Genomic DNA, 115,343 nt, shown 5'->3' with positions numbered 1-115,343 from the left:
CTAAAATGTACGCGTTGTTAGATCGTACTTTAAAATAAAAGAAGCCAATTTGGAGCAAATGTTTTTTCGCATTTGCTCCCTTAAATGTTTATGACTTTGCAATATTTTTACTGTATTTTTTAAACCATACTTCAATAACTATACTCCCGTTGAGCTAGAGCAAAGCCTAGTCTTATTTCCCGCACTCGGGGTTTAATGGAATAACATGAGAGGATACAACAATGACTGACAAGAAATGTCCGTATTGCGAATTTGATGAATATGACATCATTGATAAGAATGAATTTGCTGTAATTTTACCTGATTCTAATCCGCTATCTAAAGGCCACTGTGTGGTAACGCCACTACGCCATGTTCGTTCTTTTTTTGATATCACTTCTAAAGAACATCAAGGCTTGCTTACACTTCTTGAAATTGCTCGCCACGAAACACAGCTTCGCCATCAACCAGATGGTTTCCATATCGGTTTCAATGATGGTGAAGTGTTCGGACAAAATTCTGATCATTTCCACATTCATGTCATTCCGTACTACAAAAACCAACCGTTGAAACTTGACCAACGTTGGGGTGTACAAAAGGATTAATCCTTTTTATACATGAAGCAGAGGTTACTCATTATCAGGTAATCTCTGTTTTAACATACTCTCGCTGTTCGCCTGCTTTAAACAAAATTTCATCTAAATTTCAGCTATAATTTAGCCCTTACTTCTCTTCTATAGCTGTTCATGCCTGAATTTTCTTTTTCTGATGCCCTTTTAAACTGGTTCGATCAACATGGTCGTCACGATTTGCCTTGGCAAGTTGCAGATGATCCGTACAAAGTTTGGGTTTCTGAAATTATGTTGCAGCAGACTCAGGTGAAAACGGTTCTGCAATATTTTGACCGCTTCATGGAGCGCTTTCCTACGGTAGAAACGTTAGGTCATGCGACTTGGGATGAAGTAGCGCCTTATTGGGCGGGTCTGGGCTATTACGCTCGTGCACGCAATTTGCATAAAGCTGCTGGCCTTGTCACTCAGCAAGGCAAGTTTCCTGAAACACTAGAAGAATGGATTGCACTACCCGGCATTGGTCCCTCTACCGCAGGTGCACTCATGTCTTTGGGTTTACGTCAGTACGGCGTCATTATGGATGGCAACGTGAAACGCGTTTTAGCTCGTTTCTTTGCCATTGAAGATGATTTAAGCAAACCACAGCACGAACGTGAAATGTGGAAGCTGGCTGAAGAGCTTTGCCCGACACATCGTAACCATGACTACACGCAAGCGATTATGGACTTGGGTGCAACCATTTGTACGCCCAAAAAGCCTCTTTGTTTATATTGCCCAATGCAAGCTCATTGTCAGGCTTATCAGCAAGGTTTAGAACAAGAATTACCTTTTAAGAAACCGAAAAAAACACCACCTGTTAGAACCGCAGATGTTCTTATTATCCAGTGCGAAGATGAATGGTTTTGGCAACAACGCCAAGCCCATGGTCTATGGGGTGGTTTATTCTGCTTACCTATTTTAGAAAATGAACATGAACGACTGAGTTTAAGTCAGCAATTTAAATTACAGCCTCAACCGCAAACTTTTCAGATCAGTCATAGCTTTACTCACTTTACATGGTTACTTAATGCCCACATGTTCCACGTGGAACCTGATCAAAAAGAACATCTGGCGATTGAACTTGAAGGCCAATGGTTAAGTCCGGAACAGGCTATTGCCAAAGGTGTACCCACAGCTATGAAAAAATTGATCTCGACAAGCCGTTCGTGACATAGTGAGCAAAATAATTTTGATATGACTGTGACAGGGAGTATTTTGTGCGACGTTTTGTTTCTCATTTCTCACTTGGTTTTCTGATTATTCTATTGGCGGCCTGTGCCAGTGCACCTAAAAAACCTGCCCCACTTCCACCTGCTCAAGTTAATAAACTTAAAAGTATGCAGCTTCCAAATCGACTGCCCGTACCCGTGAAAGGTGTCGATCGAGATGAGTTAAAAGACACATGGGGAGCTGCTCGCAGTCAAGGTCGTAGTCACGAAGGAATTGATATTTTGGCTCCACGTGGAACCAAAGTGTACAGTGCAACCGAAGGGCTCGTTGCCGATCTTCGCAATAACAACTTAGGTGGCAAAGTCATCTGGATTTTAGGTCCAGCTGGAACATGGCATTATTATGCCCACCTTGATGACCACAAACGTGGCTTAAATGTTGGTGACTATGTCAAAAAAGGCGATCTAATAGGCTATGTCGGCAATACGGGCAATGCACGTTATACTTCACCTCATCTTCATTATGGTCTTTACCTAGATGGTAAAGGACGTGGTGCTGTTAATCCTTATTCATATTTACGCTAGGAACATTTTATGTCGGAAGCGCTGATCAATCGCTTAGTAGAGTTTGCCGAGTCTGGCAACCAGCAAAAGATCATTTTAAATGGCAATAGCTATCAAGGCTGGATCATGGAAATCAGCGATGATGCCCTGCTAATCAGTACCGGTTTTTCAGATAAAGTTGGTAAAGACTTTTGGCTAAAGTTTGAAGACTTAAATCAAGCTGAACTGTATTATTGGGATACTCGCCCAAATGAATGGGTGCTGTTTAAACTTTAAAATTCTAAGATAAATATAAGGAGCATTATCATGAAAACTCAACGTTGCGGATGGTGTTCCGACGATCCACTCTATATTGCCTACCATGATGAAGAATGGGGCAAACCGGAACATGACGAAGCACGTTTATTTGAAATGCTCTGTCTTGAAGGCCAGCAAGCTGGTTTATCTTGGATTACCGTACTGAAAAAAAGAGAAAGCTACCGTCAGCACTTTTTTAATCATCCGATTGCAGAAATTGCTTCATTCACAGATGATTTTTTAGAACTAAAATTATCCGATGCAGGCTTAATTCGCCACTTAGGCAAACTCAAAGCCATTCGTGATAATGCAATTGCTTGGCAAGCGCTCAAAGCACAAGTCGGTGACGTTCCTAAATGGCTTTGGCAGTTTGTAGATTCAGCTCCTCAACATAATGATGTTGTAGATTATCGTAAGGCCCCTGCACAAACTGAACTCAGCGTAAAACTTTCCAAGACTCTTAAAAAGAATGGCTTCAAATTTGTCGGCCCAACCACCTGTTATGCTTTTATGCAAGCAGTAGGCATGGTCGATGATCATGAAAACGATTGTCAATTTAAAGCTTCATAACCCACTCGAACGGTTCAAATCCGCTTAAGGAGTTTCCGATGAGCAATAATACGATTCAGGCTTATGCCGCAATGCAAGCAGGTGAGAAACTGGTTCCCTACCAATTTGATGCAGGTGAATTACAACCGCATCAGGTTGAGGTAAAAGTTGAATACTGTGGTTTATGTCATTCTGATATTTCTGTTTTGAACAATGAATGGCGTTCAACTGTGTACCCTGTGGTTGCGGGCCATGAAATTATTGGACGAATTGTTGCTTTGGGTTCAGAAGCCAAAGGTCTACAAATCGGGCAACGTGTCGGCATTGGCTGGACTGCTGAAAGTTGCCAAGCCTGCGATGAATGTATTGGTGGTCAGCAAGTACTTTGTACAGGCGGAAGTGTTGCAACAATCGTGGGGCATGCTGGTGGTTTTGCCGATAAAGTCCGTGCAGGCTGGCAGTGGGCTATTCCCCTCCCTGAAGATTTAGACGCTGAAAGTGCCGGTCCTTTACTTTGTGGCGGAATTACCGTTTTTGACCCACTGCTTAAACATAAAATTCAAGCAACACATCACGTCGGTGTGATTGGCATTGGTGGCTTAGGGCATATCGCCATTAAGCTACTCAAAGCTTGGGGCTGTGAGATCACTGCATTTAGTTCCAACCCTGATAAAACAGAGGAACTTAAAGCAATGGGAGCTGACCATGTAGTGAATAGCCGCGATACAGAGGCGGTAAAAGCTCAAAAAGGGAAATTCGATTTATTGCTAAGTACCGTGAATGTGACTCTAAATTGGCCTGCTTTTATTGCAACACTGGCACCAAACGGAACCTTACATTTCTTAGGCCTTACGCTTGAGCCTGTTCCTGTTTCTGTAGGTTCACTTATTAGTGGTGCTAAGTCAGTGACAGGTTCACCGACGGGTTCACCAGCTGCACTACGTCAACTTTTGAAGTTTGCTGCACGCAAAAAAATTGCGCCTCAAATTGAGCTATTTCCAATGTCACAGCTTAATGAGGCAATTGAACGTTTACACTCAGGTCAGGCACGCTACCGCATTGTGTTGAAAGCAGACTTCGCAGAATAAAACTAACTTAAGGTTTTCATCTGTTGTCGTGACCAGTCCGCCAAGTCACTAATTGCTTGGCGGACGTCTGCTGTTAATTCATGCCCCGCATTTAGACGAATGAAATGTCGATATCGTTCATCCTCACCAAAAACATGGCCCGGTACCACAGTAATTCCTTCAGCTTTAGCAGTGTAATACAGCGCTAAGGTATCTACCTCCTTAGGTAATTGTATCCAAAGTGCGTAGCCCCCTTCTGGCTGACTTAACGCAATGGGAAGGCCGTCAAAGGCTCTTAAAATACAACTGCGATATTGCTCGACCTGTCGCATTAGATTTGGTCGTAGCTGCTCTAAATGCTCTCGATAACCGCGACTATAAATAAAATCAGCTAAGCCTAATTGTAGCGGTGTATTTACGCCAATATTACTTGCCAGTAGCTCTAGTTTTAAATGCTGTAGCTTTGAGCTTAAACAGAACCACCCTACCCGATATGCACTCGACAGCGACTTAGAAACCGATCCACACCAAATGACATAGCCTTCGCGGTCCCAATAGCGAATCGGTAGCGGGCGTTCATTGCTGTAACCGCATTCACCAAAAATATCGTCTTCAATAATAAAGCACTGATACTTTGCAGCTAATTCAGCAATCTTTTGTTTTTCCGCATTACTTAAACAATATCCTAAAGGATTTTGATAGTTGGCTGTCATCAGGCAAACCTTCGCCAAACCCTGCTCCATCAATGATTCTAAACGTTCAAGATCAATACCACGATGATGCGCTGGAATTTCAATAATCTGTCGTTTTAAACTTGCTAAAAGCTGTAGTTGCCCATTAAAAGTAGGTGTCGGAATCAAAATACTATCCCCTACTTCTGTTAGATGCTGAATGACTAACGACAAAGCGGGGATGCAACCATTGGTAATAAAAATATCTTCCGTTGCAATGAAGATGCCGTCTTCGCGCCAATGATCAGAAAGCGCTTTTCTTAATTGCTCATGTCCTTGTTTATTACAATAGAGAAAATCTTGTGGCTGGCAATTTTTTAAAGCCCGTTGAATAGAACGACGTAAACCCTCTACCGGAATAAAATGTGGCGTCAACTGAATCGAACCCAACGGTACGAGATGGCTTTGTAAGGCTGCTTCTTGAATTTGGTTATGCAACTCTAAATTTGAGACTTGCCGAGGTAAAGACAAAAAATCTGGGCTATCCGGAATAGGACTAGATTGAGTACGAGCAACCACAAAATAACCTGATTTCGGCTTTACATAAATCAGTCCCCTCGCCTCAAGCAATTCATAGCAACTTTTTGCTGTGCTTAAGCTAATACTGTGCTGACGAGCGAAATCTCGTAAAGAAATCAGCTTCTGATGAGGCTTAAGCTCATCTTGATAAATTCGATGTGCTAATTGATTGGCAAGAACCTGATATTGGAAAGTCATTCTGTGCTGCTTTTTTAAAAATTTCTGTATCTGTACTGGTTTATAGAACACCTTTACGCTATAGAAATCAACTCAAAGAGTAGCAAAGTCATGAAATTAAAAGCTATATTGTTATTTACTATTGCTTTAGCTGGTTGCCAAACTGAGCCACAAAACGAGCAGTACAGACATACTGTTTGCCAAAGCCTGATTGAAGGTTATTTAAAAATGACCAATCAACAAGACTATAAAATGGAGCAGCGCACTGATGATGAGTCTAGTACGATTTCTCATTATCAATATAAGCGTAATAGCTCTAATGAAGTTGTGATGGTGAATTCAACTTATTCCAAATTATATTTTAGTTGCCGACAACAGCAAAAAAGCTATTTTCTGGCCCAGCATTCATCAGAGGGACAAATCACTCCAATTTTAGAAGTTCATTTTCCAACTGATGGCTATGCTACTTTTAGAGAGCGCTTTTAAAACCATCTTTTAACTGTTCTGCCAAAAACTCAATGAATAAACGGATTCGTTTTGGTAGATGCTCTTGTTGATAATACACAGCATGGATGCTTTGATATTGATGTTCAATTTGGTCTTCGAATAATGCAATCAAGCGTCCTTCTTGAATATCTTTCCAAATTTCAAATTCAGATAGTCGTGCAATACCATGGCCTCTAATCGTGAGTTGGCGTACCGTTTCACCACTAGAAGCTTTAATATTTGCTTGTGCAAAAAAATATTCATCGCCGATTTTAATCGGCCAGCTATTAATATAGGCAGGTCTGGTAAAACCAATCAGATCATGCTGTTCGAGTTGTTCAGGCTGTGTTGGTGTGCCTTTAATCGCTAGATATTCTGGGCTCGCAACAATAAATAAGCGACTTTTACACACCAGTTTGGCATGCAGACTCGAATCATTAAGCTCCCCAAACCGAAATGCCACATCGGTTTTATGCTGCAATAGATCAATCACCTGATCATTACTATTTAACTCAATTTCAATATTTGGATAACACTCACGAAACTTATGCATTAATGGGGCAATCACGTGTAAAACAAACGGCGTTGCTGAATCAATACGAATGAGTCCCGCAGTACCCTGATCAGATTTTTGTAGTTCTTCTTCAGCCGCATTTAGTTCATTTAAGATTTTACGGGCCTTTACCAAAAATTGTTGCCCTTCTTGAGTGAGTTTCAATTTACGTGTCGTTCGCTCTAACAAAGTCACATCTAACTTTGCTTCCAAGCGTGTTAAAGATCGACTAACTCCCGAAGGTGTTTGTTTTAAATGCTCTGCTGCCGCAACAAAAGAACCCGTATCAACGATTGCGATAAACGCGACGAGTTCTTCAATTGTTGATTTCATGTCTTATTCCATTATTGACTAATGATCAAAGATATTTTGCTTATTCATCTATTTTTTCGCAACAATAAAAAAAGCAAAATGCACATCAAGTTAAATGATTATTCAAATTTAGGTAAACACATGAATATTCCACGTTTTGGTCTAGGTACTTTCCGTCTTAAAGAACAAGCAGTCATTGATTCTGTGAAAACTGCTTTAGACGTAGGTTACCGTGTAATTGATACTGCTCAAATTTATGACAATGAAGCAGCGATTGGTCAAGCCATTGCCGAAAGCGGTGTATCACGTCAGGACTTATTTCTAACCACGAAAATCTGGGTAGATAATTTTGCTCAAGATAAGTTTATTCCAAGCTTAAAAGAAAGCTTAGAAAAGCTTCGTACTGACCATGTCGATTTAACTTTGATTCATTGGCCAGCACCAGATTTAGGCGTTTCGATTCCTGAAATCATGAAGCTTTTACTTGAAGCGAAAGAACAAGGTCTTACTAAACAAATTGGTATTTCAAACTTCAATATTGAGCTTACTCAACAAGCGATTGATACAATTGGTGCTGAAAATATTGCAACCAACCAGATTGAGTTAAGCCCTTATCTTCAAAACCATAAACTTGTAAATTTCTTACAAGAGAAGAATATTGATGTCACTTCATATATGACGCTTGCGTACGGTAAAGTGCTTCAAGATCCTGTTTTAGCTGAAATTGCAGCAGCTCATAAAGCAACGACAGCGCAAATTGCACTTGCATGGGCATTGCAACGTGGTTTTGCAGTTATTCCATCTTCGACTAAACGTGAAAACCTGATTAGCAACTTAAAAGCACAGGATATCGAGTTAACTTCAGCTGAAATGCAAATGATTGCCGAACTTGATCGTAACAGTCGTGAAGTTAGCCCAGAGCCATGGGCACCAGTTTGGGACTAAACTCATGAACACTCAATCAAATACGGCGTTCTCGTTATTGGCATTGGCAATTGGTGCCTTTGCCATTGGCACCACGGAATTCTCACCAATGGGACTGTTGCCGAATATCGCTAATGATTTAGGCATTTCAATTCCAACGGCCGGAATGTTAATTACGGGCTATGCACTTGGCGTCATGCTAGGTGCCCCGTTCATGACCCTGTGGTTTGGTGGTTTTGCACGACGTAATGCGCTTATCTTCCTGATGGCGATCTTTACGGTAGGTAACCTGATCGCGGCGTTTTCACCAAGCTATATGAGCTTATTAGGTGCACGTCTCATCACAAGCTTAAACCACGGTGCTTTCTTCGGGATTGGCTCTGTTGTAGCGGCAAGCATTGTTCCCGCACATAAACAGGCCAGTGCTGTAGCCACCATGTTTATGGGCTTAACTATTGCCAATATTGGTGGTGTACCGTTGGCAACATGGGTTGGGCAAAACATTGGCTGGCGTATGTCCTTCCTTGCGATTTCATTGCTTGGTGTGATTACCATGCTCGCTTTATGGAAAGCATTACCACAAGGTATGGTTGCCCAAAAACCGAATGTGAAAGCTGAGTTGAAAGTGTTAACGCGCACTCCAGTAATACTTGCTCTACTCACCACCGTGCTTGGTGCGGGTGCAATGTTTACGCTCTATACCTATATTGCGCCAAGTTTGACTGAGTTTACACATGCTTCTCCGACTTTCATTACGTTTATGCTCATGTTGATTGGTGTCGGTTTCTCGGTTGGTAACCATTTAGGCGGTCGCTTTGCAGATTTGTCTATTAACAAAACTCTGATTGGTTTCTTGGTTCTGTTAATTGTAATGATGGTGACTTTCCCAATCCTTGCACAAAGCCAGATTGGAGCAGCCATTGCACTAGTGATCTGGGGTGCTGCAACTTTTGCTTTAGTTCCACCATTACAAATGCGTGTAATGTCTGTCGCTCACGAAGCACCAGGCCTTGCCTCTTCAGTAAATATCGGTGCCTTTAACTTAGGTAACGCAGTTGGAGCAGCAGCAGGTGCGTTAGTACTCGATTTAGGTTGGGGTTATAGCGCAGTATCATTTGCTGGTGCATTGCTAGCAGGGTTAGGTTTGTTATTGGTTTTATTCCAAATCAAACGCGAGAATAGTCCCGCCCAAGCATTACAGCAGTGTTCAGATTAATAAAAAAAGCGCCTGATCTCAGGCGCTTTTTTTTAAGCTATTTATTTTAAAATATCTGGTAATTTCGGTTGTTCATAAATCGGGTTAGTCACTTCCCGCTTCATTTTCAGCAACATCTGATAAGGTTGCTGTTGAACAAACATATTTACGAAGCTCAGCGGAATCGCACCGGCTGGGTCAGCATAACCACTTGTGGTTACTTTAACTTTGTTATTTGCAAGTTTCTGGAAGGTCCAGTCCCCTTCATAGCGTGTTAAACGCACGACATCAGGTTGTATCGGATAATTACTATTAATCGCCGTATTCTTAATGGTAATTAAGCCATTGGCTGCTTTACTCATTTTCCCTTTCACGACCACATCGCGATCTTTTAAAGGAAAAGGAAAATCTAACAGCATATAGAGTGTGAATTCACCCTTTTTCTCATCTTGAGACAACATCTGAACCTTGCCCATATAAGGCACCCACTGATCAGCACGATTTACATCTAAAATCACAGCAACAGCGCGTTCAAGTGGCACATCAAAAGTCGTTTCAGCCTTATATTGAAAGACTGGATTATCAGTCTTTTGATAGGTCCAGACTTTAATATTATTACGGTCTAAGCTGAGTTTAGCTTTTTCCGTTGAAGCAGCCCCCGTCCAGAGGCTGCTTAAGCAAAGAATAGTGGTCAAGGCAATTTGTTTTTTATTCATGTTCTGCTCTATCTTGTTTTTCTCGCTACACATGGAATACGGACAGGGTTTTAAACCTGTACGTCGTTCAATCCTAAAACATCTTTCATGTCATATTTACGCGCTTCACGGCCCACAACCCATGCAGCAGCTCGCACTGCACCAGCAGCAAAGTTCATACGATTCGTTGCTTTATGAGTCACTTCAACACGCTCACCTTCACCAATAAACATCACAGTGTGCTCACCAACAATATCGCCCCCACGAATGGTTTCAAAACCAATCGTTTGACGGTCACGCGGACCTGTGTGCCCTTCACGGCCATAAACAGCAACTTCTTTTAGGTTACGGCCTAAAGTATCTGCAATTGCTTCACCCATCATTAACGCTGTACCTGATGGCGCATCTACTTTATGACGGTGGTGAGCTTCAATCACTTCAATATCTACTGTATCGCCAAATACTTTTGCTGCAAGCTCAAGTAACTTGATTGATACATTTACGCCTACTGAATAGTTCGCTGCGTAAACTACAGGTGTATGAGTGGCAACTTCGTCTAATTCAGCTTTTTGCTCATCTGACATACCTGTTGTACCAATAACCATGGCAACCCCAGCTTCACGGCAAAGCTTCAAATGCTGAGCAGTTGCAACTGGTGCAGTAAAATCAATGATTACATCGCAATCTTTCAGAACATCGACCAAGCTTCCTGAAACCTTCACACCCACTGAACCAATACCAGCAAGCTCACCAGCGTCAGTGCCCACCAAACTACTTTCCGGACGCTCTACCGCAGCAGCTAATTGATAGCCTGCTTGTTGAACTGCTTGAATAAGCGTACGGCCCATACGACCGCCTGCACCTAAAATACCAATGCGTGGAGCTGCTGACATAATCCTTCCCAATCTTCTGTTTTACGTAATTTGTCTACTATATCAAAACTCTTTGCTCACAATAAAAAGTAAAAATTATTTTTTGAGATGAACTGAAATTTAATCTGTTTTCACAAAAGTTAAAGAATTGATCTGCACACTACGGGCCACGAATGAAAAAAAGATGACTATAAGGAGTTCAGCATGCATTCGAGAATTATTGGCTTTACAGTGATGATGGGGATTATGAGTTCAGTGGCGTTTGCAGAGCCTGCAATCCAGCCAGGAGACACCTTAGAAAGCTTATCTAAAGCACGTATTACAACTAACGTAAGTACTCAAACAGCAACACCTACAGCTCAAACTGTAGCAACTGATGCCAACACTGACGTTAAAGTTGAAGATATTGACCCGATTATTGGCGAAACAACAGCAGAGGCGCCAAAAGTAGCTGTACAGGCAGACGCAGTAGCCGCAACAGTAATCGAAAATGCTCCTACTCTTGCTTCTAGCGAACCGACCGTAAGTGTTAATGATATTGATGTTGCTCATCCTACAGAGTAAGCAGACGTAATTTTCTTTTAAGCAGAATAAAAATAATAAGATGAATCAGCGCAATAAAAAGGCGGATATTTTATCAATATCCGCCTTCTTTTTAATTTCTTATCTAATCAAGCATTAATCGAACAAACGATCAAAGAATGATTTTTTCTTCGGTGAAGAAGCACTGTCTTCGCCATCAAAAGAAGCTTGCAACTCTTTAAGTAATTCACGTTGACGAGAATTTAAGTTGACCGGTGTTTCTACCACAATACGGCAGAGTAAATCACCCACCATGCTGCTACGTACTGGACGAACGCCCTTACCACGTAAACGGAATAATTTACCTGTTTGAGTTCCCTCAGGAATCTTCAAACTAACGCGACCTTCCAAAGTTGGAATTTCAATTTCTTTACCAAGTGCAGCATCAGCAATGCTCACTGGTACGTCCATATAAAGATCGGCACCATCGCGTTGGAAAATTTCGTGTTCACGAACAACGACTTCAACGTACAAATCACCTGATTGGCCATCACGAATTGCTTCGCCTTTGCCACTCAAACGAACGCGGTCACCATTATCTACACCCGCTGGAATTGTAACTTCCAACGTTTGCTGGCGATCAGCAACACCTGAACCATGACATGCCTGACAAGGGTTTTTAATAATTTTACCTTGGCCACGACACGTACCACATGTTTGTTGTACAGAGAAGAAACCTTGCTGCATACGTACTTGTCCTGAACCATGACAAGTTTTACAGGTTTCAACATCTTTTGGATTTTTTGAACCTTTACCATCACACACATCACAAGGTGCTGGAGCAGTAAAGGTAATGGTTTTCTTCACCCCTTTTACAGCTTCTTCAAGGGTAAGTTCCATTACATAGCGTAGATCTGATCCGCGACGTTGACGCTGTTGACGCCCACCACCACCGAATGCACCACCGAAGATATCACCGAACTGGCTGAAAATGTCTTCGGCACTAAATCCACCAAAGCCACCACCACCGCCGCCAAAGCCGCCTTCGAACGCATTATGACCCATGCGATCGTACATGCTACGCTTTTCGCTGTCCGATAAAACTTCATAAGCTTCAGCAGCTTCTTTAAATTTCTCTTCAGCTTCGGCATTGTCAGGGTTTCTATCAGGATGATATTTCATCGCCAATTTACGGTAGGCTTTTTTGATCTCATCATCACTTGCGGTTTTTGAAACGCCTAAAACCTCATAATAATCACGTTTAGCCATTTTTGGCGGTGCTCCTCACGGAATTTTATCAATACTCTATTGCCGACTAAATGGGGGGCTTTAGCCGAATTTACAAGGGTAAAATGTTTAAAAAATAGATATATTAAAAAACTGCCTTATTTTTTAAATATTTAGACAAGCCTTTTAACCATGCATTTAATAGAAATAACCACGCAATAGCGCTAAATACTACACCAGCAACCGTAGAGGCGGTTACCCAGAGGTTACTGTCCCATGCAAAAAAGAAGAGCGGAATAAACCAGACCACAGCAAAAATTGCCATACAAAGAAATAGAATCCCGTTTCGCATAATCCATAGCGCATGCGCATGAATCCAAACTTCTGCATTATCTACAACCGCCACTTTACGAGCGACCAAATAAGCAAAGGCCGCAAAAATAACCGTAAACAATGCAAGAAACATGAACGCATAAGAAATTACTATATAACGGCGATGCTGTTCGATATGGTCTTGCCCCATCTGTATTTCACCTCAATTCACTGCACTTAGCCTATTTTTTATGCAGTGAAATAATCCTGTATTTTTTGTGTAAAGACAGGTGCTACTATATTGGAGTTTTCAATATTTCGCACCTTTATTCACAAAAAATTTATGTATTTTATGCGGTTTTTTTCACCTTAAACCACGCTGCGTAGAGCGCAGGTAAGAAAAATAATGTCAGTAAGGTGGCAACAATCAAGCCGCCCATGATCGCAACTGCCATCGGACCAAAGAAAATACTTCGTGAAAGTGGAATCATGGCCAAAACCGCGGCTAATGCAGTCAAAATAATCGGGCGGAATCGACGCACTGTCGCCTCAATAATCGCTTCCCATGTTGGATGTCCTGCTTGCCTGTCTTGTTCAATTTGATCAATCAAAATAAGCGAGTTACGCATGATCATGCCAGAGAGCGCAATTGTGCCCAACATGGCCACAAAGCCAAATGGTTTGTTAAATAGGAGCAAGAATAAAACCACACCAATTAAACCAAGCGGAGCTGTTAACAACACAATGGTCGCGCGTGATAAGCTTTTGAGCTGAATCATTAGTAATGTCATGACCACAGCCAAGAACAGTGGCATACCCGCATTAACGGAATTTTGCCCACGTGCAGACTCTTCTACAGTTCCACCGACTTCAACAAGATAACCACTTGGTAATTCAGCACGTAATTTATCCATTGATTCAGCTAACTCGCCAACTACTGTAGCTGGTTGTAATTGAGTGCGGATATCTGCGCGAACAGTAATGGTCGGTAAGCGGTTACGATGCCAAATTAAACCATCTTCAAACTTATACTCAATTTTAGCGATTTGAGCTAAAGGCACAGTCGTTCCGTTGGTCGTTGGTACGGCTAAACTTGCTAGGGAAGCCACTTCAACTCGTTCGCTCTGATCGCCGCGTAAACGGATTTCGATGAGTTCACGCTTTTCACGATATTGCTCAATCGCACTACCTGTAATTGATGCATTAATGAAGTTCGCTAAATCGACACTAGAGACACCCATTTGTCGAGCACGATCTTGGTCAATTTGAATTGAAATAATCTTACTCGGCTCACCCCAATCTAAATGCACATTGGTGGTATTCGGGTTTTCGCTAATCAGTTTAGCGACTTTCTGTGCTTCTTGACGGACCAAATTTTGATCTTCACCCGACACACGATATTGCAATGGATAGCCAACAGGAGGACCATTTTCCAGTAATGACACGCGAGTACGAACTTGCGGCAGCAATTGTCTAATTTGTTTGTCTAACGAGCGTCGAATTTCATCACGATCATCAAGCGATGATGCGAGTACAACAAACTGTGCAAAGCTAGCTTGCGGTAATTGCTGGTCTAACGGTAAATAAAAACGTGGTGACCCTGTACCGACATAAGCCACATAGTTATCAATACCTTTTTGTTTAGATAGGAATTTTTCAACCTTTTTCACAGCTTGTTCTGTCGCTGTTAAAGAAGCACCTTCTTCAAGTTTTAAATCGACTAAAATCTCGGCACGGTTCGAAGGTGGGAAAAACTGCTGAGGAACGATCTTAAACATCAGCACAGATAGCACAAAAACACCCACCGTCGTCGCAATTACTGTTTTACGGTAAGTCACACAAAACTCAACCATCTTTCTAAAACGTAAATAGAAATTAGATTGATAAGGATCGTAGTGATGGTCCTGTGAAATGGCCACAGTTTGCGGTTGCGGTTTTTTGGTTAACCTCGCCCATAAACGGACATACCAAGGTGCTTGATGACCTGTTTTAGTAAAATCGGGTAATAGCTTTTCGCCTAAATAAGGTACGAATAAAACTGCTGCAACCCAAGACACTAATAAGGCAATCGTCACCACCTGAAAGATAGAGCGAGTGTATTCACCTGTACCAGACTGAGCCGTAGCGATCGGTAAGAAACCAGCCGCAGTAATCAGTGTTCCGGTGAGCATCGGAAATGCCGTTGTTTTCCACGCAAAGCCGGCGGCTTTAATCCGGCTATAACCCTGCTCCATCTTAATTGCCATCATCTCGACGGCAATAATGGCATCATCGACTAATAGACCTAGCGCCAGAATCAAGGCACCCAGTGAAATCTTATGCAGGCCTACATCGAATAGATTCATCCCCGCAAAGGTCATTGCTAAAACTAAAGGAATAGAAAAAGCGACAACCAATCCTGTACGGAAACCTAAAGAGAAAAAACTCACTAACAAGACAATAATAACTGCTTCAGCGAGTACCTTTATAAACTCATGAATACTGCGTTGTACTGCTACAGGTTGGTCAGAAACTTTTTGGAGCTTCATGCCTAAAGGTAAAGTTTTTTGCAGTTGGGCAAATTCTGTGTCGAGATTTTTACCTAAGGCAATAATGTCACCGCCCTTACGCATTGATAAAGCAATACCAATACCATTTTCACCCATGAAGCGCATGCGTGGCTGAGCAGGTTGACTAAAACCACGGTAGACATCAGCGACATCTCCAAGCTGAATGGTTTTATCACCTACCAATAAAGGCATTTTCTTAATTTCATCAATGTTTTGTAAATGACCACTTACCCGAATCTGGATGCGGTCTGTGCCTGTTTCAAAAAAACCTGCACTTGCCATACTATTTTGCTTTTGTAAGGCATCTTGAATCGCTGTAACTGGAATACCAAGCTGTACCGCTTTGGTGTTAGAAATCTCAATCCAGATTTTTTGATCTTGCAGACCAATTAATTCAACCTTACTGACATCTTTGACACGTTGAAGCTGTAATTGCAAACGATCTGCATATTCCTTAAGAAGTGCATAGTCAAAGTCTTTGCCTGTCAGTACATAAATATTGCCGTAAGTGTCTCCAAATTCGTCATTGAAAAATGGACCTTGTACACCGTTTGGCAGTTCATGGCGTATATCATTTACCTTCTTACGAACGTTGTACCAAACATCAGGAATCTTGTCAGAAGTCAGTGAATCCTTCGCTACAAAAGTGACCAACGACTCACCTGGACGGGAGTAAGCCATGATCTTGTCATACTGCCCTGTTGTCATGAGTTCCTTTTCGATACGGTCCGTAACTAAAGTAGAAACTTCTTTGGCAGTCGCCCCAGGCCAGTAGGTCTGCACCACCATGACCTTAAAGGTAAAGGGTGGATCTTCACTTTGTGATAATTTTGAATAAGAGATTGCACCGATAATGCCAAGCAACAGCATAAAATAAAGGACAATACCTTTATTATTTAATGCCCATTCCGAGAGATTGAATTTCATGGCTGGGTTGCTCCCTGAATTTTCACCCCACGGTTTTCACGATCAATCGGATGAATCTTCTGTTTATCACGTAGCAAATGTACGCCGCCAATCACAACCCAATCATTTGGAGCCAAACCAGATAATACAGGTACACTATCTTTGCCATATGCACCAATCGTTACAGGTACTTTACGCAAAGTCTGGTTCGCATTAACCACCCACACATAAGGTTGATTATCTGTTGCTGAAACACTCGAAAGTGGCACACTCATCACATTGGTTTGAGTCGAGCTAAAAAATACGCGTGCACTTTGTCCAAGCTGAATAGCAGATTGACCTTCTTTGAGTGCAACTTTGACCGTAAATGTACGAGACTGATCCGCCGCTGGGGAAACTTCACGCACATAACCAGCAAATCGGTCATTCGGTTTAGACCATAATGTCACCCAAGCTGCTTGGCCAACCTTGATCTCGGAAACCGCTTGTTCTGGCACACCAATGACAACTTCACGCTCTCCATCAATGGCCAGTTGATAAGCCGCTTGGCCCGCAGCAACCACTTGTCCAATCTCAATGTTTCGTGCAGTAATCACCCCGTTTTTATTAGAAACGAGTTGGTTATAACCAGTTTGGTTTGCAGAAACTTCATAGTTAGAACGAGCTTGCTGTAGAGCCGCTTGCGCAGCGTCATATTGGTTTTTTACCGTATCGAATTGCGAACGACTCACCGCATTAATCGGCAATAATTGCTGAAAACGTTTAAGTTCGTCTGCTGCTGTTTTTGCTGAAGCCTGTGCATTGTCCAGTTGGGCTTTAGCGGCATTTAATTGTAGCTGAGCATCTGCTACGTCAAGCTTTGCTAAAACTTGTCCGACTTTAACTCGATCACCTACATCCACGTAACGTGCCGTAACCTGTCCACCGACCCGAAATGCTAAAGCTGTTTGCTGTCTGGCCTGCACATCCCCTGCATAGCTTTTTTGTTCATTGAGAGTAGTTAAGGGTTGGGCCACCATCACATAGGGTATTTCTTCTGTTTTGGGAGCTTCTTTACTACACCCCATTAATGTGACCGTACAAACAATCACCATACTCATGATGAGAGGTTTTAACAGATTCATATCTTATCGCTCTTATTCAAACTGATTTTTTAAGGCACAATATGCTTGCATCATAAATTGTTTATTTTTTAATTAATATACCCATGGGTACATTAATTAAAGAAAAACTTATAAATTGCTATCTTTTTAAATTTTTATCAGAGGATTTTGTGCAAACAGTTAATCAAAGTGGTCGCCCCAAAGATCTGGAAAAACGTGCTCGTATCTTACAAGCCGCGAAAGCTATTTTTTTAAAATCTGGCTATCACGGTACCAGCATGAACCAGATTGCACAGGAAGCAGGTGTCACTAAACTCACGGTGTATAATCACTTTCAAGACAAAGCGAACCTGTTTATCTGTGCAATTACACAAACTTGTGAAGAGACACTGAATCCTAAACAATTTGAATTAGATGCATCGGTAGACTTTTATCAAGCACTCTTTATTGTGTGTTCACGCGCTTTGCAGATTATTTATTCACCTGAAGCATTAAAGCTGGAACATGTATTATTTGAACTCGCAGCAGAACAAAGCCCTTTAGCTGAACAGTTTTTTGATGCATCACATACTCGACTTCAAAATCAGTTAGCCGCATTCTTCCAAAAAGCAACTGAATTAGGTTTTATCCAAGCCGATGACCCAATTTATCAAACAGAGCTTCTTTTAACTTTATTGCTTGGAGTACGTCACCATAAGGTTCTACTTAGAATTATTGCCGTACCTAATGCAGAAGAGCTAGAACACATTATTAGAGATGCAATTCATTTATTTTTGCTCAAATATCGGAATTAAACCAAAGTCCGATTGCCAAAAGTCGCACTGAGTGCATGTCTACTTTTAAGATGCCATAAGCGAATTAAATGTTATTTTTTAAGCAAAAATTCACATTTTCTTACGCTCAAAGCTTGGAATGTTTGTTAATCGCGCTATATTCGATAAGAATAAGAACAGGAGAAAATAGCATGGTTCAGCAAATCGATGCGCCACTGCGTGAGGATGTCCGTTTACTTGGCAATTTGTTAGGTGAAACCCTAAAACAACATGCAGGACAAGAACTGTTTAATCAGATCGAGCAAATCCGTGCTCTTGCCAAAGGTGCACGTGATGGTCAAGCTGAAGCCGAAAAGCAATTAGAACAATTATTTTTAGAATTGCCCGATGAAGAGCTATTACCTCTTACCCGCGCTTTTTCTCATTTTTTAAATTTTGCCAATATTGCTGAGCAATATCATGTAGTGCGTAGCCGCAGACAGGCGGAATTTGATTCGGAGGCTAACTCTCCAAATCCACTTGTTCACCTATTTCAAAAATTTAAAGACAAAAGTATTTCGACAGAAAAACTATTCCAGCAAATTTGTGATCTTAATATTGAATTGGTACTTACGGCGCACCCAACCGAAGTTAGCCGTCGTACCCTCATTCAAAAATATGATGATATCAATGCTTGTCTTTCTCAGCTTGATCAGCAAAAACTTACTCCACGTGAACGACAAAATGCCCTTGCCAACTTAAAGCAGCAAATCAGTTCGGCATGGCAAACAGATGAAATTCGCCAGCACCGCCCGACTCCTGTTGATGAAGCAAAATGGGGATTTGCAACCATCGAACAAACACTTTGGAATGCTGTGCCTAAATTTATTCGTGAGTTAAATGAGTTGGTTCAAGATAATTGCCAACAAAACTTACCACTCAATATTGCGCCGGTACGCTTTGCTTCTTGGATGGGCGGAGACCGTGATGGCAACCCAAATGTTACTCATCAAATTACCCAAGAAGTACTGTGGTTATCTCGCTGGCAAGCTGCTGACCTTTACCTAAGAGATATCGAAAACTTACGTTGGGAACTTTCGATCCAAACCTGTTCTGAAGAAATGATTCAGGCTATTGGTAACCAACATGCAGAGCCTTATCGTGAATATTTACGTGCTACACGCGAACGCTTAAAAGCGACTCGCCACTGGTTAGCGCAGCGCCTACAAGGCTTAGAAGCAGACGACAGCAATGTTATTAAGAGCAAAGACGAACTCTTACAGCCTTTATTGCTGTGCTATCGCTCGTTAATCGACAGCAACTTACCTGAAATTGCGAATGGTCAACTTCTCGACTTTATTTACCGTGTGAACTGTTTTGGTATTGAACTACTTAAACTCGACATTCGCCAAGAATCAGGTCGTCATCGCCAAGCGATTTCAGCAATTACCGAATATCTAGGTTTAGGTAATTTTGAATCGTGGACTGAACAAGCACGCCAAAACTTCCTGATTCAGGAATTACAAAGCAAGCGCCCACTTTTACCGAAATATATTAATGAACCTGAAGGCAGTTTGATTGGGCACCCAGATGTCCAAGAAGTATTTGCAACCATGCGTACTTTGGCTGACCAACCGCCTGAGTCTTTAGGGGCTTATATTATTTCGATGGCTGAATATCCAAGTGATGTTTTAGCGGTGTTGTTATTGCAAAAAGAAGCAGGTATTCAGCACCCTTTACGTGTAGTTCCTCTATTTGAAACTTTAAAAGATTTAGATGGCGCTGCAACAACCATGAATACGCTGTTCAATATGCATTGGTATAAACAGCACATTCAGGGTAAACACGAAGTGATGATCGGTTACTCCGACTCTGCAAAAGATGCTGGTTTCATGTCAGCTAACTGGGCGCAATATCGTGCTCAAGAAGAGCTAACTGCAATTGCTCAAAAACACGGTGTACAGTTGACGTTGTTCCACGGCCGCGGTGGCTCAATTAGTCGTGGTGGTGCTCCAACACAGCAGGCACTATTTTCACAACCCCCGGGTTCGATCTCTGGTGCAATCCGTGTCACAGAACAAGGTGAAATGATTCGCTTCAAGTTCGGTTTAGAAGGGATTGCCATGCAAAACCTTGAAATCTATACCGCAGCAACACTCGAAGCGACTTTATTACCGCCACCAGAGCCTAAAGCCGAGTGGCGTGAAATCATGAACCGTATGACAGATCATTCTGTGAAGGTTTATCGCCAGACAGTGCGTGAAAATCCACATTTTGTGAAATATTTACGGACTGTTACGCCTGAACTTGAATTACAAATGTTGCCATTAGGCTCACGTCCAGCAAAACGTAAAGTAAGTGGTGGTATTGAGTCTTTACGCGCGATTCCATGGGTATTTGCATGGACTCAAATCCGTTTGATGCTACCTGCATGGCTAGGTACTGGTGCAGCCATTAATGAAGTGATTGCCGATCAGCAAAAAGCAACGCTTGATGAAATGCTCCAGCAATGGCCTTATTTCCAGACGCTTATTGATATGCTGGAAATGGTATTGTCTAAATCCGATGCCAACATTGCACTCTATTACGAGTCTCATTTGACTGAAGATGAAGATTTAAAAGTGCTCGGTAATCAATTACGTCAGCGCCTAAAAGATGCTGTTGAAACACTCCTTAAATTGAAAGATGAATCAAAGCTTCTTAGCAATAACGAAGTTCTTGATCAATCAATGCAAGTTCGTAAACCGTACTTACTTCCTTTGCATCTTTTGCAGGCTGAACTCATGAAACGCCGCCGTGATTATCTTGCTGAGCGTCAGGCAGAGAACACACCTGTTGACCATGCACTTATGGTGAGTATTGCGGGTATTGCTGCTGGTTTACGCAATACAGGCTAAGCTGTTTTTACCGATTGTTTAACAAGGCAGTGCATCTCGATGTACTGCTTTTTACTTGCAAAATTCTTTATTTTTCTTAAGTTTTCTCTGATTTTCTATTTTTTTGAATATTTTTTTAAAATCAAAAAATTAGTCTTTATGAGAAAAAAATAACTAATTCCTTATATTTAGAACTCATAAAATTATACCAATCGTTAAAAAATAATTACTTTTCACTAACATACTTCTCTCTAGAGATTAAATGCACTCTCAAGAAAGAGTATCATGGCACCAATTAAAGAATAACGAGCTTATTTTATGTCCAATTGGTTTCCAAAATGGCAGCCTTACCAAGGTGATATTGACCACCGACCGGTCTCTACCAACGAATATCTCCCCCCAGTTCAGAGTGCTATTTTAGGTATTCAACATGCGTTTGCCATGTTTGGAGCAACGGTTTTAGCACCATTACTCATGGGCTTTAATCCTAACCTTGCCATTTTAATGTCTGGTATCTGTACCATCCTGTTCTTTTTAATTACGGGAGGTCGTGTTCCGAGTTACTTAGGCTCAAGTTTTGCATTTATTGGTGTGGTTGCAGCAGCAACTGGACATATTACAGGTTCAGGTGCCAATCCAAACCTTTCGATGGCTTTAGGCGGAATCGTAGCATGTGGTGTGTTTTATGCCATTATCGGTTTTATTGTGATGCTTACGGGTACACGCTGGATTGAAAAACTCATGCCGCCTGTGGTGACTGGCGCTATTGTGATGATTATTGGTCTAAACCTCGCACCCGTTACCATTAAAGGTGTTGCAGGCCAACCATTTGAAATGTGGATGGCTTTAATTACTGTACTTTGTATGGGTAGTATTGCAGTCTTTACTCGTGGCTTATTGCAACGTTTGCTTCTATTGGTCGGTTTAATTTTGGCTTATGCAATTTACGCTATCACCACCAATGGGCTAGGTTTTGGTAAACCAATCGATTTTAGCCAAATCTCACAGGCTGCATGGTTCGGTATCCCAAGCTTTTCGCATCCTACTTTTGATACCAAAGCAATGCTGATTATTGCGCCAGTTGCGCTTATTTTAGTAGCAGAAAACCTAGGTCATATTAAAGCTGTTGGTGCAATGACTGGTGAAAACCTGACGCCACAATTAGGTAAAGCCTTCGTTGCAGATGGTTTAGCAACAACGCTTTCTGGTAGTGTTGGTGCACCGGGGATGACCACTTACGGCGAAAACATTGGGGTCATGGCAGTCACTCGTGTGTACTCAACAATTGTTTTTGTGATTGCAGGTGTCTTTGCTATTTTCTTGGGTTTATCTCCAAAATTTGGCGCGGTAATTAGTACGATTCCAAGTGCTGTCTTAACAGGTGCATCTATTGTTGTGTTTGGTTTAATTACCATTGCTGGTGCAAAAATCTGGATTGAAAACAAAGTTGATTTTTCTAATAATAAAAACCTGATTGTTGCTTCTGTGACGATTATTTTAGGTGCCGGAAATTTTGAATTAATGTTTGGTAATTTCAATTTAGGTGGCATTGGTACAGCAACATTTGCGGCCATTATTCTAAATTGGTTGTTTAGTTTAAAAGATAAAACCTAAATTCAAAAAGGCAGCGTAAGCTGCCTTTTTTCATTACGATTTAGTATGATGAATTTTTGCGTTTCAATACGTTCCTATCATGCGTTTTGATTTTTTTGATTTACAGTTGGTTCTTCATATCGTCTCGACTGGTAGCCTAACTAAAGGTGCTGATCGCTCTGCTATTTCACTTCAAGCAGCGAGCGAGCGTATAAAAAAACTCGAACAATATTTTGAGATACCCTTATTTGTTCGCCAAACCACTGGGGTAGAACTCACCACAGCTGGACATGCTTTTGTAGAACATGCTCGTCAGCTTTTAGTACAAAAAGATCAACTTGAACAAGAAATGCAGCGGTTTAGACACCCTACCGCAGAAGCATTAACGCTTTGGTGTAATTCTTCTGCTCAAAGTGAATATTTGCCTACATTATTACCGCAATATCTGGTGCTTCATCCCGAAATGAATATTGATTTACATGAGGCAGAAAGCTCAGAAATTGTAGATGCATTAACCCAAGGAATTGCGAGTCTAGGTCTAGTCTCAAGTTTTTTTGATACCAGACATTTGCAAACTAAAGAATTTGCGAGTGATCCGTTAGTTCTAATTTGCCCTACTACTCACAATTTAGCTCAATACCAAGAGCTGAATTTGGTAGATGCTCTAAGTTATGGCTTTATTGGCCTTAAACCCCATCACTCTTTGCAACAGTCTATCGAGACCCAAGCTAAGCTATTAGGCTTTAACATACAGTACCGTTTACGCTTACCTAACTTTGGCGCAATTGCTGAGGTAGTCGCCAAAGGCGTGGGAATTGCGATTATGCCAGCTCGTGCTACACAGCGTTTGCAATCAGATTATGATTTTCATTCGATCCAATTACTCGGTGCATGGGCAAACCGAAAACTACTTTTAGCCACACAAAACTTCAACCAGCTGCCTAGCAGTTATAAGCAATTTGCAGATTTCCTATTAGAGCATCGCCCTTAGAAACTTGATTTAGTGCAAAATCATATAAAGACCTAACGACACTAACCCTATGAAAAAGATACGGCGAAATAACTGCTCGTTGAGTCGATAGCGAATTTTTTTACCGATCCACATTCCAATGAGTGCAGCAAATAAAGCCGCAAAAGATAACCGATAATCCAGTGTTACTCCCGACATCGGGTTGTGGTGTAAAAAGACGGCAAGACAAATGGTAGACACCGTAAATGTTAGTCCCAAAGCCTGTACCAGCTCGTCACGTTTTAAATGCAAAGACTGCAAATATGGCACGATAGGAATAATAATGACGCCTGTGGCTACGGTGACTGCTCCACCAATATAACCAATGATCGGCGATAGCCAACGCTCATGCTTCCCTAAGTGCGGGAGCTTTTTGACACATAGTCCATAGAGCCCATATAAGGCCAACATACAGCCCAATAAAATCTCACTACTCTGCCCATGACTTTGACTTTGACTTAAAGTCGGTAGAAAACTCCATATTGAACCGACTACAATGCCTACAAGTAAGGTCCAGAAACGGCGAATAAAAGCCCAGACATGTCCTTCAGCAAAAAGCTGCCAAACATTGGTGACCATTGAAGGAACAATGAGTAAAGAGGCTGCTTGAAAAGGACTCATTGCGATGGTGAGTAAGCCCATCGATACTGCGGGCAACCCTAAACCGATCATGCCTTTAATCATGCCAGCAAAGGCAAACACCATCATAATAATTACTAAAAAAGTCACTGTTTATCTCCGATTCCCTACATGGTTATGCTACGGAAAAAACAGGTTTTGCCCTATTCTTGTTTTTAGGAGTAGGCCTCAATTAGAAGTTGAGGCCGTTTTGTATTTTTCTTCTAAAACATTACTAAAAATACTTTCAATCATCCAAACGCGGTACAAGCTATTAAATACATAACTTTGCCCATCAATACGCAACTCTAAAACCGGTAAATCAGGCTGATGCTTATCTTTGCAAAAAGCATCATTTTGTGCCAGAACAGCTGGCACATCCTGCTCGGTTAACTGCTCAATTCCCAGCTGATGCTGTAATTCTTGGAAATGCTTTTGGAAAGATAAATCTTTGCCTTTTGTCCAAACGGCCTGCAAGATCGTAAAAATCGTATCGATTTGCTGATTTTCCTGCACACTATAGAAAAGCTTTGCCATTTCAAGCGCACTTTCTTCGGTAGGTCGGCAAAAAGGAGTAAAAGCGACATCTGTTCGTTTAGAAACACGTGTTGCCAAACTCCAATCAAACCAGTCTCGGCCTTGGTAGCTTAAAGGGTAAACTTTTAATTGAATATCATAATAATCAGCTAGTTCTTCCTTAATATAAGCAAGCAATAGCCAACTCATTGGATCTTCTAAGGCAATATATAAATCAAGTTCAGGATGAAGTGTCTGAATTTCGGTAAGTGCCTCAGCATCATTAATTAAATGTTCACGCCATTCAATATGATTAATTAAAAAGATCGGATTGCCAGTCAGTAATTTTTGCTGTTTTAGACGACGAGTTAAACGCAATAAATCATCTACTGCATGATATTTACGCCCACCAAATTCAAAGTAAGCTGCCGGTACAGGCTCATCCGTAAAAATACGTTCTGAAAAATGTTGAGGAAGCTGATGTTTAACTGCCATGGCATGTAAAGTACGCAGCTTTCCGTATTGCTGCTGCCAAAGCATGTGAAAAATATCTTCAAGTAAATGTAAGAAATTCTGGCCTTGTAATGGGGTTCTTTTTAATATGACGGCGGCTTGTTTTAAAGATTCTTGGCTTGGGATTTCTGGAAATTCATCAAAAGCAAAACGATGTTGTTTGGCTAATATTTTGGCATCATTCAAACAATAATTTTGCCATTCTTCATGCGACATAGCATTCGGAGGTTCAGAAGCCGTATGGGAAATAATAATTTTTAAGGGCTTAAGTTCATCACTTAAAATCTCATCGAGCTGAGATAGTTGCTGAACAGCTAAATAGCTATACACATCATCAAGTCGTAAATAAATACTTAAACCATTTTCCGTGGGTAACACCGCTTGACGTGAAGGTTTTTGGTAAAACCAACTCGATCGGATAGGGTCAAACCAACGGCGTAGCAGTGACATGAGAGTAGAGCCTCTAAAAAAATAAATCCTAAGCAAGACCAAAAAACTGCTTTGATCGCAGTACAAAGTGCCGCAGAAACTTCATATACAAAATGCTGAAGAGCTCTGCTTATGCAGAACAAAGTTCATGTTATTGCACGTATTCCTGCATCGGTGAAGATTTTATCATCATTTTATAGCAAACCCATAGAATGACTTTCAACACCCTCATCTACAAGCCTATTTTTTCGAACAGATGTAAAAAATGCACCCATCAGCATGATAATAATTCATCGTGCAAATGGATGCATAGTTTCTATTCAATTAATAAAATTGAATATTTTATAGAACGCGTACAGCTCCTTTCGCTGCACTTGTTGTATGCATTGCATAAACTTTTAACGCTTTTGATACCTTACGTTTACGTTCTTCTTTCGGATGCCAGCCTTTCGCTTCTTGAACTGTACGACGATGCGCCATAGTCGCATCATCAACGTTTAAGTGAATGGTACGGTTCGGAATATCGATTTCAATGGTATCGCCATCTTCTACCAAACCAATTGCACCACCTTCAGCCGCTTCTGGCGAAACATGTCCAATTGAAAGACCTGATGAACCACCAGAGAAACGGCCATCTGTCACCAATGCACAGTCTTTTCCTAAACCTTTCGATTTAAGGTAGCTGGTTGGGTAAAGCATTTCTTGCATACCCGGACCACCACGTGGACCTTCATAACGAATAACAACAACATCGCCAGCTTTAATATCATGACCCAAGATTGCATCTACAGCAGCATCTTGGCTCTCAAATACACGCGCTGTGCCCGTAAATTTCAAGATCGACTCATCTACACCCGCAGTTTTTACAATACAACCATCAAGCGCGATGTTGCCGTATAGAACTGCTAAACCACCATCTTTAGAGAATGCATGTTCTGCATTACGAATAACGCCTTTTTCACGATCGCCATCTAAAGTTGCATAGTAACGGTTTTGAGAGAACGCAACTTGAGTTGGCACCCCACCCGGAGATGAGCGATAGAACTCATATACATCTGCATCTTCCGTACGAATAATATCCCACTTATCTAATGCATCTTTCAAAGTTTTCTCGTGTACAGTCGGTACAGATACATCAAGTAACTTCGCACGATCAAGCTCGCCCAAAATGGCCATAATGCCACCCGCACGGTGAACATCTTCCATGTGAACATCTTGTTTCGCAGGCGCTACTTTTGATAGTACAGGAACTCGACGTGACAATTCGTCAATGTCGTCCATAGTAAAGTCAACTTCTGCTTCACTTGCTGCAGCCAATAAATGCAAAACGGTATTGGTTGAACCACCCATTGCAATATCAAGGGTCATCGCATTTTTAAACGCAGCCTTGGTTGCAATTGAACGAGGTAGAATGCTTGCATCTTCTTGTTCGTAATAGCGCTTAGCCAATTCAACAATAAGTTGGCCTGCTTTTAAGAATAGTTTCTTGCGATTTGCGTGCGTCGCAACAATCGAACCATTACCCGGTAAAGATAGACCTAAAGCTTCGGTTAAACAGTTCATTGAGTTTGCAGTAAACATTCCTGAACATGAACCACATGTTGGACAAGCCGAACGTTCAAACTCTTCAACTTCTTCGTCTGTATAACTTTCATCAGCCGCAACAACCATTGCATCAACAAGGTCAATCGCTTTTTCATTACCACGGAACTTGACCTTGCCCGCTTCCATTGGTCCGCCTGACACAAAAACAACTGGAATATTCAGGCGCATCGCAGCCATGAGCATTCCCGGAGTAATTTTGTCACAGTTAGAAATACATACCATTGCATCGGCGCAATGTGCATTTACCATGTACTCAACTGAGTCAGCAATCAAATCACGTGATGGTAATGAATAAAGCATGCCGTCATGCCCCATTGCGATCCCGTCATCTACTGCAATCGTATTAAACTCTTTAGCAACACCACCTGCTGCCTGAATTTCTGCTGCGACTAGTTGCCCTAAATCTTTAAGATGTACATGGCCCGGAACAAATTGAGTAAATGAGTTGACCACCGCAATAATCGGTTTGCCGAAATCCTCATCTTTCATTCCTGTTGCACGCCATAAGCCACGTGCGCCAGCCATATTTCTTCCGTGTGTCGATGTTTTTGAACGATAGTCAGGCATTAGTGTTTCCAACAAGTTGTGCTTGAGCGGAATTTCTCCCACTCTGGCTGAATGATACTGATATAGCGTTAGATCAGTCGGAATATTGACTCATCATCATAATTTGATCATTCTCCATTCTATAGAAGCAAATAATATTCGGAAAGCCAAGAACAGTAATAGTCAGTCAATATTTAGCAAAACTTACATGAATAATTTTTTATTTTTTCATAACCTTTTTTTATCAATAAAAATTTTTGAATAATTTTTTGTTCACTATTTAAAAATCAAATCTCTCAATAGCCATGAGTTTAGGGCTTCAAACGTTTTTCACGTATACTACCCATAAACTCTTTTTGGATTGCATTTGTGAAAATTATTTTTGCTGGCACCCCCGAATTTGCTGCAACAGCATTGGCGGCATTATTAAAAACTTCCCATGAAATTATCGCCGTTTACACCCAGCCAGATCGTAAAGCAGGCCGTGGACAAAAATTAACGCCATCTCCTGTAAAACAGCTTGCGCTTGAACATGGTATCCCTGTTTATCAACCACTTCACTTTAAAGCATCTACAGAAGAAGGGCTCGCAGCCCAACAAGAACTTGCAGCTTTAGGTGCCGATGTGATGGTCGTTGCAGCCTATGGCTTGATTCTTCCACAAGCTGTGCTCGATACACCTAAATATGGCTGTTTAAATATTCACGGTTCACTATTACCACGTTGGCGCGGTGCAGCACCAATTCAGCGTGCAATTGCAACGGGTGATAAAGAAACCGGAATCACGATCATGCAGATGGCTTCAGGTTTAGATACAGGCGATATGATGTATAAAACCTACTGTTCAATCACAGCCGAAGATACATCAGCGACTTTACATGACAAACTCGCAGCTCAGGGCGCAACAGCAATTTGTGACGTACTCGAGTCAGAAGAAACACTACAAAAATATTTGGCAGAACGAGAAGTTCAAGATGAAAGTCTAACTGTCTATGCACATAAGTTAGTAAAATTAGAAGCTCGTATTGACTGGTCAAATGATGCTGTTCAACTTGACCGAAATATTCGTGCGTTCAACCCTTGGCCAGTTGCATTCATTCAGTTAGATGAAAATAGTGCTTTGCGTGTTTGGAACTCAACCACTTCTACTCAAAGCCAAGCAAATGCCCAAGCTGGTGAAATTATCGCGATTGATAAACAGGGCGTACATGTTGCTTGTGGTCAAAACTCTTTTATTTGTCTGACCAGCGTGCAATGGCCGGGTGGTAAAGCAATGAATGCTCAACAAATTGCACAAACTCAAAAACTTCACGTAGGACAAATTCTACCATGAGTCAGGTTTCATCAAATTCGTCACGATTTAACTTACGTGCTCAAGTCGTTCAAACGTTATTAAAAGTTCAGCAAGGGCAATCACTTGCTAGTATTTTAAATACACAGCTGAATCAAGTTGCAGAACGTGATCGCGCACTATTTCATGAACTTGTTCTAGGTACACTACGTCAATGGTTTGCTCTTAAATCAATTAGCCTACCTTTACTCAGTAAACCTTTAAATAATGAAACTGTTGAAACCTGTCTGTATGTTGGGCTTTATCAAGTTTTATGCACGCGTATTGCAGCGCATGCCGCTATTTCAGAAACAGTAGATGCCACCAAACAACTTGGATTTCCTGCACTCGGCGGTATTGTGAATGCTATTTTGCGCCGAGCTACTCGTGAAACTGATGACTTTCAGCAAGGTTTACAGCAAGCGCATGGCTTACCAAGTTGGCTTTTCAAAAGGTTAAAAAAGGATTGGGGAGAACAAACTGAATCTCTTTGCCAATCATTAAAACAAGTCGCACCTTTAACCTTACGAGTTAACCAGCGTCATATTGGCCGTGATGCTTATTTAGCAAAATTACAAAGTCTAGATATTCAGGCACGTGCATGTACTCTATCTGAAGCAGGTATTGTTCTTGAACAATCCGTACAAATTACCCAACTACCCGGCTTTGAAGAAGGATGGTTTTCTGTACAAGATGAACATGCTCAACTATGTGCAACATTATTGCCAGATCTAAATAATAAAACAGTAATTGATGCCTGTGCAGCTCCTGGTGGAAAAACAGCTCATTTACTCGAAAAGTTTAAACCGGCTCAGCTCATTGCTATTGACCAAGATTCTAACCGTTTAATCCGTGTAACTGAGAATTTAAACCGCTTAGCACTTGATCAAAGTCAAACAGAAATTTTGGCTGCGGATGCAACCCAATGGGTTCCCGCAGAACCAGTAGATTGTATCGTGCTCGATGCACCTTGCTCCGCTACAGGCGTTATTCGTCGTCATCCTGACATACGCCTATTGCGCCAATCTAGCGACATAGCTCAAACGATTGAACTGCAAAAGCAAATTTTGGAACACATGTGGCAACAACTCAACGTTGGAGGCACATTGCTCTATATTACCTGTTCAGTTTTAAAAGCTGAAAATGAACAGCAGATGATAAATTTCTTTGCAGAACATACTGATGCAAAAGAAATTAAGATTAAAGCGAATTGGGGACTTGAACAAATTCATGGTCGACAATTATTACCACAAGCGCAGTCTGGCGACGGGTTTTATTATTGTAAAATTCAAAAAATTGCATAAAAAAAGCAGGCTTTAAGCCTGCTTTTTAGATCAGCATCAAAGCGTATGCTGATCTTTTACATCTTCTAAAACGTCATCTAACTCTTCAGGATGTTTCGATAAATGTAGAATGGATAAAGCCAACCCACCCCATAAAAACACCATCGAAATCACCATCATCACGATTGCCGAAGTATTCATTATTTTATCCTCCTAGCGATCTTTCATTTTGCTTAACACGATTGCAACGACCGCACAGAAAATCACACTGCCCCAGCCGAATACACCTTGTAAGCTCATGCTATAAGTATCATAGCCATTTTTGATCAAATTAAAAACAGTCATACAGAGTGTAGTTAACAAGATTAAAGATGTAATAACCGTTAAAGTGAAATCCCATCCCTTACCCACTTGAATGGTTGAGATGCGATTTATATGGTCACTAAGTTCTTTAAGAGCTGAACGTTTAAACCAAGCTACGCTAATAATTGATATTAATGCACCACCGATAATACCGATGTTATTAATAAAGTGATCAACAATATCAACCAGCTTAATTGCATTTACACTTGAGAATAAAATAATTGATACAAGTGCACTACCACCACCAATAATCGTTACAGCTTTTTTACGGCCCCATTTCAACTTATCTTGCATTGCTGCAATAGGCACTTCCAAAATACTAACCATCGAAGAAATACCTGCGACGAAAAGTGAAGAGAAGAATAAAAGACCAAATAAATCAGCCCCTGCACCTAAGCTTGAAATAATTTTAGGGAATGCGATAAATGCTAATCCAATTCCGCCACTCACGACATCTTTAACATCAGTACCCGCTGCATGTGCCATAAAACCAAGAGCAGCAAAAATACCAATCCCTGCCAAAATCTCAGTTGATGCATTTGCAAAACCAACGATTAAGCCAGAACCAGTTAAATTCGTTTTTGGTTTTAAATAAGATGCATAGGTAACCATGATCCCGAAACCAACAGATAGTGAAAAGAAAGTATGACCATAAGCGGCTAACCATACTTTATAGTCCATCATTGCTGACCAGTTTGGCGTAAAGAATGCATTCAAACCTTGAACTGCACCAGGTAAACGCAATGACTGAATCACCAAAATAGTAAATAGAATGAATAATAATGGCATGAAAATTTTATTGGATAATTCCACACCCTTTTTCACCCCACCATAAAGAATGATTAAAGTAAGTGCCCAAATTCCAACAATCGGCCAGAATAAATGACTTACAAACTGTAAATCAAAACCAGTCGCTTTTGAGGTTTGTAAATAGGTATTAAAGAAGAAGCCTTCCGGATCACTTCCCCACATTTGACCAATAGAGAAGTAAACGTAACTACCTGCCCATGTCAAAACGCTCGCATAATACAAACCAATAATGATACAGACACAAACCTGCCACCAACCTAATGTTTCTCCACCTTTAAACAAGACCCGATATGCTTTTGGAGGTGAACCAGTACTACGATGACCGACCGCATAATCTAAAAATAGTAACGGTAAACCAGCAGTAATGAGTGCCAATAGATAAGGAATAAGAAACGCACCACCACCATTTTCATAAGCAACGTATGGAAAGCGCCAAATATTACCTAAGCCTACAGCCGAACCAACGGCTGCAATAATAAAACCAGATCGTGACGTCCAGTTTTCACGAGAATCTGTCATAAAACACCTAATGTTAAAAGATTGCTTATTTTTACTGCTATTGTTGATTGTTATTCCGCATGCAAAAAAAGAACCAAAGAATACTTTTGTGTTTGATTGAGAATAAAAGGCACCTTGTGAGTATTTTTATTTTCATTTTCAAACAAGCAAAAATAGAAAATTCTTCCTTAAAGATTTTTGTCCATTTTTTGCCCCTATATAGCTGAACAATACCTGTTTTTATTTCTTTTTACTGTAATTTCCATCAGAAATTTTACGAATTTTTTAAGTTTTTTTCACAATTGGTTATTTTTCAGCTAATCTTTAAGTTTAAATCAAATAATCAGACAATATTGTTCAATGACATTTTCTTCCAAATCTTAAAAAGATCTATTTAATTACTCGACTTATCTATTAATTTCTTGCTCAATTTCCAATTAAAATTTGATAATACCCATTTTTTAGATGACAAAATTTATACTAAAATCTGTAGAGGGCTAATGTCATTCAAATGAAAACGTTAAATATTAATTATTTGAAATAATTAATATTTTATCTAGCTTAGAAAAATTATTAATAATATGTGCTTCACCCTCATATTTTTTATCAATGCATCTGTAGCAAGATGTCTATATGATGCGTTCAAAGATTTCTTTTATGCGGATGTTCAAAGTGAAAATATTAAAAATATCTTTATTAATGCTCGGGATGGGCTTAAGTGGCCTTGCTCAAGCAGATTTTGTTGGAGTAAAGGGAGATGTCGGCTACTGGTTTTACGATGGTAAAGCGAATATGTCTTCTCAATTCCCTGATGATCAGGATCTAGATCAAAAAGGTAGTGCTCAACTCTCATTGGCAATAGAACACCCAATCCCATTTATTCCAAATGCAAAAATACGTTATGTAAATTTAGATACTCAAACTAAATCAGAAACTCTAGGTCAAGCTAACTATAAAGTTGATTTGGATCATAGTGATTTTATTCTCTATTATGAATTACTAGATAATATTGTGAGTGTAGATGCTGGACTTGGTGCAACTGTACTAAATGGTGATATTACTGCGTATACGGGTAAGCGCGTAGATATTGATAAAACATATCCTATTGCTTATTTATCTGGTGAAGTCAAACTTCCATTTACAGGCTTGAGTGCTAAAGGTGAAGCAACCTATACGAACTTTGATGATGCACGAATCACAGACGCATTAGCAGAAGTAAAATATAAATTTGCAGATAATCTACTCATTGATCTTGGTTTAACAGCAGGGTATCGCGTACTCAATATTGATTTAGATGACTACGATAATAATGATCTTAAGTTTGAATTTAAGGGCCCATATGTCGGCTTAGAAGCCCATTTCTAACTTTGAATAGGTTCGAAGTTTCCTTCATATAAAAAAGGACTCATATAGAGTCCTTTTTTAATTAACCCATACCTACATAACCTGAATATTTTCGAATTCTTTGGCACCACGCTTGAATATTTGGATATAGCTCCAAATCAAAACCACCTTCCTCCGCGACATGCGTGTATGCATATAAGGCAATATCAGCAATAGTTAATTGATTTCCAATAAGATAGTCATGCTCTACTAAAACTTTATCCATAATAGATAGTGCTTTATGACCTTTCGGTTGTAAATTATGATATTCCTCTATTCTTTCTGGTGGTAACCCTAAATATTTGTTAATAAAACGAGCAACTGCAATAAATGGTTCATGACTATACTGTTCAAAGAACATCCACTGATACATTTTTGCTTTCGTATAGGAATCTGTAGCAATAAACTCTGTTCCCTCCGCCAGATAGCCTAAAATAGCGTTAGATTCACTTAAAACACGGCCATCATCTAGAACCAATACAGGTATTTTTCCATTAGGATTTAATAATAAAAAATCTGCTGTTTGAGTGTCTTTTTTTAAAATATCAATGTGGACCCATCTATGTTTAATATTTAATAAGGAAAGTAATAGTTTAATCTTATAACAATTACCCGAACCTACATCACCATAAATTATCATAGATGCTTTTCCCTTATTATTCATATTTAAGTATGTAATTTTCTTATTATTTATAGCATGAATCTTTCATAATATTTTCAGTTTTATTTTTTCCCATTTAATTTCCCATAAAGAAACACCCCGGTTTCTTTCGAGACCGGGGTGTTAGAATAATGAGCTGGCGATGACTTACTCTCACATGGGAAACCCCACACTACCATCAGCGCTAAGAGGTTTCACTTCTGAGTTCGGGAAGGGATCAGGTGGTTCACTCTTGCTATGGTCGCCAGCACAACTGGTATGGATACTTGCATTGGTCTTAATATGCCGATGCGTTTTCCAAATCTTTACAGATGGGCTGATTGAATCTTACTTTATTTGTTCATTTTAGCTAAGCATATAACTAAATCAAGTTGCTTTGCATATTAATGAATCGATTGATGCTTTATATACAACTGCTTGGGTGTTGTATAGTCAAGCCTCACGAGCAATTAGTATTGGTCAGCTTCACATATCACTATGCTTCCACATCCAACCTATCAACGTCCTAGTCTCGAACGGCTCTTTAGAGGACATAAAGTCCTAGGGAAATCTTATCTTGAGGTAGGCTTCCCGCTTAGATGCTTTCAGCGGTTATCCCTTCCGAACATAGCTACCCGGCGATGCGACTGGCGTCACAACCGGTACACCAGAGGTTCGTCCACTCTGGTCCTCTCGTACTAGGAGCAGATCCTCTCAAATTTCCAGCGCCCACGGTAGATAGGGACCGAACTGTCTCACGACGTTCTAAACCCAGCTCGCGTACCTCTTTAAATGGCGAACAGCCATACCCTTGGGACCTGCTTCAGCCCCAGGATGAGATGAGCCGACATCGAGGTGCCAAACACCGCCGTCGATATGAACTCTTGGGCGGTATCAGCCTGTTATCCCCAGAGTACCTTTTATCCGTTGAGCGATGGCCCTTCCATACAGAACCACCGGATCACTAAGACCTACTTTCGTACCTGCTCGACTTGTGGGTCTCGCAGTTAAGCGCGCTTTTGCCTTTATACTCTACGCGTGATTTCCGACCACGCTGAGCGCACCTTCGTACTCCTCCGTTACTCTTTAGGAGGAGACCGCCCCAGTCAAACTACCCACCAGACATGGTCCTCGCCCCGGATTACGGGGCAGAGTTAGAACCTCAACATTACCAGGGTGGTATTTCAAGGACGGCTCCATTGGAACTAGCGTTCCAACTTCAAAGCCTCCCACCTATCCTACACAAGTAAGGTCAAAGTTCAATGTCAAGCTGCAGTAAAGGTTCACGGGGTCTTTCCGTCTAGCCGCGGGTACACTGCATCTTCACAGCGATTTCGATTTCACTGAGCCTCTGCTGGAGACAGCGCCGCCATCATTATGCCATTCGTGCAGGTCGGAACTTACCCGACAAGGAATTTCGCTACCTTAGGACCGTTATAGTTACGGCCGCCGTTTACTGGGGCTTCGATCAAGAGCTTCGCTTACGCTAACCCCATCAATTAACCTTCCAGCACCGGGCAGGCATCACACCCTATACGTCCACTTTCGTGTTTGCAGAGTGCTATGTTTTTAATAAACAGTTGCAGCGGCCTGGTTTCTGTGGCTGCCAATAGCTCAGACCGCAAGGGTCATCACCGTCAGCAGCGTACCTTCTCCCGAAGTTACGGTACCATTTTGCCTAGTTCCTTCAGCAGAGTTCTCTCAAGCGCCTTGGTCTACTCGACCTGACCACCTGTGTCGGTTTCGGGTACGATTCCTGTGTAACTGAAGCTTAGAGACTTTTCCTGGAAGCATGGTATCAGCCACTTCGCTGTACAAGTACAGCTTGCTATCAGATCTCAGCATAGAGCACCCCGGATTTGCCTAAGATGCATGCCTACTTCCTTCCACCTGGACAACCAACGCCAGGCTGACTTAACCTTCTCCGTCCTCTCATCGCATTACACAGAAGTATTGGAATATTAACCAATTTCCCATCGACTACGCCTTTCGGCCTCGCCTTAGGGGTCGACTCACCCAGCCCCGATTAACGTTGGACTGGAACCCTTGGTCTTTCGGCGAACGGGTTTTTCACCCGTTTTGTCGTTACTCACGTCAGCATTCGCACTTCTGATACCTCCAGCATACTTCTCAATACACCTTCATCGGCTTACAGAACGCTCCCCTACCACTTGACTAAAAGTCAAATCCGCAGCTTCGGCACATAGTTTTAGCCCCGTTACATCTTCCGCGCAGGCCGACTCGACTAGTGAGCTATTACGCTTTCTTTAAAGGGTGGCTGCTTCTAAGCCAACCTCCTAGCTGTCTATGCCTTCCCACATCGTTTCCCACTTAACTATGATTTTGGGGCCTTAGCTGGCGGTCTGGATTGTTTTCCTCTTGACTACGGACGTTAGCACCCGCAGTCTGTCTCCCGGATAGTACTCATAGGTATTCGGAGTTTGCATCGGTTTGGTAAGTCGGGATGACCCCCTAGCCGAAACAGTGCTCTACCCCCTATGGTATTCGTCCGAGGCGCTACCTAAATAGCTTTCGGGGAGAACCAGCTATCACCAGGCTTGATTAGCCTTTCACCCCTATCCACAAGTCATCCCCTGGCTTTTCAACGACAGTGGGTTCGGTCCTCCAGTTAGTGTTACCCAACCTTCAACCTGCTCATGGATAGATCGCCTGGTTTCGGGTCTATACCCAGCAACTAAACGCCCTATTAAGACTCGATTTCTCTACGGCTCCCCTATACGGTTAACCTCGCTACTGAATATAAGTCGCTGACCCATTATACAAAAGGTACGCAGTCACCGAACAAGTCGGCTCCCACTGCTTGTATGCATGCGGTTTCAGGATCTATTTCACTCCCCTCACAGGGGTTCTTTTCGCCTTTCCCTCACGGTACTGGTTCACTATCGGTCAGTCAGGAGTATTTAGCCTTGGAGGATGGTCCCCCCATATTCAGACAAGGTTTCACGTGCCTCGCCCTACTCGTCATCATTATGTGTGCCCTTTCGTGTACGGGAATATCACCCTCTACGTTCGCACTTCCCAGAGCGTTCCACTAAAACACACATAACTTAATGGGCTGATCCCCGTTCGCTCGCCGCTACTAAGGGAATCTCAATTGATTTCTTTTCCTAAGGGTACTGAGATGTTTCACTTCCCCTCGTTCGCCTTGCAACACTATGTATTCATGTTGCAATACCTACCTTAAAGTAGGTGGGTTCCCCCATTCAGAAATCTCCGGATCAAAGGATATTTGCCGCCTCCCCGGAGCTTATCGCAGGCTATTACGTCTTTCATCGCCTCTGACTGCCAAGGCATCCACCACATGCACTTAATTACTTGACTATACAACCCCAAACAGTCGTCAACACTTACAAGTGAGTGTTGTCCGTGCGATTCTTCATCGCTACTATCTGTTGTCTGTGTACTTAAACACTGTACAGCTTCAATCTAAATTCATATACCAAAACGCTTGATTCAGTTAATTTGCTAGTTCTCAATTCATCTAGATTAATTACTTAATCTAAACTCTTGAGTGAACAATTTATTTCAGACTCAATTTTGCCAATCTGTTAATGAATAAACATGCCTTCGTCAGGTCATGCTTAATACCGTGATACTTAAATCACAGAAGTTAATAAACCAAGATCTAAATCTTTATTTACTAATTTCTGTAATCCGAACTTCTCTTAAGTTCTGGTGGAGACTAGGAGAGTCGAACTCCTGACCTCCTGCGTGCAAAGCAGGCGCTCTACCAACTAAGCTAAGTCCCCAGCTTACATCATCAGTCATGTATCTTTTATCTATAACTTCAACCAGTCAAAGTCATGGTGGGTCTGACAAGACTTGAACTTGTGACCCCACGCTTATCAAGCGTGTGCTCTAACCAACTGAGCTACAGACCCTCAGATACATCTATGAAGAACAACTTGTTGTGGATTCTTACCAATCGTCAATCTTTCGTTAAGGAGGTGATCCAGCCGCAGGTTCCCCTACGGCTACCTTGTTACGACTTCACCCCAGTCATCGGCCACACCGTGGTAACCGCCCTCTTTGCAGTTAGGCTAGCTACTTCTGGTGCAACAAACTCCCATGGTGTGACGGGCGGTGTGTACAAGGCCCGGGAACGTATTCACCGCGGCATTCTGATCCGCGATTACTAGCGATTCCGACTTCATGGAGTCGAGTTGCAGACTCCAATCCGGACTACGATCGGCTTTTTGAGATTAGCATCCTATCGCTAGGTAGCAACCCTTTGTACCGACCATTGTAGCACGTGTGTAGCCCTGGCCGTAAGGGCCATGATGACTTGACGTCGTCCCCGCCTTCCTCCAGTTTGTCACTGGCAGTATCCTTAAAGTTCCCGACATTACTCGCTGGCAAATAAGGAAAAGGGTTGCGCTCGTTGCGGGACTTAACCCAACATCTCACGACACGAGCTGACGACAGCCATGCAGCACCTGTATGTAAGTTCCCGAAGGCACCAATCCATCTCTGGAAAGTTCTTACTATGTCAAGGCCAGGTAAGGTTCTTCGCGTTGCATCGAATTAAACCACATGCTCCACCGCTTGTGCGGGCCCCCGTCAATTCATTTGAGTTTTAGTCTTGCGACCGTACTCCCCAGGCGGTCTACTTATCGCGTTAGCTGCGCCACTAAAGCCTCAAAGGCCCCAACGGCTAGTAGACATCGTTTACGGCATGGACTACCAGGGTATCTAATCCTGTTTGCTCCCCATGCTTTCGCACCTCAGCGTCAGTGTTAGGCCAGATGGCTGCCTTCGCCATCGGTATTCCTCCAGATCTCTACGCATTTCACCGCTACACCTGGAATTCTACCATCCTCTCCCACACTCTAGCTAACCAGTATCGAATGCAATTCCCAAGTTAAGCTCGGGGATTTCACATTTGACTTAATTAGCCGCCTACGCGCGCTTTACGCCCAGTAAATCCGATTAACGCTTGCACCCTCTGTATTACCGCGGCTGCTGGCACAGAGTTAGCCGGTGCTTATTCTGCGAGTAACGTCCACTATCTCTAGGTATTAACTAAAGTAGCCTCCTCCTCGCTTAAAGTGCTTTACAACCATAAGGCCTTCTTCACACACGCGGCATGGCTGGATCAGGCTTCCGCCCATTGTCCAATATTCCCCACTGCTGCCTCCCGTAGGAGTCTGGGCCGTGTCTCAGTCCCAGTGTGGCGGATCATCCTCTCAGACCCGCTACAGATCGTCGCCTTGGTAGGCCTTTACCCCACCAACTAGCTAATCCGACTTAGGCTCATCTATTAGCGCAAGGTCCGAAGATCCCCTGCTTTCTCCCGTAGGACGTATGCGGTATTAGCATTCCTTTCGAAATGTTGTCCCCCACTAATAGGCAGATTCCTAAGCATTACTCACCCGTCCGCCGCTAAGATCAGTAGCAAGCTACCTCTCTCCGCTCGACTTGCATGTGTTAAGCCTGCCGCCAGCGTTCAATCTGAGCCATGATCAAACTCTTCAGTTAAAAATCATTTTGCACCTTATTAAAGACAAGGTGCCAATTCTGGCTCATCAATTTTCTGACTTAAATTTCGCTCAAATAAACTTCGAGTAATTTAAACCAATCAATCAATGATAATATTTCGATCGATCAATCAGTAAAAATCCACACAAGTTGTTCTTCAATTCTCTTAATGATCTTCTTCCTGGTTCGTCACCAGCAAGCTAGGTCGGCTATATTACTCTTAATCTCTTAAAAGTCAACAGGTAATTTCGATATTTTTAAAACTTAATCTCAAAACCAACTTCTCATCAAATTCATCACTTAAAGTAACCAACTTAATTCCAAGTAACTGTTTTTCAACAAGTTCTTATCTGCATCACCGCCGATGGATGTGCATTATAGAGCATTAACATCCCTTTGCAAGGGGTATTTCAGCCTTTTTCTATTGAGTGCCGTTTTTTTCTACTATTTTGCAAAAAAAGTGATATATATGGCTTTTTTTTAGGCATTTTCGCCACTTTTATTAATTTTATTTTTAGGAAAATACAGTTCATCTTAGATTTTTGATGTCTTCTTATTCTTATACAGTTGTTATAGGTATATATAGCATTCTCTATTCCAAAGATTCCAAAGATTCCAAAGATTCCAAAGATTCCAAAGATTCCAAAGATTCCAAAGATTCCAAAGATTCCAAAGATTCCAAAGATTCCAAAGATTCCAAAGATTCCAAAGATTCCAAAGATTCCAAAGATTCCAAAGATTCCAAAGATTCCAAAGATTCCAAAGATTCCAAAGATTCCAAAGATTCCAAAGATTCCAAAGATTCCAAAGATTCCAAAGATTCCAAAGACATATTAGAGCAAATGCTCTACTCTTAACGTATATTTCTCTTTATCTTGTTATTTGCTTTGATTACTTTTCATTATTACTGATCTATAGGTTGTTCCACGTGGAACGTTAAATTGTTTTTTTTTGATCCTTAAATAAAAAAAAGCAGGATTACTCCTGCTTTTTATCACTACATAACATTCTTAGTCAGTGAACGTTACACGTGCAATTGCTTTTTTACCTGACTGAATAATGAAAGTACCGTTTTCTTTTACAGAGAAACCTGCATCAACAGCATTCCAGTCAACTTTTACTGCACCGCGAGCTACCGCATCTTTTGCAGCTGCAGCATTCGGATTTAATCCAGCTACACGTAGAATCGTGGCAATAAAGATTTCTCCACCAAACTCACCACGCGAAATAGTCACCTCTGGGGTGTCTTCTGGTACTTCACCTTCTGTAATAAGGTTGCCAGCACTTTTATGTGCATTAGCGGCAGCTTCTGCATCATGGAAGCGCTCAACTAGCTCAAGTGCAAGAATACGCTTTACTTCTTGTGGATTACGACCAGCAGCAATTTCTTCTAATAAAGCTTTGATCTCATCTAGAGATTTAAAACTTAATAAATCGAAATAGCGTTCAATTAAAGAGTCTGGCATTGATAAAACTTTTTGGTACATTGCCCCTGGTGTATCAAATACACCAATATAGTTACCTAAAGATTTAGACATTTTATTTACGCCATCTAAGCCTTCTAGAATCGGTACAGTGATACACACTTGCGATTCTTGGCCATAACGACTTTGTAAAGTACGACCCATGAGTAAGTTAAAGGTCTGGTCTGTACCACCTAACTCAACGTCAGCTTCAAGCGCAATGGAGTCATAACCTTGAACTAAAGGATACAAAAACTCATGAATTGCAATCGGCTGATGGTTGCTATAGCGCTTAGTAAAGTCATCACGCTCTAACATACGAGATACGGTTTGCTGACTTGCTAGCTGAATAAGGTCCGCAGCAGATTTTTGATTAAACCATTCTGAGTTAAAACGTACTTTTGTTTTATTCGGGTCTAATATTTTGAAAACTTGTTCTTGATAAGTTTTAGCGTTGGCTTCTACTTGTTCACGTGACAACGGCGGACGAGTTGCGCTTTTACCAGTTGGGTCACCGATCATCGCTGTATAGTCACCAATTAAGAAGGTAACTTCATGACCCAAATCTTGGAAAGTTTTTAATTTATTAATAAGAACCGTATGTCCTAAATGTAAATCTGGCGCTGTAGGGTCGAAACCAGCTTTAATTTTAAGAGGACGATTCTCTTTGAGCTTTTTCAGTAAATCTTCTTCTGAAATAATTTCGTGCGTGCCTCGTTGGATGAGGGCAAGCTGTTCTTCGGCGGGCAAGAAATTTGACATCACAAAACCTAAACACATCAGTTATTCAATTTGTGCGATATACTAACATTTTTTCAGCGTCTTGCAGGGGAAGTTGCATATGAGCGCAATCTATATCGGCGTAATGACTGGCACTAGTATGGATGGTGTGGATATTGTTGCGGCTTCATTTGAGCCACTACAGCTTCATGCCACTCTTACAGTTCCATTTGAACCCGAGTTACGTGATGAGCTTATGGCGTTAACTTTGCCTGATGACAATGAAATTGACCGCATGGGTAAAGCTGATGTTGCTCTGGCCAAAATGATTGGTCATGGCATTAATACTCTCATTGAAAAAAACCAGTTAGATCGTAGTCAAATTAAAGCAATTGGATCACATGGGCAGACTATTCGTCATCGTCCAGAACATGGTTTTACTTTACAAATTGGTGATCCCAACATCATTACTGAAATCACTCAGATTCCGGTTGTTTCAGATTTTCGTCGTAGAGATATGGCAGCAGGCGGTCAAGGTGCACCATTGGTTCCGGCTTTCCATCAAGCATTATTTCAACATCCAAGTATTCATCGTGTGATTTTGAATTTGGGTGGTATTGCTAATGTGAGTATGTTGCCTGCCAATAATGCTGACGGCGTATTTGGTTTTGATACAGGACCTGCAAATATTTTGATGGATGCGTGGTGCCATCGTCATACAGGTCATCCATATGATGAAAATGGCGATTGGGCTGCCTATGGTCATCCTATTCGCTCTTTACTCGACCGTCTTCATGCGCATGAGTATTTTTCTAAAGAACCCCCTAAGAGCACAGGGCGTGAAGACTTTAATATTGACTGGTTAGATGATCAGTTAATCGATTGGCGAAATGATTTAACTTATGATGAGTTAGAAGATACCCCTGAAAACATCCAAGCCACCTTATTAAAGCTTACTGTGCGTGCCATTCAAAAAGCGATTTATCGTTCTGAGATGGAAACAGGTGAAGTATATGTATGTGGTGGTGGGGCTTATAACTCTTATTTATTAGAACAATTACGCTGGCGCCTTCGTAAGCATAATTGGTCTGTTCAACCTACAGATGTTTTAGGGCTTTCCCCTACTTGGGTCGAGGCTACAGCATTTGCATGGTTAGCAATGCGCTTTGTAAATGGTTTAAGTGGTAATTTGCCTGCAGTAACAGGTGCTTCGGATTTCAGAATTTTAGGTACAATCACAGTAGTATAAAAACTACTTATTGATTGATTGGTCAGATTCGACCTCATAACACATTTACTGACCCGAAATGCTGTTATTTAAATGAGCATAAAAACTCATGATAAATGCCGACAAAAATAATTTAAGGCATATTTGTATGGATCTGACCAAACGTATTCATCAATACACACGTGGGGCTTGGACATTCGATGTAATTGATTCAGGCCCTATAGAGGGTCCACTCGTTGTTTTATTGCATGGTTTTCCAGAAACTGCTCATAGTTGGGAGCAAACCTCAGAGTTATTGCATCAACATCAATTTAGAACGCTTGCGATCCATCAACGCGGTTATAGTTTAAATGCTATGCCTCAAAGCCGATTTCAATATTCATTGAGTGAACTTGTAGAAGATGTGGCCAGTTTCATTGAGCAGCTTGGTCAGCCAGTTTATTTAATTGGGCACGACTGGGGCTCGGCAATTGCCTCGGGTGTTGCGATGAAGTATCCACAATATATTCAGCATCTCACTTTAGTTTCTGTGCCCCATCAAGCTGCTTTTTTAAAAGCTTGTTTAAGCAGCAGACAACTTTTTAAATCTTATTATTTTGCAATTTTTCAGCTACCGATTCTGCCCGAACTTTTATTTAAAAAGATACCTAAATTGGGCCGTAAGTTTCTTAAGTCATCAGGTATGACCGAAGAGCAAATTGCGATATTTGAGGCTGAGTTTATAGAAGAAAATAGATTAACTACAGCGTTGAATTGGTATCGTGGCTTTTTTTGGGACAAGCCTCAAAATCCTTTTAAAGCAATAGATGTTCCTACTCTTTTTATTTGGGGTAAACATGATATTGCCGTTACAGAAAAAAGTGCCGAGCTAAACTCACATTATTTTAAAAATAGTTATAACGCAGTTTTTATGGATGCATCGCATTGGATTCCATATCAGAATGCACCTGAACTCGTTCAATACTTTTTAGAATCTGTCCGTAAAAAATAATGATCTGACCAATAAAAAACCTCTCAAAATAGAGAGGTTTTTTTAATTTTAAAAATTTTTTAAATCGAGAACGAAGAACCACAACCACATGTTGTTGTTGCATTTGGGTTTTGGATAATAAAACGTGACCCTTCAAGACCTTCTACATAGTCAACCACTGAGCCAATTAAATATTGATAGCTAAGTGAATCAACAAGCATTTTTACATCGCCATTTACGAATTCTGCATCATCTTCATTTACGCTTTCAGCAAAATTGAAGCCATACGAAAACCCTGAACACCCGCCTCCTGTTACATATACACGTAACATGAGATCGTCATTCCCTTCACTATCACGGAGTTGGCGTACCTTATTGGCAGCATTATCTGTCAAAACTAGAGCTTGGGCATTCATGATGATTGTTCCTCGGATTTTGCTGTGCCTTTCAAAATAAAAAAGACCCTATATTGAGTATAGCATAATCAATATAGGGTCTGTCTTCGAAGTTTAAAGCGAATCTTGAGTATTTTTATCAAGATTATTTGTAATTCTCGTCCTGTAAGCCACATTCAAAGTTTTTAGCATCTTGCTTACAACGGAATTGCCACAGTAGTTTCATCATACGCTTATCGTACACACCACGTTGTGTAAGGTTAATTCGAGACTCCCGCATAAGCTTTTGGTAGCCTGGTTTATCGGCTGCAGGAACATCCATCCAGTATTTTTGTGGAATATCAGCTTTCATTTTACCCAAGATGGTAAAGGCACGTGGTAGCTGACCTGAAACCCATTCTCTAGATTTCTGACCAAAACCAGCTGGGAACTTATCAGGACGGATAATAATATTTCCTGTTACCTGTAAGATCGGATAGTTCACGATCGCACCTTTTGTTCCTAAACCTTTTTGTAGCTCTAACGGTTTAAATGCCGCTGCTGGCGCACCAATAATATCAACTTGATGGTTATTAAATTTCGCACCGAAATTTGTGACGTCAGCACTAACCGCCTGTGCCCCGACCTGCTGAACCATAATTTTTTGTGCTTCATCATAGTCAAGAACAGCAATTTTCTTACCTGCGGCTTTCGCTACTGTATTGATGCTGCGATCGTTTACTAGAAGGTAAGCATCACCAACTGGAATAACACCAACAACCTCATAGCGACCATTAACCATATATTTACTAAAAGTTGGACTCGCTAAACCTTGCATTATTTTTACAGCAAGCTTGAGGTCAGGAATGGCCCCGATCGCGTCTAATGATCCAGTAAATGAGTTAAATTGACGGCCACGCATCCCTGACACACTAATACCATCACATTTGCCTGCTTTAAAATCTTCAGCAATCACGGCTTCGTTTTGGTTTACTTTAAGTTCGATATCAGCTCCCCAGTTTTTAGCGGCAAGTTGATAATCCTTCATTAATGCATAGACATCGCCATTTTTACCAACGAAGTCAAAAACACATACTGTTTGTTTAGCCTGAGCTGCAAAAGAAACTGTAGTAAGTCCCATCGCAAGTAATAGCATTTTGGAAAATTGCATATTCTTTTTCCTTTCCTTGTGGAGTTTTTGTTTTTCGATACCAAGAAATTTCACACCGATCAGGTATGAATCGGATAGGCCTCATATAAAAATCATGATGGAATATTTGTATAGACCCTATTTGCTTTTATGATTTTATTTCCATGAAAAATAGATAGCGATTGACCTATCTATTAGCAATTATTTTAATCACTCAAGTCCTTGATCCATTTTTATACCTTCATGTTTCCTTATGAAGTTTTTATCTAAATTTAGCTTAACGTCTTTCTAACTAACCACAATGGCAGAATTGACAGCACACATAAAACAAAAAGCCTAGAACTAGGTCTAGGCTTTCTGAAAGAAATTAAGATTATTCACCAGGCATTGAACATTCAAAGTTAGCCTTGTCTACAGAACAACGTGCTTTTTTCAATACAGACATCATTCCTGCATCGTAAACACCGCGTTTAGTTAAATCCATACGACCATCACGCAACATTTTTTGATACTTAAGTTTGTCTTCTGCACTTAAGTTCATTTTGTATTTGCCAGGAATTTGAGCTTCTAAACGGTTGATCATTGCAAAGTTCTTAGGTAACTGTTTAACAAACCAATCACGAGATTTCTGACCAAAACCAGCTGGGAATTTATCAGAACGTAATACTAGATCTGCTGTAACGTGTAATACAGGGAAGTTCCACATTACACCGTTTGCACCTAAACCTTTATTTAACTCTAATGGTTTGTAAGCATAAGCAGGTGCACCTACCATATCTACCTGACCATTGTTAAATTTAGCGGCAAAGTTTGAAATATCAGAAAGAACCGCTTGAGCACCTACACGTTGCACCATAATTTTTTGTGCATCGTCATAGCCAAGTACGGCGAATTTTTTACCCGCAGCTTTTTCAACAGAGTTGATGTTTTTGTCGCGCACGAAAATAAATGCTGAACCTAACGGAGAAATACCAGCAACTTCGTATTTTTTACCACCCATATTAGTGGTCATTTTTGCTGCATTACGCGCATCTAATACATAAGTAATTGCACGTTGAGCGATTTGGTTATTTGGAACACCACCGAGTGAGTCGATAGATCCTGCGAATTTGTTATATTGGCGTGCACGCATTGCTGTCATTGCTACAGCATCACATTTACCCGCTTTAAAATCATTATCAGCAACAGCCTCGTCCTGACGAGGAACTAAGTTAATTTCAGTACCCCAGCCTTTTGCAGCTAGAGCCCATTCTTCCATCATTTTATATGAGTCGCCTGCTTTTCCTAAGAGGTCGAATACACATACGGTACTCGCTGCTTGCGCTGAAGCAGAAAAACCAACAACAGAAGCGGCAGCCATAGCAAGTACGATTTTTTTCATTTTCTTCATCCTTCCACGGAACAGATTTTTTGTTTGAAGTTTCCTTTCAAAGACAGATATTAATCATGTTTTTTAGAAAAAAATAGAGCTTTTACTCAAATATTTTTATCTCATTGAACCATTGTTTGTTCAATTTAAATTATTTATTAGTGGTAAAAATCACTAAGTTTCCGTAAGTTACTTTTTATATTCACAATTTTCATACCCATATTCAGCTTTGAAATATATGTAGCGTTTTTGTGTTTAAAAAATAAACTATTCTCCATTAAGGGTACATTCAAAATTAGTTCTTTCAACCGTACAACGAGCACGCTTCAGCACACTCATCATTGTTGCATCGTATACACCTTGTTTTGTTAAGCTGAGGCGACCTTCACGTAGAATTTTTTGATATTTAATTTTGTCTTCGGCTGAAAAATTCATTTTAATTTTTGAGGGTACACCCATTTCTAGCCGTTTTATCATGGCAAAGTTTTGGGGTAATTGCTGTAGAAACCAAGCACGTGACTTTATACCTAAATCTGTGGGGAACTTATCACTTCGAGCAACTAAATCACCCGTAACGTTAACCACAGGGAAAGTAAACATTGCCCCTTTTCCTCCCACCCCTTTACCAATCTCTAAAGGTTTATAAGCATAAGCTGGTGCTGCAATTGCATCGACTTGTCCACTATTGAACTTTTTCACAAAATCAGTAATTTCTGATGGAATGGGCTGGGCACCTACACTTTCCACCATAATCTTCTGTGCTGCGTCATATTGCAAAATAGCAAATTTAGTACCGCGTACTTTTTCAATTGAGTTCAGGTTTTTATCTCTTACAAATAAATAAGCCAATCCAATCTGAACAATCCCGACGACTTCGTAATTGGCTCCATTTTGTGCAGTTACCATACGATGTTTATTACGCTTATCTAAAACGTAGCTAATAGCTTTTTGCGCAATAGCATTACTGGTTACTCCACCAATCGCATCAATCGAACCTGCAAATTTATTATAATTTCTCGCCCGCATGGAAGTCATATAAGCGGCATCACACTTGCCTTCACGCAGCCTACGGTCAACCAAAGCTTCATCTTGAAATGGAATTAAAGTGATATCTGCTTGCCACTCTTTCGCTGCAAGCGCCCATTCTTCCATCAGTTTATAGGATTCACCTGACTTTCCTAATAAATCAAACACACACACATTTTGTCCCGCATGTGCTGTCCCCATAGCACAGCAAAATGCTGCGCCAATTATCCCCAATCTTTTTTTCATTTGACTTTCCTTAGTCTAGTTTTATTAGTAGCTCATTAATCAACCAAAATTTAAACTGTTTTTATTTTAGCCATATTTTTTTAAATGTGTTCTATCTTGTTCAATATTTTGAGAATTTCGGACGAATAGCGAAATTTAGAATGTCTTGATATATGTAATTATTAACAGCTGCTCACTAAAATCCGGAAAGTTTTGTTTTCATCGGCAGTTCTCTTTAAAATACAGCATCCCTAACTCACCTCGATACAATAAGATGATTCAATTTGACCAAGTTTCTTTACGCCGCGGTGGACGTGTTCTATTTCAAAAAGCGTCTATGCAATTACACCCAGGTTGGAAGATTGGTCTAACTGGTGTAAATGGTGCAGGTAAGTCAACATTATTTGCTGCATTACTTGGAAGTTTAGGTGCCGATGAAGGTTCACTTACTCGTCCTACAGGCTGGACTGTAGCGCATATGGCTCAAGAAATAAAAGCCTTAGATATGCCTGCAATTGATTTTGTTCTTTCAGGTGATGAAGAATTTTGGGATATTCAAAATAAGCTTGCTCAACCAGATCAACTGACTGATTTTGAATTGGCTAAATTGCATGGCCGCTTTGATGAAATTCATGGTTATTCAGCACCATCTAAAGCAGCCCAACTCATGGCTGGTCTTGGTTTTCTTGAAAATCAATTGCGCTTAAACGTTGAGAGTTTCTCAGGGGGATGGCGTATGCGCTTAAATTTGGCGCGTACCCTTATGAGTCGTTCAGATTTATTATTACTAGATGAACCAACCAACCATTTAGACTTGGATGCAATTCTGTGGTTAGAAGATTGGCTTAAAGCCTATGAAGGTACACTCATCCTCATTTCGCATGACCGCGACTTTTTAGATGCAATTACTGATCATATTCTTCACATCGAAAATCAGGAACTCACGCTTTATACCGGAAACTACTCTACATTTGAAACTACGCGTAGTGAACGTCTTGCCCAACAACAACAAGCTTTTGAGAAACAAGAAGAAACGCGCGCTCACCTACAAAAGTTTATTGACCGTTTTAAAGCAAAAGCGACTAAAGCTCGTCAGGCGCAGAGTCGCATTAAACAACTTGAGCGCATGCAGCAACTTGCACCCGCTCATGTAGATACGCCGTTTACGTTTAGTTTCCGTGAACCCACCAAAATGAGTTCTCCTTTGCTGACTTTAGACAATGCCAGCATTGGTTATGGTGATAAACAAATAGCCGAAAAAATCAGATTACAAATTACACCAACCTCACGTATTGGTTTACTTGGTATGAACGGCGCAGGTAAATCAACATTGATTAAGAGCTTAGTTGGTGATTTACCACTCTTAGCAGGTGAACGTAAAGCTTCTGAACTGCTTAACATTGGTTACTTTGCGCAGCACCAAATGGATGCTTTAGATGGCCATGCTACTCCAATGTTACAGCTTGCTCGTATAGCAGATAAAAAAATTAGTGAAGCCACCCTCCGTTCTTTCTTAGGTAGTTTTGGCTTTAGTGGTGAACGCATGGATACGCCATGTGAAACCTTTTCTGGTGGAGAGCGCGCTCGTTTAGCCCTCGCACTCATTGTATGGCAGCGTCCAAACGTTTTAATTCTCGATGAACCGACGAACCATTTAGATCTAGATATGCGTCATTCACTGAGCATGGCATTACAAGACTTTGAGGGTGCTGTTGTCCTGGTTTCACACGAACGTCAACTCATTGCAAGTGTTTGTGACGAGCTTCTGTTGGTACACTGCGGTAAATGTACCGAATTCGAAGGTGATTTACAGGATTATGCAAAATGGCTACGTGAAGCACGTCAGCAACTCATCAATGCTCAAACTGCTGTGGCGCAGAATAATTCGTCCTCTACCACTGCCGCCGCCCCAGCTAAAGTTGATAAAGAAGCACAGCGTAAAGAAGCAGCACGCCGTCGTGAACAGACTCGACCTATTCGTAAAAACATTGAAAAAGTTGAATCTCAAATTGAGAAGCTTCAACCGCAGCTTGCCAAAATTGAAGAATCTTTGGCAGACACATCTCTATATGAGGCTGCACGTAAAGACGATTTACTCAGACTTATGAATGAACAGACTGAGCTGAAGGCTAAACTTGAGCAACACGAAGAGCAACTTTTAGAACTCATGATGGAGTTAGAAGAAATGGAAGCTTCTTTTGATTAATCTGTTTTCTAAAATAAAAAAGCCGATTTCTTAATCGGCTTTTTTATTAATTAATAAGGGGTATAAAAAGCCCCTAATTCATTTAAATTGCTATTTACAGGTAAAGGCCAAACATTGCTTGATTGGCTATCTGCGATATATAGATCATAACCGCCTCGACTGCCTGTTTGTCCGGCAAGAGACACCACCATGTAACGCTGATCTAAAGGCGCTGGATCTGAAGTATCATAATTAATGCTGTTAAATGGCAAACGTGTGGTTTGTTTATTAGCCATATCATAGCGATAGATCTGATCATGAGCATTTGTTGCGCTATACCAACGCACATATAAAAACTGACTGCCTTGCCACCATACTGGATAATATGAGGCGATATTGGTTAGCTGTGTATCATAGGCACCTGACTGATCAATACTGAAAACTCTAGAATTATTTCCAGCACCTTTCGCATACAAGATTTGGGTGGTATTTACCATCGGATAAGGCATTGACTCTTCTATGTCCCAACCATTTTGAGTGACAGAAGTAATCGTCCGATCCGTCATTTTAACGATTTTTAAATCGCCATTTTGTTTAAAAATAATACGCTGGTTATCTATGAATTTTGGATCTTCATCGCGTTTGTTATTTCCCTGAGTTAAGTTAATGGGTAATTCACTACTACCCACTTTCCAAGCATACACATCCCATGCATCGCCATAATGCTGCCCAGAGTTAACCCCCATAAAAGTTAACCATTTTCCATCTGGGGAAAAATGGCCATTCATCATATGGTCGATTTTCCAGTTTGTGCCCAGCAATGTAGTCTGCTGCGTTGTGAAGTTATAAAGATAAAGCTTACTGTCCCATGCGTCATAATCACTATAACGATGAAATACTAATTTGCCATAAAAGGTCGGGACTGTAGCAGCATGCAATTGAAACACACTAGTGACAAAAACAATGCTACCCAATATGAGTTTATAAATCTTTTTCATAATTATATTGCCTATTGTTATTAGTAAGTACCGCCTAGAGAATATAACTTTCAATAGTTTAGGTGTTAAACAAAATGCTTTTCTGGATACAAAAAAAGGGCTAATGATGATTAGCCCTTTCCCATAAAAAATCAATTATCTAAATTTTTTATGATTTTCATTTCGAATTTTGACTAAATTGATTGCTTCAGTTTTTGCTTGGTCTAATTGTCCTTGCTCAACTAATGCAGTTACTTTATCAATCTCAGTAACAAGCTGATCTAAACCAGCTTGGTACTCTTTTACCTGTACATTTCCTGAAGGTAAACCTTCGAGTTTATGCGGCAAATATTGCTTAGAAGAAACTGCTGCTTCACGCATTACAACAAGTTGTTGTTTCGCATTAGCAGCATCTTTCGCTTCAGCAAATGCTTTAGTGCTCTTAGCTAAAGTTTTCATATTTGTTTCTAAATCAGCTGCCCAAACAGCAGAGCTTCCTAGAAACGCACATGAGATTAACAAACTAGCTAATACTTTCTGACCCATCATCTTCTCTCCCTAGACTGATTTAGAATCGTGTTATCAATTAAGCATCAATATCCGCATTTAAAGCATTTTCTTCAATGAATGCACGACGTGGTTCCACATCATCACCCATCAAGCAAGAGAACATACGATCTGCTTCAATCGCATCGTCAATAGTTACCTGCAACATATTACGGTTTTCAGGGTCCATTGTCGTTTCCCAAAGCTGTTCAGCGTTCATCTCACCAAGACCTTTATAGCGCTGAATCATCATACCGCGGCGCGAATCTTGCAAAATATGCTGCCAAACTTGATGGAAGTTAGCCACTTGAATACGGCGATCACCTTTTTGTAAATAAGCACCATCTTCAAGCAAACTGAACCAGCTCTTCGAGTTTTTCAACAAACGTGCATACTCAGCTGAATTCAATAAAGCTGCATCAAGCAAATATGCATGTGGCAAGTTATGAACATATACTGTAATACGCGGCCAATAATGCGCAGATTTTTCACCATGAGCATTTTCACGCTCAAATGACTCTAGTGTAATTTCTGGCCGTAAACTTGGCTGTAATCTAGTAATGATAGCTTTTACTTGATCAGCCCATTGTTGTACATAAGCCTGATCATGATTTTGATCACTCTTGAATGCTTCTACTTCAAGTAAAGCATCCAATAAGCTAGCTGGATAACGTAAAGTTAAGCGCTGTAAGCTCTTTTGTGAAACTTGATAGTCTTGAATGACTTTTGCAAGTGCTTCACCCGTAATAGCAGGTGCTTCAGCATTAGTATGCAAAGATAGCTCATCAATTGCATTTGAAATTAAATAAGTTTCCAATGCATCATTATCTTTGATGTATTGTTCCTGCTTACCTTTTTTCAATTTATACAAAGGTGGCTGTGCAATATAGATATGCCCACGCTCAACCAATTCTGGCATTTGACGGAAGAAGAACGTTAATAACAAGGTACGAATGTGCGAACCATCAACGTCGGCATCGGTCATGATAATGATTTTATGATAACGTAGCTTATCTGGATTATATTCTTCACGGCCAATACCACAGCCAAGCGCTGTAATTAAAGTACCGACTTCCTGACTAGAAATCATTTTGTCAAAGCGAGCACGTTCAACGTTTAGAATTTTACCTTTCAAAGGTAAAATAGCCTGCATTTTACGGTTACGGCCTTGCTTGGCACTACCACCTGCAGAGTCACCCTCGACAAGATATAGTTCAGAAAGTGCTGGATCTTTTTCCTGACAATCTGCCAATTTACCTGGTAAACCAGCGATATCAAGCGCGCTTTTACGACGCGTCATTTCACGTGCTTTACGTGCAGCATCACGTGCACGTGCAGCATCAATAATTTTGCCTGCAATCGATTTTGCAGCTTGCGGGTTTTCAAGTAAGTAAGCAGAGAACTCTTTGTTCATTGCTTGCTCAACTGCTGGTTTTACTTCACTCGATACCAGTTTTTCTTTGGTTTGAGATGAGAACTTCGGATCAGGTACTTTTACCGAAATAATAGCAGTTAAACCTTCACGCGCATCGTCACCGGTTACATTGACTTTTTCTTTCTTGATAATATTTTCATTTTCAAGATATTGGTTAAGACCACGTGTCAACGCTGCACGGAAACCTGCTAAATGCGTACCACCATCTTTTTGAGGAATGTTATTGGTAAAACAACGAACGTTTTCTTGATAACTTTCGTTCCACTGCAAGGCTACTTCTACAACAATGCCGTTATCTGTATCCGCAGTGAAATGGAAAATCTCATTCAGATGAGTCTTACCTTCGTTAATGTATTTTACGAACTCAGATAAGCCACCTTCGTAGTCATACACATGCTCAAGGTTAATCCGTTCATCACGTAAAACAATACGTACACCCGCATTTAAGAATGAAAGCTCACGTAAACGACGCGCTAGAATTTCTACGTTAAAGATAGTTTGACTAAAAGTTTCTGCACTTGGCCAAAAACGGACCGTTGTACCGCTTTTATCTGTTTCACCAATCACACGTAATGGATATTGCGGATCACCGTGTTGATATTCTTGCTCATGCACTTGACCAGCGCGAGAAATCATTAAATGTAATTTACGCGAAAGTGCGTTTACTACAGAAACACCTACGCCGTGCAAACCACCTGAAACTTTATAGCTGTTGTCATCAAACTTACCACCTGCGTGCAGAATTGTAAGAATTACTTCCGCTGCAGAAACACCTTCTTCAGGGTGAATATCGGTTGGAATACCACGGCCATTATCAGAAACGCTTACTGACTCATCTTCATGAATAGTGACAATAATTTCATCACAATGCCCAGCTAAAGCTTCATCGATTGCGTTATCGACTACCTCGAATACCATATGGTGTAAACCGGTACCGTCGTCTGTATCCCCAATATACATACCCGGACGTTTACGAACTGCATCTAATCCACGTAATACTTTAATACTAGAGGAATCATAAGCCTTTTCATTGGTTTGTTCTGTTTGAGAGGCTGATTGAGACTCTGAACTCATGGTTTCTCCCTAGCAAATATAGGTTTATTCAAAGATGGTTAACATCAAAAAATTATGGTGAAGCAAGACTAACTTGACCGGATTCAACATTGAATAATTGATATGAAATAGACAGATCATGTAAGTGTTTTTTTACCGATGCATGATCTAAAGTTGTCATAAAAACCTGGCTACCAAGTTGGCTTAATCGTTCAATTAAACGTTGTTGTGCGGTTAAGTCTAATTCTGCTGTCAGATCATCTAATAATACCACAGTTTCCTTATTACTCGCATGTAACATTGCAATTTGTGACAGTTTTAAAGCAATAATCAGCAGTTTTTTCTGACCTCTTGATAAAACCACATCAGCGTGTCCAAACGGGGTTTTTAAGCGCAAATCTGCACGATGTGGACCATATTCGGTATACCGTCTTTCGATATCTTTTTGGTGTTGATTAAGCAGGTCTTGCATGAGTCCCTGCTCTGTATGAAAACCTGGACTGTATTCCAGTTCAATTTCAAGATCAGGAAGTAATTGGCTCAAATCGTTTTGAAAAAACACATTCCATTGTTCCACAATACCCAAGCGCTGAGAGTGCAAAATTTCACCATAATCACTCAGCATTTTGTTCCAAGGCTCTAAATCAGCCAACGACAAATTTCTTCGGGTTTTAAGTAACGTATTTCGCTGTTTTAATGCGCGCGAATAGTATTGCCATGCAAAATAAAATTCAGGTTCCACGTGGAACATCAGCCAATCTAAAAGTTGGCGTCGTGGTTTTGCACCATGGTCAATAATATCGGTACTTTGTGGATCAAGATGCTGCAAAGGAAGTAATTTAGCAAGTTGTCCTTGAGTAGCTACGGTATCGCCATTGACCTTCATCAACTGCTCACCAGATGCTAACTTTTGCATGCCAATTTTCTCAGTACTAGACTGTGCAAAGACAATCGCATCTTCGGCAGCATACTGAATATAATTTTTAGGAATATGAGTGCGGAACGATCGTCCAGTTGCAAGCAAATGAATTGCTTCCAGAATTGAGGTTTTTCCTGAACCATTAGCGCCATAAAATATATTAAACGGTTGCAACCCTTGGAGTGCAACCGTTTTTAAATTACGCACACGTTCAATGTTTAAGCGCGTAAGATGCATATTAGTATAGCCAGACTATACACGCATCGGCATAACTACATAAGTTTGATCAGTATGTGCTGGGTCTTGAACCAAAACAGACTGATTCGCTTCACTCATACTCATGTTTACGTCATCGCCATCAAGTACACCCAGTACTTCAAGTAAATATTGCGCATTAAATGACATTTCAAGCGGTACATTTTGATATTGGATAGCTAAATCTTCAATAGCCTCGTCTTGCTCAGGGTTATTCGCACGAAGCTGTAAAGAATCTTGATTAAAATTCAAGAAAACACCACGCAATTTTTCATTACTCAAAATTGCCACACGTTGTAATGATTGCTTAAATACATCATGGCTAATTAATACATGTTTATCGCCACCACGTGGAATTACACGACGATAATCAGGGAATTTTCCATCAATCAATTTTGTTGTAAAACGAACAGTAATATCACCCTGCTCTTTGTCACGACTTGGCGTATTGATGGTTACATTTAACAACTCACGACCAATCAACAATGTTAATTGCTCATCTTCAATACTCAATAAGCGCTGTAATTCACCAACAGCTTTACGAGGTACAATGGCCTGAACCAATTGAGATGATGTAGAAGAAGCCGTAATTTCACAAAGTGCTAAACGGTGTCCATCTGTAGTTACTGCACGTAATTGATTTTCATCAATTTCCAATAAAGTACCTGTTAAATAGAAACGTACATCTTGTACAGCCATCGCAAAAGCAGTTTTTTCAAATAAACGCTTTAACTCACGTTGAGTTACCTGTACTTGAGTACCTTGACTATTTTCAGTCGTCAATAATGGATAATCTTCTGCTGGTAAAGTTCCTAATACGAAACGGCTATTACCAGATTTTAAGATACATCTTTGATCTTCAGTAATTTGTAAATCAATTAATGCAGCTGTAGGCAATGATTTACAAATTTCCATTAATTTACGCGCAGGGACTGTGGTTTCCCCTGCTTCAAGGCATGCCCCTTCTGTTAAAACAGTGCTCGCAACCAATTCGACCTCTAGATCGGAACCAGTAATGGTGAGCGCCTGAGCATTAGTCTGAATTTTGACGTTTGAAAGAATATTCAATGTATGACGACGTTCTACCGCACCGACAACATGCGATAAAACATTGAGTAAACTTTCTTTAGCGATTTTCAAACGCACGATTCATTCCTCTAGCAACTTGGAGCAAATATTTCATTTTTTAGCTGTGTACTATGCTGCACTTACGTAGACTTTGCAACAATGTCTTATTATTTCATTAACTCTGAAGTAGACGCAGTAGATTTTTATAATCTTCGTCAAAAATTGGATCTTCTCCGCGCAGACTGGTTACTTTTTCACAAGCATGCATCACAGTACTGTGGTCGCGTCCACCAAAAGCCATTCCAATTTCAGGAAAACTATCACCGGTCAATTCACGAGCAAGTCCCATTGCTAACTGACGTGGTCGAGCATAAATTCGCGTACGTTTGGGTCCTACTAATTCTTTTAATGGGATACGGAAATACTCACTCACCACGCGCTGAATATTTTCTACACTAATTGTTCGTGCACGGATAGCCAATACATCTTTTAAAGACTCACGCACAACGTCAAGATCGATTGGAGCACCTTTAAAACGAGAAATTGCAACGACTTTATTAAGTGCCCCTTCAAGTTCACGTACGTTAGCAACGACTTGTTGTGCAATAAATAGTGCACAATTTCGAGGTAAATCAACGCCGCTATTTTCCGCTTTCTTTAATAAAATTTCGATACGAGTTTCAATATCTGGTGGTTCAACACCTACTGAAAGTCCCCAAGAAAAACGGGAAACTAAACGTGGATCTAACTCTGTTAATTCTTTTGGATAACGGTCTGAAGTTAAAATAATTTGTTTAGATTCATCAAGTAAAGCATTAAATGTATAGAAGAACTCAACTAGACTCGCCTCTTTACCTGCTAAGAGATGAATATCATCGACCAATAATAAATCTAAAGAACGACAGTTTTTCTTAAATTCTTCTACTTTGCCTTTTTGTAAAGAACTCACAAAATCCTGAACAAAACTCTCAGAAGTCATATACATCACACGAGCATTTGGTTTGGCTTGTAATAAAGCATTACCAACTGCTTGCATTAAGTGTGTCTTACCTAATCCTGTAGGACCGTATAAAAACAAAGGGTTATGCTGTGAAGCACCTAATTGAGTTAATACTTTTCTACATGTTTCAGCAGCCATCTGGTTCGAACGGCCTTCAACAAATAAAGAAAAAGTAAACTGAGGATTCAGTAGTTTCTTTTTTGATGTTTTCGGATTGACGACACTATTCGCATGTGGGCTAGAAACAGACTCAGGCTCTTTTTTTACTTTAATACTTTGTGGTGGTGCAGTTTGCAAAGCAGCTGTAGTGGTTGCTGGTTGTTCGCTCGATGACAAGATACTGCCAGGACGAGAATCAACTAAAATCTCAACCTGACGTACACGTCCTTCTGACAACTGCTCAGCCAATATAGAAATTAATTCTAAATGATTCTCTTGAATGTAACGCGTCCAATAAGGGTTAGGAGCATAGAGACGTAGTATCCCTTCTACTTCTTCAGCAACTAATGGGCGAATCCACATCGCAAAGACGTTATCAGAGAGCTCTTGTCGCAAGCGAGTTAAGCAGTCTGTCCAAAGCATGTGTATCCCCTATTTTTGCGTTTTTAAATTCAAACAATCTAAAGATTCACCCTTCCATATGAGAAGGGGTCGCCATTCTAACCAAGTTATCCACATCTGTCATGACGAATTCGAGTGATTTTGTCTAAAAAGAAAACTCTTGTGAATAAATTTAAATTCAAAACCACTTGTGTATAACTTCTTGCACAACCTGTGGATAAATTATCACACAAACTTATCCACAATCCATAAATATAATAAAAACAGAGTTATCAACAACTCAAATATATGTTTTTTAAATTTAAAAGTACGAAATCCACAGAAAAAACCGCTCCTAATAAGAATAAATATAAATTTTAAAATTTGAATTTATTTAATAGGGGGTGTGATCTTTTGTGGATAACTACAAAATATGAATTTAAATTCAAATGCAGCAAATCAAAGCCAAGATGATATCTTGTTTTGTTGATAAATATGTATATAAGGTGTGTATATAATAAAAGTTCTAATGAAAATAGACAATTACTTTGTGTATAACTTTAAAAGCTATATATTGCACTGAATTATGACAATCATAAAAAGAAGTAGAGAGATTAAAAATTTGGGTTAAATACAAAACTTTCTTGGTTTTTCATTGACAGCGTAAACATTGCACAATAAAATCGCGGACCTTTATAGAAAGATCATTTTTGGGAGTTTCGATATGAAACGTACTTTCCAGCCATCTGAATTAAAGCGTAAACGCGTTCATGGTTTCCGTGCTCGTATGGCAACTAAAGCTGGTCGTCAAGTATTAGCTCGTCGTCGTGCAAAAGGTCGTCATAGCTTAACTGTTTAATACTGTTACGCTGACCAGACTTGGGTGTGATGACACTTTACAATTTTAGCACAGATGTGCGAATACGCTGTGCTGCAGATTATAAAAGTGTATTCGATGGTGCGCTTTTTAAAGTGCATCAACCCCATTTTTTATTTCTTGCAAAATTAACCGAACAGCCTCATAGCCGTTTGGGTATTGTTGTTGCTAAGAAAAAAGTGCGCCGTGCGCATGAAAGAAATCGAATAAAACGTCTTGCTCGTGAGAGCTTTCGTCTACATCAGCCGAATTTTGGATCAGATATAGATATTGTGGTAATGCCGAAAGTCGGTATAGAAGCGATTACGAATGCTGAGCTATATCAACAATTAGATTTTGCTTGGCAAAAATTACAACGCTTAGCAAAAAAACATTCTAAAGTTGGCACAACCTCGCAGAATTAAGAGATAGCCAATGGTTCGTTTTCTACGTTGGTTGATTCGACTGTATCAAATTGCGATTAGTCCGCTTCTTGGACCCCGTTGTCGTTATATCCCGACCTGTTCCCAATATGCGATAGAAGCATTGCAAACTCATGGTGCAATCAAAGGCGTTTGGTTATCTTCTAAACGAATTTGTCGTTGTCATCCGTGGGGCGGATCTGGATATGATCCGGTACCGCCAAAAGCAATTCGTTTTATTTCGTTTCATCAAATAGATTCTCAAACGCATCATGTTGCTGTACCCTTTCGTGATCGTTTACTGAAGCAAAATCTCTCTAACCATTTGGGGTAATAGATATGCAACAATGGGCCAGGTTTGCAATTCTCGGGGCCATGTTTGTCACCGCATATTTGCTCATTTTGGCTTGGCAAAAAGATTATGGAAATGCTGCAACTGCACCGCAAAAACAAGCGGCGGCTGTAAGTTCACATGAAGTATCTGCTGATTTGCCAAATGCTAAAAATGCAACAGTGGCTTCCGATGTGCCACAAGCAAATATTGCGCAGTCACAAACCACAGATGCAACTGCACCTGTGAATCAACAGCTTATTTCAGTACAAACTGACCTTTACCATATTTGGATCAATCCAAAAGGTGGTGATATTGTTCGTATTGAATTACTCTCACACGACAAAAGCAAAGACAGCGATCAGCCATTTGTTATGCTTGAAAATGATGCCAAGCGTACATATGTTGCTCAATCTGGCTTAATTGGTTTGAATGGACCAGATAGCAGTCGTGGTGGTCGTCCATTATATGCGGTTGAAAAAACATCATATACTTTGGCTGATGCTAAGGGTGTACAGGATCAAAAGGGTCAATCTGAAAAAGTTTTAAACGTTCCGATGGTATTTAAAACACCTGAAGGCGTTGAAATTATTAAAACTTTCACCTTTACTCAAGGGCAATATCCAATTGTTGTAAGACATCAAGTGATTAACCGTAGCCAACAAAGCTGGCAAGGTCAGATGTTTGGACAATTAAAGCGTGATAACTCTGATGATCCTGGTAAATCTTCTCAAGGTATTTTCACTCTAGGAACTTTCTTAGGTGGAGCTTGGGGAACACCTGATTCACACTACAACAAGCTTAAGTTTGCTAATTTCTCAGAAGAAAAAGTAAATACTGAAGCGAAAGGTGGATGGGTTGCGATTGTTCAGCATTATTTTGTAAGTGCTTGGATTCCTGGGAATCTTAAACTGACTCAAGCGAATGGTCAGCCTTATGTAGCTAAACTTGAATCTCGTCAATCTGCTGATCATATGAATATCATTGGTTTTACCTCACCAGTGATTAATGTTCCAGCAGGCACTTCAATGGAAGTGGACGCAAAACTTTATTCAGGTCCGAAAGTACAATCTGAATTAAAAGATTTAGCGGTTGGCTTAAATCAGACTGTTGATTATGGCTGGTTATGGCCGATTGCCAAGTTATTGTTCTTAGGTCTTCAATTCTTCCATAGCATTGTGGGCAACTGGGGATGGTCAATCATCTTACTTACCGTGATGGTGAAGATGATTTTATGGCCTCTATCTTCAAAAAGTTATCGTTCTATGGCGAAAATGCGTGTGATTGCACCAGAAATGCAACGCATGAAAGAAGAGTTCGGTGAAGACCGTATGCGCTTCTCGCAAGAAATGATGGCTTTATACAAACGTGAACAAGTGAATCCACTTTCAGGTTGTTTACCATTGTTGCTACAAATGCCAATTTTCCTTGCTTTGTACTGGGTACTCATGGAAAGTGTAGAATTACGTCACGCACCGTGGTTAGGCTGGATTCAAGACTTGTCAGCAATGGATCCTTGGTTCATCTTGCCGTTAATCATGGGTGCTACGATGTTTGCGCAGCAAATGTTGAACCCGCAACCCGCTGATCCTATGCAGGCAAAAGTGTTCCGCATTATGCCGATTATGTTCACGGTATTTATGTTGTTCTTCCCAGCAGGTCTCGTGCTGTACTGGATTGTGAACAACAGTATTACTATTTTACAGCAGTCGTTTATTAACAAGAGCGTTGAAAAAAGTCGTATAAATAAGACTGAATCAGCTTCTTAATCGTTGAACTTTTGCTGAATAAATCCGCTTAAGATGGTAATCTTAGGCGGATTTTTCTTTGGCTGGATTTTAGGTTTTTAGGTGAATAATATGCAAAGTCAAACCACGATTGCCGCAATTGCAACGCCACCAGGGCGTGGTGGTGTGGGCGTGATTCGCCTATCGGGACCTAAAGCTTATGAGATTGCTCAAAACCTGACACAGAAAAACTTGCCTGAAGCACGTATGGCAGGTTTTCGTAAGTTTTATGATGCTGATGGCAGCATTATGGATGAAGGGATTGTTCTATGCTTTCCCAATCCCCACTCGTTTACAGGTGAAGATGTTGTAGAGCTACAAGGTCACGGTGGTCCAGTCATTCAAAATGCCTTGCTGGGACGTCTATTTGAGCTTGGTGCAATTGCTGCAAAAGCTGGTGAATTCTCCATGCGCGCTTTTGAAAATGGCAAAATGGACTTGGTGCAAGCAGAAGCAATTGCCGACTTGATTGATGCGACTTCGCAAGCTGCAGCACGCTCTGCCGTTCGTTCTCTACAAGGCGCTTTTTCAACAAAAATTAATACGGTTTTAGAAAAACTGATCCATTTACGCTTGCATGTTGAAGCTGCAATTGATTTTCCTGAAGAAGAAATCGATTTCTTAGCAGACGGTAAGATTCTAGCTTTACTTGAAGATGTTCAGCACTCGGTACATGCCGTTCAAACATCTGCACGACAAGGTCAATTACTACGTGAAGGCTTGCAAGTCGTTATTGCAGGTAAACCAAATGCAGGTAAGTCCAGCTTGTTGAATGCGCTTGCTGGCGTTGAACGCGCAATTGTGACCGATATTGCTGGTACAACTCGCGATGTTTTACATGAAAAAATTAGCTTAAATGGCCTACCAATCACCTTAACAGACACAGCTGGCCTACGTGAAACAGGTGACATTGTTGAAAAAGAAGGGATTCGCAGAGCAATTAAAGAAATTGAACAAGCTGATTTGTTATTGCTGGTTTATGATTTAAATCAAGGCGATGACCCATTAAAACTTGCTCAAGAATATTTTGCTGAACACATTGAACCGCGTCGCTTAATGTTAATTGGCAATAAATGCGATTTAACTGGTCAATTAGCTGAAATAAACGATTTTCAAGGGTTCCGTCATATTACAGTTTCAGCAAAACAAGAGATGGGCGTACAAGGCCTCGTAGATGCGATTACAGCGCATGCAGGCTTCCACCCTGAGGAAGACACCTTTATTGCAAGAACACGTCATTTAGACGCAATGAAGCGCACACAGCTCTATCTTTCAGAAGCACATGAGCAACTTGTTGTGTTTAACGCAGGTGAACTCGTTGCTGAATCATTACGCCTTGCTCAAAATGCTTTAGGTGAAATTACTGGTGACTTTAGCGCTGATGACCTATTAGGCAAAATCTTTGGTTCGTTTTGTATTGGAAAATAATTAAAAAAACTCTGAATGATGCACATGGCTGTGTCATTCAGTCACCTCGTTAACCGTATCTTTTTAGAACCTTTAAAAACTCATCTAACTCATTCTGATCAACTTGTGCTTCTTTGAGCACATGGTGATGTAAGTGTTGTTCCATCAATTCACTCATCAAACCGTTTATCGCACCTTTAATGGCAGCAACTTGTTGCAGTATTTCTATGCATGAAATATCAGGCTGTTCAACGGCATGCTCAATACTATTAATTTGCCCTTTTAGTCGTTTTACACGATTAACTATTTTTTTATCCTGACTAATGTGACTCATCTGTGTTCTCTTGTATAATTCAATATACTGGTATGGAGTATATTGGGTTTAAATTTTATGCAGGATCATAGTGTATCACGTCATCATCAACATCAGTTTGATGAAGGAAATCCACTTGCACAAAAACGTATTTTGATTGCAACGATTTTAACGGCATCCATGATGGTGTTAGAAATATTGGGTGGATGGTTTTTCAATTCAATGGCGCTTCTGGCTGATGGTTGGCATATGAGTTCACATATGTTGGCACTCGGTTTAGCCTATTTTGCTTATCGTGTAGCTCGTCATTATTCCAAAGATCATCGGTTTAGTTTTGGAACTTGGAAAATCGAGATTTTAGCGGGTTATAGCAGTGCAATTTTACTGATGGTTGTTGCCATTTTTATGGCTTTTCAGTCGATACAACGTTTATTTAATCCAGTTGAGATTTTTTATAATGAAGCTATTCCGATTGCAATTTTAGGTTTGATCATTAACTTGATTTGCGCATGGTTACTTCACGATGATGGACACCATCACCATCACCATCACCATCACCATCACCATCACCATCACGAGCATGATCATGGACATCATCACGATTTAAACCAAAAAGCTGCATTTTTACATGTGGTTGCAGATGCAGTAACTTCTGTTTTTGCAATTATTGCGCTTTGTGCGGGTAAATATTTTGGATGGGATTTTTTAGATGCACTTTTAGGAATTTTAGGTGCTATTTTGGTTGCAAAATGGTCTCTTGGGTTAATGAAAGAGACAGGAAAAACCCTTTTAGATGCAGAAATGGACCATCCTGTGGTTGAAGAAATTCGTGAAGTGATTGCTGAATTTCCTAAACACATTGAAATTACGGATATTCATGTTTGGAAAGTCGCAAAAGGTAAGTTTTCTTGTATTTTAGCGCTCGAAACTGATGATATTTCTTTAACCGCAGACCAGATTCGTCAGGCTTTATCAATTCATGATGAAATTGTGCATATATCGGTAGAAATTAATATTCTAAAACCTGCTTATGTTCCACGTGAAACATTGGCATAAATGAGTGGCAGTTTGGTTATAACTCGGTAATCAGTTCTGTTTTCGAAAGCTGAACTGATTAAAATGAGCTCCTCTCCTACCTATGAGTCGGTTTTATGCTTAAAAAATTAGGAATATTGGCGTTATTTAGCTTAACTGCAAGTGTGAGTTTCGCTAATGTAGATACTGTTAGGGAAAATATTAAGAAACAATATCCTAATTTGAAAATTAGCAATATTCAGAAAACCGAAATGCCAGGGCTATATAGCGCTAATCTTGATCAACAAATTATTTATATTGGTGAAGATGGTCAGCATATGCTTGTTGGTTCTATGATTCGATTAAAAGATCAGAAGAATTTGACCAAAGATCTGGTGTTAGGACAGAACTCAATTGATTGGAAACAATTACCTTTAAAAGATGCGATTAAAACGGTTAAAGGTAATGGACAGCATGTTCTAGCAGTATTTTCTGATCCAAACTGCCCTTATTGCAAGCAGCTTGAACCTGAACTCGATAAGCTGAAAGATGTGACTATTTACACGTTCATTTATCCTCTAAAACCCCAGTCGATTGTTGTTTCTAGACAGGTGTGGTGTGCACCAATTCAATCCTATTCATGGAAAAAACTGATTCAACAAGGTGTTAAACCAACAGTGGCAAGCTGTGCTAATCCAATTGATCGTAATTTAGAGCTTGGAAAGAAACTAGGTTTTAATGGTACTCCTACCTTAATTTTTGCAAATGGATTTAAACTGGTAGGCGCTCGATCTGCCGAAGAAATTCAAGCCGTTTGGAAAGAATTAGGTCTATAAAATGAATTAAAAAAAGCACCATCAGGTGCTTTTTTACTGCCTAAAAGTCATTAACTTTTTCGTGCAATTAAATTGTAAATAAAGAGAATAATGACTGCACCAATTACAGATGCAATAAAGCCCGCAGCTGAATTTTCTCCATAAAGGCCAAGTAAACGACCACCATAAGTGGCGAGAAGTGAACCTGCAATACCAATTAGGGTGGTTACGATGAAACCTGCTTTATCATCCCCTGGATGTAAGGCACGAGCGATTAAGCCAGCAAAGAAACCAACTACAATAGCGACAATGAGTGACCACATATTTGTTCTCCAGTTGTTTTTTTGATGAAGTTAATGATTTTGCTTCATATTCTATCGTGCGGCAGAGTCATCTATTTTGTCTGTAGCAGATTGCGACTTTTTGTGTCTTTTTTGTTCGAAGCTAAAGTTTTATATAAAAAAATAGCACCTCGTGGTGCTATTTTTTTTGAAATTTATAAACCAATTTCGCCAATAAATGGTAAGTGGCGATATTTTTGATCGTAGTCTAATCCATAACCCACAATAAACTTGTCTTCAACTTCAAAACCTAAGAATTTCACTTCGAGATCAATTTCACGGCGAGATGGTTTACTCACTAACGTACACAATTGAATCGAATTTGGTTCGCGAGTTTGCAGCATTTCCATAACTTTGCTTAAGGTATTACCTGAGTCGATAATATCTTCAACGACCAGTACATCTTTACCGCGAATTTCACCATCAAGATCTTTTAAGATTTTAACATCTCGACTTGAAGTCGTACCGCCGCCGTAGCTAGACACTGTCATAAAGTCGAGTTCATGCGGTTTGGTAATCGTTCGGCACAAGTCTGCCATGAAAATAACAGAACCACGCAGTAGCCCAATCAGGACTAACTCTTTGTCGCTATTTGCATAGTGAGCGTTAATTTGCTCGCCGAGCTCTTTGACTTTTGCTTGAATTTCTTCGGTTGAAATCATGATGCTCATTGCAACAGTCATGTCAGATTCCTACAAGATATAAAAGAAAAATAAAAAAGGTGTTGACCTGCAACACCTCTAAAATCTGAGTTAATGGTAAAATTTTAAAGCAAAATGATGTTTCATGCACCCTTTGATGACTCTGAAGTTTTATCATTTTGAGCAATATGTCGATCCCGCTTTAATACAAGAGCACATATTCCAAATAATAACAAAAACTTAACGGCCCGATTTTTATTAGGCTGTTTCTTTTTGATAAGCACGGTTTCCATAAATATAAGTCGCCTCAATATTACGGTCATCACCTAAAGTGAATAATGCGAACAACGAATCTTCAACAGATTTGGATTTAGACTGGCGAAGTTGCTGTAGTGCAGTTGGCTTAAGGTTGAGTACCACAAAGTCTGCTTCTTTACCGATGTTGAAATTGCCTAACTTATCCTGCAAATCAAGCGCTTTTGCTCCGCCTAGTGTCGCGTGATAGAGTGCTTCATAAGCTGAAAGTTTATCGCCTTGTAACTGTTGGACCTTATAAGCCTCGTTAACAGTTTGCAGCAAACTAAACGATGTACCAGCACCGATATCTGTCCCCAAACCTACTTTCACTTGCTTTTCCCAAGTTTTTTTCAATGGGAATAAACCACTACCTAAGAACAGGTTCGACGTTGGGCAAAATGCGATAGCCGACTGCGTATCATGCATACATTGCCATTCTTTCTCTTCTAAGTGAACGCAATGAGCAAACACAGAACGTTTACCAGTCAGACCATAATGTTGATAAACATCTAAATAGCCTGTTTGTTCTGGAAATAAAGATTTCACCCAAGCAATTTCATCTTTGTTTTCGCTTAAATGAGTATGTACATAAACATCTGGAAATTCTTGTTTTAACTGCCCTGCTCTTTTTAATTGTTCTGGTGTAGACGTTGGTGCGAAACGTGGTGTAATCGCATAAAGAGCGCGACCTTTACCATGCCATTTTTCAATGAGTGCCTTGGTGTCGCTGTAAGCCGTTTCTGGCGTGTCACAAAGCGCTTCAGGGGCATTGCGGTCCATAAGTACCTTACCGGCAATTAAACGCATCTGAACGCGTTCTGCGGCTTCAAATAAAGCATCAACAGACTCAGGATGAACTGTACAGAAAACGAGGGCCGTGGTTGTACCGTGCTTTAAGAGTTCCTGAACAAAGAATTGTGCAATTTCATTTGCATATGCTTTGTCTTGAAACTGGATTTCAGTGGGAAAAGTATAGGTATTGAGCCAGCTTAAAAGTTGTTCGCCGTAAGCTCCCACCATTTCGGTTTGTGGAAAATGAATATGGGTATCAATAAAGCCAGGTACAATCAATTGTTCTGGGTAATGTTGAACCTCTACTCCAGCAGGAAGATGCGTTTGAGCTTCTTCCCATGCACCCAACCATTTGATTTTTCCATGTTCACTAATCAGTACACCATCTTCTAAATAACGCACTTGATTTGGAATATCAGTTGGCTCAGAGACGGTTTGCTGGATATCTAAAAAACGACCACGCACAACGGTGGTATTTGCGATCAATGACATGGAAAGCCTTTATATTTTCACTTTTTTCGATTGATTGTACCCCACTTAGCCAATATTTAAACGGTATAACGTTTACTTAGTCCCCATTCAGCCAAAATCCGTCGATAAGTCGTTGATGAACGGTCTGCTTCAAAATGTGCTTCCATCATTAAATCAAGCGGCAGGTCTTCTGGTTTTTGTGATTCGACCATGTCTTGGTCTTCTGCAAAAATTTGGGCATTGAATGCATATACTTTTTCTAAATCCCCTGTTTGGTCAAAGTTACGGGTAAGTGGAACAAATAAACGGGTTTTATTACTTGAGATAGGACAACAAGCATTCAAGATTTTTAAGACCCCACCTTCTGGAAAATCGACCGTAAGCACGGCTGAAAAAGGTGGATAAACATCAAAGGTGCGCTTCCACAAAAAGCCTTCTGGTTCGAGATGTTTTAGTTCGTGTGGATAGTTACTGACATTGCTGATATAGACCGTTTTTAAGCCGTAGCTGGTGCGTTCGGTGTGATATTTAGGGACGATAGGATTCTCTCGATTCGCAAAGGCATTGTGATGTACCCAGGCAAAATGTGCGACATCGATAAACCCTTCAAGTTGACGTCCACTAGAACCGCCAATATCGACAAAAGGCGGTAAAATTGATTGATGTTCTGCATGCTCCCAAGTATCTAATACTGGAATATTAGCTCGAGTAACATCCCGACTTTGAATACTGGTCCAAATCAAGCCATATCGTTTAACAACTGGAAATTTGGTCAGAGAAAAACGATCAGAAATTTTGGTTAACTCAGGTTGAGCTGGTATTTGGGTACACTTCCCTTCGGTGTTATAGCGTAGACCATGATAGGGACACACAATTTCTTCACCATCTACCCACCCTTTGGTTAAAGGCACACCACGATGTGGGCAAATGTCTCGGACCAGATGAATTTCGCCACTTTCTGTCTTATATAGGGCCATATTCACATCTAATAACGTCACTCTTTGTGGTGCAGTAGAGACATCTTGAATACGGGCAACCGGATACCAGTGAGTAGATAAAATTTCCCAATCTTTTTCTTCAAAACTGCTGTTACACGGCATTGCAAGGGGCGTTAAAGTTGGAATAGCATTCATGGCATCACTCCTTAAAAAAATCAGGGCTCTCGCGAGCCCTTAAAATCTAGGCTTTTTTCTTTTTAGGAAATGCAAAGAGCTTGCCAAGATTGATTTTTAATAAAGAAGTTAAGAGTAAAATTATTAAAATACATAAACTTATTTAATTGTATTTTTGAATTTTTGTTCTAATTTAGCTTTGAACATGAAAGCTTATTATTTGTTAAGTACTTAAAATGCACTGATTGATCGCAAGCAAGACCCAATAAAAAAGCACTTTAAAAGTGCTTTTTTATGTAGATCCCTTTATAGGATGAATTAAGACTGCAATTGCTTTTTGTTGTGTCGTAAAGAGAGATAAGCGGTAATTGCTAACACTATTACGATAAAGCTTAACGAAATCCAGATTGGCATGTGGAATACATCAAGCAACAACATTTTTGCACCAATGAACAATAAAATGATGCCTAAGCCATACGGTAAGTAATGCAGTTTAGAAGCAGCGCCAGCAAGCAAGAAGAACATTGCGCGTAAGCCTAAAATTGCCATTAAGTTCGCTGTTAAAACAATAAATGGATCACTGGTTACCGCGAAAATAGCAGGAATAGAGTCTACTGCGAAAATCACGTCTGAAGCTTCAACCAAAATCAATACTAAAAATAACGGCGTTGCCCACAGTAAACCATTTTGACGTACAAAGAATTTGTCACCTTCAAGCTGTGGCGTAATACGCATGTGCTTACGTAACCATTTTAGAGCTTTGATATCTTCAATATTGGTTTCTTCTTCTTGGCCCTTTAAGAATTTGAAGCCTGTATATACCAAAAACGCACCAAAGATATAAAGCACCCATGAAAACTCTTGAACAAACCATGCGCCAATAAAGATAAACAGAGTACGCAGTACGATTGCGCCTAATACGCCGTAGAGCAAAATTTTACGTTGTAGTGCAGCTGGAATAGCAAATGCCGCAAAAATCATTAACCAGACGAAAACGTTGTCAATTGCGAGGGACTTTTCAAGTAAGTAACCTGCGAAGTATTCCATGGTTTTTTGATTTGCTAAGGTCACACCAGCCGTTTGCTGTAGATACAACCATAAACCACCACCAAATAAGACCGCGACGCTTACCCACGCCACGCTCCAGTAAGCAGCTTGCTTAATTGAGACATCCTGACCTTGCTTTTGCTTAAAGCCTAAAAAGTCCACTAAAAGCATGACAATGACAATGCCAAAGAATGCTATATACAGCCATAGATTGCCGATTGTTTCCATAAATCCTCCTCACATCTGGCAATCGGGCATAAAAAAACCTCGACCAGTTGCCAGATGAATTAAAACATCTGTATCAACATGATCAAGGTCTTGCCTACATCATGAATTTCACGATGCTCAGATACCGACTTTTTAATAAAAGTGTATTGACGATATCTGACACATAACATTGCTGTTATGTTTGGAGGAGGCTACTCCCCTTGTCAAACTAAATTCTGTTTTGGATAAAACATATCCAATTTCACATAGAATGGCAGATTTTTTTATATTACGCAACTGAACTTAATCTCGTGGTTTTAATATAAAAAAAGATCTACGGATTATTTAATCAAACCCCGGTCTAAAAGTGGTTTGCATATAATTTGGTAAAGGTGAATAAAGAATGTGGTCAAACTTGTACCGTAAGCATTCCAGAAGTAATAACCTGCCGTATTGACCACAAGCGCAACAATAAAAGCCCCCAACATGTCTAAAGGGAAATGCACACCTAAATAAATACGTGACCACGCCACCACAAATGATAAGAATAAAAGAATAATTCCAATCATTTTGCGCTGAGCAAACAAATAAGACAGAGCAATGGTACTGAAAATCAGCATATGATTACTTGGAAAAGATGCTGTTGGCGCATGCTCGATAAACGTGGTGCCAACACCCATCACAAACGGTCTTGAGTGATGATAAAACAGAGAAATAACATAACCTACCAAAAGCGATATACAGGTCAAAAACACAGATTTGATAACCCTGTTTTTTAAATCTTGATCACCATAGAACCATAAAAATGTAAGGATGAATAAAAGAATATAGAGGAGATCATTAGCAAAAAAGATAGCAAGACGAATGATAAATTGACTCGCATCCTGAGCCCCATTAATCACATGGAATAAGCTAAGGTTGAGTGTTTCTAAAGACATTCATATTCCAAACAAGAACAAAAAAACGTGGGCTATGATAAAGAATTAAGCCTATTGTCTTGATAAAGAATTGTCACAAAAATGAAATATAGTTTGTTTGTGAGTAAAGATTAAACAGCAGGTCTAGATATTTTTTAATGCGTGTTCTGGGCGTTAATATTAAAGTGTTAACGTGTTGGCACTTTATTCGAGAACGTTATTTTATGACTACTCAAGAAAAACAGAAAAAATTAAGTTTGAGGCCCCTATCTCCAAGAGATCCAAAACAGCCGCATAGAGCAGCAACTCCCCTCGAATTATTGTTCGATTTAATTTTTGTGGTCGCGATTGCAACAGCGGGTCAGCAGTTACATCACGCGATTATTGAAAATCACCTCTGGCATGCATTACCAAGCTACCTGATGGTATTTTTTTCGCTGTGGTGGGCATGGATGAATTTTTCGTGGTTTGCTTCAGCTTACGATAACGATGATGCATTGTATCGATGCCTTACCTTTGTACAGATTGTGGGGTCATTGGTGATGGCCGCAGGTATTCCTGATGTATTTCGTAGTCAGGATTTTGACATCATCATTATTGGTTATGTAATCATGCGCATGGCACTCGTTACCCAATGGTTACGTGCAGCAAAACATGATCCTGAGCGGCGAATTACTGCGTATCGCTATGCTGTAGGTATTGTATTAGTTCAGGTGGGTTGGCTCGTTGCTAATTTTGGACACATGCTATCTGTTCCTTTATTTTTATTTCTGGTTGCGATGGAGTTATTTATTCCTATCTATGCAGAAAAATATTCACCAACGCCGTGGCATCCTCATCACATTGTAGAACGCTATGCCTTACTCACGATTATTGTTCTGGGTGAATCAATTGTCGGTAGTTTTAATGCAATACGTGATGCCTTAGCCGCTCAGTCAATGAATATTCCAGCCGTGTTCTTAATGATCGGTGGATTGATGTTGATGTTCGCAATGTGGTGGGCTTATTTTGATCGTAGCGAACAACACTATCACTTTAAGGGTGTACGTCCTTTTGTTTGGGGGTATGGCCATTATTTTGTTTTTGTCAGTATTGCTGCAGTGGGGGCTGCGCTTGCTGCCGCTGTAGATGTTACCACCCATCATGCCCATATTTCCGATTTATATATGGGAGTAGTGGTTGCCGTGAGTGTGGTTCTCTATACCACCTGTATTTGGGTACTATACGAGTTTGAATGTTTAACGGGAATCAGCAAATGGTTTTACCCGATCACAGCGCTCATTATTTTATGTATTCCGTTTATTTGTAATAACGTGGGATATAGCGTTTTTGCGATGGGTATTGTCTATAGTTTGCGTTTAATGGTTTCTAATAAATTTATGGCCAATATAGAGCCAGAAAAAGTTTAAAAATAATTGATATAAAAAAACGGGTCTCAATTTGAAACCCGTTTTTTTATTGAATCATCTAAAGCGGAAGTTAAGCAGCTTTCGCTTTTAATGCGCTCATAAGTTTTTGATGTAAGCCACCAAAGCCACCGTTAGACATAATCACAACGGCATCGCCCTCACCTGCTTCATTGACAATACGTTCAATAATTTCATCAAGAGAACGGCTTACTTGAGCACGGTTAGAAGCAGCTGCAATCACGGGTTGTAAATCCCAATCTAAACCTTCTGGCTGGTACCAGATGACATCGTCTGCTAAGCGTGCTGAATGTGCCAAGCCATCTTTATGACTGCCCATACGCATTGTATTTGAACGTGGTTCAATAATGGCCCATAAACGGCGTTCACCTAAGCGTTTACGTGCGCCATCTAAAGTGGTGTCAATTGCAGTTGGGTGATGAGCAAAGTCATCATAAACCTCAATACCATTGACTGTACCAAGTAACTCCATACGACGTTTTACACCACCAAAGTTAGATAAAGCTTCACAAGCCGTTTCAAGTGCAACACCTACATGTTGAGCGGCTGCAATCGTTGCCAAAGCATTCGCTACGCTATGTTGCCCTGTCATGGTCCATTTAACTTCACCAACGGCATTGCCATTTTCGAGTACTTTAAAATGGCTACCATCAATTGAGATTAATTCAGCAGATAAAGCAGCTTTTTCATTCGCTTCTAAACTTGTGCGAATCACTGGTGTCCAGCAACCCATTTCAAGCACTTCATCAATATGAGTTTCAGTAATTGGCGCAATAATACGCCCTTCACTTGGAATGGTACGCACAAGATGATGGAACTGCTTTTGAATCGCGGCTAAGTCATCAAAAATATCGGCATGGTCAAATTCAAGGTTATTTAAAATCGCCGTTTTGGGATGATAATGAACAAACTTAGAACGTTTATCAAAGAAAGCTGAGTCATATTCGTCGGCTTCAACGCAGAAGTATTTTCCACCACCTAAACGAGCGCTTTCGCTAAAACCAAGTGGGACACCACCAATTAAAAAGCCCGGATTTAAACCAGCTTGATCAAGTACCCAAGCCAGCATGGTAGTAGTCGTGGTTTTACCATGAGTTCCTGCTACACCAAGCACATGTTTACCTTGTAAAACGTGATCGGCAAGGAACTGAGGACCAGAAATATATGGCAAACCTTCGTTAAGCATATATTCCACGGCATCAATACCACGTTTCATGGCATTTCCGACAATCACTAAATCTGGGTGAGGCTGTAAATGACTACGGTCGTAGCCTTGCATGAGGGTAATGCCTGCGTTTTCTAACTGGGTAGACATTGGGGGGTAAACGTTTGAATCGGAACCGGTTACCTTATGTCCTAAATCACGAGCTAAAAGTGCTAAAGAGCCCATAAAAGTGCCACAAATACCCAAGATATGCAGATGCATTGCTCGCCTTCTCCACTGCTTTTGTACACAATATTCGTATGAATGACTGTGTGTGCATTATTGATAAATTTGCCAGCAACGATAGCAAGGCTAAACTCGAAAAGATAGTCAAAAATCGTTGTTGTTCTATGTGTTTGAGGCCCTGAGAAAAGCACATCTTTATTTTTTCGATTTAAGCTGAATTACAGTTTTATCTTTTATAATGTTTTGTATCTTTAGAATACTTAAATCATCGTAAAGATGAAGGATGTGCCTTTGAGCCCAACGGTTTTAGCTTTTACGCTATTAATTATTTCTAACTGCTTTATGACACTTGCATGGTATGGGCATCTTAAATTTTTGCACCATGCTCCACTTTGGCAAGCGATTTTATTCGGTTGGATTATAGCTCTGCTTGAATATAGTTTTATGATTCCAGCAACTCGTATGTTGAGTGCGCAAGGCTGGTTGCTCGGTGAAATGAAAATTACACAAGAAGTGGTCACATTGATTGTGTTTGTACCGTTTATGCTTTTCTTGTTTAAACAACCATTTAAACTGGATTATTTGTGGGCGATGGTATGTTTATTTGGCTGTGTCTACTTCGTATTTAGAAGCCAGTAAGTTGCAATAGCTTGCATTGAATGATTTATTCTACTTTGCAATAAGCAATTGCTCTTCCAAATGCCTGTTTATCTTGCAGGATGTTTAAATAATATTAATAAAATTTGAGAATGTGTCATTGTTAAACCATGACATTTTTTGATGATATTAAAAATATTCGCAGAGCTGGTCAGTTAAATTTTCGTGAGATGAAAAATCAGTCTATAATAATGGGTTTCCGAACCATTTAAAACTTGGCTCTCGTCGAGATTTATCTTCTTTTACTTTTGTCTCTGGAACATTAGCAATGAATGCGGCCGCAGCACAAGACGCTCAACCTCTCGTTGGAATTATTATGGGTTCTCAATCTGATTGGGCAACTCTCGAAAACACAGCCAATATGCTTAAACAGCTTGGTGTCCCATTTGAAGCGGAAGTGGTATCTGCTCATCGTACTCCAGATCGTTTATTTGAATACGCAGAAACTGCGCGTGATCGTGGTATTCAAGTGATTATTGCTGGTGCAGGTGGTGCAGCGCATTTACCTGGAATGTGTGCCGCAAAAACTGATTTACCAGTTTTGGGTGTGCCAGTTAAATCATCAATTTTAAATGGCGTAGATTCTTTGCTTTCGATCGTACAAATGCCAGCTGGTATCGCCGTTGGTACTTTAGCAATTGGTCCAGCTGGCGCGACGAATGCTGCAATCATGGCGGCACAAATCTTAGGTTTAACTCGTCCTGAAATCGCAAAAAATGTTGCTGATTTCCGTGCTGCGCAAACTGATAAAGTTGCAAGCAAAAATATTCCGGGTCAGGTGTAAGAGGCTGAGATGGATAAAACTATCGGTATTTTTGGTGGTGGGCAACTGGGCCGAATGATGGCTCAAGCAGCATTACCATTAAATATTCAGTGTACTTTTTTTGAAGCAAATACAGATTGTCCAGCATGTGTTTTAGGCCAAGTCTTTTCTAGTCAAGATGAGCAAGGTTTAAAGCAGTTTATTGAAAGTGCTGATGTTTTCAGTCTTGAGTTTGAAAATACGCCCGTTGAAGATGTGGATGTTTTGACACAAACCAAAGCATTGCACCCTCCCCGTGTGGCTTTAGCAACTGCGCAAAATCGTTTGTCAGAAAAAGCATTGTTTGATGAGCTTACTATTCCTGTTGCGCCGTATCGTGCTGTAGATAGTCTAGAAAGCTTGAAAAAGGCTGTTGCTGAGCTTGGTTTACCGATTGTGCTTAAGACTGCAACTGGTGGATATGACGGTAAAGGTCAGTTTGTACTTCGTTCAGAAAACCAGATTGATACTGCTTGGGCTGAACTTGGTCCTGCAAAAAGTCTAGTTGCCGAAAGCTTTGTTAAATTCTCTCGTGAAGTTTCGATTATTGCGGTGCGCGGCCAAAATGGTGAAGTAAAAACTTGGCCACTGGCTGAAAATCACCATCATAATGGCATTTTATCGCATTCAATTGTTCCAGCGCCGAATAGCGAAGCTTTGCAACCTGTAGCTCAAGACTACATTACTCGTTTGTTGAATCATCTCAACTATGTAGGTGTGTTAACTCTAGAGCTATTTGTGACAGAACAAGGTTTATGTGCAAATGAGATGGCACCACGTGTGCATAACTCAGGTCACTGGTCCATTGAAGGCGCTGTTTGTTCTCAGTTTGAAAACCACATTCGAGCTGTTGCAGGACTACCATTGGGTTCAACAGATGTTGTTCGCCCAACGGTTATGATCAATATTATTGGTCAACATCCTAAAACTGAAGATGTACTTGCCTTAAATGGTGCTCATCTACATCTTTATAACAAGTCAGAACGTGCTGGCCGTAAGTTAGGCCATATCACTTTAATGCCTGTGGATAGTAATGAATTGACGAAATTATGCCGTCAATTAGCGGAAATTTTGCCAGAACCACTCGCTTTAACAGCGGATATGACCTTCTAAAGCATTTCTAATTCTAAAAAAAGCGATCTTCGGATCGCTTTTTTTATCTTTTAAATTTAAAAAATAATAAATCCTGAGTAATTTCTTGTTTGTGGATAACTTTTTATAGGAATTTTTGAATTTAAATATTGCCAGTATTTTTAAATTTAAAAAGTGAAGCTTGATTGTTTTGAATTTAAAGTTGGTTATCCACAAGAGAGTTTGATTTGTAGCTGATGATAGAGCTCATGTTTTTTGAATTCAAAACTAGTGGTGTTTGCTGAAGTGTTTTAAATTTAAAATAACACGGTAAGTTTGAATTTAAATTATTGCGTGATTTTTGAATTTAAAAATATAGATTGTTTGGTTGATTGGATTTTTCGTGTCATCAAGAATGATGAAATATAGAATGGAATCAATAAATAGTGCTGTTTTTGCTAAATTGTGGATAAGTTTATCCACAGAAACGCCTGCGTTATAGTTTAAATTTAAAGTAAGACTTTTGAATTCAAAACTGGTGATGCAAATGAGGGGAAGTTTTAAATTCAAAATAAAGTGAGAAATTTGAATTTAAAACACTGGAAATGAATTTAAAGAAGAGATTATGAATTCAAATTTACGTTTTCTCTCTGAAATTTTAGACTCATAATGGTATGGTACTTAAAAATTTAAATTCAAAAATTGAAACTGGGATAATATGCGACGTTTTTCTTGTATTGTTGGCTCTGTATTTTTAGCAATGACTCAGGCTCAAGCAGAGCTCGTAATTAATGGTTCTACAATATCTAGCAATGCTACTGTTCCAGTAGTAACTAGCGAAGATTATACGCCTAATAATAATTTCCAAAGTTGTTTGGCAAATTTACGTTCTCAAGCAATTGCTGCGGGAGTCTCGGGAACAACTTATGACCGTTATACTCAAAACTTAACTCCAGATTATTCAGTTATTGATAAATTAAACTATCAACCAGAATTTTCGACACCAATTTGGGATTATCTTTCTGGCTTAGTCGATGAAGAGCGTGTTGAGCTTGGAAAACAAAAACTGGCGCAATATCGCGATGTTTTAAATCGAGCTTCTCAAACCTACGGCGTGCCACCAGAAACAATTGTGGCAGTGTGGGGTGTAGAAAGTAATTTTGGTGATATTTCTGGAAAATATCCTTTATTACAAGCGCTCGGAACTTTAAGTTGTGAAGGTCGTCGACAAAGTTATTTCCGTACTGAATTTTTTGCCACCATGCGTATTTTACAGCGCGGTGATTTAACCGAAGATCAACTGAAAGGTTCTTGGGCTGGGGCATTTGGACATACGCAATTTATGCCATCGACCTATGAACGTTTAGCTGTTGATTTTGATGGAGATGGTCGTCGCGATTTAGTATCGAGTACTGCAGATGCATTGGCATCAACGGCTAATTTCTTAAATAAAGCTGGTTGGCAAACAGGAATGCCATGGGGTTTTGAAGTAAAAGTTCCTCAAGGCATGTCAATTGATGGAGAAGGGCGACGCTCAAAGAAAGCATTAAGTAGCTGGAGTGCACGAGGTGTAACTCGAATTGACGGCTCTCCACTTGTTCAAGGGGCTTTATCTGGCAGTACGTCGGCAGGTTTAATGGCACCGGCAGGTGTAAATGGTCCAGTATTTTTAGTATTTAAGAATTTTGATGCTATCTACAGTTATAACGCAGCGGAAAGTTATGGTCTTGCAATTGCCCATCTATCTGATCGTTTAAAAGGCGCTCGTCCTTTTGCAACATCTTGGCCAACTGATGATCCAGGTACTTCACGCGCGGAACGTCGTGAAATCCAACAGTTTTTGATTAATCGCGGCTACGATATTGGTGCAGTTGATGGTCTTATTGGGGATAAAACCCGTGTAGCTATTCGTCAGGAGCAAACTCGTTTAGGTTTAAATCCATCAGGACGAGCAGGGCAACAAATCTTACGCGCATTTCGCCAAGAACAAGCCCAAAAAATGATGCAATAAACTGAAAATAATAAAAAGGTCTGCATGTGCAGACCTTTTTTATAAGTATTTGTATTAGATTGCTAATCTAATTTTACCGCTTCCAAAATATCAAAAATAACTGAAGTGACATCTTGGCTTAAATCTCGATCATTAAAGATTTCATACGCAGTGATCGTAACATCTGTATCACTTGGTAATTGCTTCTGTTCTTCTTCAATTAAATGTTCAATCGGTAACAGAGTCTGTTTCACTTCAAGATGTAGAATATCTTTATATTCGATATTTTCATCTTCAAGCTCGATTTCATGCTCATTGAAAAAGGGAATTAGAATAGAATGGAGGTATGGTTTAATTTCAATAATATCAAACAGTTCAATATCACGTGTTTGTTCAATTGTGCTGATATGATCATTTACTTCAATCAGGATATGATAGTAACTCATCTTGATCTCCATTCTATTTTAGTTAGCTCTTATGACCACAATAACATGACTTTGATATGAATTTCGATGTATCTACCTAGAAATAGATACATCATTTTATATTAAGTCCTTAATTATTGAGGTAGAGCACTTAATAGATCACGATCAGCATCTGTAAGACCAGTGACTTTTCTGTCACCATCTTTACGTACTGAGTACATTAATGCATTTGGTTGATCGCTATGTTTTAAACCCAGCGCATGTCCTAACTCATGAGCAATCGTTAAACGTAAATCATCAATAGACTTAAACTCATAAATCACAATTTGCTTGCCATTATAGATACCTTTTTTAAAGACATCAGCTTGGGCATTTTGCTTAAATTGGGTCAATGAATTGTTGAACTCATTATTAATCTGATTAAAGTGAGTAACTTTGACATTTAAATCTTTAGCTTGCTCATTATATGCAGCAATTTCTTTCTTTAAAGCAACAGTTTGTTTTTGCAAATCTTTCTGAGTTTTAGCCAAAGATTTAGCACTGTATTCAGGTGCTAATTTGCCTTGGTTAAGCTGCATCATTTGCTCGTCAAGATTTTTCAATTTGCCATTCAAAATCTGCTTCTTATTTTCAAGGTCAGATTGAGTTTGGCCAAGAGTTTGTTTCAATTGCTTAATTTGTTGCTGTTCATCAATTACACGTTGCTGTTCTTGCTGAAACTGAGCAGCAATTTTTTGACGCTGTTCAGAACGACTCTGGCTATTATCGTAAACTAAACGAATTTCTAACTTTGCATTTGGATCATAAGTAAAATAATCCTGTCCAGTACCTTGCTTCCAAATGTCCGCAGCTTGTTGGCTAATTTGAATTAATTGGTCTTGGCTTAAACCAAAACGTGGATCAATATCAGCAATTTTGTAAGTCAAATGTTGACCTGCTTTTTGCTGAATTTGAGTGTGAGCTGGAGTAGCAAGATTAGCATTAGCCTGAAAATTAGAAAAAGCAAAGGCTACGCCTAATAACAAAGATGTTAAACGCATAATTGAAGGGGGGAGATTTAAAAAAAACGTATTATAAGAATATAAAGTGAAAAATCAATCAAAAAACGTACGATTCAAATAAATAAATGAGACTTTAGTCTCATTATTTTTTACCAAATGCCAAATTATTTTTTAGAAAAAATTCATTTAGTTTGGTTTTATTTAGTTTTTTTAATTATTTAACTTTAATGATTTTCCCTAATTGAGCTATAAATTGAGCCTAATAACTCTAAATCTGAATCTGTTAATTTGAAATTATGGATATCTTGCTCTTTTAACCGTGGATACATTAATGATTTAGGATCAGTAGTATGTTTTAGTCCTAATGCATGGCCAAACTCATGGGCAAGGGTTAAACGTAAATCATTTAAAGAAGCGTAACCGTAAATTTGAATTTGGTTTTGGCTGAATAAGCCTTTATGGAAGGGTTGAATACTGGCTTTTTGTTCTAGTTTGAATTGTGTTTTTAAAGAGCTTAAATCATTTTGCTCCTGATTGAGCTCCCTAATTTTTATATTAAGCAATTGAATTTTATAATTTAAACTGTTTGATTCGTTTTGTAGATTTCCAGATTTTTGCTGGAGTTGATTTTGCTGCTCTTTTAGCTCATCGGCACGATAATATCGATGTTCTCCTTGGTTAAAGCGTATTACGTCTTGTTGATATTGCTCAAACTCAGCTTTCAGATTGATCTTTCTTTTGTTTAAATCAGACGATATCTGATCAATCTCTTGTTTATTTAAAATAATTTCTTCATTTTTAAGACGCCATACTTCCTGCTTTTGCAAAAGTGCATTCAAATTTTCCTGTTGCTCGCTTTTCATTAGTTGATGATCATCATAAATTAAGTTAATTGCCAACTGAGCTTGTGAATCATAAATAAAATAGGTTTTTCCAGTCTCTTTGTGCCATATTTCGGCAGCTTGTTGGCTAACCTCAATAAATTTTTCTCGAGTTAATTGAAATCGTGGATCAATAAAAGCAATTCGATACTTTAAAGGTTGATTAGAGGAATCCATTGCTAGATTATTTTGAGCAAAGCTCGTCGTTTGAAAGCCTATGCATAGACATAAGCTTAACCCCCACCATAGAAATTTTTTCATGGCAAAATAAAAAATATAAATAAAATCTTATTGTTAGCTACTTAATTTAATTCGTCAAAATGATAAAAAGTACAGGAGAGTGGGAGAGTTTTGTGATCTTGGTAGAAAAATATAAAAAGATGTTTTTAGACTTGGCAATAATGAAATAATTAATGTAATAAGTAACAATGTATTTTAGTTTAGAAAATCTTTTTTATAATGAATACATTAGTTTTTATAGTTGACCTTTTTGACATTAAATAATTTAAAAATATATGAAAAAACGTATTGTTATTTTTTGTAACCAATAAAAAAACCGCGCCTAAGCGCGGTTTTTTTTATTAAAGAAACAAATTATTTTTTGTCATCTTTAACTTCAGTAAACTCTGCATCTACAACACCATCATCAGCTTTTTGTTGACCAGCATCGCCACCTTGGAATGCATTTGGATCAAAGCCTTCTGCGCCACCAGCTTGTTGTGCTTGTTCATAAGCACGTTGAGTGATAGGCATCAAGATGTTTTGTAAAGCTTCAGTTTTCGCTTTGATATCTTCTACATCATTTTCTTTTGTTGCTGCTTCAAGTTCAGAAACGGCAGTGCTTACAGCTGTTTTTTCATCTTCAGTAACTTTGTCACCAAGATCTTTAACTGCTTTGTTCGAGCTTGAAATTAATGCATCAGCTTCGTTACGAGCTTTTGCAAGTTCTTCAAACTTACGGTCTTCTTCAGCATTCGCTTCTGCATCTTTAATCATTGCTTCGATTTCAGCATCAGACAAACCTGAGTTTGCTTTAATCTGGATCGATTGCTCTTTACCAGTGCTCTTATCTTTAGCAGATACTTTCAAGATACCATCAGCATTGATGTCGAAAGATACTTCAATTTGTGGCACACCGCGTGGAGCAGGCGGAATGTCACCTAATTGGAAGTTACCCAACAATTTGTTTTGTTGAGCCATCTTACGTTCACCTTGGTAAACAGAAATATCTACAGCAGGCTGATTGTCAGCAGCAGTAGAGAACACTTGTGATTTCTTCGCAGGAATCGTCGTGTTTTTCTCAATGATTGGTGTTAATACACCACCCATTGTTTCAATACCTAAAGTTAATGGTGTTACATCTAATAAAAGAACGTCAGTTTTGTCACCAGACAATACCGCACCTTGAATTGCAGCACCGATTGCAACTGCTTCGTCAGGGTTCACGTCTTTACGTGGCTCTTTACCAAAGAATTCTTGTACTTTTTGTTGTACAAGTGGCATACGAGACTGACCACCAACCAAGATTACGTCAGAGATGTCAGAAGTCGAAAGACCAGCATCTTTAAGCGCGATACGGCAAGGCTCAATTGTACGAGCAACTAAATCAGCAACTAAACCTTCAAGTTTTGCACGAGTTACGTTGATCACTAAGTGTTTAGGACCAGTTGCATCGGCAGTGATATATGGAAGGTTAATTTCAGTTGCATTCGATGAAGAAAGCTCAATTTTTGCTTTTTCAGCAGCTTCTTTCAAACGTTGTAACGCAAGTGGATCATTTTTCAAGTTCACACTTTGTTCTTTCTTAAATTCTTCAACCAAGAATTCAATTAACGCGTTATCAAAGTCTTCACCACCAAGGAAAGTATCACCGTTTGTTGATAACACTTCGATTTGTTGGTCGCCATCAAGGTCTGCGATTTCAATGATTGATACGTCAAAAGTACCACCACCTAAGTCGTAAACTGCAACTTTACGGTCGCCTTCTTTTTTGTCCATACCGAACGCAAGTGCAGCAGCAGTTGGTTCGTTAATGATACGTTTAACGTCTAAGCCAGCGATTTTACCCGCATCTTTAGTTGCTTGACGTTGAGCATCGTTAAAGTAAGCAGGAACGGTAATAACTGCTTCTGTAACTGTTTCACCTAAATAGTCTTCTGCAGTTTTTTTCATCTTTTTCAAGATTTCAGCAGAGATCTGTTGAGGTGCTAATTTTTTGTCGTTTACTTCAACCCAAGCATCACCATTGTCAGCTTTGATGATTTTGTAAGGTACAAGACCGATATCTTTTTGTACCGCTTGATCTTCATAACGACGACCAATTAAACGCTTAATAGCGAATAATGTATTTTTCGGGTTAGTTACTGCCTGACGCTTAGCACTTTGACCTACTAAGATCTCGCCATCTTTATAAGCGATGATCGATGGAGTTGTACGTGCGCCTTCAGCGTTTTCGATTACTTTTACTTTATCGCCTTCAAGTACAGCAACGCATGAGTTGGTAGTACCTAAGTCAATACCAATAATTTTTGCCATGTGACGTTTTCCTCAAAAATTCTTTTGCAATGTTTTTGCTTGTTATCCGATATGAGAGTGAATCTATTTTTTTCAAGCGTTTTAGCTAAAAAAAATCTAAAAACTCTCAAAAATTTACTTATTGACCAACCATAACCATAGCAGGGCGCAATAAGCGGCCATTTAACGTATAGCCTTTTTGTAAAACAGTACCGATTTCATTTGCTTTAGCGTTAGGATCAATACCTACTGCTTGATGTAAATCTGCATTGAAACCATTTTTAGTATCAGCTTCTACAACACCAAATTTCTCAAGCGCAGTTAACAGTGACTTTAAGGTTAATTTGATACCTTCAAGTACTGGGGTTTCTTCATTACCCGCTGCTTGAATTGCGCGCTCTAGATTGTCTACAGAATCAAGTAATTCTTTGGCAAATTTTTCAAGCACAGTTTCTTTATGCTTATCAGACTCACGTTGAATACGCTCTACACTTTTTTGTGCTTCGTAAACAGCATTTGCTGTACGTGCCTTTTCAAGTTTTAGGCTTTCTTCTAATTTGGTGATTTGCGCTTGTAAAGATTCAACGGTAACGTCGTTTGCTTGCTCTACACCTTCAGCCTGAGTTTGCTCATTAGATTGCTCTGCTTGCTCGTGTTGAATGTCTTGAGCTTGCTCGTTTTGCTCATTAGCCATTGATGATCTCCGTTTAAATGGGTTTTTAAACATGTACAGTCCTTATTGGCATCAGCATTTACTGGGTAAAACCTGAACTGCCATGCATATGCTGTAATTCATTAATAGGGATGAAGTATGGGCATTGCCTAAAAATTCAAGCGTACACGGCAATTTAAAACTTTTAATTTTGCGGTTTTAAGTAAAAATCTAAATTTTCGATCATAAAAGCAATAAATTCCTGCGTTATTTTGGGTAAATGTTGCCTCGATGCATATACCACTGACAAACTTAATTCAGGAGCTGAAAAGTTTTTAAATAAAGGAACTAGTCTTTTTTCTTTTAAATCTTTTTTAATTAATAGTGAAGGCAACATTGCCACACCTTGGGCATGTACACACATATCATAAACAGCATTTACATCATTACTTTTAAAGGTCACGTTTAAAGGATAATTCTGGGGTTGTTGCTCTTCATCAAAAAGTGTCCAAAATTGATGTTGGCTATGGTGAGCTAAACATTCATGTTGAATAAGTTGCCTTGGATGGGAGAGGGGGCTGTGCTGTTTTAAATAATCAGGATGTGCACAGAAAACGGACTCGATTTGGCAAACAGGTCGTGCAATTAAACCATCTGCAACTTTTTGGGTTATACGTAAAGCTAGATCGACCTGAGCATCAATTAAGTCCATCGTATTTTCAGTCAGATATACATCAAATTGAATATGTGGATGTTGCTGTTTAAATTGGCGAATACATTCTCCAACCCCTAATTGAAATAAAAACAAACCGCAGGTAAAGCGAATCGTACCGTTATGTTGCTCGGGTGCTGCTAACTCTTGTAAAAGTTGCTGTTGTTGTAAAATATTTTCACAGTAGAGGAGGGCTTTTTCACCTGCTGGTGTGAGTGATATTTTTCGTGTATTTCTTTGAAATAGTCGAGTCGAGAATGTGTGTTCAAGATGCTCAAGATAACGAGAAACCATCGCCCGGGAATAATTCAGGTGTTCTGCGGCTTTGGTTAAATTGCCATGCTGAGCAATAGAAACAAAGACTTGTATGGCTTTTAATGTGTCCATATGCATTATCATTATTACAATATATGCAACAGTTTATCTTAATTTAGTGCATTTACCTTACAGGAATTGCAATTTAAAGTATTTCTCATGAAATTGGAGAATACATAATGAAATTTTTTAAATTAACTGCTTCAGCCCTAGCAACTGCCACAGCTTTGACAATGGCTTCCTCAGCTTTTGCACAAGATCTAAAAATCCAAAGTTTTCTGGCTAAACCCGAACATTTTGGCGTGACATCTACTTTAATTGAAGGCGATAAAGAAGTTCTATTGGTTAATGCGCAATTCTCAAAATCTGAAGCATTACGTATTGCTGCCGACATTATCGATAGCGGTAAAACGCTAAAAACAATTTTCGTAAGCTATGGCGATCCAGATTATTACTTTGGCTTAGACGTATTTAAACAATACTTTCCAAATGTACAAATCATCGCAACACCGGAAACTGTTAAACATATTCAAGATACCCAAGCGCTCAAAGTGAAGTATTGGGGTCCACAAATGGGTGCAAATGCGCCTAGCCAAATTATTGTGCCTCAAGCTTATACTGCTAAAACTTTAAAGCTTGAGAATGAGTCAATCGAGATTAAAGGTAAGAAAGAACTTACTTATTTATGGATTCCTTCTTCTAAGGCAGTAGTAGGTGGTATTCCGGTATCTTCAGGTATTCATTTATGGATGGCAGATACACCAAAAGTTAAAGACCGTAATGAAGTAATTCAAACGCTAGAAAACATTAAAGCACTTCAACCTCAGACGGTTGTTCCTGCCCATATGGTTGAGGGAGCTCCACAAGGTTTGGATGCGGTTAACTTTTCGATCGATTATCTCAAGAGTTATGAGAAAACGGTTAAAGTAAGCAAAAATGCGAGTGAGCTAAGTCAACTCATGCAAAAACAATATCCAACATTAAAAAGTGTGGATAGCCTAGAGCTGGGTGCAAAAGTTGTAAAAGGCGAGATGCAGTGGCCGTAATTTAAATCGAAATATCGTAAATTTTTAGAGAAGCCGTGGTTTATACCCGGCTTTTTTTAATGGGAACAGGAATTTTTAAGCAAAAAACCTCTGTAACATTCTACGCACCTTATATAGCGTTTCTATAAAGAGAATTTTTTTGAGTAGAGCAAAAGGCTTAGATAAAAATTAAAAATTGATAAAATTAAACAAAAGCTTAAGTTGCTAGTTTTATATAAAAGATAGAGCTAAGAGTAAGGAAGCGAATTTAATAAAAAATTGCACAATTTGTACTTCTATTACTACAAAAGACAACCAATGATACGCACGCCAGAAAAAAAAATTGTGAATTATAGGCAGCGCGAAGATGATCTTTGCATTTAAGTGTTTGTCGTAATGAAAGGAAAGCGATTATGAAAAAATTAGGTCTTATCTCTGTAGTACTTGCTGGTGTTGCTTTTACAGCTGTTGGTTGTGCATCTGAAGCTGGTTTAAACGCATCAGGTTCTGCTCAAACAAGTGCTAGCCCATCTGGCGTACAAGCTGGTGTAGGTGTTGATGCGGGCGTTTCTGGCCAAGCACAACCAGGTCAAGTTGATGCTGGCGCTTCTGGTTCTGTTTCAGGTTCTGCAACAGCTCAGTAATTCTTAGTGATAAGAATAGTTAAAAGATTATAGAGTCATATATTTAAGATGCCGATTTATGTATGAAGTGAGCTGCTACTCATTACTCTATAATTAAGAGAGTTTAGAATTCTCAAAAAAGCCCCAAAAGACGTAGCTTATTGGGGCTTTTTATATAGTAATGAATTTAGTCATCATGACGAGAATCTCGACGATTGTGATCACGATCTTCTACCCGTTTTTTATCCCACTCGTGGCGTCTTTTATCGTCATCCCGGCGTTTCTTATCCTCATCATGGCGTCTTTTATCCCATTCATGACGATTTCGATCTTGTTCGCGAGCAACTCTTCGTTGTTGTTCATATATTCTTTGACGTTCTTCCCAGCGTTTCCGTTCCCAATCGTTATATCGACGTCCATCATTGCGATCATAGCGATTACTATCATGATCATGGTAACCATAACCACCACGATAAGAAGGGTCGTCCGTATAAGCCACACAGCCTACAGTTAAAAGACTGGTTGCTAATAAAGTAACAACTAGTTTTGTTGACATAATCGTACCTCTTTTTGTCTGTTAACAATAATTGGCAAAAAAGTCCTGTTTTAAGTGACAGATTTGTTAATGACATTTGCTTGAAATCAGATTAGCGTAATTTGGGTTTTACCTTTGTATCTTGATTACATGAGTTGTATGCGAATATAGTCAAATAACAACAGAATTCTGTAGAAAATATGAAGGATAAGAGGAATTCATGGAGATAGGCATGACAGCATTTAATCAAAAAATTCAAACATTGCTAGAAAAGGGCCAAGGGCCTGCTGCTCGAGCTCTTGATAAGTTACCTCGATTAGCTCAAGAATCACTTGCTAAAATTCTTGGATATTCTTACCAATATCCCGATCTCGACTCATTTACTAAATGTATGATGGCTGTACAAATTAAACAGGGTCATATCGGTTTCATTGGTTCAGACCCAATTGAATCTAGAAGGCAGTTCGATACGCAAATGCTGGCTATACGCCACAAGTCAACAGAGATCGACTTAGTAGAAGATATCCGTTTACCTCTCCAAAGTGGAACCGTTTTTGCGAGACACTATCATCCAGCACCGAATAAAAAACTACCTCTTATTGTTTTCTATCATGGAGGAGGATTTGTTGTTGGTGGTTTAGATACTCATGATGAGGTTTGTCGTATATTGGCAAAATATGCAAAAGTACAAGTACTCAGTATCGATTACCCTCTAGCACCTGAGGTTTCCCCTCACCATTTAATCCAATCTTGTGAAGATGCTTTAGCTTGGGTATATCAAAATCGTAGACAGTTAAAAATATTAAAAGGTCGAATTGCGGTAGCGGGGGATAGTGCAGGTGGAAATATCAGTACAGTCGTGGCTCAAAGATCAGTAAATAAACCTTATGCTCCTCAGGCCCAACTTCTTATTTACCCTGCCGTCGATTTCAAGAGTCGACATCCTTCCTTCTATGCATATAACGAAGGGTTGGTTTTGACGGATAACGATATCAATAATGTCACTCAATATTATGCAACCCAGCATAACGTAGAACTAGATGATCCAATTATTTCTCCAACTTATGGCAACTTGAAGAAGAATCCTCCGGCTTTTGTGATTACTGCTGGGCATGATGTATTACATGATGAAGGCAAAATTTATAGCTATAAGCTACGCCAAAATGGTGTCAAAATGCATTATGAAGAATATTCAGATCAAACTCATGGTTTTATAAATTTGACGCCTATTTCCAAAAAAGCCAAACGGTACACCATTGAGTTCAGTAAAAACTTTAGAAAATTTTGGGATAAAAATAGCTAAATAAAAGTTTGGTCCATGTTTCACGTGGAACATGGACACATCCAAAATATTAGGCCTTAAATAAAAGATAATAAATACTCACTAGAATTCTTTTATATAGACGATTAAATTTAACCTCTATTAAGTTTTGCATTTTACTGTAGGAAGATATGAAAAAATTATTAATGCTATGTTGCTTAGGTCTAAGCAGTCATTCAGTTTGGGCCGACACTTTAGTTGAAATGCAAACAAATTTAGGCAACATAGAAATACAACTTTATGACGAGCAAGCCCCAATCAGCGTAAAGAATTTTAAAACCTATATAAAGTCGAACTTTTATAAAGATACGATCTTCCATCGCGTAATTCCTGGTTTCATGGTACAGGGCGGTGGACTTACTGCAAATATGCAGGAAAAGACAACCCGAGCACCAATCAAAAACGAAGCTGGAAATGGAATTGCTAACACCCGCGGAACTTTAGCAATGGCTCGTACTGCAAATCCTGACTCTGCTACTAGTCAATTCTTTATTAATGTCGCAGATAACAGTTTTCTAAATCGCTCGGCTGGTAACCCAGGTTATGCAGTTTTCGGAAAAGTAACTAAAGGAATGGATGTGGTTGACCGTATTGTAAAGGTACCTACAACCAATGATGGCATGCATCAGAACGTTCCTAAACAACCTATTAAGATACTAGAAGTGAAAATCAAAAAAGAATGAAAATAAATGATTTGGCATTTATTGTTATTTATCAATCACTTGGTTGATTGTTTTGGCTTTTTAAATTTTTGGTTGGGTAAAAAAGAGTCGGTCAAACACATATATTTAGAAAAGTGCTTGCGTGCCAGTTTTTTTTCCCTATAATGCACTCATCCCGACGCGATACACGAGAATATCTTAGCTTACAGGGTTAAGATGAAAACTTAGTATTGCGTTGAATTCTGTCTCTGACGAAGAGCAGAAAAATCATTAAGAGAATTGAAGAACAACTTGTGTGGATTTTTACTGATTGATCGATCGAAATATTATCATTGATTGATTGGTTTAAATTACTCGAAGTTTATTTGAGCGAAATTTAAGTCAGAAAATTGATGAGCCAGAATTGGCACCTTGTCTTTAATAAGGTGCAAAATGATTTTTAACTGAAGAGTTTGATCATGGCTCAGATTGAACGCTGGCGGCAGGCTTAACACATGCAAGTCGAGCGGAGAGAGGTAGCTTGCTACTGATCTTAGCGGCGGACGGGTGAGTAATGCTTAGGAATCTGCCTATTAGTGGGGGACAACATTTCGAAAGGAATGCTAATACCGCATACGTCCTACGGGAGAAAGCAGGGGATCTTCGGACCTTGCGCTAATAGATGAGCCTAAGTCGGATTAGCTAGTTGGTGGGGTAAAGGCCTACCAAGGCGACGATCTGTAGCGGGTCTGAGAGGATGATCCGCCACACTGGGACTGAGACACGGCCCAGACTCCTACGGGAGGCAGCAGTGGGGAATATTGGACAATGGGCGGAAGCCTGATCCAGCCATGCCGCGTGTGTGAAGAAGGCCTTATGGTTGTAAAGCACTTTAAGCGAGGAGGAGGCTACTTTAGTTAATACCTAGAGATAGTGGACGTTACTCGCAGAATAAGCACCGGCTAACTCTGTGCCAGCAGCCGCGGTAATACAGAGGGTGCAAGCGTTAATCGGATTTACTGGGCGTAAAGCGCGCGTAGGCGGCTAATTAAGTCAAATGTGAAATCCCCGAGCTTAACTTGGGAATTGCATTCGATACTGGTTAGCTAGAGTGTGGGAGAGGATGGTAGAATTCCAGGTGTAGCGGTGAAATGCGTAGAGATCTGGAGGAATACCGATGGCGAAGGCAGCCATCTGGCCTAACACTGACGCTGAGGTGCGAAAGCATGGGGAGCAAACAGGATTAGATACCCTGGTAGTCCATGCCGTAAACGATGTCTACTAGCCGTTGGGGCCTTTGAGGCTTTAGTGGCGCAGCTAACGCGATAAGTAGACCGCCTGGGGAGTACGGTCGCAAGACTAAAACTCAAATGAATTGACGGGGGCCCGCACAAGCGGTGGAGCATGTGGTTTAATTCGATGCAACGCGAAGAACCTTACCTGGCCTTGACATAGTAAGAACTTTCCAGAGATGGATTGGTGCCTTCGGGAACTTACATACAGGTGCTGCATGGCTGTCGTCAGCTCGTGTCGTGAGATGTTGGGTTAAGTCCCGCAACGAGCGCAACCCTTTTCCTTATTTGCCAGCGAGTAATGTCGGGAACTTTAAGGATACTGCCAGTGACAAACTGGAGGAAGGCGGGGACGACGTCAAGTCATCATGGCCCTTACGGCCAGGGCTACACACGTGCTACAATGGTCGGTACAAAGGGTTGCTACCTAGCGATAGGATGCTAATCTCAAAAAGCCGATCGTAGTCCGGATTGGAGTCTGCAACTCGACTCCATGAAGTCGGAATCGCTAGTAATCGCGGATCAGAATGCCGCGGTGAATACGTTCCCGGGCCTTGTACACACCGCCCGTCACACCATGGGAGTTTGTTGCACCAGAAGTAGCTAGCCTAACTGCAAAGAGGGCGGTTACCACGGTGTGGCCGATGACTGGGGTGAAGTCGTAACAAGGTAGCCGTAGGGGAACCTGCGGCTGGATCACCTCCTTAACGAAAGATTGACGATTGGTAAGAATCCACAACAAGTTGTTCTTCATAGATGTATCTGAGGGTCTGTAGCTCAGTTGGTTAGAGCACACGCTTGATAAGCGTGGGGTCACAAGTTCAAGTCTTGTCAGACCCACCATGACTTTGACTGGTTGAAGTTATAGATAAAAGATACATGACTGATGATGTAAGCTGGGGACTTAGCTTAGTTGGTAGAGCGCCTGCTTTGCACGCAGGAGGTCAGGAGTTCGACTCTCCTAGTCTCCACCAGAACTTAAGAGAAGTTCGGATTACAGAAATTAGTAAATAAAGATTTAGATCTTGGTTTATTAACTTCTGTGATTTAAGTATCACGGTATTAAGCATGACCTGACGAAGGCATGTTTATTCATTAACAGATTGGCAAAATTGAGTCTGAAATAAATTGTTCACTCAAGAGTTTAGATTAAGTAATTAATCTAGATGAATTGAGAACTAGCAAATTAACTGAATCAAGCGTTTTGGTATATGAATTTAGATTGAAGCTGTACAGTGTTTAAGTACACAGACAACAGATAGTAGCGATGAAGAATCGCACGGACAACACTCACTTGTAAGTGTTGACGACTGTTTGGGGTTGTATAGTCAAGTAATTAAGTGCATGTGGTGGATGCCTTGGCAGTCAGAGGCGATGAAAGACGTAATAGCCTGCGATAAGCTCCGGGGAGGCGGCAAATATCCTTTGATCCGGAGATTTCTGAATGGGGGAACCCACCTACTTTAAGGTAGGTATTGCAACATGAATACATAGTGTTGCAAGGCGAACGAGGGGAAGTGAAACATCTCAGTACCCTTAGGAAAAGAAATCAATTGAGATTCCCTTAGTAGCGGCGAGCGAACGGGGATCAGCCCATTAAGTTATGTGTGTTTTAGTGGAACGCTCTGGGAAGTGCGAACGTAGAGGGTGATATTCCCGTACACGAAAGGGCACACATAATGATGACGAGTAGGGCGAGGCACGTGAAACCTTGTCTGAATATGGGGGGACCATCCTCCAAGGCTAAATACTCCTGACTGACCGATAGTGAACCAGTACCGTGAGGGAAAGGCGAAAAGAACCCCTGTGAGGGGAGTGAAATAGATCCTGAAACCGCATGCATACAAGCAGTGGGAGCCGACTTGTTCGGTGACTGCGTACCTTTTGTATAATGGGTCAGCGACTTATATTCAGTAGCGAGGTTAACCGTATAGGGGAGCCGTAGAGAAATCGAGTCTTAATAGGGCGTTTAGTTGCTGGGTATAGACCCGAAACCAGGCGATCTATCCATGAGCAGGTTGAAGGTTGGGTAACACTAACTGGAGGACCGAACCCACTGTCGTTGAAAAGCCAGGGGATGACTTGTGGATAGGGGTGAAAGGCTAATCAAGCCTGGTGATAGCTGGTTCTCCCCGAAAGCTATTTAGGTAGCGCCTCGGACGAATACCATAGGGGGTAGAGCACTGTTTCGGCTAGGGGGTCATCCCGACTTACCAAACCGATGCAAACTCCGAATACCTATGAGTACTATCCGGGAGACAGACTGCGGGTGCTAACGTCCGTAGTCAAGAGGAAAACAATCCAGACCGCCAGCTAAGGCCCCAAAATCATAGTTAAGTGGGAAACGATGTGGGAAGGCATAGACAGCTAGGAGGTTGGCTTAGAAGCAGCCACCCTTTAAAGAAAGCGTAATAGCTCACTAGTCGAGTCGGCCTGCGCGGAAGATGTAACGGGGCTAAAACTATGTGCCGAAGCTGCGGATTTGACTTTTAGTCAAGTGGTAGGGGAGCGTTCTGTAAGCCGATGAAGGTGTATTGAGAAGTATGCTGGAGGTATCAGAAGTGCGAATGCTGACGTGAGTAACGACAAAACGGGTGAAAAACCCGTTCGCCGAAAGACCAAGGGTTCCAGTCCAACGTTAATCGGGGCTGGGTGAGTCGACCCCTAAGGCGAGGCCGAAAGGCGTAGTCGATGGGAAATTGGTTAATATTCCAATACTTCTGTGTAATGCGATGAGAGGACGGAGAAGGTTAAGTCAGCCTGGCGTTGGTTGTCCAGGTGGAAGGAAGTAGGCATGCATCTTAGGCAAATCCGGGGTGCTCTATGCTGAGATCTGATAGCAAGCTGTACTTGTACAGCGAAGTGGCTGATACCATGCTTCCAGGAAAAGTCTCTAAGCTTCAGTTACACAGGAATCGTACCCGAAACCGACACAGGTGGTCAGGTCGAGTAGACCAAGGCGCTTGAGAGAACTCTGCTGAAGGAACTAGGCAAAATGGTACCGTAACTTCGGGAGAAGGTACGCTGCTGACGGTGATGACCCTTGCGGTCTGAGCTATTGGCAGCCACAGAAACCAGGCCGCTGCAACTGTTTATTAAAAACATAGCACTCTGCAAACACGAAAGTGGACGTATAGGGTGTGATGCCTGCCCGGTGCTGGAAGGTTAATTGATGGGGTTAGCGTAAGCGAAGCTCTTGATCGAAGCCCCAGTAAACGGCGGCCGTAACTATAACGGTCCTAAGGTAGCGAAATTCCTTGTCGGGTAAGTTCCGACCTGCACGAATGGCATAATGATGGCGGCGCTGTCTCCAGCAGAGGCTCAGTGAAATCGAAATCGCTGTGAAGATGCAGTGTACCCGCGGCTAGACGGAAAGACCCCGTGAACCTTTACTGCAGCTTGACATTGAACTTTGACCTTACTTGTGTAGGATAGGTGGGAGGCTTTGAAGTTGGAACGCTAGTTCCAATGGAGCCGTCCTTGAAATACCACCCTGGTAATGTTGAGGTTCTAACTCTGCCCCGTAATCCGGGGCGAGGACCATGTCTGGTGGGTAGTTTGACTGGGGCGGTCTCCTCCTAAAGAGTAACGGAGGAGTACGAAGGTGCGCTCAGCGTGGTCGGAAATCACGCGTAGAGTATAAAGGCAAAAGCGCGCTTAACTGCGAGACCCACAAGTCGAGCAGGTACGAAAGTAGGTCTTAGTGATCCGGTGGTTCTGTATGGAAGGGCCATCGCTCAACGGATAAAAGGTACTCTGGGGATAACAGGCTGATACCGCCCAAGAGTTCATATCGACGGCGGTGTTTGGCACCTCGATGTCGGCTCATCTCATCCTGGGGCTGAAGCAGGTCCCAAGGGTATGGCTGTTCGCCATTTAAAGAGGTACGCGAGCTGGGTTTAGAACGTCGTGAGACAGTTCGGTCCCTATCTACCGTGGGCGCTGGAAATTTGAGAGGATCTGCTCCTAGTACGAGAGGACCAGAGTGGACGAACCTCTGGTGTACCGGTTGTGACGCCAGTCGCATCGCCGGGTAGCTATGTTCGGAAGGGATAACCGCTGAAAGCATCTAAGCGGGAAGCCTACCTCAAGATAAGATTTCCCTAGGACTTTATGTCCTCTAAAGAGCCGTTCGAGACTAGGACGTTGATAGGTTGGATGTGGAAGCATAGTGATATGTGAAGCTGACCAATACTAATTGCTCGTGAGGCTTGACTATACAACACCCAAGCAGTTGTATATAAAGCATCAATCGATTCATTAATATGCAAAGCAACTTGATTTAGTTATATGCTTAGCTAAAATGAACAAATAAAGTAAGATTCAATCAGCCCATCTGTAAAGATTTGGAAAACGCATCGGCATATTAAGACCAATGCAAGTATCCATACCAGTTGTGCTGGCGACCATAGCAAGAGTGAACCACCTGATCCCTTCCCGAACTCAGAAGTGAAACCTCTTAGCGCTGATGGTAGTGTGGGGTTTCCCATGTGAGAGTAAGTCATCGCCAGCTCATTATTCTAACACCCCGGTCTCGAAAGAAACCGGGGTGTTTCTTTATGGGAAATTAAATGGGAAAAAATAAAACTGAAAATATTATGAAAGATTCATGCTATAAATAATAAGAAAATTACATACTTAAATATACAACAGGCATAAAAGGGTGTTTCATGATGGTTGAAAAGTATGACTCAGATAATTATAGAGTGCTTTTAGATAAAAGATGGTCATTAGAAAATTTAAATGATTTTTCAAGATTATATTTGCAAAACTATGCTTTTTTATATTGTCTTGAGAATAATAAAAATAATTTAAGAGCTGTAACGCTAGCTTCTGAGTTAAACGAATATAAACTTCGTGATGGATTAACTTATGTAAATATATACTCTTTATTTGTTAGACATGTACCAGATAAAGAGAGACCTAAAGTACGTGCTATTTCATATGCATCTCCTGGATTTATAGAGTTAATTTTAAATTATGAAATAGCAATAAAAATAGCTTTGAGTATTGCTGCTTTTATTAAAGGATTAACTGCCACAGCTGAAACTTATAATAAATTACATAATATCTATCTTGAACTTGGAAGAAAAAGAAAAGAGAAGCAAAATAATTTATTGAAACTTGATGCTGAAAATATAAAACATACTCGTAAATTAAATGATGAACTTGCAAAGGGTTTTGGATTTGATAGTTTAGAAGATATGTATAAAAAAATTGGAGATGAAGAAGAAGTATCTAAATTACTAATGGCTCATTACCGCAGAATGAAGGCGATGAGTAAGTTTGTTATAGAAGGTAAGCTAAAATTTCCATTAGAATAAAAATATATATTTTGAATAAAAGGTCTATTATGAAACTTAATTCTTTCTCTTCAATACCTGAAGATGATGAAGAACTTTCTCTTCCTGAATTAATCTATTGGGCTTCTTTAGGTGATCTAGATCAGGTAGAGCAATTACTTTTAGATGGACAAGATCCTAATCAGGCAGATGATGAAGGCTATAGTGCTTTGCAAGCAGCTGCTGAAAATGATCATTTAGAGATAGTTAAACTCTTGGTAGGAAAAGGTGCTCAAGTTGCTTATAAAAGCGAATATACAGCGCTACAGCTTGCAGAAATGGCTGGTAATATAGACGTAGTAAATTATTTAAAAAGTTTATAAAAATAAAAGGCCCCTATTTTGTTTATAGAGGCCTTTTTTAAATTTAAGATAAGTGATATTTCTGTAGTTTCTCAACAATAGATTGAAGCCCTTTTACTTCAAATTCATTAGCTTCGAATTTTTCATATTTATTGCGTTTAAAGATATCTCGTATCTCTATTACAGCATTGGGATCAATGATACTTAAACTTGAGGTGACTTGACGTATTTGGCTAATAGATCGAGAACCATTCGTTGAACCATAACCAATAAATGCAGCTGGTTTACCACTCCATTCTTTGCCTACATAGTCTAGAGCATTTTTTAGAGCTGGACTGTAACCGTGATTGTATTCTGGGCTAATAAAGATAAAAGCATCTGCTTGAGCAATTTTGTCTGCCCATTCTTGTTGTTTAAATTGATCATAAATTCCGGTAGCGGGTGGATGAGATCCTGAAAATAGAGGTAAATCCCATTCTTTTAAATCGACTACTTCGGTTTGGAAATCATTTAGACCCAGTGTTGGAATTGTTGATTCTACCCAATTGGCAATTTTAATTGCTGTACGTCCTTCACGAACACTTCCCACGACAATATAGACCAGCATGTATTTTTCCCAAGGATTTTTATAGTTATAACTTAATTCATTACATGGGTAGCTGAGAATATAGAATTTGTAAGGATTCTTATGTTATGAAAAAAATTGGATAATAAAAAAGCCCTCATTGAGAGGGCTTTTTTATTTACATGAGTTTAATGCCTTGTTGGCCTTCAGGAGTAACCTTGAATATTTCTACTTCAAAGGTAATGTTTTTCCCAGCTAACGGGTGATTAAAATCAATTTCTGTAATGTCATCATTAACTGACTTCACTACACCGAATAAAGTTGTTTTTGCCTTATCTTCGAACTCAATCATATGACCAGGAATAGGGCGTTGTTCAAACTTAACTGTATCGAAAGTTTGAATATTTTCCGGATTCCATGGACCAAATGCATCTTCTGGTGGAAGATGTACTGTACGGCGGTCTCCAGCACGTAAACCAAATAATGCTTTTTCAAAGCCAGGTAGAAGATTTCCGTCACCAATAGTCAAGGTAACAGGTTCTTCACGGTTACGTGTATTATCGATTTCTACACCATTTTCAATAGCAACAGAAAAGTGTAGATCGACTTTAGAGCCGTCTGTAACACGAATTTCTTCGTTAGGTTGGATAATTTCGGTCATATTATGCATCCGAATTTTGGTTGCGTTGCTTCTCAAGGAAGAATGTATCGATGAGTAGCAAGATGGTACCTAAGGTAATGGCACTGTCCGCAATATTAAAAGCTGGAAAGTGATGATTTTGGTAATAAACATGAATGAAATCGACTACATAACCTAGGGTAATACGGTCAATTAAATTGCCTAAAGCTCCACCTAAAATTAAAGCGATGGCTACAGGTAGCACCACCATTTTTTTAGGCATACGAAGCAACCAAAATACAAAAAGGATTGAAACTAAGCCTGCTAAAGATGTGAAGAAATAGCGCTGCCATCCTCCTGCATCCGATAAAAAGCTAAAGGCTGCACCATAGTTATGTAATAGTGTCCAGTTTAAAAATGGAAGCACAGGCACTGGATCTGCGTAGTTCAGATGTGTACTTGCAATCCATTTTGTCCATTGATCCAACACAATGGCAAGGACAGAAAGTCCAAGCCAAATGAGATTGTGAGGATAAAACTGGAATAAGCCTTTTTTAGCTTGTGAATTAGGCATATTTTCTCACTTCGCCACGACCAGTGACGTTCACAATACAACGACCACATAAACCAGGATGATCGGCATGTGTATTTACATCTGGAAGGACGTGCCAGCAACGTGCGCACTTTTCACCTTCAGCTGCAGATATTTGTACACGTAAGCCTTCCATTTCAGTTGCTTCACCTTGCTCAGCAAATGGATGTACTACTACTTGAGAAGTAATAAGAACAAAACGGAGTTCATCAGCCAGTTGGTTTAAAACTGTTTGTAATGATTCATTTGCCCAAAGTTCAACTTTGGCTGAAAGATTACTGCCGACAAGTTTAGCGTTACGCGCTGCTTCAATCTGTTTATTTACTGCAGATTTTACGCTAATCAATGTTTGCCAGTCTTCTTCAGAAAGCAAGTTTGCTTTTGATGAAACAGGCAAGTCATACCATTCTGAAGTAAATACATACTTTTCAGTTTGTTCTGGAATCAGTGGCCAAGCTTCTTGAGCGGTAAAGCTTAAGATAGGGCTCATCCAACGGATAAATGCTTGAACAATATGATAAAGCGCTGTTTGTGCAGAGTGACGTGCTTGTGAGTCAGCCTTAGTCGTATATTGGCGATCTTTAATAATGTCTAGGTAGAAACCACCTAAGTCATTAATACAGAAGCTTGTTAATGCGCTACACACTACATGGAAGTTCATTTCTTCATATGCAGTGATAATAGTTTGTTGTACTTCATTCGCACGTTGCAAGATGTATTGATCTAGAGCAATAAGGTCATCTACTGCTAAAGCATCTGTGCTTGGTTTGAAACCATTTAGATTCGCAAGCAAGAAACGTAGCGTATTACGAATACGGCGGTAGCTATCACTTACACGGTTAAAGATTTCTTTAGACGCTGCAATTTCATAGCGATAGTCGCTAGAAGCTACATATAGACGTAAACCATCAGCACCAAGTTGTTTGATGATTTCTTCAAGCGGAATGTAGTTGCCTAAAGATTTCGACAACTTACGACCGTTTTCATCCACTGTAAAACCATGTGTTAACAAGGCTTTATATGGTGCACGATTGTGAATTGCCATAGACGTTAATAAAGAAGATTGGAACCAACCACGGTGTTGGTCTGAACCTTCTAAATATAAATCAGCAGGGCTTTCTAATTCTTCACGTTGCTCAAGTACAGCGTAATGTGTTGTACCAGAGTCGAACCATACATCAAGCGTATCGCGAACGGCGTTGTATTGTTCAGCATCTTCACCTATGAAGTCTTTTGCTTCACGTTTGAACCATGCTTCGATGCCTTCCAGTTCGATCAGTTGAGCAACTTCTTCGATGAGTTCAGGCGTACGAGGATGTAATTCATTCGTATCTTTATGAACGAAGAAAGGAATTGGAACACCCCAAGTACGTTGACGTGAGATACACCAATCCGGACGACCTTCAATCATTGATTCAATACGGTTTTTACCCCAGTTCGGTACAAACTCGATATCGTTTTCAATCGCGTTAAGCGCGCCTTCACGTAAGCCTTTTTGATCCATGCTAATGAACCATTGTGGTGTAGCACGGAAAATAATAGGAGTCTTATGGCGCCAGCAGTGTGGGTAGCTGTGTTTAATTGGTTGATGAGCCCATAAACGGCCTACAGCACCCAAAGCTTCAATAATTTTTGGATTGGCTTTATAGATGTGTTCACCAGCGTAGATTGGAGCAGTTGGTAAATAAACACCGTTACCACCGACTGGATTGTCTACTTTAAGGTTGTATTGAAGACCTACTTTATAGTCGTCTGCACCATGGCCAGGCGCTGTATGTACGGCACCTGTACCGCTTGTTGCAATAACGTGTTCACCCAAAATCACTGGAACTTGACGATCAGTAAGTAAAGGGTGTTGTAAAGTAAGGTTTTCAAGAGCTGAACCTGTAAAGTCAGCTAAAACAACTGGGTTTTCAAGCTTGTAACGCTCAATTGCTGAAGCAACTAAGTCTTTAGCAAGAATGAAGTTTTGCTTACCGCGCTCAGTAGACACTTGTACCAATTGATATTCAATTTCGGCATGCAATGCAACCGCTTGGTTAGCTGGTAATGTCCACGGTGTAGTCGTCCAGATCACAATATCAGTTGGATCTTGAACTTCTGCGTTTAAACGGGTACTTAAATCTTTTAGATCTACAACACCAAAACCAACATCAATTGCATCAGATTTTTTATCTTCATATTCAACTTCAGCTTCAGCAAGTGCTGAACCACAGTCCATACACCAGTTCACTGGCTTTAAGCCAGGCTGGATATGGCCATTTTTCTGGATTAAGCCTAAAGTACGAACAATATCGGCTTCTTGTTTATAGTTCATGGTGAGATAAGGATTATCCCAATCACCTAAAATACCAAGACGTTTAAAGTCAGTACGCTGTAAATCAATTTGTTTTAGAGCATATTCACGGCAGAGTTTACGGAAAGTCGCTGCGTCAACTTTTTCGCCAACTTTACCTACTTTTTCTTCAACTTTTAGCTCAATTGGCAAGCCATGACAGTCCCAACCCGGAACATAAGGTGCATCGAAACCTGCCAAAGTGCGGCTTTTTACAATCACGTCTTTGAGTACTTTATTAACTGCGTGACCTAAGTGAATTGTACCGTTCGCATATGGAGGGCCATCGTGCAAAATATATTTTTTCTTGCCAATACGCGATGCACGAATCTGCTGATAAATGTTGTCGGTATACCACTCTTCTAACCATTTCACTTCACGTACTGCCAAATTTGCTTTCATTGCAAATTGAGTATCCGGCAGGTTTAGCGTGGCTTTGTAGTCCACTGCATTCTCAGGAGTTTGCTTATCGCTCATGCAAGTTTTCATCCAGTTTAATCAGCTTGGGAGCCGACATGTTTTACAATCAAAATTCGAATTAAAAAGGAAATTGTGTCGTGTCGTTACGGTATTGTCGTAACTGCTGCACGTCATTATCAATTCCTGCCTTAAGTGCCTCAAGCGAAGGGTAGTTCAATTCACCATGAAGATAGTGAAGGAAAGTCACCCGCATAAATAAGCCATACAGATTAGCAGAAACATCAGGGAAATGTACTTCTAATCTCCACTCTGGATGTTCTTGCTGAATGGCTGGGCGTGTACCGACATGTCCTGCACCATAAAGGCTGTTTTCATGATATCCGGCAATTCCCGGTTTTTCGGGTGTATCTTGACGCACTTTTTGAGTAAGTGAGGTTGTTTCACAAATGACTTCAACACCATAAATTCCATTTAAACACGGCTTGTGGCGGTTGAGCCGAACGTTAATCGTTGGAAAATCCAGAGTTCGGCCAATTTGGTCGCCATATTGAACTCGTCCGGTGATACTGTAAGGACGGCCTAATAATTTAGCAGCTAAGGCAAGATTTCCTACCTGAAGTACTTGGCGAATACGAGTTGAACTTACGCGTTCACCTTCAAGCTCAATCGTATGTAAATTTGTGACCCCAAATCCGTAATCTTTTAAAAATTCGCTGTTTCCTTGACGGTCCTTACCGAAATGAAAGTCATCTCCTAAAACCAAAGATTGCGCGTTTAATTTATCTTTTAATAAGTCTGCAAAGGCAGACGCGCTCATACTACGGAAATGCTGATCAAATTTAGCAACTGCAATGTAATCAACCCCAAGCTCAGCTAGGTATTCAACTTTTTCTCGTAGTGAATTAATACGAGGAGGGGCATCGTAGCCTTTAAAGAATTCAAGAGGTTGTGGCTCAAAAATCATAACCAATGTTTTTAAGCCTTGTGCTGCAGCAATTTTTTTGAGTTGAGCAATCATCGCTTGGTGACCTAAATGGACACCATCAAAATTACCAATAGTTACCGCTGTTTGAGGTAACTGAAAATTGGGCGATAACGCATTAAGACGAAGCAGTTTCATGAACTTAAAATATGGCTATTTTTGCAAGGGCTATATATTGCCATAATCTCACAGATTCGTCTTGTTGTTGTGTTTTTACTCAGTTATTTTTCAACATGAATATTTGTATATCTAAAATATTGATGAATTAAATAAAAATAAATCAATTTTTCTTATTAATAGTTTGCTCTACTATATCTTTATCCACTCTTTGATTAGAGAACTAAGATGAAAAAACCCTTTTACCAATTAAATCATAGCAAAGATGTTATACGACATTTTACTCCAAATTGGTTTACAGCGACTATGGGTACTGGCGTGGTCAGTATGATTTTAATTCAGCTTCCATTTGCTCAATCATTTTTATTCACGCTAGCAACGTTGTTATGGCAATTTAATATTATTTTATTCAGCGTTTTTTCAGGTCTTTATTTATTGCGGTGGTTTCTTTTCCCTCATGAAGCGAAGCAAATATTTAACCATCCCAATATGAGCTTGTTTTTAGGCGCTATTCCGATGGGGCTCGCTACAATACTAAATGGCTTTTTAAGCTTTGGTATAGGGCTTTACGGTGAAGTTGCAATCCATATTGCTCAAGCTTTATGGTACATCGATGTCTTTTTAGCACTAGCAATTGCGTGGATCGTACCGTTTTGTATGTTTAGCCGTCAGAACCATCAGCTACATACCATGACTGCAATTTGGCTTTTACCTGTGGTTGCCTGTGAAGTAGCAGCAAGTTCTGCGGGTATGTTAGTTGCACATTTACCAGCAGATTTGCATAGCTTTCATTTATTAATGGCGGGCTACGTACTTTGGGGGATTTCTGTTTTACCCGCATTCGCTATTTTGACAATTTTAATGCTGCGTATGGCTTTACATCAGTTACCGGAAAAAGAAGTCGCAATTTCTAGCTGGTTGTCTTTAGGACCGATTGGTACAGGTGCTTTAGGTCTCTTATTGCTAGGAGAGCAGGCCCAAAGAGTAGCGCCAAATGTAGGATTTCACCAATTTGCGAATGTCTTTCAAGCTTTAGGAGTTGTGGGCAGTCTTGTGCTTTTAGGCTTCGGGTTATGGTGGCTTGGTCTTGCAATTTTAACAACGCTTCGTCACGCAAAGACAGGTATTCCATTCAATTTGGGTTGGTGGGGCTTAACCTTTCCATTAGGCGTATTTATTCTTGCACTGTTTAATTTAGGGCATCAGGTTGAAATTGTATTTTTACAATACGTTGCTGTGGCATTGAGTCTTTTATTATTGACAATGTGGGGTGTGGTAATGAAGAAAACGCTAGCAGGCGCATATAGCGGCCAACTGTTCTTTTCTCCGTGTTTAATCGCCTTACAACAAAAAATGCAGTAATGACGAAAAGGTGCAAAAAGCTTTTGCACCTGATTTATACTTATTTTCTAATTTATTTAATTTTGATTTGAGCTTTTTGAATGAACACTGATATTGCTTTAATTATGGCACTTCCTAATGAATCTAAAGGTTTGTTTGAGCAGGCAGGTGTTGAAGTCCATTACAGCGGTATTGGTAAGATTAATGCTGCCTTTAAAGCATTTGAGGTTATTCAAAAAACTGGCTGTAAAACTTTAATTAATCTTGGTACAGCTGGAAGCTCTGCATTTAATCGACATGATTTAGTCGAGGTGAAGACTTTTGTACAACGTGATATGGATGTTTCACCCCTAGGGTTTGAAGTAGGTGTAACGCCGTTAGATGATCACTTGCCAGCTGAAATTCATCTTCAATCACATTTTGCTGATTTACCAAAAGCAATTTGCGGAACTGGAGATTCATTTGAAACGGGTCAGCCAAAAGTAGCTTGTGATGTGGTGGATATGGAAGGATATGCCTTAGCCAAAGTCTGCCATAAGTTAGGTGTACGCCTGATTTCGGTGAAATATATTACTGATGGTGCAGATGACACTGCACATATAGATTGGGAAGAAAATTTATTATTAGGTGCTCAAAAACTTTTAGCGCTTTATCAAAATCACTTCTAAAAAAAGATCGGCAAATTTGCCGATCTTTTTTTGGTTTTAACGAGGCAATACGCCGTAGAGCATCAGGTGGACTGTATGCTCAATTGAGCGTTGGAACATGCTTCGGTTACGCAGTGTTTTTCCAGTCACCATTTCCATTTGGGTTGCAAAATCTGCATAGTTTTGCGTAAGGCCCCAAATGTTTAAGATCAATAATTCCGGGTCGATATCTGGTGAAATCTTTCCTTCTTCTTGCCAAGTCTGAATGACTTTGGCTTTGCGCTTAAATAGTTTTTTTAATGGTCCTTTGAGTATAGGTAAAATATGAGGAGCGCCTTGAATGATTTCTAATGCAAACAATCTAGATGCTTTCGGTTGGCTACGAGACAGTTCGATTTTTTGTATTAAATAGTGAGATAAGGCTTCGGCTGGTTCTAATTCAGCTTCTAAAGTTTGTAAGGGAGCCAACCATTTTTGTAAAACGGTTGTGAGCACTTCTACGTATAAAGACTCTTTATTTTCGTAGTAATAGAAAATATTCGACTTATGCATGTCGGCGAGTTGGGCAATTTCATCCAGACTTGCGCCAGTGAACCCATAGACTGAAAATACGTCAAGGGCGGCAGCAAGAAGCTGATTGCGCTTTTGGGTACTCTTTTTTTGTTCCATCTGCTGCATAATTAAAAAAATAATACTCCCATTGTAAGGGAAATTGTTTGATTTGTGCACAGGTGTCTTGCTTTTTTAATCAAAAAACGGCTAGTTATTTGCGTAATAGATATACTATTGTGCAAAAAATAGAGAGATTCACTAGTTTATTGTTATTCTTAAAAATATTTTTTAAATTTCGCCCTAAAAAAGAGCAATAAAACAGCAGTTTTATTGCTCGTAAATTGGGCATTTTTCGGCTGAGCATTTCTGATTATTCATCGCAATCTTAAGTTGCCAAAACTGCATCGAGTACTTGTTGTTCAAGTTGGGCAAAAGTAATGCTCTTTTTACGCGGGCGTGGAAGATTAACTTGGAAACTTTGAGCAATCTGGCCCTTATCTAATAAGATAATACGGTCAGCTAATTGCACTGCTTCACTTACATCGTGTGTGACTAAAATGGCAGTAAAACCTTGTTCTTTCCACAAGCGCTCAATCAAGCTTTGCATCTCAAGCCGAGTTAGAGCATCTAATGCACCTAAAGGCTCATCAAGCAATAAAATGCGTGGCGTATGCGATAGTGCACGTGCTAAGGCTGTACGCTGACGTTGGCCACCTGAGAGTTGAGAAGGCCATTGTCCTGATTTTTCTTTTAAACCCACTTTTTCCAGTAATTCTTCTGCTAAAGCATGTTGGGCTTTAGGTAAACCCAGTTGAACATTTTGAAGGATATTCCTCCAAGGAAGTAGGCGTGGGTCTTGGAACATTACTCGAATATCATCGTTAGTAATGCCTTCACGCAAATGTCGAGCAGATTTGAATTTGATTTCTCCAAAACTGGCTTTTTCAAGTTGAGCAATTAAACGCAGTAACGTACTTTTGCCACAACCACTTCGACCAACAATTGCTAAAAACTCACCAGGCTGGATGTGGAGGTCAAGATCTTCAAGGACCTTTACCTCGCCATAGAATTTATAAAGTTGCTCAATCAGAATCTCTGCACCTAATACAGGTTCTTGAGATTCTGTTGGTTCTTCCGGAATGAGCTGCACTTCATTCTGATTAATATTTAAATTCAGATTTGTCATGTTTTAAGCTCCCTTATTTCTGATATCCAGAGTGCCAACGTAGTAAATAGCGTTCTAAAAGCTGTGCTAAAACATCTGCCAGTTTGCCTAGTAGGGCGTAAAGAAGAATACCGACCAGAACTACATCTGTTTGTAAGAACTCACGTGCATTCATGGTCATGTAACCAATACCTGCTTGAGCTGAAATGGTTTCAGCGACAATGAGTAATACCCAAACCAAACCTAAAGCAAAGCGTAGACCTACTAAAATAGAAGGCATTGCACCTGGCAAAATAATTTCTTTGTAAAGCTGCCAGCGAGAAAGGCCATAACTTTTACCCATTTCGATCAATTGAGGGTCAACTGACCGAATACCGTGATAGGTATTAATATAAATGGGAAAGAAAACACCTACTGCTACTAAGAATAATTTCGCTGTTTCATCAATACCGAACCACAAGATTACGAGTGGAATAAGTGCTAATGCTGGGATATTACGAATCATTTGTAGCGTCGTATCGAGTAGGGTAGAGGCGAAGCGTGAGGAGCCATTAAGTAAACCTAAGAGCAGACCTAAGCCGCCGCCAACCAAAAGACCAATCAAAGCGCGACCAGCACTTACCTTAACGTGATGCCATAATTCTCCACTAACGAGGAGATGCCAAAAAGCGGAAACCACAGCAGTCGGTGCAGGCAAAATACGGTTCTCTAAAAGACCCGAACTTGAGGCAATTTGCCAAACAACCAATAGAACAATAGGGAAAATCCAAGGCAGCAAACGCTGCCCGATTTGTTTTGTTCCACGTGAAACAATACTTTCATCTTTGCTCATGCAGGCTCCTTGACGGAACTATTTTGCTTCTTCTCGTCTGGAACATAGTTATTGGCAATGATCTCACCGAATGGACCGGTTAAATTTGGCTGAGCCAGTTTGGCGCGAGTTTCGATTGGTAATAACGGGAAGACCAACTCTGCAAAACGGATTGACTCTTCAAGATGTGGATAGCCCGAGAAAATGAAAGTGTCGATACCTAAATCAGCATATTCCTGAATGCGGGCAGCAACTGTTTCTGGGTCACCTACAAGTGCTGTACCAGCACCGCCACGGACTAAACCAATGCCTGCCCAAAGGTTTGGAGATACTTCAAGTTTGTCTCGGTTACCGCCGTGTAGCGCAGCCATACGTTGTTGGCCTACAGAGTCCATCTGCGCAAATTTTTTCTGTGCTGCAGCAATAGTTGCATCATCAAGATATTGGATAAGTTCGTTCGCTGCTGCCCAAGCTTGTTCGTTGGTTTCGCGAACAATCACATGCAAGCGAATGCCGTAAGTTAATTTACGACCTTTAGCTTCAGCTTTGGCACGAACATGTTCGACTTTTTGTTTAACTGCTTCTGGTGGTTCACCCCATGTAAGGTAAGTATCGACTTGCTCAGCTGCAAGATCGACAGCGACGTCTGAAGAGCCACCGAACCAAAGTGGTGGATAAGGCTTTTGCACAGGTGGGTAAAGTAGTTTTGCATCATCTACTTGTAGGCGTTCACCGTGGAATGTAAAAGCTTCACCCGTATGTGAACGCGTCAAAATTTCACGCCAGATTTTTACATATTCATTGGCAGTTTGATAACGCGTTGAGTGATCTTCATATAAACCATCGCCGCGGAGTTCAGCCTCATCACCACCAGTCACTAGGTTGAGTAACACTCGACCATTCGACAAGCGGTCAAATGTTGCAGCCATGCGAGCTGCCAAGGCTGGTGTTGTTACCCCTGGACGTAACGCAACTAAAAATTTAAGGTGTTGAGTTGCATCAATCAGGCTAGCTGCCGTAATCCAAGGATCTTCACATGAACGACCTGTTGGAATAAGTACACCTTCATAACCCAAATTATCTACCGCTACAGCAATTTGCTTCATATAGGCATGGTCAACCTGACGAGCGCCTTTACTTGTACCTAAATAGCGACTATCACCGTGGGTAGGAATAAACCAGAAAATTTTCATGTGCATTACCTATATGTATTGAAATTACTTGGCAATCCAAACAGCTTGTTTGATGCTGATTGGTTTTGGAATGATGCCTTGTTGAGTAAAGATGTCTGCGAGTTGCTGCTGCTCAGCAATCACTTTGCTGTTCAGCGGAGCGGCTGATGAAGGACGAGGACGGCGTTTAATAAATAAGTCACTGGTCGCAGGCTTCAGTCCTGTGCTTTGGCCAATGGCTGTTGCCGTTTCTGCTTGATGGCTTTGAACCCATTTATCAGCTTGATTAATTTGTTTGATGAGTCCAGAAACAGCTTTCGGATGTTGTTTAACAAAATCTGGAGCTGCTAAATAAAATGTATAGTTCGGGCTTAAGCCTTTACCTGATGCAAGAACACGAGCTTGATCTTCTAGTTGTGCTGAAGCGAAGTAAGGGTCCCAAATGGCCCATGCATCAACAGCACCTTTTTGAAATGCTGCGCGAGCATCGGCAGGTGTAAGCCAAATCGGAGTAATGTCACTCCAGTTTAGGCCTGCTTTACGTACAGCTTGTACAAGTAAGTAATGTGAGCTCGAACCTTTTTGCAGTGCAATACGTTTGCCTTTAAGGTCTTTAAGTTGTTTTAGCTGCGAGCTCTTAGGAACTAAAATTGCTGATGCTAGTGGTTTAGCTGCTTCATAGGCAATGTAATATAAAGGCTTTCCAGCTGCTTGTGCGTAGACTGGAGGGGTGTCTCCAGTAACTCCGATATCAAGGGAACCGACAGCCAAAGCTTCTAAAATTTGTGGTCCAGCAGGAAACTCATTCCAAGTCACTTTGGCATTTGGAAATTCTTGTTCAAATAGTTTTTGCTGTTTGGCAATAGCAAAGTTAATCGAACTTTTTTGAAAACCAATACGAAGTTCTTTTACAGTTGGATCAATTGCCCAAGCTGGCGCTGCGATTGTTAAACCTAATACAGCGACTGCACTGATGCGTTTAGCGAATTGTACCCACTGACTCGTATTAAATAATGACTGATGTTGCATATCGATATCCTTGTTCCCCTTGAGGTCAGGCACAGCATTTATATGATTATTTAAGCTGTGCCCAAGCTGGGTTTATTTCAATTTTAAAATGGCATCTTGAATGGTGAGCTTGTTAGGAATGAGCTTTTGCGCATAAAAGGCATCAGCTACTTGTTGTTGTTCTTGTGCCACCTTGTCAGAGATTGGCTGAACTCCAAAACCCATACGTGAAATGGAAGTTTTGAGTACATCAAACTCAAGCGCTGTAGGTTTTTCGAGTAGCTTCGCAGCTTCATCCTGATGTGAACTCACCCATTCAGTTGTTTGGTTAAGAGTTTGAACAACTGTATTGAGAACTTTTGGATTATTTTCTGCAAATTTACGGTCAGCTAGATAGAACTGATGATTGCTTACTAAATTTTCACCAGTCGCTAAAACTCGAGCTTGAATTTGATGTTCAGCTGCTGCAAAGAACGGATCCCAAATGACCCATGCATCTACTGCACCTTTTTCAAAGGCAGCACGAGCGTCTGATGGCGGTAAATAAACTGGTTGAATATCACTTAAGCTTAAGTTGTTGGCTTCTAGAACTTTTAATAATAGATAATGAACATTCGAACCTTTATTAAGAGCAACACGTTTGCCTTTTAAATCTTTAATAGAGTGGATTGGAGAGTCTTTTTGTACCAATAATGCTTCGGCTTTTGGCGCAGCAGGTTGGTTTGCGACATAGACTAAATTTGGATTGGCAGCTTGAGCAAAAATAGGTGGTGCTTCACCTGCTTCACCGAGTGAAACGCTCCCTACATTTAAGCCTTCAAGCAATTGAGGGCCAGCAGGAAACTCGACCCATTTTACTTGCACGCCTTGTTCTTTTAGTACTTTTTCTAGGTCACCACGAGCCTTTAAAATAGGAAGAATGCCATATTTTTGATAGCCAATATTTAAAGTTGTGGTGGCCTGTTCCTCTTTTTTAGCACAACCACTTAACATCATCACTCCTGCAAGGCTGGCTGCGATGACTGAATATTTTGCCCATGAAGTGGTGTTGAAAAGTGCCATGAGATTTCGTGCTCCCCGAAAGAGAAAAAGAAAAAATAATTGGATGAGCAGATACCCTAAAGGGATTTTTATTTCAGAAAAAATAAGTATTCGGTCTTTATTTATGCAAAAAAAAGCTAAAAACAATAGACTATAAACTTATGCAAAAAAGTGATTTATCTAATAGAAATATATTTAACAAATTAGGAGTAAGTTGATGTAAATAAAATAAAAAAATATTAAAACATTAAAAATAGAGATTTAAAAAAAGTACAACCATAAATTAATAGCGTTTATGGTTGTACTTTTTTAACTAAGCTTATCTGAAATAAGAATATCTTAAAAAGAGCAAAGGCTAGGGAAGCAGTTTCTTAAAGACTAAAGAATTCCTTTGATAGTTATAGAGCGCCTGACGGGCATTAGGTAACTCATCAACGTTGACCTGATGAAAACCATGTTCCAAAAACCAGTGGGCGGTACGCGTTGTTAAAACGAATAACTGACGAATACCTTGTTCTTTGGCTTTTTCTTCAAGAAATTGCAGAATTTGGCTACCACGGTTTGATTTACGATAACTTGGATGCACTGCAACACAGGCAATTTCTGCAGAACGAGTTTCGTTAAATTCGGTTGGAATTGGATAAAGCGCAGCACACGCTAGAATCATACCGTCGCGTTCAATAACAGCGAACTGGCTGATTTCTTGCTCCAGACGTTCACGTGAACGATAAACCAAGATGCCTTCTTCTTCCAAGGGACGCAATAAATTCATTAAACCACCCACATCTTTAATATGGGCTGTACGAACTTCTTCATAATGCGCATCAGTAATCATGGTGCCTATACCATCTCGAGTAAATAACTCTTCGAGAAGGGCACCATCATAGGCATAGGAAATGAGATGAACGCGGTGTACACCTGATAAAGATGCTTTTTTTGCTTGTTGCAAATGCAGGGTTAGTGTTGGACTAATGGTTTGATATTGTTGAATATAGTAGTCCAGTTGATGTGGGCTTAATTCACGTAATATTTGTTCATTTTCATTCAGAAGACCTTGTTGCTCCCCAAGAAAAATCAGTTTATCTGCTTTTAAATAAGTTGCAGTTTTGGTCGCAACTTCTTCTGCCCGCAAGTTAAAGACTTCGCCTGTAGTGGAATAACCTGTTGGTCCCAGTAGCACAATATTATGATTATCGAGGTGTCGTTCAATTGCATCGGTGTCTATTGAACGAACTTCACCTGTAAGCTGGAAATCCATGCCATCACGAATGCCATAGGGTTTAGCAGTCACAAAATTACCTGATACGACATCGATTCGAGCGCCGTACATGGGTGAGTTTGCTAAGCCCATAGAAAGCAATGCTTCAATTTCTAGGCGAATAGAGCCTACGGCACTCATGACACAGCTTAAAGATTCGCGCGTAGTAATACGGCTGTTGTCATAAAAAGGGGTTTCAATTCCTTTCTCTTTAAGATTTTGATTAATTTGCGGACGTGCGCCGTGTACAAGAATTAAGCGAATACCCAGAGAATGAAGTAACGCGATATCATGAATGATATGTTCGAAATTAGGATGACGGACTGCTTCACCACCAAACATCAGTACGAATGTTTTATCGCGGTGAGCATTAATGTAGGGTGCTGAGTGTCGAAACCAGTGTACATAATGCTGGGGGTTATTATGCGACTTTTCTAAAGACTTGCTTGGCATACCGATCTCGAATCAACAGCAAAAAGATATAAAGATGATTCTAAACAAAAAAGATTAAAGCCGCATGTTTTAGATAAAAAAACACCCAAATCTAAGTTTGGGTGTTTAAATTTTTTTAAATTAGTGAACCACTCTAATGATTTTATGGCTTTGTTCATTTACCAGCACATAATTTCCGTTCACTTTGTACCATTTTTGGTAGCGACCCGGTTTCGTTAATTTTTGATGCTGACGATAGTCAATCACGTAACGTGAGTGTTGATATTCACGGGGTACAACCTGACCTGCTCGCCAAACATTACGATGGTCGTCTTTTTTAATTACTTTAACGGTTTTTACTTCATGGTTTTGGTAGTTGCCATGATGGTTATGATCGTTTGGTGCTGCCATTGCTGTTGTTGCAACTAAACCACTAAGTGAAAGAACAATCGCTGTTGTTAATTTTTTCATTGTAAACCTCGAGTGATGAATTAAATTTCAATAACTAAAGATTAGTGAACAATTACAGATAAATCGTGGAGGCTACGAAGAATAAATGTGAAAACTAACGATGAAATAAGAAGAAATTAAGAAAATACGAAATATAAAAATCTATTTATTTTTTGAATATATAAGTAATAAAAAAGGATAAAACCATAAGGCTTTATCCTTTTTGCTCAGCGATAGCGAGGTTCTATCGCTTTAAAAACCACGAATACTCACAATACTATTAGAATCAGTATCAACTAAAATATAGTCATTGTTGATTTTGTACCATTGCTGATTACGGTCTGGTTTTGGCAAGTTACTATCTTTATAGTCGACTTTATAGCCATTGCCACGATAGTGCTGTGGCATAACATATCCAGGCTGCCAGCGATGCTGTTTAAGCCGTTCAAAACCACGTTCTTCACGCATACGGCGCTCGTCACGGACACGATCTTCATCATGATCACGTCCAAATCCTGGCCCACGATCGTTCCATTCACCGCGTGGTCCTCCACCTTTAGGACCTTTCGGGCCATGGCCTCGGTCAAAAGGAGGATCAGCAAAGCTCGCCATACTTGTGGTGAGTACAGCTATGGAAAGGGTTAAGATTGTGAACAACTTTTTCATGATGCATCCTCGTTTACATCTGATGTCTCTCATGTTGAATACTCTACGCGCAAAATGCAGAGAAACTGTGAAGATCATTTAATGGTTCAATTAAAATTACGGATAGATCAAGAGTTTTTATCAATAATAAAAAAGGCTTGAATATATCTTTTCAGGTATAGGCAAGCCAGATTTGATGATCGGCTGTAATTTTCTTTAGCTTTTCATCTTTAACTTTTAATCCTGTGCATCAATACTTTGACCATTGAGCGCCAAGCTATCTTCACCCATTAAATAGAGGTAAGCAGGCAAGATCGACTCTGGCGTAGGTAATGTTTTTGGATCTTCTTGTGGATAGGCTTTAGCACGCATTGCTGTACGCGTTGCACCTGGATTAATGCAGTTAAAACGGATATTAGGATAAGTATGTTCCGCTGCAAAAATTTTGCTCACTGCTTCAATTGCAATTTTTGAAACAGAATATGCGCCCCATAAAGCACGTGCTTCACGGCCTACACCTGAACTGGTAAATACAACAGAGGCATTTTCTGATTTTTGCAAAAGTGGTAATAATGCTTGAGTTAAAGCAAAAGGCGCGCGTAGGTTAACCGCCATGACATCATCCCAAGTTTCGGTTGGATAATGTGCTAGCTCTACGCGTTCACCTAAAATACCTGCATTATGCAAAATACCGTCTAGGCGTCCAAACTGCTTTTCGAGCGTATCGACTAAAAAGTCATAATCACGGTCAGAAGCACTTGAAAGTTGTAATGGTAAAATCGCTGGTTGCGGTGCACCCAGGCTTTCAATTTCATCATAAATAACTTCAAGTTTATTTAAGGTTCTACCATGCAGTACAACGGTTGCACCATGTAGTGCATAAGTCAGAGCGGCAGCTCGCCCAATTCCATCGCCAGCACCGGTGATTAAAATAATTCGATCTTTGAGTAGATCCGGACGAGGTTGGTATTCTGAATATTTCATTGGTAAACCTCCTTCTTTTTATATTGATAAAACAAACAATTGTTAAAAAAGCCTATAAAACTCTTAGCTTAACTTATCATACGCTGATTTTCCTGTAGAGCAGGAAGCTTTTGACGTAACATATGGTGTAATTCTGTCACCGTATTTACAATCGAGTCGGCCTGCCATGCAGCGAGATCATCACGATGTTCGATTGGTAAATAGCCATATGCAGCCAAAATAGTATACATATTGGCATTGCGTCCAGCATCAATATCACGTGGATGGTCACCCACATAGATAATTTCATTTGCTGGGATATTTAACTGTTTAGCCGCTAAATACATTGGTTCTGGATCTGGCTTGGTTTTACTGACATCTTCAGGACACACTAAAACCGCACAGCGTTCGGTCAGATTTAACTTTTCTAAAAGAGATTCACTTAATCCGCGTGGTTTATTGGTCACAATACCCCACGGAATTTGCTGAGCTTCTAACTCTTCTAAAAGTGGATACATGCCTTCAAACAGGTCTGTATCAACCACAATATTATTGCCGTAAATATCTAAAAAGTTTTGACGATGCGCTAAGAAAATTGGATTGGCCACATCCAGCTCTGGATAGACCAATTTAACCATCGCACGTGCACCTTCAGAAACCTGAGTGCGAATGAGGTCTGCATCAACAACTGGGCGTCTTTCATCACGGCACATTTGCTGAATAATCCGAATGAAGTCGGCAGCCGTATCGATAAGAGTACCGTCTAAATCAAATAAAACAGCTTTCATCATGCACCTGTATTTATCGTGTGAACCATATAATTAACGTCAACATTTGGCGCTAACCAGTAATGCTTGGTCAGTGGGTTGTAGTGCAGTCCTGTCATTTCTTTTAGAGTAAGACCTGCATTACGAATGTCATGTGCCATTTCAGATGGTCGAATAAATTTATGATAATCATGTGTACCTTTTGGCAACATGCGTAGTACGTATTCTGCGCCAATAATGGCAAATAAATAAGATTTTGGGTTACGATTAATGGTTGAGAAGAACACATGGCCACCCGGTTTAACCAAAGCCTGACAAGCTCTTACAATAGACGCTGGATCTGGAACGTGTTCCATCATTTCCATGCAAGTGACCACATCGTATTGACCTGCTTGTTCTTGTGCTAATTCTTCTACAGGAATTTGGCGATATTCAATATTTTGAACATTGTCTTGCTGAGCATGCAAACGGCCAACAGCTAGCGGTGCTTCACCCATATCAATACCAAGTACATCTGCTCCTCGACGTGCCATGCTCTCTGCCAAAATACCGCCACCACAACCGACATCAAGTACTTTTTTACCAGCAAGGCCGTCTGCACGCTCATCAATCCAGTTTAAACGTAGTGGATTAATTTGATGAAGTGGGCGAAATTCAGAATGTTGATCCCACCATTTGGCAGCAAGTGCTTCAAACTTTGCGATTTCTTGTAAATCAACATTCAATTGCGACATGGTGCTACCTCTAAACTTGGGTTATCTTTTTGGATATAGTTCGCCGTTAGTGTAGCGATTATTGGGAAAAAAGCGATAAACCCAATAAAAAACTTCACAGAAGCAAAACGAATTTAGCATATTTGTTTTATATTTAGAGCATAAGCTAATGCATAACAACTTAGAGGAAAAGCTGTAGCAATGAAAAAATTGGTTTTGGGTGGTTTAAGCGCAGCAATTATGGCCGTATCGGGTAGTGTAATGGCAGCAGATTTTGTTGCTGGTAAAGACTACACCGTGATTGCCAATCCAGGCAAAGTGGAAGTTCCGGGGAAAATCGAAGTTCGAGAGTTCTTTTGGTATGGATGTCCACACTGTTTTAAACTTGAACCGCATATGCAAACGTGGTTAAAACAGATTCCTAACGATGTACGTTTCGTACGTACACCAGCTGCAATGAATAAAATGTGGGAGCAAGGGGCGCGTACCTATTATACATCTGAGGCATTAGGTGTACGTAAACGCACGCATTTACCATTGTTCCATGCGATTCAGGTGAATGGTCAGCAAATTTTTGATCAGGCTTCCGCGGCGAAGTTCTTTACTCGTTATGGCGTGCCTGAACAGAAGTTTAATAGCACTTACAACTCATTTGCTGTGACTGCAAAAGTTGCCGAGTCAAATAAACTTGCTCAACAGTACCAATTAACAGGTGTTCCTGCGGTTGTCGTTAATGGTAAATATGTTGTACAGGGTGAAGATGGTAAAGTTACTCAAGTTCTTAATTATTTAATTGAGAAAGAACGTAAAGCAAAATAAGTTGTTTAGGCTTTACTTCAAAAATGGGCTTCATATGAAGCCCATTTTTATATTTAGTTAATTATCACGAAATATTTCAATTAATTTTGCTTATTTTCATCTTCAATTTGAAAATTTAAAACATCAAAATTAACAGTTTGAGTTGGCAGCGATAATG

General features: G+C 40.2%; 100 protein-coding genes, 4 tRNA genes, 6 rRNA genes and 1 pseudogene (2 of these 111 cut by a window edge). 48 read left to right on the top strand and 63 right to left on the bottom strand.

Annotated elements, in window-relative coordinates; all coding sequences use genetic code 11:
• The 7 genes from MJX77_RS05765 to ahr all read left to right on the top strand — a co-directional run.
• Positions 1-38, top strand: partial view of a dienelactone hydrolase family protein gene (locus MJX77_RS05765; protein ID WP_252060755.1) — the final stretch only. The gene continues 700 nt to the left of window position 1, outside the view; 38 of the gene's 738 nt are visible here — the last part of the coding sequence; its start codon lies off the left edge, out of view; the stop codon is at positions 36-38.
• Positions 39-221: 183 nt separating this feature from the next.
• On the top strand, positions 222-584 hold the full coding sequence (locus MJX77_RS05760) for an HIT family protein (protein WP_005300389.1): 363 nt from the start codon (positions 222-224) through the stop codon (positions 582-584).
• Between the two features lie 141 nt (positions 585-725).
• Entirely contained in the window at positions 726-1,760 is a 1,035-nt protein-coding gene (gene mutY, locus MJX77_RS05755; RefSeq protein WP_192834029.1) for an A/G-specific adenine glycosylase, read from the top strand.
• A gap of 47 nt (positions 1,761-1,807) precedes the next feature.
• Positions 1,808-2,344 carry a M23 family metallopeptidase gene (locus MJX77_RS05750; protein ID WP_005300382.1) on the top strand — a complete coding sequence of 179 codons (537 nt, stop codon included), beginning with the start codon at positions 1,808-1,810 and terminating at the stop codon, positions 2,342-2,344.
• A gap of 9 nt (positions 2,345-2,353) precedes the next feature.
• Positions 2,354-2,599: a hypothetical protein gene (locus MJX77_RS05745; protein WP_044099684.1), complete on the top strand. Its 246-nt coding sequence runs from the start codon at positions 2,354-2,356 to the stop codon at positions 2,597-2,599.
• A 30-nt stretch (positions 2,600-2,629) separates the two neighbouring features.
• Positions 2,630-3,190, top strand: coding sequence for a DNA-3-methyladenine glycosylase I (locus tag MJX77_RS05740; protein WP_252060753.1), 561 nt, complete (start codon positions 2,630-2,632; stop codon positions 3,188-3,190).
• Positions 3,191-3,228: 38 nt separating this feature from the next.
• Entirely contained in the window at positions 3,229-4,257 is a 1,029-nt protein-coding gene (gene ahr, locus MJX77_RS05735; protein ID WP_252060752.1) for an NADPH-dependent aldehyde reductase Ahr, read from the top strand.
• 2 nt (positions 4,258-4,259) lie between these two features.
• Here the strand turns inward: ahr and MJX77_RS05730 are convergent, their stop codons facing one another.
• Positions 4,260-5,684, bottom strand: coding sequence for an aminotransferase-like domain-containing protein (locus tag MJX77_RS05730; RefSeq protein ID WP_252060751.1), 1,425 nt, complete (start codon positions 5,682-5,684; stop codon positions 4,260-4,262).
• A 90-nt stretch (positions 5,685-5,774) separates the two neighbouring features.
• Here MJX77_RS05730 and MJX77_RS05720 point away from each other — a divergent pair, with 90 nt between their 5' ends.
• Positions 5,775-6,149: a hypothetical protein gene (locus tag MJX77_RS05720; RefSeq protein WP_252060750.1), complete on the top strand. Its 375-nt coding sequence runs from the start codon at positions 5,775-5,777 to the stop codon at positions 6,147-6,149.
• On the opposite strand, the gene MJX77_RS05715 is transcribed toward MJX77_RS05720, so the two are convergent.
• Entirely contained in the window at positions 6,133-7,035 is a 903-nt protein-coding gene (locus MJX77_RS05715) for a LysR family transcriptional regulator (protein WP_107880393.1), read from the bottom strand. The two genes, MJX77_RS05720 and MJX77_RS05715, sit on opposite strands and share 17 nt — an antisense overlap.
• Before the next feature lie 120 nt (positions 7,036-7,155).
• On the opposite strand from MJX77_RS05715, the gene dkgB reads away from it, so the two are divergent.
• Together dkgB and MJX77_RS05705 are read left to right on the top strand one after the other, a co-directional pair.
• Positions 7,156-7,959, top strand: coding sequence for a 2,5-didehydrogluconate reductase DkgB (dkgB, locus tag MJX77_RS05710; RefSeq protein WP_151988800.1), 804 nt, complete (start codon positions 7,156-7,158; stop codon positions 7,957-7,959).
• Positions 7,960-7,963: 4 nt separating this feature from the next.
• Positions 7,964-9,154, top strand: coding sequence for an MFS transporter (locus tag MJX77_RS05705; RefSeq protein WP_013196525.1), 1,191 nt, complete (start codon positions 7,964-7,966; stop codon positions 9,152-9,154).
• A gap of 41 nt (positions 9,155-9,195) precedes the next feature.
• Here MJX77_RS05705 and MJX77_RS05700 read toward each other — a convergent pair whose 3' ends face one another.
• A complete protein-coding gene (locus tag MJX77_RS05700; protein ID WP_252060749.1) occupies positions 9,196-9,849 on the bottom strand; it encodes an START domain-containing protein in 654 nt (217 codons plus the stop codon).
• Between the two features lie 50 nt (positions 9,850-9,899).
• The gene (gene dapB, locus MJX77_RS05695) at positions 9,900-10,721 is read right to left on the bottom strand and encodes a 4-hydroxy-tetrahydrodipicolinate reductase (protein ID WP_252060748.1); all 822 of its coding nucleotides are present in this window, start codon (positions 10,719-10,721) and stop codon (positions 9,900-9,902) included.
• Positions 10,722-10,904: 183 nt separating this feature from the next.
• Here dapB and MJX77_RS05690 point away from each other — a divergent pair, with 183 nt between their 5' ends.
• On the top strand, positions 10,905-11,264 hold the full coding sequence (locus MJX77_RS05690; RefSeq protein WP_151988803.1) for a hypothetical protein: 360 nt from the start codon (positions 10,905-10,907) through the stop codon (positions 11,262-11,264).
• A gap of 114 nt (positions 11,265-11,378) precedes the next feature.
• On the opposite strand, the gene dnaJ is transcribed toward MJX77_RS05690, so the two are convergent.
• From dnaJ to MJX77_RS05670, 4 genes are all read right to left on the bottom strand, one after another.
• Positions 11,379-12,491 (bottom strand): molecular chaperone DnaJ, encoded by a 1,113-nt coding sequence (gene dnaJ, locus MJX77_RS05685; protein ID WP_002119101.1) that lies wholly within the window; start codon positions 12,489-12,491, stop codon positions 11,379-11,381.
• Positions 12,492-12,594: 103 nt separating this feature from the next.
• Positions 12,595-12,972 (bottom strand): hypothetical protein, encoded by a 378-nt coding sequence (locus MJX77_RS05680; RefSeq protein ID WP_004790237.1) that lies wholly within the window; start codon positions 12,970-12,972, stop codon positions 12,595-12,597.
• A gap of 139 nt (positions 12,973-13,111) precedes the next feature.
• Positions 13,112-16,237, bottom strand: a complete 3,126-nt coding sequence (locus tag MJX77_RS05675) for an efflux RND transporter permease subunit (protein ID WP_192454692.1) — start codon at positions 16,235-16,237, stop codon at positions 13,112-13,114.
• Positions 16,234-17,340 carry an efflux RND transporter periplasmic adaptor subunit gene (locus MJX77_RS05670; RefSeq protein ID WP_005300346.1) on the bottom strand — a complete coding sequence of 369 codons (1,107 nt, stop codon included), beginning with the start codon at positions 17,338-17,340 and terminating at the stop codon, positions 16,234-16,236. Before MJX77_RS05670 ends, MJX77_RS05675 begins: the two co-directional genes overlap by 4 nt.
• Positions 17,341-17,489: 149 nt before the next feature.
• On the opposite strand from MJX77_RS05670, the gene MJX77_RS05665 reads away from it, so the two are divergent.
• The 4 genes from MJX77_RS05665 (at position 17,490) to MJX77_RS05650 (ending at position 23,531) form a co-directional block, all read left to right on the top strand.
• Positions 17,490-18,113 carry a TetR/AcrR family transcriptional regulator gene (locus tag MJX77_RS05665; RefSeq protein ID WP_252060747.1) on the top strand — a complete coding sequence of 208 codons (624 nt, stop codon included), beginning with the start codon at positions 17,490-17,492 and terminating at the stop codon, positions 18,111-18,113.
• 170 nt (positions 18,114-18,283) lie between these two features.
• Entirely contained in the window at positions 18,284-20,968 is a 2,685-nt protein-coding gene (gene ppc / locus MJX77_RS05660; RefSeq protein ID WP_049837589.1) for a phosphoenolpyruvate carboxylase, read from the top strand.
• A gap of 297 nt (positions 20,969-21,265) precedes the next feature.
• Positions 21,266-22,561 (top strand): solute carrier family 23 protein, encoded by a 1,296-nt coding sequence (locus MJX77_RS05655; protein ID WP_004790247.1) that lies wholly within the window; start codon positions 21,266-21,268, stop codon positions 22,559-22,561.
• 79 nt (positions 22,562-22,640) lie between these two features.
• Positions 22,641-23,531 (top strand): LysR family transcriptional regulator, encoded by an 891-nt coding sequence (locus MJX77_RS05650; protein ID WP_252060746.1) that lies wholly within the window; start codon positions 22,641-22,643, stop codon positions 23,529-23,531.
• A 9-nt stretch (positions 23,532-23,540) separates the two neighbouring features.
• Here MJX77_RS05650 and MJX77_RS05645 read toward each other — a convergent pair whose 3' ends face one another.
• The 3 genes from MJX77_RS05645 to ilvD all read right to left on the bottom strand — a co-directional run bounded on the left by MJX77_RS05645 (position 23,541) and on the right by ilvD (position 27,797).
• Entirely contained in the window at positions 23,541-24,278 is a 738-nt protein-coding gene (locus tag MJX77_RS05645; RefSeq protein ID WP_252060745.1) for a sulfite exporter TauE/SafE family protein, read from the bottom strand.
• 78 nt (positions 24,279-24,356) lie between these two features.
• Positions 24,357-25,646, bottom strand: coding sequence for a hypothetical protein (locus MJX77_RS05640; protein ID WP_005300333.1), 1,290 nt, complete (start codon positions 25,644-25,646; stop codon positions 24,357-24,359).
• Between the two features lie 321 nt (positions 25,647-25,967).
• Complete coding sequence (gene ilvD, locus MJX77_RS05635; protein WP_034590616.1) at positions 25,968-27,797, bottom strand: dihydroxy-acid dehydratase; 1,830 nt, start codon at positions 27,795-27,797, stop codon at positions 25,968-25,970.
• Positions 27,798-28,145: 348 nt separating this feature from the next.
• On the opposite strand from ilvD, the gene fmt reads away from it, so the two are divergent.
• Positions 28,146-29,108 (top strand): methionyl-tRNA formyltransferase, encoded by a 963-nt coding sequence (gene fmt, locus MJX77_RS05630; RefSeq protein ID WP_252060744.1) that lies wholly within the window; start codon positions 28,146-28,148, stop codon positions 29,106-29,108.
• Positions 29,105-30,409, top strand: a complete 1,305-nt coding sequence (gene rsmB, locus MJX77_RS05625; protein WP_252060743.1) for a 16S rRNA (cytosine(967)-C(5))-methyltransferase RsmB — start codon at positions 29,105-29,107, stop codon at positions 30,407-30,409. Before fmt ends, rsmB begins: the two co-directional genes overlap by 4 nt.
• A 36-nt stretch (positions 30,410-30,445) precedes the next feature.
• Here rsmB and MJX77_RS05620 read toward each other — a convergent pair whose 3' ends face one another.
• A complete protein-coding gene (locus MJX77_RS05620; RefSeq protein ID WP_004790262.1) occupies positions 30,446-30,589 on the bottom strand; it encodes a methionine/alanine import family NSS transporter small subunit in 144 nt (47 codons plus the stop codon).
• A gap of 12 nt (positions 30,590-30,601) precedes the next feature.
• Entirely contained in the window at positions 30,602-32,080 is a 1,479-nt protein-coding gene (locus MJX77_RS05615) for a sodium-dependent transporter (RefSeq protein WP_252060742.1), read from the bottom strand.
• A 642-nt stretch (positions 32,081-32,722) separates the two neighbouring features.
• Here MJX77_RS05615 and MJX77_RS05610 point away from each other — a divergent pair.
• On the top strand, positions 32,723-33,424 hold the full coding sequence (locus MJX77_RS05610; protein WP_199943459.1) for a TIGR04219 family outer membrane beta-barrel protein: 702 nt from the start codon (positions 32,723-32,725) through the stop codon (positions 33,422-33,424).
• Between the two features lie 61 nt (positions 33,425-33,485).
• Here MJX77_RS05610 and MJX77_RS05605 read toward each other — a convergent pair whose 3' ends face one another.
• From MJX77_RS05605 to MJX77_RS05580, 6 genes are all read right to left on the bottom strand, one after another.
• Complete coding sequence (locus MJX77_RS05605; RefSeq protein ID WP_151822907.1) at positions 33,486-34,082, bottom strand: glutathione S-transferase family protein; 597 nt, start codon at positions 34,080-34,082, stop codon at positions 33,486-33,488.
• A gap of 155 nt (positions 34,083-34,237) precedes the next feature.
• Positions 34,238-34,352 (bottom strand): 5S ribosomal RNA (gene rrf, locus MJX77_RS05600).
• Between the two features lie 179 nt (positions 34,353-34,531).
• Positions 34,532-37,424 (bottom strand): 23S ribosomal RNA (locus tag MJX77_RS05595).
• A 352-nt stretch (positions 37,425-37,776) separates the two neighbouring features.
• A tRNA-Ala gene (locus MJX77_RS05590) sits at positions 37,777-37,852 on the bottom strand.
• A gap of 55 nt (positions 37,853-37,907) precedes the next feature.
• A tRNA-Ile gene (locus tag MJX77_RS05585) sits at positions 37,908-37,984 on the bottom strand.
• Between the two features lie 59 nt (positions 37,985-38,043).
• Positions 38,044-39,581, bottom strand: a 16S ribosomal RNA gene (locus MJX77_RS05580).
• Between the two features lie 545 nt (positions 39,582-40,126).
• Here MJX77_RS05580 and MJX77_RS05575 point away from each other — a divergent pair.
• The gene (locus MJX77_RS05575) at positions 40,127-40,438 is read left to right on the top strand and encodes a hypothetical protein (protein ID WP_252060741.1); all 312 of its coding nucleotides are present in this window, start codon (positions 40,127-40,129) and stop codon (positions 40,436-40,438) included.
• A 153-nt stretch (positions 40,439-40,591) separates the two neighbouring features.
• On the opposite strand, the gene tyrS is transcribed toward MJX77_RS05575, so the two are convergent.
• Positions 40,592-41,824: a tyrosine--tRNA ligase gene (tyrS, locus tag MJX77_RS05570; protein ID WP_013196511.1), complete on the bottom strand. Its 1,233-nt coding sequence runs from the start codon at positions 41,822-41,824 to the stop codon at positions 40,592-40,594.
• 61 nt (positions 41,825-41,885) lie between these two features.
• Between tyrS and MJX77_RS05565 the strand changes: the two genes are divergently transcribed.
• Together MJX77_RS05565 and MJX77_RS05560 are read left to right on the top strand one after the other, a co-directional pair.
• On the top strand, positions 41,886-43,013 hold the full coding sequence (locus MJX77_RS05565) for an anhydro-N-acetylmuramic acid kinase (RefSeq protein WP_004795587.1): 1,128 nt from the start codon (positions 41,886-41,888) through the stop codon (positions 43,011-43,013).
• A 127-nt stretch (positions 43,014-43,140) separates the two neighbouring features.
• Positions 43,141-43,983, top strand: a complete 843-nt coding sequence (locus MJX77_RS05560) for an alpha/beta fold hydrolase (RefSeq protein WP_252060740.1) — start codon at positions 43,141-43,143, stop codon at positions 43,981-43,983.
• Positions 43,984-44,042: 59 nt separating this feature from the next.
• Here the strand turns inward: MJX77_RS05560 and erpA are convergent, their stop codons facing one another.
• From erpA to MJX77_RS05540, 4 genes are all read right to left on the bottom strand, one after another.
• Positions 44,043-44,378 carry an iron-sulfur cluster insertion protein ErpA gene (erpA, locus tag MJX77_RS05555; RefSeq protein WP_003656048.1) on the bottom strand — a complete coding sequence of 112 codons (336 nt, stop codon included), beginning with the start codon at positions 44,376-44,378 and terminating at the stop codon, positions 44,043-44,045.
• Positions 44,379-44,502: 124 nt separating this feature from the next.
• On the bottom strand, positions 44,503-45,507 hold the full coding sequence (locus MJX77_RS05550; RefSeq protein ID WP_013196508.1) for a putative solute-binding protein: 1,005 nt from the start codon (positions 45,505-45,507) through the stop codon (positions 44,503-44,505).
• A 352-nt stretch (positions 45,508-45,859) separates the two neighbouring features.
• Complete coding sequence (locus MJX77_RS05545) at positions 45,860-46,867, bottom strand: putative solute-binding protein (RefSeq protein ID WP_003656045.1); 1,008 nt, start codon at positions 46,865-46,867, stop codon at positions 45,860-45,862.
• 255 nt (positions 46,868-47,122) lie between these two features.
• Positions 47,123-48,127: a putative solute-binding protein gene (locus MJX77_RS05540; protein ID WP_252060739.1), complete on the bottom strand. Its 1,005-nt coding sequence runs from the start codon at positions 48,125-48,127 to the stop codon at positions 47,123-47,125.
• Between the two features lie 253 nt (positions 48,128-48,380).
• Here MJX77_RS05540 and MJX77_RS05535 point away from each other — a divergent pair, with 253 nt between their 5' ends.
• A complete protein-coding gene (locus MJX77_RS05535; protein ID WP_252060738.1) occupies positions 48,381-50,312 on the top strand; it encodes an ATP-binding cassette domain-containing protein in 1,932 nt (643 codons plus the stop codon).
• Between the two features lie 50 nt (positions 50,313-50,362).
• On the opposite strand, the gene MJX77_RS05530 is transcribed toward MJX77_RS05535, so the two are convergent.
• From MJX77_RS05530 to dnaA, 6 genes are all read right to left on the bottom strand, one after another.
• On the bottom strand, positions 50,363-51,289 hold the full coding sequence (locus tag MJX77_RS05530) for a TolB-like translocation protein (protein ID WP_252060737.1): 927 nt from the start codon (positions 51,287-51,289) through the stop codon (positions 50,363-50,365).
• Between the two features lie 135 nt (positions 51,290-51,424).
• Positions 51,425-51,817 carry a cytochrome b562 gene (cybC, locus tag MJX77_RS05525; RefSeq protein ID WP_005308364.1) on the bottom strand — a complete coding sequence of 131 codons (393 nt, stop codon included), beginning with the start codon at positions 51,815-51,817 and terminating at the stop codon, positions 51,425-51,427.
• Positions 51,818-51,854: 37 nt separating this feature from the next.
• Positions 51,855-54,323, bottom strand: a complete 2,469-nt coding sequence (gene gyrB / locus MJX77_RS05520) for a DNA topoisomerase (ATP-hydrolyzing) subunit B (RefSeq protein WP_252060736.1) — start codon at positions 54,321-54,323, stop codon at positions 51,855-51,857.
• A gap of 52 nt (positions 54,324-54,375) precedes the next feature.
• Positions 54,376-55,458, bottom strand: coding sequence for a DNA replication/repair protein RecF (recF, locus tag MJX77_RS05515; RefSeq protein ID WP_005308367.1), 1,083 nt, complete (start codon positions 55,456-55,458; stop codon positions 54,376-54,378).
• 15 nt (positions 55,459-55,473) lie between these two features.
• Entirely contained in the window at positions 55,474-56,622 is a 1,149-nt protein-coding gene (gene dnaN, locus MJX77_RS05510) for a DNA polymerase III subunit beta (RefSeq protein WP_005308370.1), read from the bottom strand.
• Positions 56,623-56,719: 97 nt separating this feature from the next.
• Positions 56,720-58,126, bottom strand: coding sequence for a chromosomal replication initiator protein DnaA (gene dnaA / locus MJX77_RS05505; RefSeq protein WP_005308372.1), 1,407 nt, complete (start codon positions 58,124-58,126; stop codon positions 56,720-56,722).
• A 682-nt stretch (positions 58,127-58,808) separates the two neighbouring features.
• On the opposite strand from dnaA, the gene rpmH reads away from it, so the two are divergent.
• The 5 genes from rpmH to mnmE all read left to right on the top strand — a co-directional run bounded on the left by rpmH (position 58,809) and on the right by mnmE (position 62,908).
• Positions 58,809-58,943 carry a 50S ribosomal protein L34 gene (gene rpmH, locus MJX77_RS05500; protein ID WP_000831329.1) on the top strand — a complete coding sequence of 45 codons (135 nt, stop codon included), beginning with the start codon at positions 58,809-58,811 and terminating at the stop codon, positions 58,941-58,943.
• Between the two features lie 29 nt (positions 58,944-58,972).
• On the top strand, positions 58,973-59,365 hold the full coding sequence (rnpA, locus tag MJX77_RS05495) for a ribonuclease P protein component (RefSeq protein ID WP_005308375.1): 393 nt from the start codon (positions 58,973-58,975) through the stop codon (positions 59,363-59,365).
• Positions 59,366-59,375: 10 nt separating this feature from the next.
• On the top strand, positions 59,376-59,696 hold the full coding sequence (gene yidD, locus MJX77_RS05490; protein ID WP_003656027.1) for a membrane protein insertion efficiency factor YidD: 321 nt from the start codon (positions 59,376-59,378) through the stop codon (positions 59,694-59,696).
• Positions 59,697-59,701: 5 nt separating this feature from the next.
• On the top strand, positions 59,702-61,462 hold the full coding sequence (gene yidC / locus MJX77_RS05485) for a membrane protein insertase YidC (RefSeq protein WP_004795565.1): 1,761 nt from the start codon (positions 59,702-59,704) through the stop codon (positions 61,460-61,462).
• Positions 61,463-61,552: 90 nt separating this feature from the next.
• On the top strand, positions 61,553-62,908 hold the full coding sequence (mnmE, locus tag MJX77_RS05480) for a tRNA uridine-5-carboxymethylaminomethyl(34) synthesis GTPase MnmE (protein WP_252060735.1): 1,356 nt from the start codon (positions 61,553-61,555) through the stop codon (positions 62,906-62,908).
• A 49-nt stretch (positions 62,909-62,957) separates the two neighbouring features.
• Here mnmE and MJX77_RS05475 read toward each other — a convergent pair whose 3' ends face one another.
• Complete coding sequence (locus MJX77_RS05475) at positions 62,958-63,221, bottom strand: metal/formaldehyde-sensitive transcriptional repressor (RefSeq protein ID WP_252060734.1); 264 nt, start codon at positions 63,219-63,221, stop codon at positions 62,958-62,960.
• A gap of 42 nt (positions 63,222-63,263) precedes the next feature.
• On the opposite strand from MJX77_RS05475, the gene dmeF reads away from it, so the two are divergent.
• Positions 63,264-64,256, top strand: a complete 993-nt coding sequence (gene dmeF, locus MJX77_RS05470) for a CDF family Co(II)/Ni(II) efflux transporter DmeF (protein WP_286089235.1) — start codon at positions 63,264-63,266, stop codon at positions 64,254-64,256.
• Positions 64,257-64,351: 95 nt separating this feature from the next.
• The gene (locus MJX77_RS05465; RefSeq protein WP_252060732.1) at positions 64,352-65,050 is read left to right on the top strand and encodes a DsbC family protein; all 699 of its coding nucleotides are present in this window, start codon (positions 64,352-64,354) and stop codon (positions 65,048-65,050) included.
• 50 nt (positions 65,051-65,100) lie between these two features.
• On the opposite strand, the gene MJX77_RS05460 is transcribed toward MJX77_RS05465, so the two are convergent.
• The 6 genes from MJX77_RS05460 to MJX77_RS05435 all read right to left on the bottom strand — a co-directional run bounded on the left by MJX77_RS05460 (position 65,101) and on the right by MJX77_RS05435 (position 70,875).
• Positions 65,101-65,352 carry a GlsB/YeaQ/YmgE family stress response membrane protein gene (locus tag MJX77_RS05460; RefSeq protein ID WP_000269732.1) on the bottom strand — a complete coding sequence of 84 codons (252 nt, stop codon included), beginning with the start codon at positions 65,350-65,352 and terminating at the stop codon, positions 65,101-65,103.
• 173 nt (positions 65,353-65,525) lie between these two features.
• Positions 65,526-66,053 carry a hypoxanthine phosphoribosyltransferase gene (hpt, locus tag MJX77_RS05455; protein WP_004795560.1) on the bottom strand — a complete coding sequence of 176 codons (528 nt, stop codon included), beginning with the start codon at positions 66,051-66,053 and terminating at the stop codon, positions 65,526-65,528.
• Between the two features lie 216 nt (positions 66,054-66,269).
• Positions 66,270-67,592: a guanine deaminase gene (gene guaD / locus MJX77_RS05450; protein WP_252060731.1), complete on the bottom strand. Its 1,323-nt coding sequence runs from the start codon at positions 67,590-67,592 to the stop codon at positions 66,270-66,272.
• A 56-nt stretch (positions 67,593-67,648) separates the two neighbouring features.
• Positions 67,649-68,704, bottom strand: coding sequence for a Rieske 2Fe-2S domain-containing protein (locus MJX77_RS05445; RefSeq protein WP_252060730.1), 1,056 nt, complete (start codon positions 68,702-68,704; stop codon positions 67,649-67,651).
• A gap of 297 nt (positions 68,705-69,001) precedes the next feature.
• The gene (locus MJX77_RS05440; protein WP_013199302.1) at positions 69,002-69,958 is read right to left on the bottom strand and encodes a TerC family protein; all 957 of its coding nucleotides are present in this window, start codon (positions 69,956-69,958) and stop codon (positions 69,002-69,004) included.
• A 320-nt stretch (positions 69,959-70,278) separates the two neighbouring features.
• Positions 70,279-70,875 (bottom strand): phosphatase PAP2 family protein, encoded by a 597-nt coding sequence (locus MJX77_RS05435; protein WP_151768078.1) that lies wholly within the window; start codon positions 70,873-70,875, stop codon positions 70,279-70,281.
• 137 nt (positions 70,876-71,012) lie between these two features.
• On the opposite strand from MJX77_RS05435, the gene MJX77_RS05430 reads away from it, so the two are divergent.
• Entirely contained in the window at positions 71,013-72,263 is a 1,251-nt protein-coding gene (locus MJX77_RS05430; RefSeq protein ID WP_252060729.1) for a low temperature requirement protein A, read from the top strand.
• Positions 72,264-72,333: 70 nt separating this feature from the next.
• Here MJX77_RS05430 and mpl read toward each other — a convergent pair whose 3' ends face one another.
• Positions 72,334-73,707 (bottom strand): UDP-N-acetylmuramate:L-alanyl-gamma-D-glutamyl-meso-diaminopimelate ligase, encoded by a 1,374-nt coding sequence (gene mpl, locus MJX77_RS05425; protein WP_174746256.1) that lies wholly within the window; start codon positions 73,705-73,707, stop codon positions 72,334-72,336.
• A gap of 240 nt (positions 73,708-73,947) precedes the next feature.
• Between mpl and MJX77_RS05420 the strand changes: the two genes are divergently transcribed.
• From MJX77_RS05420 to MJX77_RS05405, 4 genes are all read left to right on the top strand, one after another.
• A complete protein-coding gene (locus MJX77_RS05420; RefSeq protein WP_014207671.1) occupies positions 73,948-74,310 on the top strand; it encodes a DMT family protein in 363 nt (120 codons plus the stop codon).
• 286 nt (positions 74,311-74,596) lie between these two features.
• Positions 74,597-75,112, top strand: a complete 516-nt coding sequence (gene purE, locus MJX77_RS05415; RefSeq protein WP_002115451.1) for a 5-(carboxyamino)imidazole ribonucleotide mutase — start codon at positions 74,597-74,599, stop codon at positions 75,110-75,112.
• A 9-nt stretch (positions 75,113-75,121) separates the two neighbouring features.
• Positions 75,122-76,243, top strand: coding sequence for a 5-(carboxyamino)imidazole ribonucleotide synthase (locus tag MJX77_RS05410; RefSeq protein WP_252060728.1), 1,122 nt, complete (start codon positions 75,122-75,124; stop codon positions 76,241-76,243).
• Positions 76,244-76,919: 676 nt separating this feature from the next.
• A complete protein-coding gene (locus MJX77_RS05405) occupies positions 76,920-78,212 on the top strand; it encodes a lytic murein transglycosylase (RefSeq protein WP_252060727.1) in 1,293 nt (430 codons plus the stop codon).
• 62 nt (positions 78,213-78,274) lie between these two features.
• Here the strand turns inward: MJX77_RS05405 and MJX77_RS05400 are convergent, their stop codons facing one another.
• The 6 genes and pseudogenes from MJX77_RS05400 to MJX77_RS05375 all read right to left on the bottom strand — a co-directional run bounded on the left by MJX77_RS05400 (position 78,275) and on the right by MJX77_RS05375 (position 84,763).
• A complete protein-coding gene (locus tag MJX77_RS05400) occupies positions 78,275-78,649 on the bottom strand; it encodes a hypothetical protein (protein ID WP_003656007.1) in 375 nt (124 codons plus the stop codon).
• A 101-nt stretch (positions 78,650-78,750) separates the two neighbouring features.
• Positions 78,751-79,730 (bottom strand): annotated as a pseudogene (locus MJX77_RS05395) (M57 family metalloprotease).
• Between the two features lie 111 nt (positions 79,731-79,841).
• Complete coding sequence (locus MJX77_RS05390; RefSeq protein WP_252060726.1) at positions 79,842-80,759, bottom strand: matrixin family metalloprotease; 918 nt, start codon at positions 80,757-80,759, stop codon at positions 79,842-79,844.
• Positions 80,760-81,092: 333 nt separating this feature from the next.
• Positions 81,093-83,033 carry a molecular chaperone DnaK gene (gene dnaK / locus MJX77_RS05385; RefSeq protein WP_004795542.1) on the bottom strand — a complete coding sequence of 647 codons (1,941 nt, stop codon included), beginning with the start codon at positions 83,031-83,033 and terminating at the stop codon, positions 81,093-81,095.
• Between the two features lie 118 nt (positions 83,034-83,151).
• A complete protein-coding gene (gene grpE / locus MJX77_RS05380; protein ID WP_252060725.1) occupies positions 83,152-83,706 on the bottom strand; it encodes a nucleotide exchange factor GrpE in 555 nt (184 codons plus the stop codon).
• A 163-nt stretch (positions 83,707-83,869) separates the two neighbouring features.
• The gene (locus MJX77_RS05375) at positions 83,870-84,763 is read right to left on the bottom strand and encodes a LysR family transcriptional regulator (RefSeq protein ID WP_252060724.1); all 894 of its coding nucleotides are present in this window, start codon (positions 84,761-84,763) and stop codon (positions 83,870-83,872) included.
• 107 nt (positions 84,764-84,870) lie between these two features.
• Here MJX77_RS05375 and MJX77_RS05370 point away from each other — a divergent pair, with 107 nt between their 5' ends.
• Complete coding sequence (locus MJX77_RS05370; RefSeq protein ID WP_252060723.1) at positions 84,871-85,737, top strand: MBL fold metallo-hydrolase; 867 nt, start codon at positions 84,871-84,873, stop codon at positions 85,735-85,737.
• Between the two features lie 392 nt (positions 85,738-86,129).
• A complete protein-coding gene (locus MJX77_RS05365) occupies positions 86,130-86,360 on the top strand; it encodes a hypothetical protein (RefSeq protein WP_000733015.1) in 231 nt (76 codons plus the stop codon).
• Between the two features lie 166 nt (positions 86,361-86,526).
• Here the strand turns inward: MJX77_RS05365 and MJX77_RS05360 are convergent, their stop codons facing one another.
• On the bottom strand, positions 86,527-86,895 hold the full coding sequence (locus MJX77_RS05360; RefSeq protein WP_191901072.1) for a hypothetical protein: 369 nt from the start codon (positions 86,893-86,895) through the stop codon (positions 86,527-86,529).
• 211 nt (positions 86,896-87,106) lie between these two features.
• Between MJX77_RS05360 and MJX77_RS05355 the strand changes: the two genes are divergently transcribed.
• The 9 genes from MJX77_RS05355 to MJX77_RS05315 all read left to right on the top strand — a co-directional run bounded on the left by MJX77_RS05355 (position 87,107) and on the right by MJX77_RS05315 (position 95,793).
• Positions 87,107-88,177, top strand: coding sequence for an alpha/beta hydrolase (locus MJX77_RS05355; RefSeq protein ID WP_252060722.1), 1,071 nt, complete (start codon positions 87,107-87,109; stop codon positions 88,175-88,177).
• 149 nt (positions 88,178-88,326) lie between these two features.
• Positions 88,327-88,878: a peptidylprolyl isomerase gene (locus tag MJX77_RS05350; protein WP_252060721.1), complete on the top strand. Its 552-nt coding sequence runs from the start codon at positions 88,327-88,329 to the stop codon at positions 88,876-88,878.
• 419 nt (positions 88,879-89,297) lie between these two features.
• Positions 89,298-90,835: ribosomal RNA gene (locus tag MJX77_RS05345) — 16S ribosomal RNA — on the top strand.
• Between the two features lie 59 nt (positions 90,836-90,894).
• Positions 90,895-90,971, top strand: a tRNA-Ile gene (locus MJX77_RS05340).
• A gap of 55 nt (positions 90,972-91,026) precedes the next feature.
• Positions 91,027-91,102 (top strand) — tRNA-Ala (locus MJX77_RS05335).
• A 352-nt stretch (positions 91,103-91,454) separates the two neighbouring features.
• Positions 91,455-94,347, top strand: a 23S ribosomal RNA gene (locus MJX77_RS05330).
• 179 nt (positions 94,348-94,526) lie between these two features.
• Positions 94,527-94,641 (top strand): 5S ribosomal RNA (rrf, locus tag MJX77_RS05325).
• A 157-nt stretch (positions 94,642-94,798) separates the two neighbouring features.
• Positions 94,799-95,452, top strand: coding sequence for a hypothetical protein (locus tag MJX77_RS05320; RefSeq protein ID WP_252060720.1), 654 nt, complete (start codon positions 94,799-94,801; stop codon positions 95,450-95,452).
• Between the two features lie 29 nt (positions 95,453-95,481).
• Positions 95,482-95,793, top strand: coding sequence for an ankyrin repeat domain-containing protein (locus MJX77_RS05315; protein ID WP_252060719.1), 312 nt, complete (start codon positions 95,482-95,484; stop codon positions 95,791-95,793).
• 43 nt (positions 95,794-95,836) lie between these two features.
• Here MJX77_RS05315 and MJX77_RS05310 read toward each other — a convergent pair whose 3' ends face one another.
• The 5 genes from MJX77_RS05310 to ribF all read right to left on the bottom strand — a co-directional run bounded on the left by MJX77_RS05310 (position 95,837) and on the right by ribF (position 101,423).
• Positions 95,837-96,379, bottom strand: coding sequence for an NADPH-dependent FMN reductase (locus tag MJX77_RS05310; protein ID WP_252060718.1), 543 nt, complete (start codon positions 96,377-96,379; stop codon positions 95,837-95,839).
• A gap of 136 nt (positions 96,380-96,515) precedes the next feature.
• Positions 96,516-96,998 carry an FKBP-type peptidyl-prolyl cis-trans isomerase gene (locus MJX77_RS05305; RefSeq protein WP_252060717.1) on the bottom strand — a complete coding sequence of 161 codons (483 nt, stop codon included), beginning with the start codon at positions 96,996-96,998 and terminating at the stop codon, positions 96,516-96,518.
• A gap of 1 nt (position 96,999) precedes the next feature.
• The gene (gene lspA / locus MJX77_RS05300; RefSeq protein ID WP_003655819.1) at positions 97,000-97,530 is read right to left on the bottom strand and encodes a signal peptidase II; all 531 of its coding nucleotides are present in this window, start codon (positions 97,528-97,530) and stop codon (positions 97,000-97,002) included.
• Entirely contained in the window at positions 97,523-100,360 is a 2,838-nt protein-coding gene (gene ileS / locus MJX77_RS05295; RefSeq protein WP_252060716.1) for an isoleucine--tRNA ligase, read from the bottom strand. Before ileS ends, lspA begins: the two co-directional genes overlap by 8 nt.
• Positions 100,361-100,421: 61 nt before the next feature.
• Positions 100,422-101,423 (bottom strand): bifunctional riboflavin kinase/FAD synthetase, encoded by a 1,002-nt coding sequence (gene ribF / locus MJX77_RS05290; protein WP_078225528.1) that lies wholly within the window; start codon positions 101,421-101,423, stop codon positions 100,422-100,424.
• Positions 101,424-101,630: 207 nt separating this feature from the next.
• Here ribF and MJX77_RS05285 point away from each other — a divergent pair, with 207 nt between their 5' ends.
• Both MJX77_RS05285 and MJX77_RS05280 read left to right on the top strand, forming a co-directional pair.
• On the top strand, positions 101,631-102,764 hold the full coding sequence (locus MJX77_RS05285; RefSeq protein WP_252060715.1) for a TDT family transporter: 1,134 nt from the start codon (positions 101,631-101,633) through the stop codon (positions 102,762-102,764).
• 80 nt (positions 102,765-102,844) lie between these two features.
• Positions 102,845-103,411: a 5'-methylthioadenosine/S-adenosylhomocysteine nucleosidase family protein gene (locus tag MJX77_RS05280; protein WP_151768541.1), complete on the top strand. Its 567-nt coding sequence runs from the start codon at positions 102,845-102,847 to the stop codon at positions 103,409-103,411.
• A 36-nt stretch (positions 103,412-103,447) separates the two neighbouring features.
• Here MJX77_RS05280 and MJX77_RS05275 read toward each other — a convergent pair whose 3' ends face one another.
• From MJX77_RS05275 to ubiG, 12 genes are all read right to left on the bottom strand, one after another.
• Positions 103,448-104,068, bottom strand: coding sequence for a TetR family transcriptional regulator C-terminal domain-containing protein (locus MJX77_RS05275; protein WP_013199284.1), 621 nt, complete (start codon positions 104,066-104,068; stop codon positions 103,448-103,450).
• A 259-nt stretch (positions 104,069-104,327) separates the two neighbouring features.
• Positions 104,328-105,128: an ABC transporter ATP-binding protein gene (locus MJX77_RS05270; RefSeq protein WP_005308903.1), complete on the bottom strand. Its 801-nt coding sequence runs from the start codon at positions 105,126-105,128 to the stop codon at positions 104,328-104,330.
• Between the two features lie 13 nt (positions 105,129-105,141).
• Positions 105,142-105,939, bottom strand: coding sequence for an aliphatic sulfonate ABC transporter permease SsuC (gene ssuC, locus MJX77_RS05265; protein ID WP_005308906.1), 798 nt, complete (start codon positions 105,937-105,939; stop codon positions 105,142-105,144).
• Positions 105,936-107,111: an FMNH2-dependent alkanesulfonate monooxygenase gene (gene ssuD, locus MJX77_RS05260; protein WP_005308909.1), complete on the bottom strand. Its 1,176-nt coding sequence runs from the start codon at positions 107,109-107,111 to the stop codon at positions 105,936-105,938. Before ssuD ends, ssuC begins: the two co-directional genes overlap by 4 nt.
• A 24-nt stretch (positions 107,112-107,135) precedes the next feature.
• Complete coding sequence (locus tag MJX77_RS05255) at positions 107,136-108,119, bottom strand: sulfonate ABC transporter substrate-binding protein (RefSeq protein WP_252060714.1); 984 nt, start codon at positions 108,117-108,119, stop codon at positions 107,136-107,138.
• A gap of 72 nt (positions 108,120-108,191) precedes the next feature.
• Complete coding sequence (locus tag MJX77_RS05250) at positions 108,192-109,160, bottom strand: sulfonate ABC transporter substrate-binding protein (RefSeq protein ID WP_005308915.1); 969 nt, start codon at positions 109,158-109,160, stop codon at positions 108,192-108,194.
• Positions 109,161-109,494: 334 nt separating this feature from the next.
• Positions 109,495-110,850 (bottom strand): amino-acid N-acetyltransferase, encoded by a 1,356-nt coding sequence (gene argA, locus MJX77_RS05245; RefSeq protein WP_192836885.1) that lies wholly within the window; start codon positions 110,848-110,850, stop codon positions 109,495-109,497.
• A 120-nt stretch (positions 110,851-110,970) separates the two neighbouring features.
• Positions 110,971-111,300, bottom strand: a complete 330-nt coding sequence (locus MJX77_RS05240; RefSeq protein WP_004640333.1) for an RcnB family protein — start codon at positions 111,298-111,300, stop codon at positions 110,971-110,973.
• Positions 111,301-111,531: 231 nt separating this feature from the next.
• Positions 111,532-111,945 carry an RcnB family protein gene (locus tag MJX77_RS05235; RefSeq protein ID WP_004795500.1) on the bottom strand — a complete coding sequence of 138 codons (414 nt, stop codon included), beginning with the start codon at positions 111,943-111,945 and terminating at the stop codon, positions 111,532-111,534.
• A gap of 216 nt (positions 111,946-112,161) precedes the next feature.
• Positions 112,162-112,908 carry a YciK family oxidoreductase gene (locus MJX77_RS05230; protein ID WP_004795498.1) on the bottom strand — a complete coding sequence of 249 codons (747 nt, stop codon included), beginning with the start codon at positions 112,906-112,908 and terminating at the stop codon, positions 112,162-112,164.
• A gap of 68 nt (positions 112,909-112,976) precedes the next feature.
• A complete protein-coding gene (locus MJX77_RS05225; protein ID WP_128825355.1) occupies positions 112,977-113,678 on the bottom strand; it encodes an HAD family hydrolase in 702 nt (233 codons plus the stop codon).
• Positions 113,675-114,388 (bottom strand): bifunctional 2-polyprenyl-6-hydroxyphenol methylase/3-demethylubiquinol 3-O-methyltransferase UbiG, encoded by a 714-nt coding sequence (ubiG, locus tag MJX77_RS05220; RefSeq protein ID WP_252060713.1) that lies wholly within the window; start codon positions 114,386-114,388, stop codon positions 113,675-113,677. The genes MJX77_RS05225 and ubiG overlap by 4 nt, the downstream gene beginning before the upstream one ends.
• 180 nt (positions 114,389-114,568) lie before the next feature.
• Between ubiG and MJX77_RS05215 the strand changes: the two genes are divergently transcribed.
• Entirely contained in the window at positions 114,569-115,186 is a 618-nt protein-coding gene (locus tag MJX77_RS05215) for a thiol:disulfide interchange protein DsbA/DsbL (protein WP_252060712.1), read from the top strand.
• An 80-nt stretch (positions 115,187-115,266) separates the two neighbouring features.
• On the opposite strand, the gene MJX77_RS05210 is transcribed toward MJX77_RS05215, so the two are convergent.
• Positions 115,267-115,343, bottom strand: partial view of a TetR/AcrR family transcriptional regulator gene (locus MJX77_RS05210; protein WP_005308928.1) — the end only. It continues 571 nt past the right edge of the window; 77 of the gene's 648 nt are visible here — the last part of the coding sequence; its start codon lies off the right edge, out of view; it ends in the stop codon at positions 115,267-115,269.

This window comes from Acinetobacter sp. AHP123, from assembly GCF_023757925.1.
Lineage (GTDB): Bacteria > Pseudomonadota > Gammaproteobacteria > Pseudomonadales > Moraxellaceae > Acinetobacter > Acinetobacter oleivorans.
The sequence above is the reverse complement of the archived record's forward strand: the minus strand, read 5'-3'. Positions and strand labels throughout refer to the sequence as shown.

Excerpts from the sequence above, each read along its gene's own strand:
- MJX77_RS05375 (WP_252060724.1), bottom strand. The coding sequence starts at position 84,763 with ATGGACACATTAAAAGCCATACAAGTCTTTGTTTCTATTGCTCAGCAT.
- ppc (WP_049837589.1), top strand. The coding sequence starts at position 18,284 with ATGGTTCAGCAAATCGATGCGCCACTGCGTGAGGATGTCCGTTTACTT.
- MJX77_RS05540 (WP_252060739.1), bottom strand. The coding sequence starts at position 48,127 with ATGAAAAAAAGATTGGGGATAATTGGCGCAGCATTTTGCTGTGCTATG.
- MJX77_RS05240 (WP_004640333.1), bottom strand. The coding sequence starts at position 111,300 with ATGAAAAAATTAACAACAGCGATTGTTCTTTCACTTAGTGGTTTAGTT.
- MJX77_RS05270 (WP_005308903.1), bottom strand. The coding sequence starts at position 105,128 with ATGACAAATCTGAATTTAAATATTAATCAGAATGAAGTGCAGCTCATT.
- MJX77_RS05650 (WP_252060746.1), top strand. The coding sequence starts at position 22,641 with ATGCGTTTTGATTTTTTTGATTTACAGTTGGTTCTTCATATCGTCTCG.
- MJX77_RS05545 (WP_003656045.1), bottom strand. The coding sequence starts at position 46,867 with ATGAAAAAAATCGTACTTGCTATGGCTGCCGCTTCTGTTGTTGGTTTT.
- MJX77_RS05670 (WP_005300346.1), bottom strand. The coding sequence starts at position 17,340 with ATGAATCTGTTAAAACCTCTCATCATGAGTATGGTGATTGTTTGTACG.
- MJX77_RS05255 (WP_252060714.1), bottom strand. The coding sequence starts at position 108,119 with ATGCAACATCAGTCATTATTTAATACGAGTCAGTGGGTACAATTCGCT.
- rnpA (WP_005308375.1), top strand. The coding sequence starts at position 58,973 with ATGACACTTTACAATTTTAGCACAGATGTGCGAATACGCTGTGCTGCA.
- MJX77_RS05575 (WP_252060741.1), top strand. The coding sequence starts at position 40,127 with ATGTCTTCTTATTCTTATACAGTTGTTATAGGTATATATAGCATTCTC.
- MJX77_RS05610 (WP_199943459.1), top strand. The coding sequence starts at position 32,723 with ATGTTCAAAGTGAAAATATTAAAAATATCTTTATTAATGCTCGGGATG.
- ilvD (WP_034590616.1), bottom strand. The coding sequence starts at position 27,797 with ATGCCTGACTATCGTTCAAAAACATCGACACACGGAAGAAATATGGCT.
- MJX77_RS05745 (WP_044099684.1), top strand. The coding sequence starts at position 2,354 with ATGTCGGAAGCGCTGATCAATCGCTTAGTAGAGTTTGCCGAGTCTGGC.
- MJX77_RS05355 (WP_252060722.1), top strand. The coding sequence starts at position 87,107 with ATGACAGCATTTAATCAAAAAATTCAAACATTGCTAGAAAAGGGCCAA.
- MJX77_RS05605 (WP_151822907.1), bottom strand. The coding sequence starts at position 34,082 with ATGATAATTTATGGTGATGTAGGTTCGGGTAATTGTTATAAGATTAAA.
- erpA (WP_003656048.1), bottom strand. The coding sequence starts at position 44,378 with ATGAATGCCCAAGCTCTAGTTTTGACAGATAATGCTGCCAATAAGGTA.
- mutY (WP_192834029.1), top strand. The coding sequence starts at position 726 with ATGCCTGAATTTTCTTTTTCTGATGCCCTTTTAAACTGGTTCGATCAA.
- grpE (WP_252060725.1), bottom strand. The coding sequence starts at position 83,706 with ATGGCTAATGAGCAAAACGAGCAAGCTCAAGACATTCAACACGAGCAA.
- rpmH (WP_000831329.1), top strand. The coding sequence starts at position 58,809 with ATGAAACGTACTTTCCAGCCATCTGAATTAAAGCGTAAACGCGTTCAT.
- purE (WP_002115451.1), top strand. The coding sequence starts at position 74,597 with ATGAATGCGGCCGCAGCACAAGACGCTCAACCTCTCGTTGGAATTATT.
- argA (WP_192836885.1), bottom strand. The coding sequence starts at position 110,850 with ATGCCAAGCAAGTCTTTAGAAAAGTCGCATAATAACCCCCAGCATTAT.
- dapB (WP_252060748.1), bottom strand. The coding sequence starts at position 10,721 with ATGTCAGCAGCTCCACGCATTGGTATTTTAGGTGCAGGCGGTCGTATG.
- MJX77_RS05690 (WP_151988803.1), top strand. The coding sequence starts at position 10,905 with ATGCATTCGAGAATTATTGGCTTTACAGTGATGATGGGGATTATGAGT.
- mnmE (WP_252060735.1), top strand. The coding sequence starts at position 61,553 with ATGCAAAGTCAAACCACGATTGCCGCAATTGCAACGCCACCAGGGCGT.
- MJX77_RS05305 (WP_252060717.1), bottom strand. The coding sequence starts at position 96,998 with ATGACCGAAATTATCCAACCTAACGAAGAAATTCGTGTTACAGACGGC.
- MJX77_RS05720 (WP_252060750.1), top strand. The coding sequence starts at position 5,775 with ATGAAATTAAAAGCTATATTGTTATTTACTATTGCTTTAGCTGGTTGC.
- MJX77_RS05465 (WP_252060732.1), top strand. The coding sequence starts at position 64,352 with ATGCTTAAAAAATTAGGAATATTGGCGTTATTTAGCTTAACTGCAAGT.
- MJX77_RS05475 (WP_252060734.1), bottom strand. The coding sequence starts at position 63,221 with ATGAGTCACATTAGTCAGGATAAAAAAATAGTTAATCGTGTAAAACGA.
- MJX77_RS05250 (WP_005308915.1), bottom strand. The coding sequence starts at position 109,160 with ATGGCACTTTTCAACACCACTTCATGGGCAAAATATTCAGTCATCGCA.
- MJX77_RS05350 (WP_252060721.1), top strand. The coding sequence starts at position 88,327 with ATGAAAAAATTATTAATGCTATGTTGCTTAGGTCTAAGCAGTCATTCA.
- hpt (WP_004795560.1), bottom strand. The coding sequence starts at position 66,053 with ATGACTGTTGCAATGAGCATCATGATTTCAACCGAAGAAATTCAAGCA.
- MJX77_RS05410 (WP_252060728.1), top strand. The coding sequence starts at position 75,122 with ATGGATAAAACTATCGGTATTTTTGGTGGTGGGCAACTGGGCCGAATG.
- MJX77_RS05640 (WP_005300333.1), bottom strand. The coding sequence starts at position 25,646 with ATGTCACTGCTACGCCGTTGGTTTGACCCTATCCGATCGAGTTGGTTT.
- dnaK (WP_004795542.1), bottom strand. The coding sequence starts at position 83,033 with ATGGCAAAAATTATTGGTATTGACTTAGGTACTACCAACTCATGCGTT.
- ssuC (WP_005308906.1), bottom strand. The coding sequence starts at position 105,939 with ATGAGCAAAGATGAAAGTATTGTTTCACGTGGAACAAAACAAATCGGG.
- MJX77_RS05560 (WP_252060740.1), top strand. The coding sequence starts at position 43,141 with ATGGATCTGACCAAACGTATTCATCAATACACACGTGGGGCTTGGACA.
- MJX77_RS05700 (WP_252060749.1), bottom strand. The coding sequence starts at position 9,849 with ATGAATAAAAAACAAATTGCCTTGACCACTATTCTTTGCTTAAGCAGC.
- MJX77_RS05430 (WP_252060729.1), top strand. The coding sequence starts at position 71,013 with ATGCGTGTTCTGGGCGTTAATATTAAAGTGTTAACGTGTTGGCACTTT.
- MJX77_RS05565 (WP_004795587.1), top strand. The coding sequence starts at position 41,886 with ATGAGCGCAATCTATATCGGCGTAATGACTGGCACTAGTATGGATGGT.
- tyrS (WP_013196511.1), bottom strand. The coding sequence starts at position 41,824 with ATGTGTTTAGGTTTTGTGATGTCAAATTTCTTGCCCGCCGAAGAACAG.
- dnaJ (WP_002119101.1), bottom strand. The coding sequence starts at position 12,491 with ATGGCTAAACGTGATTATTATGAGGTTTTAGGCGTTTCAAAAACCGCA.
- MJX77_RS05535 (WP_252060738.1), top strand. The coding sequence starts at position 48,381 with ATGATTCAATTTGACCAAGTTTCTTTACGCCGCGGTGGACGTGTTCTA.
- MJX77_RS05280 (WP_151768541.1), top strand. The coding sequence starts at position 102,845 with ATGAACACTGATATTGCTTTAATTATGGCACTTCCTAATGAATCTAAA.
- ubiG (WP_252060713.1), bottom strand. The coding sequence starts at position 114,388 with ATGTCGCAATTGAATGTTGATTTACAAGAAATCGCAAAGTTTGAAGCA.
- yidD (WP_003656027.1), top strand. The coding sequence starts at position 59,376 with ATGGTTCGTTTTCTACGTTGGTTGATTCGACTGTATCAAATTGCGATT.
- rsmB (WP_252060743.1), top strand. The coding sequence starts at position 29,105 with ATGAGTCAGGTTTCATCAAATTCGTCACGATTTAACTTACGTGCTCAA.
- MJX77_RS05390 (WP_252060726.1), bottom strand. The coding sequence starts at position 80,759 with ATGAAAAAATTTCTATGGTGGGGGTTAAGCTTATGTCTATGCATAGGC.
- MJX77_RS05310 (WP_252060718.1), bottom strand. The coding sequence starts at position 96,379 with ATGCTGGTCTATATTGTCGTGGGAAGTGTTCGTGAAGGACGTACAGCA.
- MJX77_RS05445 (WP_252060730.1), bottom strand. The coding sequence starts at position 68,704 with ATGAATGCTATTCCAACTTTAACGCCCCTTGCAATGCCGTGTAACAGC.
- ssuD (WP_005308909.1), bottom strand. The coding sequence starts at position 107,111 with ATGAAAATTTTCTGGTTTATTCCTACCCACGGTGATAGTCGCTATTTA.
- MJX77_RS05315 (WP_252060719.1), top strand. The coding sequence starts at position 95,482 with ATGAAACTTAATTCTTTCTCTTCAATACCTGAAGATGATGAAGAACTT.
- gyrB (WP_252060736.1), bottom strand. The coding sequence starts at position 54,323 with ATGAGTTCAGAGTCTCAATCAGCCTCTCAAACAGAACAAACCAATGAA.
- guaD (WP_252060731.1), bottom strand. The coding sequence starts at position 67,592 with ATGTCATTGATCGCAAATACCACCGTTGTGCGTGGTCGTTTTTTAGAT.
- MJX77_RS05730 (WP_252060751.1), bottom strand. The coding sequence starts at position 5,684 with ATGACTTTCCAATATCAGGTTCTTGCCAATCAATTAGCACATCGAATT.
- MJX77_RS05620 (WP_004790262.1), bottom strand. The coding sequence starts at position 30,589 with ATGAATACTTCGGCAATCGTGATGATGGTGATTTCGATGGTGTTTTTA.
- MJX77_RS05370 (WP_252060723.1), top strand. The coding sequence starts at position 84,871 with ATGAAATTTTTTAAATTAACTGCTTCAGCCCTAGCAACTGCCACAGCT.
- MJX77_RS05675 (WP_192454692.1), bottom strand. The coding sequence starts at position 16,237 with ATGAAATTCAATCTCTCGGAATGGGCATTAAATAATAAAGGTATTGTC.
- MJX77_RS05225 (WP_128825355.1), bottom strand. The coding sequence starts at position 113,678 with ATGATGAAAGCTGTTTTATTTGATTTAGACGGTACTCTTATCGATACG.
- MJX77_RS05715 (WP_107880393.1), bottom strand. The coding sequence starts at position 7,035 with ATGAAATCAACAATTGAAGAACTCGTCGCGTTTATCGCAATCGTTGAT.
- MJX77_RS05530 (WP_252060737.1), bottom strand. The coding sequence starts at position 51,289 with ATGAAAAAGATTTATAAACTCATATTGGGTAGCATTGTTTTTGTCACT.
- MJX77_RS05705 (WP_013196525.1), top strand. The coding sequence starts at position 7,964 with ATGAACACTCAATCAAATACGGCGTTCTCGTTATTGGCATTGGCAATT.
- MJX77_RS05740 (WP_252060753.1), top strand. The coding sequence starts at position 2,630 with ATGAAAACTCAACGTTGCGGATGGTGTTCCGACGATCCACTCTATATT.
- dnaA (WP_005308372.1), bottom strand. The coding sequence starts at position 58,126 with ATGCTTTGGACAGACTGCTTAACTCGCTTGCGACAAGAGCTCTCTGAT.
- MJX77_RS05615 (WP_252060742.1), bottom strand. The coding sequence starts at position 32,080 with ATGACAGATTCTCGTGAAAACTGGACGTCACGATCTGGTTTTATTATT.
- yidC (WP_004795565.1), top strand. The coding sequence starts at position 59,702 with ATGCAACAATGGGCCAGGTTTGCAATTCTCGGGGCCATGTTTGTCACC.
- MJX77_RS05360 (WP_191901072.1), bottom strand. The coding sequence starts at position 86,895 with ATGTCAACAAAACTAGTTGTTACTTTATTAGCAACCAGTCTTTTAACT.
- MJX77_RS05680 (WP_004790237.1), bottom strand. The coding sequence starts at position 12,972 with ATGGGGCAAGACCATATCGAACAGCATCGCCGTTATATAGTAATTTCT.
- MJX77_RS05215 (WP_252060712.1), top strand. The coding sequence starts at position 114,569 with ATGAAAAAATTGGTTTTGGGTGGTTTAAGCGCAGCAATTATGGCCGTA.
- MJX77_RS05420 (WP_014207671.1), top strand. The coding sequence starts at position 73,948 with ATGAAGGATGTGCCTTTGAGCCCAACGGTTTTAGCTTTTACGCTATTA.
- ahr (WP_252060752.1), top strand. The coding sequence starts at position 3,229 with ATGAGCAATAATACGATTCAGGCTTATGCCGCAATGCAAGCAGGTGAG.
- dkgB (WP_151988800.1), top strand. The coding sequence starts at position 7,156 with ATGAATATTCCACGTTTTGGTCTAGGTACTTTCCGTCTTAAAGAACAA.
- MJX77_RS05230 (WP_004795498.1), bottom strand. The coding sequence starts at position 112,908 with ATGAAATATTCAGAATACCAACCTCGTCCGGATCTACTCAAAGATCGA.
- mpl (WP_174746256.1), bottom strand. The coding sequence starts at position 73,707 with ATGCATCTGCATATCTTGGGTATTTGTGGCACTTTTATGGGCTCTTTA.
- MJX77_RS05285 (WP_252060715.1), top strand. The coding sequence starts at position 101,631 with ATGAAAAAACCCTTTTACCAATTAAATCATAGCAAAGATGTTATACGA.
- cybC (WP_005308364.1), bottom strand. The coding sequence starts at position 51,817 with ATGATGGGTCAGAAAGTATTAGCTAGTTTGTTAATCTCATGTGCGTTT.
- MJX77_RS05760 (WP_005300389.1), top strand. The coding sequence starts at position 222 with ATGACTGACAAGAAATGTCCGTATTGCGAATTTGATGAATATGACATC.
- recF (WP_005308367.1), bottom strand. The coding sequence starts at position 55,458 with ATGCATCTTACGCGCTTAAACATTGAACGTGTGCGTAATTTAAAAACG.
- ileS (WP_252060716.1), bottom strand. The coding sequence starts at position 100,360 with ATGAGCGATAAGCAAACTCCTGAGAATGCAGTGGACTACAAAGCCACG.
- MJX77_RS05550 (WP_013196508.1), bottom strand. The coding sequence starts at position 45,507 with ATGCAATTTTCCAAAATGCTATTACTTGCGATGGGACTTACTACAGTT.
- MJX77_RS05460 (WP_000269732.1), bottom strand. The coding sequence starts at position 65,352 with ATGTGGTCACTCATTGTCGCTATTGTAGTTGGTTTCTTTGCTGGCTTA.
- MJX77_RS05365 (WP_000733015.1), top strand. The coding sequence starts at position 86,130 with ATGAAAAAATTAGGTCTTATCTCTGTAGTACTTGCTGGTGTTGCTTTT.
- MJX77_RS05400 (WP_003656007.1), bottom strand. The coding sequence starts at position 78,649 with ATGGAGATCAAGATGAGTTACTATCATATCCTGATTGAAGTAAATGAT.
- MJX77_RS05235 (WP_004795500.1), bottom strand. The coding sequence starts at position 111,945 with ATGAAAAAGTTGTTCACAATCTTAACCCTTTCCATAGCTGTACTCACC.
- MJX77_RS05655 (WP_004790247.1), top strand. The coding sequence starts at position 21,266 with ATGTCCAATTGGTTTCCAAAATGGCAGCCTTACCAAGGTGATATTGAC.
- ribF (WP_078225528.1), bottom strand. The coding sequence starts at position 101,423 with ATGAAACTGCTTCGTCTTAATGCGTTATCGCCCAATTTTCAGTTACCT.
- lspA (WP_003655819.1), bottom strand. The coding sequence starts at position 97,530 with ATGCCTAATTCACAAGCTAAAAAAGGCTTATTCCAGTTTTATCCTCAC.
- MJX77_RS05435 (WP_151768078.1), bottom strand. The coding sequence starts at position 70,875 with ATGTCTTTAGAAACACTCAACCTTAGCTTATTCCATGTGATTAATGGG.
- MJX77_RS05405 (WP_252060727.1), top strand. The coding sequence starts at position 76,920 with ATGCGACGTTTTTCTTGTATTGTTGGCTCTGTATTTTTAGCAATGACT.
- MJX77_RS05275 (WP_013199284.1), bottom strand. The coding sequence starts at position 104,068 with ATGCAGCAGATGGAACAAAAAAAGAGTACCCAAAAGCGCAATCAGCTT.
- MJX77_RS05440 (WP_013199302.1), bottom strand. The coding sequence starts at position 69,958 with ATGGAAACAATCGGCAATCTATGGCTGTATATAGCATTCTTTGGCATT.
- MJX77_RS05320 (WP_252060720.1), top strand. The coding sequence starts at position 94,799 with ATGATGGTTGAAAAGTATGACTCAGATAATTATAGAGTGCTTTTAGAT.